Source organism: Acinetobacter sp. C15 (assembly GCF_013420645.1).
Lineage (GTDB): Bacteria > Pseudomonadota > Gammaproteobacteria > Pseudomonadales > Moraxellaceae > Acinetobacter > Acinetobacter indicus.
On the sequence record NZ_VOXR01000010.1, the window covers coordinates 1 to 88,238 of the forward strand.

Consider the following 88,238-nt stretch of genomic DNA (forward strand, 5'->3'; position numbering starts at 1 on the left):
CTAGACAAAATGACACCAAATGAGTTTTACTATGATCAGCTACCCCAACAAAACAAGGTGGCTTAACTAGAGCGGAATATCACTTATAAATACGCTTTTAGTTGTTCAAACAAGTGGGACCACCTCTCATTGGCATATTCGAAAAACAGACCCTCTACAATTGCTTTTTCACGCGATTCTGTCATGCCAATTTCATGATCATTCGGCACAAAATAGACTTCTTCAGGAATTAATTTAACGATATAACCCATTGTTCTGACTCTTATGGTGTTTTAGTAATTTACCCTGCGACATTTATAGGCTGAAAAATCGCTTCCGGCTATGGCGAATTCATCCGACAGTTATGCTTATTTTTGATATGCCATCTCAATGCCAGTCATATAAAGAAAAAATATTTTAAAATCATATAGATTATTTAAATTTAGGTGCTTCTATATCTCACTAAACTGATCTGGTATAGCGACGAGATTTTTTCTGATTAAACAGGTTTTTTATTCAGCCTTTCTGTCCTGTTTAAAGCTTAAAACGGATGTTTCCATTTTGTGGGTGATGAGGCTGTAAAAACCTAAAAGTGATATTTTTTAATCAGAACAAAGATAAAAATACAAAGAAAATGCAGTCCTATGACTACTTTTTAACCACAGATAGAAAGGCAAACCAATAAGCATTGCCCTTCGATGATGGTTCAGCATTCGTTATTCAAGCCAGATTATGGAAAGGATTTTGGTTCAAAACTGAAGTAAAGAATTTTAAATGATTGAATCTTGGTAATTTTTATAGTTTTTTATGGATCAGAATTTGGTGCGCCCGGCGGGAATCGAACCCACGACCCCAAGCTTCGGAAACTTGTACTCTATCCAACTGAGCTACGAGCGCGCGTCGCACATCATAACAAAAAAATGCACAAGGTAAAGCAACTATATATAAGTTCTTTATTTTTATGCTTATGCTTTAAGCAATCGTTCCAAATATACGATGCAGAATTCCCGGTAGATTACTTGGTTTATTGGGCAATATCGCTCACAATAGCCTCTCCCTACACCATGCGAGATTTTCATGACTGATGCATTGACGTTAAGAGACTTGTCTAAAACCTATCGCAATGGGTTTCAGGCCTTAAAAGGTATCAATTTGACTGTACCTGAAGGTGAATTTTATGCGCTGCTGGGTCCCAACGGTGCAGGCAAATCTACAACGATCAGTATCATTAGCTCCTTAACCAAGAAAACCTCGGGTACCGTGGAAATTTTTGGCCACAATCTGGATACCCATCCCTCTCAAGCCAAACAGTGTCTGGGCGTGGTACCACAAGAGTTTAACTTTGGTCATTTTGAAAAAACCTTTGATATTCTGGTGACCCAGGCCGGTTATTACGGTATTCCCAAAAAAGTGGCGCAGCAGCGCGCCGAACTGTATTTAGAAAAACTGGGGCTGTGGGATAAACGTGCCACGCAAGCGCGAATGCTATCTGGCGGGATGAAACGCCGCTTGATGATTGCCCGCGCCATGATGCATGAACCGAAATTGCTGATTCTGGATGAACCGACCGCCGGGGTCGATATCGAACTGCGCCGCTCGATGTGGGATTTCCTGATTGAAATGAACAATAGTGGCACTTCCATTATTCTGACCACCCACTACCTGGAAGAAGCAGAAATGCTGTGCCGCCGGATTGCCATTATTGACCGCGGTGTGATTAAAGAAGACACCACCATGAAAGGCTTCCTGAACCAGCTGAATGAAGAAACCTTTATTTTCGATCTAGTTCAGCCGATTCAGCCCATTCATCTGGATATTATCGGGGTACGTTTTAATCTGGTCGATCCGCTGACCCTGGAAGTGACTATGGACAAGGCCCACACCGTGAATGAGCTGTTCCAGTTACTGGAATCACAAGGGGTACAGGTGCGCAGTATGCGCAACAAGGCCAATCGTCTTGAAGAATTATTTGTGAAGATGGTAGAGAAAAATCTTGCAGGAGTCGCGCAATGAACTTTAATCAATTAAGAGTTGCGCTGTATACGCTGGTTCATAAGGAAATCCGCCGTTTTATGCGGATCTGGCCACAAACCCTGTTACCACCGGCCATCACCATGAGTCTATATTTCGTGATTTTCGGTAATCTGGTCGGTTCACGTATTGGGGAAATGGGCGGCTTTAGCTATATGCAGTTCATTGTGCCCGGCCTGATCATGATGGCGGTCATTACCAATAGTTATGCCAACGTCTCCTCTAGTTTCTTTAGTGCCAAATTCCAGAAAAGCATTGAAGAACTGATCATGAGTCCGGTGCCATTACATGCCATTTTGTGGGGCTATGTGCTGGGTGGAGTGTGTCGTGGCGTACTGGTCGGCATTATTGTGACCTTAATGAGTCTGTTTTTCACCGACCTGTACATTACCAACTGGTTTGTGACCATTTATACCGTCCTGATCACTTCATTATTACTGTCTTTAGGCGGTTTTATTAATGCCGTTTATGCCAAATCATTTGATGATATTTCCATTATTCCAACCTTTGTGCTAACACCGCTCACCTATTTAGGTGGTGTGTTCTATGCAATTAGTGCATTATCGCCGTTTTGGCAAAACCTTTCTTTAATTAACCCTGTAGTGTATATGGTCAACGCCTTCCGTTATGGCATTTTAGGACATAGCGATGTCAACGTGACCGTTTCCCTAGGCGTGATTACATTATGCTGTGCTGTGTTATATGGCATTGCCTATCATTTACTCTCCCGTGGTTCAGGAATGCGTGAATAATGAGCGTAGAAAATTCTTTATTGGGTAAAGACACTCAGTACCCTACAACTTATCAACCTGATGTGCTGTTTCCGATTGCGCGTGCTGAAGCGCGGGAAAAATATGCGCATGTGGCTGGTATTCAGCAAGGTAAAGACTGGTGGCATGTCTTTGAGATGTCCTGGTTAAATGCAGCCGGCGTTCCGCAAGTTGCTATTGGCCGGATTCACTTGCCTGCCACCTCACCAAATTTAATCGAGTCGAAATCTTTAAAGCTGTATTTCAACAGTTTGAACTTTAGCACCTTTGCTTCAACAGACGCGCTGATCAATACCGTCGAGCAGGATTTATCAGCCGCGGCACAGGCACAGGTCAATCTGGAACTGTTATCTGTCGATGATCTGGCAATTAGCCATCCTGAAGGCATATGTATTGATGACTTAAGCCCGACCCGACTGGAAAATCATCCGGATGCGTCCTTATTACAGCACGATGCCGAGCAAGACGAACAGGTCGAAGTGCAACTGTATTCACATTTACTGAGAAGTAACTGTCCGGTCACCGGTCAACCTGACTGGGGCACAGTTTTTATCCGCTATCAGGGTAAAAAACCTTGTTATCGCAGTATTTTGGCTTATATTATTTCTTACCGTCAGCATAACGGTTTTCATGAGCAATGTGTTGAACAGATGTTTGCCGACATCTGGCAAAACCTGAATCCTGAAAAACTGATGGTGTATGCCACCTATACACGTCGTGGCGGATTAGACATTAATCCATGTCGTGTATCGGATTTAACATGGATGCCTCGCCCTATTCGTTTAGCGCGACAATAAAAAAACATTGAGGTTAACAGATGCCATTTTTTGGTTTTATTCCTTCCGAGGAACTTTTAAATACCATTCAAACTGCGCAGCAGAAAAAAAATTCAAGCGAACCGCTGTATCCATTACGTGATAAAACAGCATTAATGATTAATGATGAAATCATTGATGCCATTTTAACCGAGCTTGTCCGCCGTTTCCCGCCAAGTGACAAACGCGATACTGCGGAAAAACTGGCCGGTTATGTCAAATCCACCGTAGCGGTGTTACTCAAACAATTGTTGAGTAAAGCCCCGAACGATGTGGTCAAGCAATCAATTGAATTTTCTGAACGCAGCCTGTTTAAAGATGCAGACGGCAACACGCGTGTCGGTGAAAGTTTAGATGCCAGCCTGGTGACCAATCTAAAAAACACCTATGCCGAAATTAAAGCCGGCAATGACATTAACAAGTCTGCTTTGGCCGAGTTGTATAAACAGTTTGCTGAAGCTACTGTGCATCATTTTATGAATGACTTTAATAAAACCCTCGATTTGGGCATGATCAAACGTAAAGCAGCTGATATTGGCTCAGCTGCGGTTATTAAAGCTGTACATATTGCGGTGGATAAAATTATTCCAAATCTGACCAAAGATGAACTGGTCGCGCTGGCGGAATATCACGACACCCTGTTTCATGCATAAGTAGAAACACCTTCAATAAACCTGACTCCGGTCAGGTTTTTTTATGCCACTTTTCCCGCAACATTTCTCTATAAAGAAGGGAGGATGAAGCCCCGGTTGAACTTTGTTACAAACAGCGCGCATTTTTTAGACAGGCTTTGTCACTTTTTGTATATGCGCTTGCCTGTAGCGCCAGAATGAATGTTATCTTAATTGCCTGTGTGAACTGTCTTTTTAAATCGACACTTTTGCTCAACCTGTTTTAATTTTTAAACACCATCTGCTTTTTGTCACTAAATTGATAATACATTGGGAAATTGAACCAATATGTTGAATCGTTATTTCTATAAAAAATTACAGCGTCTTTCTTTACTTGTTGGTGCTCTTTCCTTATCCAGTGTTGTTCAGGCTAATGACTTCCTCAGCCATCCGGACTATCCAAACTTTAAGCAAAAAACCATGCAGCAGTATGGGCTCAGTTCCGAGCAAATTGATCGCGCCATGAGCGGTGCCAAAAATCTGCCGAATATTATCAACATCATGAATCGTCCCGGTGAAAGCAAACCGTGGTATGCCTATAAAACCAATTTTCTGGCTGAAAGCACCATTCAACGCGGTGTGCGTTTCAAACAGCAATATGCCGATACCCTGAATCGTGCCGAACAGCAGTTTGGCGTGCCGCAAGCGATTATTCTGGGGATTTTAGGCGTGGAAACCGGTTTTGGTTCCAATAAAGGCTCTTTTATTACCCGGGATGCGCTGGCCACTTTAGGTTTTGGCTATCCACGCCGGGCCGAATATTTCCAGAGCGAACTGTCTGCACTAATTGCCTGGAGCTATAAAGATGGCGTTGCCACCCATTCTGTGGTCGGTTCCTATGCCGGTGCAATTGGCTATCCGCAGTTTATGCCAAGCAATATTCCTAAATTTGGCGTCGATTATGATGGCAACGGACATATTGATTTAAGAAATTCAGCAGTAGATGCGATTGGCTCGATTGCCAACTATTTGGCCCAGCATGGCTGGCAGCGTAATCAGCCGATTGCATTCCCTGCCCGTTATAGCGGCTCAACTCCAGATGCAGTGATTGCCAAAGATCTAACCTTGCCTACCCCGTATGGTGTGCTGAAAAATCAGGGCATCAGTCCGCTGAACCCGATTGTGAAAATTGATGACCTCGATCTGGTCAATGTCATTCAATTACAAGAAAATTATGGTCCAATTTATTACATCACCTATCCAAACTTTCAGGTGATTACCACCTATAACCGCAGCCGTATGTATGCCACTGCACTCTGGTTATTGGGTACTGAAATTGTCAGTCGATAAGAACTTATTTTTACTCAAAAGTTACAAAGTCAATATTTTTTTACGAGATTTTGCGCACAAAACCGACTTTTCACATACACTGTTACAATATTGGTTATTATTTAACCAAAAGAGGTAAAGGTTTGGTAGTTTTTGTCATTATTTCCGTGTAAAGACTAGACACCTTTAGTAAACGATGAATATTATCCATTTCGTCAAATATGGTTGCAAAAGTGAAATAACAGGCATGATGTCTGCTATATCAACCACTTAAGGTTGATTCACGGCATCAAGCTACGGGAGTTTTAAACATATGCATTCTTCAATTAAATATTTACTGGCGCTGTCGACGGTATTTACCTTAAGTCAGTCGCAAGCCGAAATGGTGCAGTCATCATCGTTCAATAACGACAATGAAAGCTCTAGCCTGGCTGCCCGTGTGCTAAACAAAGAAGCACAAAGCTTTAATACCCACTTCTCTAATTTAAATAGCCTTTCAATTACAGAACGTTCTGGCGATAAAATCCGCCGCGAAACCATCGCTGCAAAAATTGAAATCCCAGAAGAAGAGCCTTCTGTCATTGAAAAGTTAAACACCGTAGCATCGAATACTGTTCGTAAGTTCAGCCAGACCGGTATGGCTTCCTGGTATGGCCGTCAGTTCCACGGTCGTAAAACTGCCAGCGGCGAAACATTCGACATGAATGCCATGACTGCAGCACACCGCAGCCTGCCACTGAACTGCTATATCCGTGTAACCAACAAGAACAATGGCAAAAGCGTAATCGTTAAGGTTAATGACCGTGGCCCATTCCATGGTAACCGTGTAGTCGACTTATCTTACGGTGCTGCAAAACGTTTAGGCATTACCAATGCTGGCGTAGCCAAAGTCAGCATTGAACGTGTAGATGGTCCAAACTCCTAATACCCGTTTAAGCTCTTGCACCATATGACCCAAAAGCCACCTCAGGTGGCTTTTTTAATCCCCAAATTCAGGGAAAGACGCTTACTTCCCTATCCGTTTTTTGGATTTTAAATACGCTGATCTGGTCATAAAATCGAATAATCCATTTTGAAACTACAAATTTGCATTCATTTTCACCCTTAGCGTGCTTTTCTTCCTTTTTGAATCCATAGGTAGCTTTTTATTTTTTTCTGCGCTTAAAACGCATCCTATGCGCATTTAGCCCTATTCCTTTATACAGGAATTTCCCTATTTCCCTCATTTTACGATTTTCAGGTATTTTTGCCGCCCCATTTTGACCGTTTTCCGCTTCTCGTTTATAGTGAGAACATTCTTGGAAACTCAGAAAAATAATGCAAAAGGAGTACTGCATGAAAACAATTTCAGAATGGCTGGATGAATATAGCGAAAGTCATCAAAACAAGACCAATAAACTGATTCACTGGGTCTGTGTACCGACCATCTATTTTTCCATTATTGGCATCATTGCGCATTTCAGCGCCCTGCTTACTGCCCTGTTACTGGTGCTGGCCTTTATTTTTTATGCACGCCTGGATCTGGTACTGGCCGTGGCCATGGCAGCACTGACTCTGGTGATGGCCTGGTTAATCTGGATTTTACCGGTTGGTGTTGGTTTTTATATTGCGCTGTTTGTTTTTGCCTGGATTGGACAGTTCTATGGCCACAAGGTCGAAGGCAAAAAACCATCGTTCTTTAAAGATCTGCAATTCCTGCTGATTGGACCGCTCTGGTGTATGGATGCCTATTTAGGCAAGATTTTACCGTCCTGGAAATCTCGCCAGCACACCACGCATTTGGATGTCCAAACCTAAAGACGCTCACACATCAGGAAGCATTTTGCTCAGGCATAGAGGGCTTATTGATAGATGCTTCCCTGATGCTTTAACCAGCCATCGACATGGCGTTTTTGCGGATCATGATGGGTCCAGTGAATCACGCCACCTTTGTCGGTATATTCATATTCACCAAAGAACTCGACAGTATCGCCTTTTTGCAGACGGTCGATGCGTGGAGCCAAATCAATATTGTGGGCAACCAGCAAGGTTTGCCCATTGCCAAGTTCCAGAATAAAACGCTGATGACGCGAACCTTCATTGTCATCACTTAACAGTGCCACTACTGTACCAGTAGCTTGTACCTGTACATCATTTTTTCGTTGCTGAAAGGCTTGGGCAATTTTGGCGGTATCATCCTGAACGGGAGCTTGCAGTGTGGTTTCAGACTGCTGTTGAGTGAAGGTATTTGAACCGGAGTTTTGCGGTTGTAGGTCGATACCTAAATAAGCCGCAACCAGCAGCGCAATTACTGCGCCAATGCCCATATTGGTTTTCTTCGACATTGTTCTTCCTGTTGTTGTCTTGGTCATAAAAAAAGCCCCGAAACGGGGCTTTTTCGCAAAATAAATTATTTTGCAGCAGCTTGAGCAGCAGCAACTTCTTCTGCGAAGCTCATTTCTGCTTTCTTCTCAATACCTTCACCTACTTCGAAGCGAACGAATTGAGCAACAGTTGTGTTAGCAGCTTTCAATGCATCAGCAACTTTCTTCTCGTTGTCGATTACGTACATTTGACGCTCAAGAACAACTTCGTTCAGGTATTTTTCAACCGAACCAGTTACCATCTTCTCTACGATGTTTGCAGGCTTACCAGATTCAACTGCTTTCGCTTCTGCAATTTCTTTCTCTTTAGCGATAAGATCAGCAGGAACTTGTTCAGCAGTAACAGCAACTGGGTTGAATGCAGCAACGTGCATTGCAATACCTTTACCAGTCGCAGCATCACCTGTGTAAGAAACAACAACACCGATTTTTAAACCGTGCTTGTACACAGCAAGGTTTTCACCTTCAACGATTTGTGCACGACGAACTTGGATGTTTTCACCAATTTTTTGAACAAGGGCAACACGTGTTTCTTCAACAGTTGCGCCATCTTCAAGTTTAAGTTCAGCAATTTTAGCAGCGTCAGTTTCGCCAGCAGCAAGTGCAGCAGCAGCAACTTTCGCAGAGAAGCCAGCAAAGTTTTCGTCTTTAGCAACGAAGTCAGTTTGGCAGTTTACTTCTAAAAGAATTGCTTTGTTGCCTTCTTGAGCGATTGTGATCGCACCGTCAGCAGCAATGTTACCTGCTTTTTTAGCAGCTTTTGCTTGACCAGATTTACGAAGGTTGTCAATCGCTAATTCGATGTCACCACCCGCTTCTGTCAAAGCTTTTTTACATTCCATCATTGCTAAACCAGTACGGTCACGCAATTCTTTAACCATGCTTGCAGTAATAGCAGTCATGTGAATCTCCTAATTCGGTAGAAAATGAATTCTTTTTAGAACAGAAACGGCCCAGAGGATACTCATGGGCCGCCTGCATACATGACGCTTACTTTGCCACCATCACATGTCGCAAAAATGACAAGCTTGCGTCAAAAACGCATTAAGCCTCAGAAGCTGGAGCTTCTTCGCCTTTCGCTTGAGCATTTGCTTGGGTTTGAGCGTACTCTTTACCAGCAATGATCGCATCAGCCATAGCAGAAGCGTAAAGTGTTACTGCACGGATCGCATCGTCGTTACCCGGAATAACGTAGTCTACGTTGTCTGGGTTAGAGTTTGTATCAACGATACCGATTACAGGAATACCTAGGTTTTTCGCTTCTTTGATCGCGATTGCTTCGTGGTCAACGTCAATTACGAATAATGCGTCAGGTAAACCACCCATGTTTTTAACGCCGCCTAAAGCACGTTCAAGTTTTTCCATCTCGCGGCTACGCTCTAAAGCTTCACGTTTAGTCAGCTTAGCGAAAGTACCGTCAGTAGATTGAGTTTGAAGATCTTTTAAACGGTTGATAGATTGGCGAAGTGTTTTCCAGTTCGTCAACATACCACCTAACCAACGGTGATCTACGTATGGTTGACCAGCGCGTTGAGCTTGTTCACGGATGATGTTAGAAGCAGCACGTTTAGTACCAACGAACAAAACTTTGTTCTTTTTGCTTGCTAATTGGTTAGCGAAGTTCAAAGCATCATTTAACGCAGGAACAGTGTGCTCAAGGTTGATGATGTGAATTTTGTTGCGCGCGCCAAAGATGTATTGACGCATTTTTGGGTTCCAGAAACGAGTTTGGTGACCAAAGTGCGCGCCAGCTTGTAGAAGGTCGCGCATGCTTACGTTGTAATCTGCCATTTTCTTTACCTTAAAGTTTGGGTTAGGCCTCCATATATCCGCATTCTCCACCCTTGCGGGCACCCAGAGTAATGTGACGATATATGTGCGGATTTTGTTGCCCCATCGCACAATGCCCGCGAAATTTATTCACGAAAAAGCATTTGATAAAATGGGCGGCTATTTATACCATAGTCACATATAAATTTCCAAAAGTTTTTAGAGATCATGAACAGTACTTATCAAGCGCCTCGTCGATTAATTAAAACCGCAGATGAAATTGAGAAAATGCGGGTAGCGGGACGACTGGCAGCGGAAGTTTTGGATATGATCAAGCCACATATCAAACCGGGTGTAACCACACTTGAGCTTGATACGATTTGTCACGATTATATTGTCAATGTACAAAATGCCATTCCAGCCTGCCTGGGCTATGGTGCAGCCCCAGGTCGTCCAGCCTTCCAGCATACCATCTGTACTTCGGTAAACCACGTGGTGTGTCACGGTATTCCATCTGAAAACAAGACATTAAAAAAAGGCGATATTCTGAATATTGATGTCACGGTCATTAAAGATGGTTACCACGGCGATACCAACATGATGTACATCGTTGGTGGTGAAACTTCAATTCTGGCCAACCGTCTGTGCAAAGTAGCACAGGAAGCTATGTACCGCGGTATGGAAGTTGTAAAACCGGGCGCGACCATTGGTGATATTGGCCATGCCATTCAGAAATATGTCGAATCTGAGCGCTTTAGTGTGGTGCGCGAATATTGCGGTCACGGCATTGGAACAACCTTCCATGATGAACCGCAAGTGCTGCATTATGGCCAGCCAGATACCGGCATGATTTTAGAAGAAGGCATGACCTTTACCATTGAACCAATGGTAAACGCGGGTGTTTGGCAAACCAAATTACTGGGCGACAAATGGACTGTGGTGACCAAAGATCACAAACTTTCAGCGCAATATGAACACACTATTTTAGTGACTAAAGACGGTCTGGAAGTCCTGACTGCACGTCCTGAAGAAGACCTGTCACGTTTCCAGTCTTAAGCTGTCATTGGCGTAAAAACTAAAAAAATTGTCAGAAAGGTCACATTGATGTGGCCTTTTTTATCACTCAAAATTCCTACTTAAAATTTATTAATCAACAACTTATCTAAATATTTAGGTTTCATCTCTAAAAACTGTATCACTATTTCTAGCTACACAAGTCATAAATAAGTCACAGAGCAGCAAACTTATTTCAAGAATGTTACAAATGTAATAAAACAATCTTCTTCAAAAACAACAGTCTTGCTTTATCTAACTATTAAATAATGGCCCTTATAAAAACGAGCAACAAATTGGACATGGAGTCCCTTATATGAAGAAGACCTTATTATTTGCCAGCACGCTGTTGGCCTTACCTGCTGTTTCTTATGCCTCACCGTATTTTAGCCTGCAAGATGGTGATGGTTTTAAACGTTTTTCTGTTTCAGTCGGGGCATTGCATGTCATGCCACAAGGTAAAGCGCAGCCATTCAAAGTTAATACTGCTGCCTATGAAGGAATACAGTCTGACGTTGGAGAAATTTCATCGCAGGCAGTCATTGATAACCGCGTAGAAAATTCATCTGGTTTAGCGAATTGGTTAATTGATTTAATTAATGGCATCAATCCAGATAGTACCTTACCTGCGTTCATGAGCGGTACAGCACAAGTTTATGGCCTAGAGAACTGGACGAATCCAGGCACTGGATTAGAGGCTGATGATGTTACCACTTTAGGCATTATGACCAACTATTTTTTTACCGATAATATTTCGTTTGAAATGAAAGCTGGCATTCCACCTAAAGTAGACTTACAAGGTAAGGGAAAAATATATGCTCCATTCAGTGCTATAGCTTCCCCACTTGTGGGCTCCATTGAGTTAGACAATGATATTTTTATTACGGATTTAGAAGCACATGGCCCTGCCGCTTCAGCTCGGGCATGGACGCCTGCTTTTGAATTTCAGTATCACTTTGGCAAGACTGGCGTAAATAAATTCCGTCCTTATGTTGGCGTAGGCTTAATGTATGCTTATTTTAATGAACTGGAAATTAATCCACAGACTGAAAAAGACCTGATTGCTGCAGGACATATGATCGCTAATATTCTGGATAATAAAGCCGGAGCATCACTAGATGGGTCACCGAATGACAAAGCCAATCCTAAAGTCAAAGTTGAAGCAACAGATGCCTTTTCTCCAGTAATCACAGCAGGCTTTACTTATGACTTTAATGAAAAATGGTTTGCGGTTGGTTCGCTGTCCTATGCACATCTGCAAAATGACACCACCATTACCGTGACCGATGCCACACATGGCGAACTTATTCGTTCTAAGGCCGATATTGAAGTGAATCCGATTCTGGCCTATGCCGGTATTGGTATCCGTTTCTAGGCTTCAATTTTTTAGTCCATCATCAGGCAGCCTTTCGGGCTGTCTTTTTTGATGCAGCCATAAAAAAATTTTATCTTTTATTTAATTTTTATTCTATCGCCTCCCGCGCGGCAATCTACTAACATAAGCAGGTCTTTCCTGGCTGCCGGACTTTTTATGTCAGATACCCGTTTTTCCAAAACCCTGATTTATATGCTGATGGGAAGTGCCATTATTCTGGCGCTGTCATTGGGGGTACGACATGCCTTTGGCCTGTATCTGGTGCCAATGAGCCATGAATTTGGCTGGGGACACAATGTCTTTAGTCTGGCTATTGCCATGCAAAACCTGATCTGGGGTGCAGTCCAACCAATTACCGGCGCCTTTGCCGACAAATATGGCAGTAAAATTGTGGTCGCTGCCGGTGGTGCCTTATATGCACTGGGTTTATTGCTGATGGCGGTCAGCTCGACCGGCTGGCTGCTGAATTTAAGTGCCGGTTTAATTTTAGGTCTGGCACTCTCTGCCACCTCTTTTCCGATTTTACTGTCTGCAGTTGGCCGTGCCGCACATCCTTCAAAACGCAGCCTGGCGATGGGGATTGCCAGTGCAGCGGGTTCTTTCGGTCAGTTTATTATGCTGCCGACCACACTGCTGTTATTGCAGAATTTAGGCTGGAAAGGTGCACTGGTGGTTAGCGCCATTTTAATGACCCTGCTAATTCCTTTGGCATGGACCTTAAAAGCACCGATGTATACCGACCCGAATGCAGCGACCACCAAACCGCAGCCGGCGTTAACATTTAAGCAGATTCTGGTAATTGCCAAAAACCACAGGCCATTCTGGTTTTTATCGTTGGGCTTTTTTGTCTGCGGCTTTCAGGTGGTATTTATTGGTATTCATTTGCCGGGTTATTTAATTGATCATGGATTTAACGCCACCACCGGCACCATCTTCCTGGCCTTAGTCGGTTTATTCAATATTGTCGGGACTTATACGGCTGGCTGGCTGGGCGGCAAATATTCCAAGCCGCATTTACTGATGTGGCTATATGGCCTGCGTGGTCTTGCCATTATTGCCTTTTTACTGTTACCGCTCAGTACTTGGACAATTTATGGCTTTGGTGTCATTATGGGACTGTTATGGTTATCGACCGTGCCACTGACCAACGGCATTGTGGCCAATATGTTCGGGGTGAAATACCTGACCATGCTCAGTGGGATTGTATTCTTCACCCATCAGGTTGGTTCGTTCCTTGGCGGCTGGCTGGGCGGCCTGAACCATGACTTAACCGGCAACTATAATGCCATCTGGATGTTCTCGATTGCGCTGAGTGCTTTTGGCGTTTGGGTACATTTCTTTGTGAATGAACAGGCGGTGGTGCATGACTAATTCAATGTCGCTGTTAAAAATTCTGATTGGCCTGTGCATCATCAGCTTTTTTATTTTATCGCTGCTGTTATGGATGAAAACCCCGCAGCTGTTTGAATACTTTAATCAGGCGTTTTGTGCACATTAATGTTTAAAAACCCGCAGCATCAACAGCAAACCCCGAAACAGCAAATTCAGTTATTTGGTTTGCTGTTTTAATTAAAAGAATATAAATCATATATTTAATTATTTTTATAGCCTTTTCATAAGTTTAGCATTTCTTCTGATTTTATTTGGCCTGCGGTTTTTTCTAAATTTTCTTGAGGCAATAACACTGAGAGAAAAATTTAAACATGACCAGTCTGACCCCACTTTCCCAAGCCATTCATGATGCACCGCGCTGGCATCAGGCCAATCAATTCCAGGACGGCAGCGAAATCCGTATTGTTCCACACACTGACCAGGCTCTTGGTGCGGTGGTGTATGGATTAGATGCGCGCAAGGCTCAATCGGGTGAAACCATTTTCCGGCTGAAACAGGCCTTGGCAGAACATTTAGTTTTAATTTTCAAACAGCAACAGCTGGATGATTTACAGTATCTGGCCTTTGCCACCTATTTCGGTTCAATTTTCCGTCCCGCTGCCGACACGCCTGTACTGGCCGCGCAGGATGATAGCGGTGTACCACCCGATATCGTGCCTGTTTCCAATGCAGTAGGACAAGGCGATTATACTGGTCATGGTGAATTAAGCCCGCATGCCGATCATCAATGGACACCGCTGCCCTCCTTTGGCTCTTTGCTCTATGCTATTGAACTGCCACAAAATGGTGGCCAGACCAGCTGGATTAATACCATCAAAGCTTATAATGCCCTAGATGCCGACACTCAGGCACATATCAACCAGCTACAATTAATTACTTACAATCCTTTTGTTCGCCGGCAGAAAACCCAAGCCTCGTCGCAAGACGGCGTTTATGGCAACAGTCCGCTGTATCGCTTTAAAGATCAACCGGTTTTAAGCCATGCCTATCCACATCCTTTGGTGCGCACCCATCCAGAATCGGGGCGTAAAGCTTTGTGGCTCAATACCCATACCGAAGTGGAACTGGAAAACTATGACGATCAGGCTGGTAGCGAACTGATTACCCAGTTACGTGCCCATCTGCTTCAACCAGAATTTGCCTATGAGCATCAGTGGGAAGTCGGTGATATTGTGTTCTGGGATAATCAGGCTACCCTGCATTCCCGCCGTCCATTTCCAGCCGAGCAGCGCCGTTTGTTAAAACGTATCAGCCTTGCCGGAAGCCGACCTTTTTAAGCAGGAACTGAACTAGAGATACTGAATATGCACCGATGTTCAGGACTTTGACTGCAGGATATTTATCCTTTTTATCTAACCATAAAAAAAACCCGCAAACTGTGTTTACGGGTTTTTCAGTATGAGCAACCGCTTAGAACAGACGGTTCATACCATTTAAGGTCGCCACACGATAGGCTTCTGCCATCGTTGGATAGTTAAATGTGGTTTCCACAAAATACTTGATGGTATTGTTCGGGCTGTTCATCACCGCCTGACCAATGTGAATAATTTCTGCCGCGTTATTCCCGAAGCAATGTACACCCAATACTTCTAAAGTTTCACGGTGGAACAGAATTTTCAGTTCACCAACCGTATCACCGGTAATTTGCGCACGTGCCAGATGACGGAAAGAAGCCTGACCCACTTCGTACGGAATTTTTTCTTCAGTCAGTTCCTGCTCGGTCTTACCAATTGAAGAAATTTCCGGAATGGTATAAATACCGGTTGGAATATCAGTCACCGGTGCCACATTTTCTTCGCCACTCATGTTGGCCCCTGCACAGCGACCCTGGTCATAGGCAGCAGACGCCAGAGATGGCCAGCCAATCACGTCACCAGCAGCGAAAATATTTTCTACTTCAGTCTGATATTGCTCATTTACCGTCAGCTGACCGCGGCTGTTTGGTTTTAAGCCAACATTTTCCAGGCCTAAACCATCGGTATTGCCTGAACGGCCGTTACACCACAAGATGGCATCGGCTTTGATTTTCTTGCCGCTTTGCAAATGCAGCACCACGTGATCATCAAAGGTTTCTAAATGATCAATCTGTTCATTGTGACGAATTAACACACCCTGTTCACGCAAGTGATAGGACAAGGCATCGGAGATTTCATCATCCAGATAGCTGAGCAATTTATGCTGGGTGTTAATCAGGTCGACTTTATGGTCCAGACCAATGAAGATCGAGGCATATTCACAGCCAATGACACCGGCACCATAAATGATGATTTTCTGAATCGAGAAATCCAGATCCAGAATCTTGTCTGAATCGAATACACGTGGATGGTTAAAGTCTAAAATTTCCGGACGATACGGACGTGAACCGGTTGCAATCACCAGCTGCTTAAAAATCAGGGTTTCCTTAATGCCTTCCGGACTGAATACCAGCACGGTATTTTTGTCCTGCACATAAGCACGACCGTGATAGATATCAATTTTATTGCGGTCATAGAAGCGTGAGTGAGTATCGACCTGCTGCTGAATCACTTTATGTGCATTACGCAGCACCTGTTTCATGGTGAACTGTTTCCAGTCGCCCACTTTCTGGAACATCGGATCACGCTGGTAACGGATAATACTGGATACCGTCTGACGCAGCGCCTTACTTGGGATTGTGCCCACGTGAGTACAGTTACCGCCGAGTTGCTCACGCATATCCACCACAGCAACACGCATGCCTGATTTGGCAAGTTTCATTGCTGCGCCTTCACCTGCAGGACCAGAACCTAGGACCACCGCATCATATTTAACGAAAGTTCCGGCAACCACCTCTTTTTTACGTGGCATTCAACGCTCCTTAAACTAATCTATTCTGTTTATATCTCATATGCATATTATGACTGAAAACATCATGATTTTCTGTATTTACCTAGCATATATTGCGTGATAGCCACATTTTTTAAATGAATATCGTTTTTTTCCTATTTGCACCCAAGTCCGTTATAATGGAGGCGCTATTTTTCGAATATCTCCCCCGTCAAAACAGTGGAAAAGTTGAATATGTCTGAAAACCGTAAACCAGAACAGGGTGTTAAACTTCGTGGCGCAGAAAAGGTCGCTCGTATTCCTGTAAAAGTTGTGCCTACGGTTGAAACGCCGCGCAAACCGGACTGGATTCGGGTCAAGATGGCGGCGCCAGAAGAAGTTCAACGGATCAAATCGACACTGCGTCAGCAAAAACTGCATACCGTTTGCGAAGAAGCAGCCTGTCCGAACCTGCCAGAATGTTTTGGTGGCGGTACTGCAACCTTTATGATTATGGGTGATATTTGTACCCGTCGCTGTCCATTCTGTGACGTTGCCCATGGTCGTCCGAATGCACTTGATCCGGATGAACCGCGTCATATGGCTGAAACCATTGCCAACTTGGGTCTGAAATATGCGGTCATTACCTCGGTAGACCGTGACGACCTGCTTGATGGTGGTGCACAGCATTTTGTTGACTGTATTAAAGAAGCGCGTGCCTTAAGTCCGAACACCCTGCTAGAAATTCTGGTTCCGGATTTCCGTGGCCGTATGGATATTGCGCTGCGCATCATGACTGAATGTCCGCCAGATGTATTTAACCACAATATTGAAACCGTGCCACGTTTATATAAAGCCATGCGTCCGGGTTCAGACTATCAGCACTCTTTAAACCTGCTGAAAATGTTTAAAGAATATTGTCCGGAAATTCCAACCAAATGCGGTCTGATGGTGGGTATTGGTGAAACTGAAGAAGAAGTGATTTCATTATTGGATGATCTGAAAGCACATGATGTAGATTATGTGACCATAGGCCAATATTTACAGCCATCGAAACAGCACGCACCAATTGACCGCTTTGTCACGCCAGAAGAGTTCGAGCGTTATGCAGAACACGGCCGCAAACTGGGCTTTAAAAATATCTGGTCTGCACCAATGGTGCGTTCAAGTTATTTTGCAGACCGTCAATACTACGGCGAGCCAGTTCCAGCGGTACGTCGCAAGACTGATCCTGCCAAGAAAATTAGTGTACAAACCATCGAAGCATAAGCTGAGAAAACTAAGCTTAGAAAACAAGGCCCCGGATTCGGGGCTTTTTTACAAGGTCATCTTTTACTTAAATTTTTACATCGTCCTCGGATCAGAATTTTTAGCCAGAGAGATCATCTATTTCCTCTTAGACCTAAAGACGGCTCATCTTTAAAAAAATACCCCATTTAAACCAGAAGTAAAATTTCTATCATTCTTTGACCTAGCTGCTAAACCCTTACTTATCTTCACATTTCGTTGCGCGTTCTTACTTGAATAGCGATCATTTTTCAACCAATCTCATCTATAGAGTTTGTTTTTAGCAATCGTTTTGATGGTCTTGATATTTAAAAAAACGATACCGACGTTCCAAGAACAGCCTCCACCGGATGACTTCAGACAAAATGAAGCAGTATTTCTTTCATTTTTCCTTGCAGGCACGGTGATGCTGTAGCAGCCGGGAGAAATACAATAATGCTTTTTATACTCAGTATCGTCATTCTTGTTTTTACACTGTGGGCGATTTTCTATTTTCAGCTGTCTCGCAACAGCGGTGCCATGACCCTGATCGCGGTCAGTATTGTCTCTGCCTTTATTAATCCCTGGTCCTTAATTTTAAGCATTCCGTTAATTGTGCTGAGCATAATTGTGATGGTGGATGCCTTGCGCATGAAAATCATCACCCAACCCGCGTATAAGGCTTTGTCACAAGCCATGCCAAGCATGAGCAGCACCGAACGTGAAGCACTGGATGCCGGCACCAGCTGGTGGGAAAAAGAGCTGTTTATGGGTGCGCCCAACTGGGATACCTTTGAGCAATATCCCTATCCTACGCTCAGTGCGGAGGAACAATCCTTTTTAGACAATGAAGTGGAACAGCTGTGCAACATGCTGGATGAATGGGAAATCCATCATAAGCACAAAGATTTATCTCCTGAAACCTGGCAGTTTATTAAAACCCATGGATTTTTGGGCCTGATTATTCCCAAGGAATACGGCGGCAAGGCTTTCAGTTCTTTTGCGCAAAGCCGGATTATGAGCAAAATTGCCTCACGCTCCCTAACCGCCGCGGTCAGCTGTATGGTGCCCAATTCCTTAGGCCCGGGTGAGTTGCTGCTGCACTACGGTACCGATGAGCAGAAAAAACGTTACTTGCCCGGTCTGGTCAAAGGCGAAGAAATTCCCTGCTTTGGGCTGACCAGCCCGGAAGCCGGCTCCGATGCCGGTGCCATCCCCGATACTGGCGTGGTCTGCTATGGCCAGTTTGAAGGCCGGCACGTACTGGGTCTGAAAATGAATTTCTCCAAACGATGGATTACATTGGCACCCATTGCCACCGTGATTGGTCTGGCTTTTAAACTGTATGATCCGGAAGGCTTACTCGGCGATAAGACTAAAACCGACTACGGCATTACCTGTGCGCTGCTGCCGGCCAATCACGCCGGAGTGAAAGTCGGGCCGCGTCATCATCCCGGTTCACCATTTATGAATGGCACGGTCGAAGGTCAGGATGTGTTTATTCCACTCGACTGGATTATCGGTGGTGTGGAAAATGCCGGTAAAGGCTGGCGCATGTTAATGGAATGTCTGGCCGTCGGTCGCGGGATTTCCTTACCGGCACTGTCAACCGCTGCCGGGGAAATGACCTATTTAAATGTCGGTGCTTTTGCGCGAATCCGCCAGCAATTCAAGTTGTCGGTGGGGAAATTTGAAGGCGTACAGGAAGTCACCAGTGATATTGCCAGTGAAACCTATATGCTGGAAGCCTTTCGCTATCTGGTGACCTGTGGACTGAATCAGGGCGGCAAACCTGCCGTGATGACCGCGATGGCCAAGTACTATGCCACAGAGTCTATGCGCCGTGTGGTTAATCATGGTATGGATGTGGTCGGTGGCCGCGCCATCCAGTTGGGTCCACGGAACTTTCTGGCGCTGACCTATCAGGCCATTCCAGTTTCCATTACCGTTGAAGGGGCCAATATTTTAAGCCGCTCGCTGATGATTTTTGGCCAGGGTTCGATGCGTTGCCATCCGTATTTGTATGAAGAATTACAACTGCTACAAGCCCCTGATAAAGATGCCGCGCTGACACAATTTAATGAACTGTTCTACCATCATCTCGGTTATACCTTTAACCGGACTGCGCGCGCATTTGCCTTTGGCTGGTTTGGCGGTTCATCCGATGCTCCGCAACAAGCCGATGAATTTAGCCGGCCTTATTACAAAACCATCAACCGTTTTAGTGCGGCCTTTGCCCTGACTGCCGATATGTGTCTGGGTTTATTGGCCGGTGATATTAAACGCAAGGAAATGCTGTCCGGACGCCTGGCCGATATTCATGCGCAGCTGTTTATTGCCACCGCCATCTTAAAATACTATGCACATGGGCAAAAAACCGCAGATGAGCAACTGCATGCGCAACTGGCTTTAGACAAAGCACTGTTTAATGCACAAGAAGCCTTCTTTGGACTGTTCAATAATTTCCCTATGCAGCTGGCGGCTGGCGTCGTGAAATTGATCTGCTTCCCGTGGGGCCGTGCCTTGCAGCCACCAAGCGATCAGCTGAAACGTGATGTGGCCATGAGCATGATGCAGGACAATGCTTTTCGCCAGCAGCTGAAACAGCATGTTTTCTATAACACGGACCCGGACGATGTCTTTGGCCGGATGGAAAGTACCTTCCAGAGCTTAACCGAGATTGAACCGCTGTGGGATCGCTTTAAAAAAGCTGAAGCCAAAGGCAGTTTTGATGGCCTCAGTTTTGAAGAACACATTGCCGATGCCCTAAATACCGGCGCGATTCAACCCGAAGAAGCTAGCCAGCTACTCAGTTATAACGCGCAGCGCTTTGACAGTATTTTGACCGATATTTTCGATATGCAGCTGGAACAGACCCTGCCGCTGGATAATCCGCATTTAATTGAACCTTTAGGTGTCGATACGGAAGCTCATCCTCCGGCAACTTCAGCAGAACCGAAAACCGGTGGCACCGCACAACTGGCCACAGATCATCATAAAGAGGATCCGGAACCGTTTATCCGTTTTTAGTTATATGCTGAATATTGAATAAAGTGGCTTTCGGGCCACTTTTTTATGGACTGGAAATGACACTTCTGACAGCCATTCTACGACCATCTTCCAATGGTATAGACTGCATAAGCCGTTAAGCTACATCGAAAACAATATTGAGGGAAACAAGATGTCACAACAAGATTATGACAATGGTTTAAAAGTACGTACAGAAGTCATGGGTGAAAGTTTCGTGAAACGTGCGCAGGACAATACTGTGCCGTTTACCCAGCCTTTGCAGGACTGGATTAATGAACATGCCTGGGGTTCTACCTGGCAACGTGAAGATGTATTGCCGCGCAAATATCGTTCACTGGTGACAATTGCCTTTTTAACTGCGCTCAAAAGCCCGACTGAATTAAAAGGTCATGTACGCGGGGCTTTAAATAATGGCGCGACAGTGGAAGAAATTCAGGAAGTGCTGCTACATAGCCTGCCCTATTGCGGCGCACCGGCTACGCAAGAGGCCTTCCGTGCGGCGTTAGAAGTCATTCAGGACTATCAGGCCAACTCGTAAATTTCGGACGAGTTTAAATCCAGTACACATTAAAACTGTAAAAGAATTCACTGACCTCAAAACGCACCTGATAACCAAGCTGGGTCAGTTCGGCGGAGAGATTACGGATTTCTTCCAAAGGCAAATGTTTGGGCAATACCGTAAATACTGCAGTGTTGCCCTGCTTGGCATTCTCTTCAATTAAACTGGCTAAACGCGCTTTATACAGGTTGATGTCCAGATTGGCATGCGCCGAAAGCACTTTTGCATCTTCTGCGGTTAGAAAGTTCACCATTTTTTTCTTCTCTTTTTTTGTTCCGTTGTATGGGTCTAACTTAAAAAATGCTACGGCTCCGCTCAACTCTATTTTTGTAAGTAATTTAAATTAAAGATGAATTGGTTTATATCGACTGCTGTTATCCATCCTCTGATAAATCAAAAACTCCCTTATCCTGGTTTTCTCTCTAAGGCATAACAGACGCAAACAAGGAATATTTAATCTTCATTTTATAATTAACGCATGATCAGGTTCTGAGAGGTAAAAGAGATTAAATAACTTAGGCTATTTTGATATATGGGTTCCGTTAAACTTCCATCGTTATTACCTAACTCTCTCCTGCTCAATTTTATATTTCAAAGCGGATATTTGATTGTTCTATCTATGAGTCATAAAAAACGGAGCCGATCTGCTCCGTTTTTCTCTTGAGTTTCAGAGGTTCAAGACCATTATTTTTTTGCCTTCCATGCACTTTGTACCTGGCTGGCAACTTTTGGATAATCCAGAATAAAACGCATATGCGACTCTACCCCGGTTTTTAAGGTTTTATCATCGACAATAAAGTACGGGTTATGGTTCGGTGCAGCTTTACTCATATCCTGATCAGCCGGTGTCGCACCCAGGAATACAAATAAAGATGGCATCATCCATCCAATCTGCAAAAGCAAACTGAGAGATACTCATGGCTAACCCCAAGCTAAGACAGGTTTTAGTGAGCTGCATGGAAACTCCATTTTTATAACCGTTTAAAATCTTATCTTCGGAGAATTTAGGGTTAAAATACAAGGCTATTGTTGTAATTTTATATAGTCATTTGCACTATACTTGATATTTTAAAAGTTGAAAATTACCACAATTTAGCGAGCAATTTTGCGCTATGACTCAAAACATTTCATTTCAGATTGGCTTTTTTCCGGCAGACCTTTTAGGCTTATAGCAAATATTTTCTGGATATGACCATGTCGGACGCCATCACTGTTCCTCCCGCCCTGATTAACCGTGCGCTTGCAGGCCAAGCCGATGCCCAGTTTGAGCTGGCTGAGTTGTATATGCAAAGCGAGCATGAAGATGACAACCTGCTGGCTGAAGAATGGGCCTTAAAAGCCGCTGAAAATGGTCATCTGGAAGCCATGTACTGGTTGGGCGAAGGTTATACCGTCTATGCCAAAGACGTGCAGGAAGATGATCCTGAAGATTCCAAAACTCACTTTGAGTTAGCCTATTACTGGTTGAAACAAGCAAGCAAACAGAAACATGCAGGCGCAATTCTGGAGCTGGCTGGCTATTATCGTCGTGGGAATGTGGTAGAAAAAGATATTCCGACCTCGGTAAATTTGGTTCAGCAAGCGGCTGAACTAGGCGATGCACAGGCCATGCGTGATTTGGCCTGTATTTATGAACATGGCCTGGGAGTCGAAATTAATGAAGCACAGGCAGATTACTGGGCCGAAAAAGCCAAAGCTGCCGAGTAACCCACTCAACCCGATCAAAAGCTCATCAGATGATGGGCTTTTTTATATTGATGCATGGAGATAGGCGCTGGATTAGCCGGAATTTTTAATTGTTTTGGAGATCAAAGAACACTACAGCGAGAAACCGGAACAGTTTAGCCAGATATTCAACAATTTCAGATTGGAACTCTGGGCAATTTCCAAGTACAATACTGCGCTAGTCGAGGGATGCTGCGACGTTTTACAGGTACGAAATGTAAAAGCGCTAGGCTCGACCATCGGTCAAACATCCGCTTTGATCAACAACGGCATCCGCGAACTGAATGATCAATTGTTTTTATTAAGGAGATCGTGATGAACGCGGTTAATGCTTCATTTACTGATTACAAAGTAGCAGACATCACTTTAGCAGACTTCGGTCGTAAAGAAATCAAACTTGCAGAAGCTGAAATGCCAGCCCTGATGGGTCTGCGTAAACGCTACTCTGCGGCTAAACCACTTGCTGGCGCTAAAATTTTGGGTTGTATCCACATGACAATCCAAACAGCAGTTCTGATCGAAACTTTGGTTGAACTTGGCGCTGAAGTACGCTGGACCTCTTGTAACATCTTCTCAACTCAAGACCACGCTGCTGCTGCCATTGCTGCGTCTGGTGTTCCTGTGTTCGCTTGGAAAGGTGAAACTGAAGAAGAATACGTGTGGTGCTTAGAGCAACAAATTAACGTGAATGGCACGCCTTGGGATGCCAACATGATTCTGGACGATGGCGGTGACTTAACTGCACTTGTTCACGAAAAATACCCAGAAGTTTTGGCGAAAATCCACGGTATTACTGAAGAAACCACCACAGGTGTACAACGTCTGCTTGAAATGTGGAAAGACGGTTCTCTGAAAGTACCTGCAATCAATGTAAACGATTCAGTAACCAAGTCTAAAAACGACAACAAATACGGTTGCCGTCACTCACTCAACGATGCCATCAAACGTGCAACCGATATGCTTTTATCTGGTCGTCGTGCGCTGGTCATTGGTTACGGTGACGTAGGTAAAGGTTCTGCGCAATCACTTCGTCAAGAAGGCATGATCGTACGTGTTTCTGAAATCGATCCTATCTGTGCAATGCAAGCCTGCATGGACGGTTATGAAGTGGTTTCTCCATACAAAAATGGTGTTCAAACCGGCAAGAAAGAAGACGTTAACGCTGACCTTCTTTTAAACACTGACCTGATCGTAACAACAACGGGTAACTACCACGTTTGTGACGCTGCCATGCTGGATACATTAAAAGCAGGTGCTGTTGTATGTAACATCGGTCACTTTGACACTGAAATCGACACCAACTACCTACGTGGTTACAAGTGGGTTGAAGTGAAACCTCAAGTTCACCAGGTGTATCGTTCAGAAAATGAAAATGATTACCTGATCCTGCTGTCTGAAGGTCGTTTAGTGAACCTGGGTAACGCAACAGGTCACCCATCACGCGTGATGGACGGTTCATTTGCCAACCAGGTTTTAGGTCAAATGCACTTGTTCGCTGAGAAATTTGCTGATCTTCCTGAAGATCAAAAACAAGCCGCGATTCGCGTTGAACTGCTTCCGAAGAAATTGGACGAAGAAGTTGCAGCTGCAATGGTTGCAGGTTTTGGCGGCGTTCTGACGCAATTGACGCAAGAACAAGCGGACTACTTAGGTGTAGCGGTTGAAGGTCCGTTTAAATCGGATGCTTATAAATATTAATTAGCCCTCACCCCATCCCTCTCCCATAGGGAGAGGGTGAACTCTCAAATCATTTACATTACGAGTTTTACTTGTGAAATTTAAGTAATTTGAGCCAAGACTCTGCGTTATTCAGTAATGAATACTCCTCTCCCTTTGGGAGAGGTCAGGGAGAGGGTGAATAAAAAGTATTTATAAAAAGGATTTCAACATGTCAAAACAGATTCCGATTTCATTCGAGTTCTTCCCAACCAAAACTGATGCCGGTGCAGAAAAACTCAAGACCGTACACCAAGAGCTTCAGCTTTTAAATCCAGAATTTTTCTCGGTGACCTATGGCGCTGGTGGTTCAACTCGTGAACGTACCTTATCGACCATTAACGACTTCAATGGCAAAGGCACACCGGTTGCGCCTCACCTGTCTTGTATTGGTGATGATAAAGCCCGTATTGCCGAATTGCTGGACCTGTACAAATCACAAGGTATTGACCGTATTGTGGCACTGCGTGGTGACTTGCCATCCGGTCAGGTTGGCTTGGGTGAATTGCCATATGCACAGGATCTAGTCCGCTTTATTCGTGAACATTCCGGTGATCATTTCCATATTGAAGTGGCTGCCTATCCGGAAATGCACCCACAAGCGGAAAGCTTTGATAAAGATATTCAGCATTTTGTTGAAAAAGTAAATGCCGGCGCCAATGCAGCCTTAACGCAATTCTTTTTCAATCCGGATGCCTACTTCTACTTTGTTGAGCGTATTCAGCAAGCCGGTGTCAATATTCCGGTGGCGCCAGGTATTATGCCAATTACCAATGCCAGCAACCTGATTCGCTTTGCCGATAGTACTGGTGCTGAAATTCCACGCTGGATTCGCAAGCAACTGGCGACATATGGTGATGACACGGCATCGATTAAAGCCTTCGGTCATGAAGTGGTGCTGAAATTCTGTGAACGCCTGATTGCAGGTGGTGCGCCAAGTCTGCACTTCTACACCATGAACAATACCGAGCCTACCCGTCAGCTTGTGACTGATCTTGGTTTAGCCTAATTTTCTTTTTGCGAGTTGTACTTTATGCCACGTTTTTATATTGAAGCTGAATTAACGGTTGAGACGCAGCTCACGCTGACCGAAACCGTGTTTCACCATTGGTGTAAAGTACTGCGCGCACAAGTGGGCGACACAGCCACCCTGTTCAATGGACAAGGTGGCGAATATGAAGTGACCCTTACCGACGTCCAGAAAAAAACAGCAACGGTGATGGTCAACAGCTTTAATCCGGGCAACCGTACACCTAAATTCAAGGCCCTGCTCGGTCAGGTCATGAGTAAGGGCGACCGGATGGATTATGCCATTCAAAAAGCGGTGGAACTCGGCGTTTCCGAGATTCAGCTCCTCACCTCTGAACGCTGCGAAATGCGTCTGAAATACGACCGTGACCAGAAAAAACTGGATCACTGGCAAGGTATCGCCATTGCTGCTTGTGAGCAATGTGGTCTGAATATTGTGCCTAAAATTCTCCCGCCGATGTCGCTGGAAAAATGGCTCGATACCGATCTGCCAGCCACCAAACTGGTATTAGCACCCAACAAAGATGAAGTGAATGTCTTACACAATGCCACGCCAGAACTTGCCCTGTTAATTGGGCCTGAAGGCGGCCTGAGCGAGGCTGAAATCAGTAGCGCAAATACGAAAGGTTTTGTGAACTGGTGTATAGGCGAGCGCGTGTTAAGAACTGAAACTGCGCCTGTGGTCGCACTTTCTATTTTAAATTTTAACTTCAGCGTGTAATTCGTCTTATTTTTAGCTGAATGCTGAGTCAGATGATTGCTTTTTTAAAGTTTACTGACTAATCTCAAAATATTATTTTACAATTTCACCTAATATCAGGTTATTCATAAAATAAAATGGATTTTTACATACTCTGTAATTTATAGGGTTTTGGGGATATATGTCAGACCATCAGGATGAGCTCATGGAGCAGTATTTGTATGCTGCCCAAATCACCAATACAATCCGGCTGATGCGCTTCTTTTTGCTGAGCATCCTCATTCTCTGTTTTTATATTTATTTTATTTTTCACTACTCTTTTAATTTTTCAACTTTCGCGTTTAATGCCTGGTTCCTGCTGAGTGAACTGGGGCTGGCCGGCTGCCTGTTCTTTAATGAAATGCGCTTTAAGCCCGGTCAATACAGTATTCAAATGGCACATCGCTGGATCAAGCTGGTATGCCTGCTGGTTGGTATTAGCCTTGGTATTGGCATTGCCCTGCTGTACTATTTCCTGCCGAAGTACAGTCTGGAGATGAGCACCTATCAGGCCATTATTCTGGCGGCTTTGCTGGTGATTATTAGCCAGACCTTTGCCCTCACCTTTTTAACCCAGCGCCTGAGCTATTTTTCGCTGGTATTTATTCCGGCCATTGTGCCGTATTTAATTTCCCCACTGTTCTTTAACAGCAACACCGAACCGCTGTTTTATCTGGCCACCAACTTTGCCTTAATCTGTCTGCTGATTTGTGCCAATACCTCCATGCACATGCATCGCCGGCTATCTAGCGTCTATTTCAAGAATAATCAGCTGAAAAAACAGGCCGAACAGCAAGTGGCCTGGACCGACCAGCTATGCCAGCAACTGCAAACGGAAATGAACCGCTCCAAAGACATTGAGCAGCAGCTGCAGTTTAATAACCAGATGCTGGAACAGAAAGTGAAAGAGCGGACCTTTGATCTGGAGCAAATCCATAAAGCCTTACAAGATCAACAGGCCAATCTGGTACTGGCGCATGAAGTGGCCGGGCTAAAACCATGGGACTGGGACATCAAGCATCGCCTGATTACCCTGACCAATGAACACCAGCAGCTGAAAATGTCCGGCTCTAAAGCCCATCATCACAAACTGCAGCAACTGATTCACCCGGATGATCTGGCGCATTTTCGTAACACCATGAAGCAGCATCTGCGTGGCCAGACCGACCGCTATGAAGTGACCTACCGAGTACAGCAAAGCAATGGCAAATGGGTCTGGGTACATGATGTTGGCCGTGTGATTGAGCGTGACCCCGAAACCCGGCGTCCATTACGCATGGTCGGTATCCGCCGTGACATCCATCAGGAAAAAACTGATCAGGAACGCCTGAAACTGACCGCCAGCGTACTACAGCAGGCAGCAGAAGGGATTTTTATTCTGAATGAGGACCTGCGTTATATTGAGGTCAATCCGTGCTTTGAACAGCTGACCGGCTTTAGTCGCGAGCAGATTATTGGCAAACATCTGTTTGATATTGCCAGCAATTACAAATCACGGCAGCGCAGTATGCACAATGCCATTGTCAAGCAACTGCTCAAAGAAGGCGAATATGATGGCGAAATGGATGAAAAATACCTGTCGGGCAAAGAGCTGACCATCCGCCTGCACATGAATACCGTCAGCAATGAGCAGAACCGCTCTACCCATTATGTCGGGATTGTCTCGGATTTAACCGAGCGCCGCCGGCAGGAACAGCGCCTGTCCTATCTGGAAAATTATGACACGCTGACCGATCTGCCTAACCGGTTTTATTATAACTATCAGCTGCATCAGTATCTGGTGTCCCATCAGGATTCGATTAAACAACTGGCGGTGATTCGTCTGAACATCGACCGGTTCCGGGTGCTGAATGAATATTTAAGCCATAATGGCGGCGATGAACTGCTAAGACAGGTGGCACAGCGTTTACGCCTCATTAATGCCGAAGCGCTGTTGGTGGCGCATTTAAATGGCGATGACTTTGCCATTATTTATGAGCTGTCACATATTCGCCCATCGGTGCAGCAGCATTGCGAACGTATTACCAAAGCCTTCTCGGCGCCGTTTAATATCCAGGGTCAGGACCATATTATTACCCTGTCGATGGGCGTGTCTTTATATCCTGAACATGGCCGGCAGCTGGATTATTTAAACAACTGTGCCGAACAGGCGCTGTCGGAAGCCAAGCGTCTGGGTGGCAATACCACCAAATACTATTCGCTGGAAACCACCAAGCTGTTAGAGCAGGACGTGCACATTGAGCGCGATTTACGTCAGGCCATTAAAAATGATGAACTGATCGTCTATTACCAGCCAAAAATCAATTTCCATGATCAGCAGGTCTCCGGTTTTGAAGCCTTGGTACGCTGGAACCATCCGGAAAAAGGCCTGATTCCACCCGGCTTATTTATTCCAATTGCCGAGCAAACCAGCCTGATTTCAGAGATTGGCCATATCGTAATTCAGCAAACCGCCAAGCAGATTCGGGACTGGCAGGCACTGGGCTTTGATAACATCCGGGTTTCGGTCAATATTGTGGCGCAGCAGCTACAACGCGGACATTTGCTGGAAGATATTGATGAGGCGCTCAATACCTATCATATTTCCGGTGAAAGCCTGGAACTGGAAATTACTGAATCGTCGTTGCTGGAAAATACCGACGAGGTCAAATATATTCTGGAAGAAATCAAGAAGCGCCATATTCATATTTCGCTGGATGATTTTGGTACCGGTTATTCTTCCCTCTCTTACTTAACCGATTTTCCTATAGATGTTTTAAAGATCGACCGCAGCTTTGTGTCCAAGATTGGCCACAGCAAGCAGGAAGCCATTGTCAGTGCCATGATTGCCATGGGCAAAGCCATGGGCATGACCATTGTCGCTGAAGGTATTGAAACTGAACATCAACTTCAGTACCTCAGAAAGCTCGATTGCGACATCGCCCAGGGCTTTTTATTCTCCAAACCGCTGCCACAACAGGATGCGACCCGCTTCCTGAGTGAAAAAATGCAGACACCACTTATTGTTAGTGAATCTTAATCTATAGCTTAAACTTCTAAGTTTGTTCTAAAAATGCGCAGCTTTGACTGTGCTTAGTGCGTAAGTAATGGTATATTCGAGCAGATTTAGCACAAACCGCCAGCATCGCTGGACACAGTAACATACGAGATTCAGATGGACGATCAATCATTAAAACAGCAGGCTTTGTATTATCACGAATTTCCTACTCCAGGTAAAATCAGCGTTACCCCAAGTAAGCAGCTGGTCAACCAACGTGACTTAGCGCTTGCATACTCACCTGGTGTCGCGGCACCATGTTTAGAGATTGAACGAGATCCTTCTACTGCAGCACTGTATACAGCACGTGGCAACCTGGTTGCCGTGGTGAGTAACGGTACCGCTGTACTAGGTTTAGGGAACATCGGTCCTTTAGCATCTAAACCGGTTATGGAAGGTAAAGGCGTTCTGTTCAAGAAATTCGCCGGCGTCGATGTATTTGACATCGAAATCGCTGAAAATGATCCAGACAAAATCGTTGATATCGTTGCTGCACTCGAACCAACCTTTGGCGGGATTAACCTTGAAGACATCAAGGCACCAGAATGCTTCTACATTGAGCAAAAACTGCGTGAACGCATGAACATTCCGGTGTTCCATGATGACCAGCATGGTACGTCAATTATCGTCGGTTCTGCGCTGCTGAATGCGCTACAACTGAACGGCAAAAACATTGCCGAAATCAAGATTGTGGCTTCAGGTGCCGGTGCTGCTGCCCTGTCGTGCCTGGACCTGCTTTGTGCCCTGGGTGCGAAAAAAGAAAATATTATTGTGGCGGACTCACGCGGTCTATTGACCACCAAACGTGAAGGTCTGGACGAGTCGAAAAAACGCTACGTACAGGATATTGAAGCAACCCAACTGGCCGATGTAATTGCCGGTGCCGATATGTTCCTCGGTCTCTCTGCTGCCGGTATTCTGACCAAAGAAATGGTCAAGCAGATGGCGGCTAATCCAATCATCTTCGCTCTGGCTAACCCGGACCCGGAAATTCTGCCTGAACATGCCCACGAAGTACGTGATGATGTAATTATGGCAACCGGCCGTTCCGACTATCCGAACCAGGTGAATAACGCGCTGTGCTTCCCGTACATCTTCCGTGGTGCGCTAGATGTCGGTGCAACCACCATTAACGAAGAAATGAAAATTGCCTGCGTACACGCGATTGCACGTATGGCGCACATAGAAGCAGATGCGGCATCCTATGGTGAGAAATCTGCTTCATTTGGTCGTGACTATTTAATTCCACGTCCGCTTGATCAGCGTCTGATTCTTGAAATTGCTCCAGCGGTTGCCAAAGCAGCGATGGATTCAGGCGTGGCAACACGTCCAATTCAGGACTTCTCGGCTTATCATCAACGTCTGTCAGAGTTTGTATATAACTCTGCGTTTATGATGAAACCAATTTTTGCGCAGGCGAAAACCGATCCGAAACGCATTGCCTATGCAGAAGGCGAAGACTTACGCGTTTTACGTGCAGTACAAATTGCAGTGGACGAAGGTCTGGCACAACCGATTCTGGTGGGTCGTACCGCGGTTATTGAAGCGAATATCAAGAAACTGGGCTTACGTCTGGAACATGGTGTGAATATCACTATTGTTGATCAGGAGAAAAACCCGGATTACGAAAAATTCGCTGATGATTACTACAGCATCATGCAGCGTAAAGGTGTAACGCCTGAATATGCGCAGCGTGAAGCACGTCGCCGTTCGACTCTAATTGCCGCAATGCTGGTGAAACACGGTCTGGCTGACGGTATGTTATGTGGTACTTATTCAAGCTACGACATTCACTTAGACTTCGTCAGCAATATTATTGGTCTGAAAGAAGGTCACAATACTTTCTTCACTCTGAATGCGCTGATGCTGGAAGATCGTAACCTGTTTATTGCCGACACTTACATCAACCGTAATCCGACAGCTGAACAGCTGGCTGAAATGACCATTCTGGCCGCTGAAGAAGTACGCCGTTTTGGTGTAACACCACGTATTGCCCTGCTGTCGCATTCAAGCTTTGGTTCAGACCAGAACGATGCCAGCGCGCAAAAAATGCGTAAAGTGTTTGATATTCTGTCTGAGATTGCACCAGAACTTGAAGTGGAAGGTGAAATGCATGGTGATGCGGCACTGGACGAAAATATTCGCCATTTCGCATTCCCGAACTCACGCTTCAAAGGTTCAGCTAACCTGCTGATTATGCCGAACCTGGATGCAGCCAATATTTCGTTTAACCTGTTGAAATCGACTTCAGGCAGCAACGTGACCATTGGTCCAATTTTGCTGGGCGCAGCGAAACCGGTACATATTTTAACGCCAACAGCGACCACCCGTCGTGTGGTGAATATGACTGCGTTAACCGTGGCAGAAATTCAGCAAGCGGAACAAGACGCGCTATAAAAACTGAATGCCGAGTGAAAAGCTCGGCATTCTGACTTGAGAAAACCTCTATTCTGTTGCATGATGACCTCAAGAATAGAGGTTTTTTCATGCAAGTTTATTTAGTAGGCGGTGCGGTGCGAGATCATTTGCTGGGGCACCCCTATCACGAAAAAGATTATGTGGTTGTCGGGGCAACACCCGAACAGCTTCTGGCCCAAGGCTATCAGCCCGTGGGCAAAGACTTCCCTGTGTTTTTACATCCTGAATCAAAAGAAGAATATGCACTGGCCCGTACCGAACGTAAAGCCGGTCAGGGCTATCATGGTTTCGAGTTTTATACTGCACCCAATGTCACGCTGGAAGAAGATTTAATCCGTCGTGACCTGACCATTAATGCCATGGCCATGGATGAAAACGGCCAGGTCTATGATCCTTATGGTGGACAGCAGGATCTGGCGCAAAAAGTGCTGCGTCATGTTTCCGACGCCTTTGTTGAAGACCCATTACGTGTACTCAGAATTGCCCGTTTTGCTGCGCGTTATAAAGCGCTGGGCTTTCGTGTGGCCGATGACACCCTGACCCTGATGCGCACGCTGGCAGCATCTGGCGAGCTGGATACCTTAACCCCGGAACGGGTCTGGAAAGAAACTGCACGCGCCTTGCAGGAAGATCATGCCGATGAATACTTTGAAGTGCTGCGTCGCTGCGGTGCCTTAAAAGCCTTGTTCCCGGAAATTGATGCCCTGTTTGGGATTCCACAGCGCCCGGAATATCATCCGGAAATTGACTGCGGCGTGCATACCTTAATGTCCCTGCAACAGGCCTGCCGCCAGAATTACAGTCTGGATGTGCGTTTTGCCGTGCTGGTGCACGACTTGGGCAAGGCCCTGACCCCAGCCGATGAATTACCGCGTCATATCATGCATGAAGAACGTGGTATTCAGCCGGTTACTGACCTGTGTGACCGCCTGAAAGTGCCGACCTATACCAAACAGCTGGCACTGGCGGTGTGCAAGGAACATTTAAAATGCCATCAGGCCCTGACCTTGAAACCGGGCACCTTATGGCGTCTGCTACAGCGTCTGGATGTGTTGCGTCGCCCGGAACGGGTAGAAGCCTTTGTTCAGGCCTGTGAATGTGATTCGCGTGGCCGTTTAGGCATGGAAGATCGGGACTATCCGCAGGCCGATTATGTGCTCAAAGCCATGCAGGTGGTGCGCGGCATTAAAGCGCAGGATTTACCGCCTGAGATTAAAGGCCCGGATATTGGTGAAATGCTGATTCAGCGCCGTATTAAAGCCATTGAAGTGCTGAAAGCAGAATATACCGCTGCAAGCTAAAATTGAGTCATAAAATTAAAAATACCCGTGCTATACACGGGTATTTTTATTTCCTAGGGATGAACCATCCCCTGCGCTGATCTGGATCAACCTGCCTTAAGACTGCTCGGCCGGAAAAGTAATTACCTGTTCCAAACGCATCTGCTGGGTGGCAACCATCAATAAACGGTCAATACCCAGCGCAATACCTGAACATGGCGGCATCTGAGGCAAGGCACTGAGCAGATATTCATCAAGTGGCATCACATGCAAGCCCAGTTTTTCCCGCTCCTGATTGTCGGCTTCAAAACGGCCACGGAGCACCTCGGCATCAGCCAGTTCATCATAGGCATTGGCCAGTTCCAGCCCTTCAATGTACAGCTCAAAACGGGCGGCAACCAGTTCGCCATCTTCATCGACACGAGTTTTGGCCAGTGAGGCCAGTTCCGGCGGGAAATCAGTCAGGAATACCGGCGTATCAAAGCCCAGACTAGGCTCAACCATATGCGAGAACAACAGGTCGATATAGCCCAGACGATCATCACCTAAATCGAGGCTTAGCCCGACACGCTGACAGCAGGCTTTCAATTCAGATAATGTCGCTTGCAGCGGATTCAGATCCAGCCGATCCATAAAAGCATGTTTATAACTCAGTACCGTTGGACGTACTTCACCAAAACGCTGTGCCAAGGTCAGATTGAGTAAATCGGTGACTTCAAACATCAGCTCTTTCAGGCTAAAACCCGGGCGATACCATTCCAGCATGGTAAATTCGCTATTGTGTTTACGGCCGTGCTCATCATCACGAAACACCTTGCAGATCTGGTAAATCGGGCCACTGCCACTGGCCAGCAGGCGTTTCATGGCAAATTCAGGCGAAGTTTGCAGATAATGCGTCTGCTGCTGGCCCAATACATGACGCTTGGCCTGTACCGAGCTTAAATGTACATCGGTGACACCGGCCTGCGACAAAATAGGCGTTTCCACTTCCAGCACTTCGCGCTCAGCAAAAAACTGGCGAATCTGGGCGTACATCTTGGCGCGGGCGCGCATGGCCTCAAGGCTACAGGTCGGCTGATAGTTCAGGCTCATGCGGCTGGCCCTCCATGCGCAGCCCATTCACGGCGCAGCGGATAAGTCTTGCGTAAATGGTCAAAGGCCTGCTGATCGACCTTGCCGTCTTTTAAGCAGGCACGTAATTTGGCGTCATCGGCGGCAATATCATACATCTGTGGCAGATGCTGTTGCAGTGCGGCTTTTAACGGCTGACCACTAAAATAATCGCTGCACGGCGGCAACTGGTTTTCAAAGCGTTTATGTGCCACTTGCCCAAAGACTTCACAAAAAGCGGTATAAATCATTTGTGTGCCGCGGGCTTTGCCTTCCAGACTGTAACCGGCAATATGCGGCGTTACCAACGTGACCAGATGTAATAATTCGGCAGAAATTTCCGGTTCATGCTCAAATACATCCAGCACCACCGCACGCCCGGTCTGCTGGATATCGGTCATTAATGCCTGCTCTGCCACCACCGGACCACGCGCTGAGTTAATTAAAATTGCATCCGGCTTCATCTGGGCCAGGGTTTCGGCATTGAACAGATGATAGGTCGGATACGGACCGGTTTTGGTCAGCGGCACATGAATCGAAATGGCATCGGCCTGAGCCAATACGTCTGCCAATGCCAGTTGCTGCACACTTTCACGTTGCACCAAAGGATCATAAGCCACCACTTTCCAGCCCAGCAGTTCCGCCATTACCGCCAGACGCGAACCGACATTGCCCAGTCCGATAATGCCCAGACAGAACTGCTGGCCTGCTTCCAGTAAGGCTGGACGCACATGCAGTAAGGCGGTAATCACATATTCGGCAACCGCCTGTGCATTACAGCCGGCGGCATTGGACCAGCGAATCTGCTGCTGTTCCAGCGCGGCAATATCCAGATGATCGGTACCAATGGTGGCACTGCCCACAAAACGCAGCTTGCTGTGCTGGATCAGTTCGGCATTGACCTTGGTTACCGAGCGCACCAGTAAGGCTTCGGTATCGTGCAGGTCCTGCGCAGTTAAGGTCCGGCCCGGACGATGGGAGATTTCACCAAACTCGGCAAAAAAATAATCGGTAAAGGCCAGATTTTCATCGGCAATAATTTTCATAAGGCAATCCAATGCTTTGATCTGTCCATGATAACGCCTGAAGGCCCTGCGGATGAAGCGCTATTGCAGTAAATACACTGAATATTAACCGCAGCAAAGCCGGCCCATCAGGCTTCACCCAAATACAACTTGCCGAAGCCGAATAAAACAATATGTGTTTTTATAATATGTTATAGTCAAGGCCAGTCTTAATCTTCTCCCCCGTTTATTTTTAACCAATGAAGGGCCTGCATATGACACCTCGCTTTAGCAATCCATGGGATGAACGCTACCACAGCACCAATCATTTATATGGCGAAGCGGCCAACGTTTTTATTCAGCAGATGGCCCAGCAGTTAGCGATTTCTGGCGCTACGCTGGGCATTGCTGAAGGTGAAGGCCGTAACCTGATTTATCTGGCCGAGCGCGCCCGTGAACAGCAACTGCCGTTTGCCGGACTACTCTGGGATTATTCGACTGTTGCGCTTGAAAAAGCCCAAAAACATGCCCAGGCCAAACAGCTGACCTTGGACACCGCCGCGGTGGATTTAAGTCAGGTAGAATGGCCGGAAAACCAGTTTCAGCATGCGATTTGCGTGTTTGGTCATGTCAATCAGCCGACCCAGCAGAAATTACTGCACGGCGTGCGTCATAGCCTGAAATCCGGTGGCTGGTTCATTGGCGAGGTCTATTCCAAAGCACAACTGGCCTATGCCACCGGTGGCCCGGGCAATCCTGACATGCTGTATGATCCACGTGATTTTCTAGAGATCTTCCAGCAAGATCATCTGCTGCATTTCTTTGTCGGTGAAGTGGAACGTCATGAAGGACAGCTGCATCAGGGGAAGTCGCATGTGATTCAGTTTGCCATTCAAATCCGTAAATAAAGCATAAAAAAGGAGGATGAATCTGCATTGATTCATCCTCCTGCAATTCGATTCCTGCTGCTTACTGGCTTATCCGCCTTTTTCAATCTGGTCCAGAATGGCACATTCCGCGCTGTGATTGCCCTGACAATGCTGCGCAGATTGCTGCAACAAATTGACCATGTCCTGTAAACGCTGGATTTTCTGGTTCAGCTCATCAATATGTTTTAAGGTCAGCGCTTTCACTTCTGCACTCTGGCGGCCGCTATTTTTCCACAGCGAAATTAGTTCTTTCATTTGCTCGGTAGAAAAGCCCAGCTCGCGGGCATGACGAATAAAATTCAGGGTTTTTAAATCCTGCTCGGAATAGACCCGATAACCGGCAGCACTGCGCTGGGCAGCCGTGAGCAGGCCGATACTTTCATAATAACGGATCATTTTGGCAGAGATGCCCGACTGCTTTGCGGCTTGACCAATATTCACATGCTTCTCGCTCAATACGGCGGTTTAAGACCTGCCTCCGATCTTAAACCGAAAATATCCTGACGCCAACCGCTATTGCAGCGGCGCGGCAAAGCGCTTCAGGCGTAAAGCATTGCCCAGCACAAACACGGATGACAGTGCCATTGCGCCTGCAGCAAACATCGGCGACAGTAAAATGCCCCACAGCGGATACAGCACGCCGGCGGCAATCGGAATTAAGGCCACGTTATAAACAAAGGCCCAAAACAGGTTCTGGCGGATATTGCGGATAGTGGCCTGACTTAAAGCAATCGCATTGGGAATGCCTTTTAAACTGCCGGACATCAGCACCACATCGGCGGCTTCAATGGCTACATCGGTACCGGTGCCAATGGCCAGCCCGACATCGGCCTGTGCCAGCGCCGGGGCATCATTAATCCCATCGCCGACAAAGGCCAGACGGCCATATTGCTGCTGCAATTCACGTACGCTATCGACTTTGCCTTCCGGCAGAACTTCGGCAACCACAGTATCAATTTTTAGCTGCCGGGCAATCGCTTCGGCGGTATGCCGGTTATCGCCGGTGATCATTGCCACTTTTACGCCCAACTGATGCAAGGCTTCAATCGCGGCAAAGGTGCTGTCTTTGATTGGATCGGCCACGGCAATGATGGCCGCCAGTTGATCCTCTACCGCCACATACAGTGGTGTTTTTCCCTCCTGCCCCAAACGTACCGCAACCTGATCAAAGGCTGTGGTACTTAAACCCAGCTGATGCATATAACGGTCGGCCCCGATATGCAGCCATTGACCATTGACCTGCCCTTTCACGCCGGACCCGACAATCGAATCAAAATCGCTCACAGCTGGTAAAGATAAGCCTTGTTGCTGCGCGGCTTCGACAATAGCAAAGGCAATCGGATGCTCCGACTTGGCTTCTACCGCCGCCACCCAGCTTAATAATTGCGTCTGCTCAAAACCGGCCTGTACATGAAAATCGGTCAGTTGCGGCTTGCCTTCGGTTAAGGTGCCGGTTTTATCTACCGCCACCACCTGCGCTTCCTGTAACAGCTGCAAGGCTTCGCCTTTACGGAACAGAATGCCCATTTCTGCCCCACGTCCAGTGCCGACCATAATCGAGGTTGGAGTGGCCAGCCCCATAGCACATGGACAGGCAATAATCAGCACCGCTACAGCATTGACCAGACCAAAGGTCAGCGCCGGTTCAGGACCAAAAATCAGCCAGACCAGAAAGGTCAGCACAGCCATCAGCATTACGGCTGGCACAAACCACATGGTGACTTTATCGACCAGCGCCTGAATGGGCAGTTTGGAGCCTTGCGCCTGCTCGACCATGCGGATAATTTGCGCCAGCACCGAATCTGCCCCCACCGCAGTTGCGCGGATGCTCAGACTGCCATTCTGGTTGATGGTGCCGCCCACCACGGCGCTGCCTGCCATTTTCTCTACTGGCAGCGGCTCTCCGCTAATCATGGATTCATCGACATAACTACGGCCCTCCAGCACTTCCCCATCCACAGGAATCCGCTCTCCTGGGCGGATATCGACCTGCATACCCGAGCTGACTTCAGCCAGCGGCACTTCCACACTTTGGCCATTGCGTACAATGCGGGCAGTTTTTGGCTGCATGCCGATCAGGTGCTGAATTGCCTGCGAAGTACGACCTTTGGCTTTGGCTTCAAAGTAGCGACCCAGCAGAATCAGGCTGACAATCACCGCGGCAGCTTCAAAATAGACATTGACCGTGCCTTCCGGTAACAGCTGTGGCATAAAAGTCGCCACCACCGAAAAGCTGTACGCGGCCAGCGTTCCAACCGCCACAAGCGAGTTCATATCCGGCGCGAAACGCAGCAAGGCCGGAATGCCTTTTTGATAAAAACGCCGGCCCGGAAATAGCAATACCAGCGTGGTCAACACGAACTGCAACAGCCAGCTCGGCATCTGCCCGATCTGATGCATGACCCACATATGAAAAGCCGGAATTAAATGCGAGCCCATTTCCAGCACAAATACCGGAATGGCCAGCACCAGGGAAATCATCAGATCACGTTTTAGTTGCTGCTGCTCGCTGGCTTTCTGATCCGCCTGTTCAGTGGTGGTCGTGGTCTGTAGCTGGGCATCATAACCAGCCTTACGGATGGCCTGAATCAGTTTATCGGCACTGACCGTAGTATCGGCTTCGACCCAGGCCTGCTCAGTGGCCAGATTGACATTAGCCTGCTGCACCCCCGGCACTTTTTTCAGGGCTTTTTCTACCCGCGCCACGCAGGAGGCACAGGTCATGCCATCAATCGACAATTCGATGGGTGCCGCGACGACCACATCATAACCGGCGCGCTCGATGGCTTTGACCAAAGCAGCCCGATCAAGTGGTACAGAAGATTCGACCACGGCCTGTTCGGTGGCCAGATTAACATTGGCCTGCTCGACCCCATCTACTTTTTTTAAGGCTTTTTCCACCCGGCCTACACATGAAGCACAGGTCATGCCCTGAATAGACAATGTTTCACGAAAAACAGCAGATGAATTGGAGATGCTCATGCCCTACCTCGGCCAATACCCAGACTTTCTTACAGCATACAGATTGACATCATGGGAAGGTCAAGTCTCTGCGCATAAAAATTTGGCTTGACCTTCCCATCATGACAAACTTTAAACTGAAAGCATCTTCACATGACTCATGGAGCATCTTAATGAAACTGCATATTGCCAATATGACTTGCGGCGGCTGTGCCCGCGGTGTAACAGCCACCATTCAGGATGTGGACCCGAATGCCAAAGTTGACATTGATCTGGACAGTAAAATCGTTACCGTTGACAGCAGTGCCAGCGTAGATCAGCTGGTGGCGGCGCTGAATGAAGATGGTTTCCCGCCAGAAGTACAATAATTTCCAGGCACTTTCAAAACCGCTACTGTCCCATTAGCGTTTAATAAAATCGCCTCCGTGACGCGAGCATCAGGGAGGCGGCATAAGACGAATGACCTATAACGGACAAGGGGACATGTGAATACCAGTACTTCCACTGACACCAAGATATTAACATAATTTTTCTTTTAATCGTTCATAGGGTGAACCGTACCGGGTTTGTCGGAGACTTTTTATTTAAGTTAGGCCACCTGACCTAACGGGTTAATCTTATCATAGTACATTGCTTCAAAATCAAAAGGCGATACATAACCCAGTGCACTATGTACACGCTCTTTATTGAACCAATCTACCCAGTTTAGTGTCGCAAGTTGTACATCTGCTAAACCTTGCTAATCTGCTTTTAAAATTCAATCACTTCTGTTTTGTATAAGCCATTCACCGTTTCAGCCAGAGCATTATCATATGAATCACCAGTTGTACCGACTGATGCTCGTAAATTTGCAGCTTCTAAACGATTGGTATAGCGAATAGAAAGATATTGAACACCTCTATCGGAATGATGAATCACATTCTTTGGCATACCTCGATCGTGCAATGCTTGCTCCAATGCACCAAGCACCATATCTGTATTCATCCGTGTCGATACTTTCCATCCAACAATTGCTCGTGAGAACACATCAATAATAAAGGCGGTATAGATCCAGCCTGAATTTGTTTGAATATACGTGAAGTCATCGACCTGAGCACTGCTTCGCAAGGGTCAGGATGATCAGCATTAAAATTCCGTTTCACTAAATCATCTGCTCGTTTTTGGTCATCTCGGTTACGGGTGGTTTGTTTATTCTTACCACGCCAAACACCTTGTATACCTAGCTTCTGCATCAATCGAGCAACTCTACAACGTGCGATAACATAACCTTAACGTTTCAATTGTTGCCAGACCTTACGCACACCGTATCGACCTGAACTTTCTTTCCAAATACGTTTAATTTGTTCAGCATGATGCTCATCATGTAGATCTCGTTTCGCTCGATGTTCCCTTGCGAAGCAATGCTTCTCATCAGCGAGATCTAAAGTTCGGTAATAGGTTGAAGCTACGATCGGTAAAATCCTACAAATCGCATCAACACCATATAAGTCTTTATTGTTATGGATGAAATCCACCATTATTTGTGTGGGCGATCGAGCTCCGCCTGGGCGAAAAAAGCAGCTGCTTTACGTAGAATTTCGTTAGCACGTTGCAGTTCTTTATTTTCGCGTTCCAGTTGTTTAATACGTTCTTGATCTGAAAGCTGCTGTACTTTAACTGGATTTTGTTTATCTAAATATTTTTGATGCCAGGCACGAAGTGTTTTAACGGTTCACTCTATTTACCTATTATCCAAAGCCATCTGAATTATTTTTATTTTGATTATTCCAATCCAAAATTTTATGTGGGTTACAATGTGGGACAAAAGCACAAGCAAGGAAAAAGCCCTTGCAAATACAAGGGCTTTTTGAATTTGGCGGAAGCGGTGAGATTCGAACTCACGGAGGACTCACACCCTCGTCGGTTTTCAAGACCGGTGCATTAAACCGCTCTGCCACGCTTCCATGTGCGCCATAATACGAAGCTTTTTTCCATCTGACAAGTAAAAATTACATTCAAGTGACTCAAATGAATATTGTTTCATCAAATGTTTAAAGTTTGGCGGCCAATTCAGCACCTTCGCGAATGGCGCGCTTGGCATCCAGTTCTGCTGCCAGTTTTGCCCCGCCAATAATGTGATATTGCGCCAAGGTCTGCTGGCCAGTTGCCGGCATAATCTCTTTAACAGATTCCTGCCCGGCACAGACCACCACGGTATCGACCCGCAATAACTGGTCATGGCCATCCATTTCTACCCACAAGCCTTCATCACCAATGGCTTTATATTGCACCCCACGCAACATGCGTACGCCGTGCTTTTTCAGTTGTGCACGATGCACCCAGCCGGTGGTCTTGCCTAGCCCGGCACCCAATGGCGTGGTTTTACGCTGCAACAAATAAATTTCACGCACAGGGGGATGAATTTCCGGTGCCTGCATACCGCCTTCAGACACATAGTGTGGATTTAAATCGACACCCCACTCGCGTTTCCAGTCCTCCACAGGTTGCGGCTGTGGCTGCTGCTCCGGTTTTAGTAAAAACTCGGACACATCAAAGCCAATGCCGCCAGCGCCAATTACCGCCACTTTATGACCGACAGGCGCGCCATTCAGCACTTCGGCATAAGACAGAACTTGGGGTAAATCGCTGCCCGGAATATTGAGTGTACGTGGCACCACACCAGTGGCAACAATCACCTCCTCAAAACCTTCACGTTCCAGCTGCTCGCGGTTAACTTTGGTATTCAGACGTACATCTACGCCAGTTTTTTCCAGCTGCACTTTAAAATAGCGGATGGTTTCGTGGAATTCTTCTTTGCCCGGAATCACTTTGGCCAGATTAAACTGCCCGCCGACATCGGCATTGGCTTCAAATAATGTCACCTGATGACCACGGCCTGCAGCCACCGTTGCAGCAGACATACCAGCGACTCCACCGCCCACCACGGCAATCCGTTTTGGCTGTTTGGTTTTGACATAGACCAGTTCGGTTTCATAAGCAGCACGCGGATTGACCAGACAGGTGGCGCGCTGGTTTTTAAAGGTATGATCCAGACAGGCCTGATTACAGGCAATACAGGTATTGATTTCATCGACCCGGTTAGTGGCGGTTTTATTGACCCAGAAAGCATCGGCCAGTAAAGGACGCGCCATCTGAATCATGTCGGCTTTGCCCGCTGCCAGAATTTCTTCGGCCGTATCCGGCATATTAATCCGGTTAGAAGCAATCACCGGAATCGATACCTGCTGTTTCACCGCTGCCGTGTAATCCACAAACGCTGCGCGCGGCACCGAAGTCACAATGGTCGGAATACGCGCTTCATGCCAGCCAATACCGGTATTCAGTAAAGTCACACCGGCCTGTTCCAAGGCTTTGGCTACCGTGATGACTTCATCCATAGTGTTGCCATCATGTACCAGATCCAGCATCGACAGACGGAAGCAGATAATAAATTTATCGCCAATTTCTGCACGAATGGCTTTGACAATTTCCACAGCAAAGCGCATTCGGTTTTCAATCGGGCCACCCCAGCGGTCATTGCGCTGATTAACATGACGGCTTAAAAACTGGTTTAGCAAATAGCCTTCAGAGCCCATGATTTCCACGCCATCATAACCGGCTTTTTTGGCCAGACTGGCGGTTTTCACATAGTCCTGAATGGTGTTTAAAATCTGTTTATCGCTGAGCTGGCGCGGTTTAAACGGTGAAATTGGCGATTTAATCGGGCTGGCCGACACCACAAAAGGCTGATAGCCATAACGGCCGGCATGCAGAATCTGCAACAGAATTTTGGCGCCATGCTTATGTACCGCGTGGGTCACCAGTCGATGCGGTGCAATATCCCCCAAGGTATTCATGGTGCCGCCGGCCGGTAATAACCAGCCCTGACGGTTCGGTGAAATCCCGCCCGTAATAATCAGGCCAACGCCGCCTTTGGCACGCTCACCAAAATAGGCCGCCAGTTTCGGATAATTATAAAAGCGGTCTTCCAGACCGGTATGCATGGACCCCATCACCACCCGGTTTTTCAGGGTGGTAAAACCTAAATGTAAGGGACTGAGCAGATGTGCATAGCTTGTTGTCATCATGTATTCCTGTACGCTGGTTTTGCAACTTGTTGCATAATACTGTAGCGATTTTTTATTATTTGTTTATGGCATTTTCAAAAAATTATCATGACAAACTGCCAATGTCAGTTCTGCCACTGCTTGCTGCTGCTTTTCCATAGCGCAATTGCACCGAGCACCGTGCCAATTGGAAAGCTTAATAACATTAGCACTGCCAGAATACGCGACAGTGTGCGTCCTTCACCATTGCCCCGTTTCACTTTCAAACAGGCGCTGATATTCAGATAAATCAACAGCAGCATCAAGGCCATCACAATCACTAAATTGAGGGTAGCAATACTGCGCTGCTGATATTCCAGATACAGGAACACCACTGCACTAAAACTGAGTAAACCGGCATAAATACCATGAACCAGCGCCAGGGTTTCATTGCGGTTATTGTTGGAGATCAATGGGGGCGGTGTGACATTGGGCTGCATCGGCATTTCCTCTCTGTGGATATAAATTGTTCTATCATACTCAAGCCAGGAATGGGCTGCTGTGGCCGAAAATAAACTGAAACCGATGAAAAAAGTCTAACTTTTTTCAGAAAGCAAATTTTTCAGAAAACATCGTTTCGGAAAAGTGCTACAATAGCGCCATTTTCGAATTCTCCTTGGCCACCATTTTGGTTGCCTATATTCATAAGTTAGGACTCGCAATGACTGATAATGCAACGATCTTGCAAAGCGTACCAGTAGGCAAAAAAGTGGGTATCGCCTTCTCTGGTGGTCTAGATACTTCTGCTGCTTTATTGTGGATGAAACAAAAAGGCGCTGAACCTTATGCCTACACAGCAAACTTGGGTCAGCCAGATGAAGATGATTACGATGCTATTCCGAAGAAAGCGGAAGCCTATGGCGCAGTAAAAGCACGCTTAATCGACTGCCGTTTACAGCTGGCACTTGAAGGTATTGCTGCAATTCAGTGTGGCGCGTTCCACATTTCAACAGGTGGTGTGCCTTACTTCAACACCACACCACTGGGCCGTGCAGTTACTGGTACCATGCTGGTTACTGCCATGAAAGAAGATGACGTGAACATCTGGGGTGATGGTTCAACCTATAAAGGTAACGACATCGAGCGTTTCTACCGTTACGGCTTACTGACCAACCCGGCGCTCAAAATTTACAAGCCGTGGTTAGACCAGACCTTTATTGATGAGCTGGGCGGCCGTGCAGAAATGTCACAGTTCCTGATCGACAACGGCTTCGACTATAAAATGTCAAAAGAAAAAGCCTACTCGACTGACTCGAACATGCTGGGTGCAACACACGAAGCCAAAGATCTGGAATACCTGAATGCCGGTATCAAGATTGTTGAGCCAATCATGGGCGTTGCGTTCTGGAAAGATGACGTTGAAATTGCACCTGAAGAAGTTTCAATTACCTTTGAAGAAGGTTTCCCGGTTGCACTGAATGGCCGTCGTATCGAAGATCCGGTAGAGTTCATTCTGGAAGCCAACCGCATTGGTGGCCGTCACGGTCTGGGGATGTCGGATCAGATCGAAAACCGTATCATTGAAGCGAAATCTCGTGGTATCTACGAAGCTCCGGGTATGGCACTGCTGCACATTGCTTACGAGCGTTTAGTGACAGGTATTCATAACGAAGACACCATCGAACAATACCGCATTAACGGTTTACGTTTAGGCCGTTTACTGTATCAAGGTCGCTGGTTCGATTCTCAAGCACTGATGCTGCGTGAAACTGCACAGCGTTGGGTTGCGAAAGCCATTACTGGTACGGTGACTTTAGAACTGCGTCGTGGTAATGACTACACCATCATGAATACTGAATCTGAAAACCTCACCTATGAAGCTGAGCGTTTGACCATGGAAAAAGGTGATTCAATGTTCACGCCAATGGACCGTATTGGTCAGTTAACCATGCGTAACCTGGACATTACCGATACCCGTCAAAAACTTGGCATTTATACCGGTGCCGGTTTACTGGCCGTGGGTACAGGTTCTGCTGTTCCACAATTAAAAGACAAGAAATAAGTTGTCTCTATGAAAAAACCGCCTTCGGGGCGGTTTTTTTGTACTTGCTGTTTGGGATTTATTCTAAACCTTGCAGAATATCGCTGACCTGCGCGGTCTGATAATAAATCTGGTTCCGGCCGAGTTTTTTCGCCCGGTACAGCGCCTGGTCGGCACGGCTAATCAGATCATCCTTGGAAATCTCGAGCTCGCCTTTATACACGGTAAAACCCAGGCTGATAGTAATGATATCGGACACACTGGATTTTTCATGTGGAATGGCCAGCCGTTCAATCGCCCTAAAAATATTTGACGCCACCGCATAAGCACCATGCGCATCAGTTTCAGGCAGCAACACCACAAATTCTTCGCCGCCATAACGCGCCACAAAATCCATATGCCGAATTGCGTCTTTAATGGACTTGGCCACTGATGAAATGACTTCATCACCTTTTTGATGGCCATAAAAATCATTAAACAGCTTAAAGAAATCGACATCAATAAATAGCAAGGACAAGGGCCGTTCATCATGCCGCGCCTGCTCATAATAGCTGTTCAGCATTTCATCAAAGTTGCGCCGGTTCGACACTTTGGTCAGTGCATCATGCTGGCTTAAATGCAGCAATTCTTCACTGTTAATCCGGTTAATTTTCTCGCCGAGTTTCGCCTGCTGCATCACCAGAAAGATCATCCGCTCTCGGGTACACAGCATTTTACTCATTAAAAAACCCATCACTACGCTGCCGATGAGCACCCGCGCCATCACCATCACATCAATTGGAATGTAAAAGGTAAACAGCATGACCATGGTCATGACTGCCGCCATTAATCCGGTCAGCAGCATATGAAATGGTTTTACCCCGGTCAGCACATAGCCCATGATGTAAATGATACAGATGATCATCATGGCCTGATATTTCAGTGCTTCGGTATACACGGTCATGGTGAGCCAGGTCATCGACAGGATGGCCCAGAACACCAGCGCCATGGCGGCATAGGCAAAATAGCGCCGCAGGATTTTATAATGGGCAAAGAAAAACAGCGTCAGCAGACACAGGCCACCATTGAGTAGCCCGAGCAGACAGCGGATAAAATCATGCCAGAAATGTTGCGGCTGGATAATCCAGTAATCCCCGGGAATGACCAGCATGGTCAGAATAAAATAGACCAGCACCCCCGACCAGAAATACTGGTTAATATTATGCCGGGCACGCTCCAAATACTGCTGCCAAAATTCCTGTTCCAGCTGTTTCGGAAACACCTGACCCGCGCTGCGTCGTTGCCGGGCAATCAGTGCCTCTATTTTTTCCTTGTCGTATTGCAATTGGACAAGCTTATATTTGTATTCCATTGACATAAAATATAATTTTTATAGTCGCTTAAAAATAACACAAAATGATAAAAATTAATTCAATATAAGGCATCTTTTGTCTAGATTTGACGTTATCATTGTCAGGTTTATAGATTATCATTCCATTTATTTTTCGATCGGCATCACCTTGAATACGATTACTCTTTTACAGCCAGATGACTGGCATGCTCACTTACGTGACGGTTTAGCATTAAAACGTACAGTTCCAGATCTTGCCAAACAGTTTGCACGTGCGATCTGTATGCCGAATCTTGTCCCGCCTGTAAAAACCGTGGAAGAAGCGATCAGCTATCGTGAACGCATTATGGCGCATGTGCCAGAAGGCGTGGCGTTTGATCCGCGCATGGTACTGTATTTCACCGATCAGACTTCGCCAGCCGAAGTGAAAAAAATTAAAGACTCCGAGCATGTCAATGCCATCAAGCTGTATCCGGCCGGTGCAACCACCAACTCGGACAATGGGGTCAGCGACATCCGTAAAGTCTATGCGGTGATTGAACAGTTAGAAGAACATCAGGTGCCGCTGCTGTTACACGGCGAAGTAACCCATCAGCATGTCGATATTTTTGACCGTGAAAAACGCTTCCTCGATGAAGTGTTGGCACCTTTATTAAAACAGTTCCCGAAACTGAAACTGGTGCTAGAACACATCACCACCAGCGAAGCAGCGCACTTTGTTCTGGAGCAGGACCGCAACGTGGCCGCTACCATTACTCCGCAACATTTGCTGTTTAACCGCAATGACATGCTGGTTGGTGGGGTTAAACCACACTTCTACTGCCTGCCTATTTTAAAACGTCAAACCCATCAGCAGACTTTGCTGGAAGTGGCGACCAGTGGCAATCCGAAATTCTTCCTCGGAACCGACAGCGCGCCGCATTCTAAAAATGCCAAAGAAAATGCCTGCGGCTGTGCCGGCTGCTATAGCGCACCAACCGCCATTGAGCTGTATGCGCAAGCCTTTGACCAGGTCGGTAAACTGGACCGCCTAGAAGGTTTTGCCAGCCACTTTGGCGCAGACTTCTATGGTTTGCCGCGTAATACTGGTACGATTACCCTGGTTAAAGAAGACCAAGTGATTCCTGCAAGTTTAGACTATTTGGATGGTGAACAGATTGTTCCGCTATATGCCGGTCAAACCATCCAATGGAGAAAAGTGTGACAGACGAAACTCTACCTTTAATTGGTCAGCGTTTCCGTGGATTCTTACCTGTTGTGGTCGATGTCGAAACAGCAGGTTTTAATTCGCAAACCGATGCCTTACTTGAAATAGCCGCCATTCCGATTGTGTTTAATGCGGAAGGCCATTTTGTTCCGGGTCAGGCCTATCATGCGCATATTAATCCGTTTGAAGGGGCCAATCTGGACCGTCGTTCACTCGACTTTATCGGGATTGATCCGTTCAACCCGATGCGTATGGCCATGGCTGAAGATGAAAAAACGGCGCTGAAACGTATTTTTAAATCCGTGAATGAAGTGCGTCGCCAGCAAAACTGTACTCATGCAGTGCTGGTCGGCCACAATGCGCATTTTGATCTGGGCTTTTTACAGGCGGCCATTGCCCGTACCAGTACCAAAAACCAGAATCCGTTTCATAGCTTTTCCGTACTCGATACCGTAACCTTAAGCGCAGTGATGTTCGGTCAAACGGTACTGGCCAAATCCTGTATTCAGGCCGGCATTGAATTTGATGGCAAAGAAGCGCACTCTGCCCTGTACGACACACAAAAGACCGCGGAACTGTTCTGTTATATTTTAAACAAACTCACCCCACATCTACTTGACACCTTGGTGGCGGATCAATAAGATACCGCCATCTTCTAAACGTCCCTATCGTCTAGAGGCCTAGGACATCGCCCTTTCACGGCGGTAACCGGGGTTCGAATCCCCGTAGGGACGCCATCTCATTTCTCTCCCCTCCTGTTTGTTATTCATTCTTCTTTGCACAGCACTGTTGTCTATTTAAGCTGTTATTGCAAATAATTCTCATTTCTATTGATTAAGCCCATAAATTTAATGATAATCGCTTGCATTATCTTTTACAAAAAAACACATCTCATGCGTTTTGCCTATTCCAGCTTGTCTGTGGCCATTTTAAGCAGCTTCAGCTCCCTTAGTTTTGCTGAACAGATTCAAGAATCAGAACCTACCACCCTCTCTCCCTCGCTCAAACTGTCGACCATTGTGGTCGAGGCCAAAGAGGAAAATGCGCTGGGAAAAACAGTCTATAAACAGGAAGATTTAAAGAAAAGCCCGAATAGCAGCAAGAACATCACCGACTTTTTAAAGGTGAATCCGAACGTGCAGCTAGGTCACCGCTTTCGCAGCAGCTTGCAGCAAGGTGAACTGAACGCGGCCGATATCAGTATTAATGGCGGATTGGCTTACGATAACAAGATTCTGATCAATGGCCTCTCCATCAACAATACGATTAATCCGGTGGGGGCACAGCAATCCAATCATCCTAACCAGCTGATGGGCAATTCACAGGCCGCTGCCATTAATACCGACCTACTGTGTAAACTGACCGTGTTAGACAGTAATATCGGGGCGGAATATGGAGAATTTACCGGTGGCGTGATTTCTGCCGAAACCTGCGCTCCGCAAACCGAAATTGGTAAAATTCACGGTTCGCTCAGTTATGACTACACCTCGGATGCCTGGTCAAAAGTCAATTTCCCCTCTCAGGACAGCCGTGATGCTTTTGAAGATTCGAGCGATGAATCGGCACAGCCCTACTTCACCAAACAGGGCATCAGCCTGAACAGTTATGGCCGGCTCAGTGAACAATGGGGTTTTAATGCCTTTGCTTCATACCGGCATTCAGCCATTCCCTTAAAAACAGATTTTGCCGAATCAGGGCAATTTGAACAGCAGCGTCAGGCCCGCAATGCCGGTGTGGAATTATTTTATGATCCCTCTGAACGTACTTCGTTTAAGCTGGGTGCGAGCTTTTTGGAAAATGATGGACTGTATTTTAAATCCAATATCCGTGATTCTGAATCGACCCAGCACTCGAACAGCCAGAACCTGTATTTTAATCTGAACAACCAGCTCGACAGTGTCTTGCTGACCCAGCAGCTGAACTATCAACGCCAGCAAGCGGGACGTCAGGCTGCCCAGAATCACTATAGCTGGCTCAACTCGAGCAGCAAAAACTGGGGCAAGGACAAATATAGTTTCGAAGGTCATATGGGCGGCTTAAAGCAGCAAGAAAGCCGGCTGGAATACACCATTAAAGCCCTGTTTGAGCCGATTGAAACCGCATCTTTGCGGCATCAGTTTAAAATCGGGGCCGGCTATGGCCATTATGCTGCTTACTGGCAACGCCCTGAAACTGCCCACGTATATGCCACGCCTTTAAATTTAAGCGGCGCCGACTGCCAGTCTGATAATGGCACTCTATATGATGCCTGTGATACTGCGCCAAGTCTGGATGGAAAATATCAAGGCCAGTATTTAAGCAGCAAAACCAGCTATTATGCCGGTCAACTGGATATCCGTCAGGATCGCTGGCATGCCTTTATTGAAGACCAGATTCACTGGTATCAGTATCTGAGCGCAACCTTGGGCTTCCGGAGTGACTATGATTCCATCCATAAACAGAACAATGTTGCCCCCAGAACTGCACTAGAAATCCGTCCCTTGGGCAATGAACGCCTGATCCTTTTGGGTGGCTGGAACCGCTATTACGGGCTAAATGCGTTTGTGAATGAACTGAATGACCGGATTGACCAGTTTGAGCAGAAATATACACGCGCGCAGCTGGAACAGGGCTGGACACCCAAAACCGCAGGAAAGACCAGTTTCACCTATCGTTCCGAGCTGAAAACCCCGTATAGCGATGAAACCGTACTTGGCCTGAGTTCCAAACTGAATAATACCGCATTCAGCCTGAAATGGGTCAACCGTGACAATCAGGACCAGTTACGTAAAACCAAAATGAATCTGGAAGATCTGAGTTATAGCTATGACAATCGCGGGCGCTCTGCATCCGATATTTATTCGCTTTCCATCCGTAATCTGGCGCCACTGGCATTTTTAGGCGCACAACATCGTCTGGCCCTGAATGCCGACTATACTGAAACCACGCGCAATTTTGATCATTACGACAGCACCGATATTCTGACCGCCACCCCGCAAGTCTATTATAAGGGGCAACTGATTGATGCCGAGGATCGCCCTGCCCATGAATTTCATGTGCCGTGGACCGTGCGCCTGAACTGGGAGATGCAGTTTGACCGCCTGCCGCTAACGCTCAGTCATTTCCTGAGTTATCAGGGTAAAGTCGATGCCCTAAAGCGTGAGGCCAAAGGCTATACCGATGCACAAGGTGTGCAGCATGATGCCTATACGCCTTACACCACCCAGAACAAGTTTTATTGGGACTTGAAAGCCAGCTACCGGATTCCATCTTTTAAAAATACTCAAACCATTTTCGGCCTGACCATTAACAATGTCACCAACCGTGCCAACAGCTTTATTGACAGCAGCAGCAGCGCCCAGCCCGACATTGGCCGGCAGTTTATTGCCGATGTGACCTTTAAGTTCTAACGTGGAAACATGCACAGGCTTGCGCTTTTGGCCTGTGCATCCGCTATAATTGCAGTAATTTCCCATGCTGTTTTTATAAGACAATGTTAAAAAAGATTTTTCTGGTCCTGATTATTTTGCTGCCTTCGGCACTTTATCTGTACATTGTGTCGCGTGATAGCAAAGCACCGCAAGCGCCCGCACCGGCTGAACAGGCCGCGCCGCAACCACAAGCACCTGAGTACCAAACCCCAGACCACTAAACGTGGTCTTTTTTATCTCCAGTACGATGAGTCGTGCAGATGCTCATTGGTTAAAATCCAGTGCAGATTGAAGTGCTTATTAAAAACCGGGTGGCCATCATCAAACGATAAATTTTCCAACAGCCTAAACAGATACTTTTTAGACAAATAAATCCAAATCGTGGAATTATTCCCGTCATCAAATTGACATCTTTGGGACAAATCCCTAATATAGCCCTCACCTCGCAACGTCCCTATCGTCTAGAGGCCTAGGACATCGCCCTTTCACGGCGGTAACCGGGGTTCGAATCCCCGTAGGGACGCCATCTAAATCGCGCCAGACGATTACTTCTAACCCAATTGTTTTGATTATTGATTGCAGATTTGTAGTTTTTCTCTACAATAGCCTGCTTCTCTATTCTTTTATTCTCCTACTCTTATGCAGACATCTCATTCTCCGAATGATGCTACGCATCAGGGCAATTCTGCGCCTTTAAAACGCGCTATGAGTACTCGACATCTGGTTATGATTTCACTTGGTGGTGCAATCGGAACTGGTTTATTTTTAGGTTCGGGTGAAGTCATTGCACAAACGGGGCCTGTAGGTGCCATTCTTGCTTATTTTCTGGGCGGCGTGATCGCTTACATGGTTATGCTGTGTTTGGGCGAACTGGCTGTCCATATGCCTGAATCCGGTTCTTTTGGTGCTTATGCCAAACGTTATATTGGACCCGGAACAGGCTATACCGTCACCTGGCTGTACTGGCTGACCTGGTCAGTCACCCTGGGGACTGAATTTACCGCAGCCGCCCTGCTGATGCAGGAGTGGTTCCCGCACATCTCGATGTGGTTATGGACCATTATTTTTGGGGTATTTGTCTTTACCTTAAATATGGTGTCTAGCCGCTGGTTTGCTGAATCCGAATTCTGGCTGGCACTGGTCAAAGTCGTGACCGTGGTGGCCTTTATTCTGCTCGGTCTGCTGGCCATTTTCGGCGTGATCGGCTATCAGGGCTATGAATCTGCGCCGCTGTTTAGCAATTTAACCGCACAGGGCTGGTTCCCGGAAGGTTTATTCCCGATTTTCACCACCATGCTGATTGTGAACTTTGCCTTCTCCGGCACCGAACTGATTGGTGTGGCCGCTGGTGAAACCAAAGACCCGGCCAAAAACGTCCCGAAAGCCATCAACACCGCAATTTTCCGCCTGCTGATTTTCTTTGTCGGAACCATTCTGGTGGTGACTGCGTTATTGCCGCATCAGGAAGCCGGTCTGGCCGCTGAGGGCGTGAGTAGCAGTCCATTTGTGACCGTGTTCCAGCACATCGGGATTCCATACGCAGAAGATATTATCCGCTTCGTGATCATTACCGCCTTACTGTCTGCCGCCAACTCAGGGTTGTTTGCAGCATCGCGGATGATGTGGTCATTGTCGTATCAGAAGCAGTTGCCGCAGGTTTTCTCCAAGGTCAACTCGCGTGGTATTCCTTATGTTGCAGTGATGGTCACCATGCTGGGCGCAATGCCAGGCTTGCTGTCTGAGCAGTTTGCACCTGAGCTGATTTTTACCAACCTGCTCGGTATTGCAGCCTTTACCATGGTGGTGGTCTGGATGAGTATCTGCTTAAGTCATTTCAACTTCCGCCGTGAATGGTATAAACAGGGTCGTAGCGTGAAAGAGCTGGGCTTTGCCGCACCATTGTTCCCGATTGTGCCAATTCTGGGCTTTGTATTCTGTCTGATTACCTGTTTGAGTATGGTATTTGATCCATCCATGCGCATCAGTTTCTTTGGCTGTTTAATCTTTATTGCAGCCTGCTATATCAGCTATTACCGTTTTTATCATAAAAAAATCTGATCAGGATTTGCAGTAAAGAGCGGCCCCGGCCGCTCTTTTTTTATTTATACTGTTAAATAAAGCCATTCTCATTCACATGCTGACCCGACAATGAATATTATTTGCATTCATGGGATGAATCAGCAACACCAGACTGCCGATTCACTGCGTCGACTGTGGTTATCAATACTGGAGCAGGGTTTAAAACGCAGCCAGCAGTCCCATTTTTTGCCGATTTAAAACAGGTCATCTGTATGCCGTTTTATGGCGATTTGCTCTCCAAACATCATCTGCAAAACACTTTAAATGCCAGCACCCTGATGCCGCAGCACTGGCCGCATTTTCCACTGCTGCATCCAGTCAAAATTCAAAAACCGACCACAGTGGTGGAAGAACATCGCCCCGGCGATTGCAATATTCCGCATCTGCAAGTCTATGATGCACTTAACTTTAACCAGAAACTGAAATGGCTTAGTGCTTTAAGCCGGGATATTGCACTGCGTGATTTTGCCCGGCTGATCAATTATTTTCCCAAACTGCATGCCAGCTTGTTGCATAAATTTCTGGTCGAAGCCTATTTATACCTGGCCGATCCGCATTTTATTCAAGAGGTACACAGCCGGATTTATGCCCAGCTCTGTCAGGATGACACCCATATTATTCTGGCGCATTCCTTAGGCACGGTAATTGCCTATAATCTGTTAATTCAGCATCCGGAACTGAATATTGCACGCTTTATTACCCTCGGTTCGCCGCTGGCCTTTCGGGTGATTCAGGAGCATTTACAACAGCCGATTCAGCGCCCCACTGCCCTGCATGGCGACTGGATTAATTTTTATTCTCCGGATGATTTTCTGACCGCCTTCCCACTGTCGGAACCACCGTTTCATTTTAAACCGGCCATTCTGAACCGGCAGGTACAAACTCCGGTAGATCGTCCTCATGAAGTCTATGGCTATTTACAGCACCTCCAAGTCTTAGAGGCCTTGGTCGAGTTACTGCCAGAAAGTGCTTAAATTGAGGGAATTTTCACCTGATTTATGCAAATTGTTCTAAATTTATTCGCTTAAAAGCCTTGCAGCCAGAAAATTGTAGAAAAGCGTTTGACACCCTCCTTTTTTCACCCTAATATACGCCCACCTCTGAAACGTCCCTATCGTCTAGAGGCCTAGGACATCGCCCTTTCACGGCGGTAACCGGGGTTCGAATCCCCGTAGGGACGCCAATTTCAGAAGTAATATTTTATTAAGTCCCTATCGTCTAGAGGCCTAGGACATCGCCCTTTCACGGCGGTAACCGGGGTTCGAATCCCCGTAGGGACGCCACTTCTTCCAATCAAAAGAAGCGGTTTAAAATATTCTTCTGCACTGTCCCTATCGTCTAGAGGCCTAGGACATCGCCCTTTCACGGCGGTAACCGGGGTTCGAATCCCCGTAGGGACGCCATATTCGGGTCACATACGTGATTCATAAAAAAGCCCAAGCATTGCGACTTGGGCTTTTTTATTGCTGCAACTTTTTATTTGTACAGAACGGGAAGTATGAAAAATACTATCACCCGTTTAAAACGGTCATCTCACCTGCGCCCAGATCATTGTTTTTGACAGCCATAACAGGCCTGCTATCATTCACTTCATACAATCTCCTACGAATGTGGATGGAAATGCTCAAAAAAAGTTGAATAAAGCGTAGATGGGGAATCGGGATGGATCATCCCTCCCCCATTTCTGTTTAGGCCGATTTACGCGAGTTAATCTGTCCTTTAATGACTGCAGTCAAATTGCCTTTTAAATATTTAAAAAATACTTTTAAAGGCGAGAGTTTTGGATTCGGCTGTTTGCCTTGGGCAATGTCCTTGAACTGCGCGGCATACCAGATAATTTCCATAATTGCCATTTTATCGACCAGTGGAATGCCGGTCTTAATTTTATCGACACCATAACGCACGTCTTGCCCTGCCAGCAAACGATGTGCCAGATCTGGCTCTACCGCAAATGGGCGAGCAATCCCGATAAAATCACAGGCGCCGCTGGCCAGTGCCGTATTCATGCCTTGTACGGTCCGGAAACCGCCGGTCACCATTAAATGACAACGAACTTCCTGGCGGATCCGCTCCGCAAACTCCAAGAAGTAGGCTTCACGCGCTAAAGTCGAGGCTTTGCGTTTTTCCGCTTTTACTCCGGCCATGGCCGGTGCTTCATAAGTCCCCCCCGATACTTCAATCAGGTCAATTCCGGCAGCATCAATCGCTTTAAAGACCTGAATCACATCTTCCTCACTAATACCACCGCGCTGGAAATCCGCCGAGTTCAGCTTGACTGAGATGATAAAATCTTCAGAGGTCGCAGCGCGCACCGCCTGATAAATTTCCAGCAAAAAGCGCATCCGGTTGTCAATCGAGCCACCCCAACGATCTTGGCGTTTATTGGTTAGCGGTGATAAAAACTGGCTGATTAAGTAGCCATGTGCGCCATGCAGCTGCACCCCTTCAAAACCGGCCTGCTCACAGATCTGCGTTGCGCGGGCAAAGCGCTGGATAATATCAAGAATCTCATCTTCACGCAGTTCACGCGGTGTGCCAAAGGTGGTGGCCAAGGCCGGGCTAAACGGTACGGCGGAAGGCGCGACGGTTTCTTTGTTCAGGCCTTTCGGACATTGCCGTCCCGGATGCGACAGCTGCACCAGTTGCACCATGCCATACTGCTTGCCAATCTGTGCCCACTGTTGCAACTTGGCCAGATCACGTTCTGACTCAATGGCCACCACGCCCGGTTCATTTTTGGCGCGAATATCCACCATGACATTGCCGGTAATGGCACAGCCCAGCCCACCCTTGGCCCAGGCCTCATATAAGCCCAAATGTAACTGGTTCGGCTGACCAGCCGTATTGGCCAGCGCCTCACTCATAGCGCCTTTAATGATGCGGTTTTTAAATGTGGTCTTTCTAATTTGAAGCTGATCTGCAATCTGGCTCATTGGTCAATCCTGACATTGTGGTCTAGAGCAAATACTCCATTGAATTACCCCAATGGTCAAGCAGATTTTGACAACTCGTATTGTCAAAAATCGTTACCGCTTAGTATTGACTGGCCTGAATCAGCTGCCGGGTATAGTCAGTTTGTGGCTGTGCAAACAGATCTTCAGTACGCTGGAATTCCATCACCTTGGCATGTTTCAGTACCAGTACCTTCTGACACAAGGCCTTGACCACCTGCAAATCATGGCTGATAAACAGATAGCTCATCTGCTCCTGCTGCTGCAAACGCCGCAACAGTTTAACGATGGCGCGTTGTGTGGTGCGGTCCAGCGCCGAGGTCGGCTCATCCAGAATCAGCAGTTTCGGTTTCAGCACCAGCGCACGTGCCAGTGCAATCCGTTGCCGCTGTCCACCGGATAGTTCATGCGGATAACGGGTTTTAAAACTGACCGGCAATTCAACTTTTTCCAGCGCCAGATCAATGCGCTGCTGAATTTCGGATGCTGACAGCTTTTGTAAGGCCAACCCTTCGCCAATGGTCTGCTCGACATTTAAACGCGGATTCAGACTGCTAAACGGGTCCTGAAATACAATCTGAAATTCACTGCGTAATGGCCGCAGCTGCTTTTCCGAAAGCCGGTTCAGGTCCTGCCCCAGCAAATCAATTTTGCCCTCACTGGCAGTTAAACGTGAAATCGCCAGTGCCAGCGAGCTTTTACCGGAACCACTTTCCCCGACAATACCGATGGATTCGCCTTGCGCCAGATTTAAATCCAGCGGCTCCACCGCGACAAAATAATTTTTGACCCGATTGAGTAAACCCTGCTTAATGGGAAACTTCACACCCAGTTGTTGCAGTTGCAATAAAGGCTGAGTCGCCTCTACCTGTAAAGCCTGACCAAAATCATGATGCAGCAGTTCCCGGGTATAGGCCTGCTGCGGCGCATGAAAGACCTGTTCAACCGGCCCCTGCTCCTCGACCTGGCCTTTGTTCATGACAATGACCTGATCGGCATAATGCCGCACCAGATTCAAATCATGGCTGATTAAAATCATGGCCATCTGCCGGCTGCGCTGTAAGCTTTGCAGCAGATCCAGAATTTGCGCCTGCAGGGTCACATCTAACGCAGTGGTCGGCTCATCGGCAATCAGGATGTCCGGATCAAGCGCCAAGGCCATGGCAATCATCACCCGCTGGCGCTGCCCACCTGACAGTTCATGCGGATAACGCTTCAGTTTATCTTCCGGCTGGGGAATGCCGACATCTTGCAGCAATTGCAGTACGCGTTGCCGGGTTTCCGCCTTGGAATAGCCTTGTAACAGCAGGCTTTCGCCAATAATTTTTTCCACCCGATGCAGCGGATTTAATGCCGTCATCGGCTCCTGAAAAATCATGGCAATGCGCTGGCCGCGAATCTGGCGTAGTTGTACCGGATTCAGCTGTAGCAGATCCTGCCCCTGAAACAGTGCCTGCCCCTGAATCTGTAGCTGACTCGGCAACAAGCCCAGCAAGGCCAGACTACTCACCGATTTACCCGAACCACTTTCACCGACCAGCGCCAGTGTTTCGCCAGCGTGCAATTCAAAATTTAAATTGTGCACCAATAGCTGCTGTTGATGCTGAATCTGGAGCTGCTGTACCGTCAGCACTGGCGTGCGCTTACTGGCGTCTTGGGTCGAATGCATCACGGGTCGCCTCTCCAATATAAATCAGTAAAGATAAAACAATTGACAGGGTAAAAAAGCCCGACAATGCCAGCCACGGCGCATTTAAATTATTCTTGCCCTGTAGCAGCAGTTCGCCTAAAGATGCAGCATCGGGCGGCAAACCATAACCGAGGAAATCCAGTGCAGTCAGCGCGGTAATATTCGCAGTCAGCATAAAGGGTAGTTGTGACAGACTTGAACTCATGGCATTCGGCAAGATGTGCCGGAACATGATGGTACGGTCGCTCACACCCAGGCTGCGGGCAGCACGGACATAATCAAAATTACGTGCCCTTAAAAATTCGGCCCGGACCAGTCCGACCAAGGTTGGCCAGCCAAACAGCAGCATAATCAGAAACAGCCAGTACACACTCGGACTAAACATACTGACCAGAATCATTACCATGAATAGCATTGGTAAACCGCCCCAGACTTCCAGAATCCGCTGTCCCAGCAAATCGACCCAGCCGCCATAATAGCCCTGTATCGCCCCGACGATAATGCCAAGTGCAGCAGAGGCCAGCGTTAAGGCAAATCCGAATAGCAGTGATACCCGCAGGCCATAGAGAATCCGCGCCAGTACATCTCGGCCCTGATCATCGGTCCCGAGCCAGTTATCGCTGGTCGGTGGTGACGGCACCGGCACAGCCAGCTCTAAATTCGGTGACTGATAAGAATATTCAATCAGTGGCCAGATGGCCCAGCCCTGGTCCTGAATCAGTTGCTGCACGGCCGGGTCCTTATATTCTGCTTCGGTTTCAAAGACCCCGCCAAAAGTGGTTTCAGGATAAGCCTTGAACACCGGCATATATAAGCTGTTTTCATATTTGACCAGCAGCGGCTTGTCATTGGCGATCAGCTCGGCTGCTAAGGACAAGATAAAAATCAGGGCAAAGGCGATAAAACAGCCAAATCCCAACCGGTTCTGTTTAAAACGCTGGAGCCGCACCTGCATTAAGGGAGACATTATTTGGCCCCCCGTGATTCAAAATTAATCCGTGGATCAATGACCTGATACAGCACATCACTGATCAGTCTAAGGACCAGTCCCAGCAAGGTAAAAATAAACAGGGTGCCAAAAATTACTGGATAATCACGCTGTACAATCGCTTCAAAGCCGAGCAATCCTAGACCATCGAGGTTAAAAATAATTTCAATAAACAGGTTGCCGACAAAGAAAATCCCAATTAATGCTTCCGGCAGGCCAGCAATCACAATTAGCATGGCGTTACGAAAAACATGGCCATACAGCACCCGCGATTCGGTCAGGCCTTTGGAGCGTGCCGCCAGCACATACTGTTTATTCAGTTCTTCCATAAACGAGTATTTGGTTAAGTAGGTCAACCCGGCAAATCCACCAATCACCATCGCCAGCAGCGGCAAGGTCATATGCCAGAAATAGTCTTTGATTTTACCCAGCAGACTCAGCTGATCGAAGTTTTCCGAGACCAATCCCTGTAGCGGGAACCACTGAAAATAGGAACCACCGGCAAAAAATACAATCAATAAAATCGCAAAAGCAAAGGCCGGAATGGCATAGCCAATGGCCAGCAAAATAGACGTGGCTTTATCAAAGATCAGACCATGCTGACGGGCTTTTTTTATCCCCAGTGGAATAGACACCAGATAAATCAGCAAGGTGCTCCACAATCCTAAAGACAGCGATACCGGCAGTTTTTCCCACAGCAGCTGGGTCACCGGCTTGTCTTTAAAAAAGCTGGTGCCAAAATCAAATTGCAGATAGCTGCTCAGCATTAGCCAGAAACGCTCATGAATTGGTTTATCAAACCCATATTGCGCTTCAATTTTAGCCACCATTTCATCACTTAGACCTTTGGCGCCCTGATAGGGCGTTGAACCGGCCGCAGCAGTTTCGGCACTGCCACTCCCGCCCATGCCCTGAAAGGCTTCTGCCTGCTGAATTGCCTGCTCGACCGGACCGCCCGGGGCAATCTGGATCACAATAAAGTTAATCAGCAAAATCAGAAACAGTGTGGGAATAATCAGCAACACACGTTTCAGGATATAGGTTCCCATGCGCTCAGCATCCTTGTGGCAAAGCCAGCTTATTGTTTACGCAGATACTGGGCTACTTTTTGCGCCCCGGCTGCATCACTCCACCAGTAATCAAGTCCAATGGAAAGTTTTGGTTTTATTTTCGGTTGTTGGTACATATTCCAGTAGGCCAGCCAGTGCTCGCCTTTGCCATAGGTCGGAATCTGGTAATAACCAGCGCGTAATAAGCGGTCCAGCACTTTGGTCCGGACAATCAGCTGCTGGCGGTCAGGCGCGTAAATAATTTTCTGAATGATGTCATCAATGACCGGATTCTTGATGCCGGCATAATTATAATTGCCCGGCTGATCTGCCGCGGCACTGCTCCAGAATTGCGCCTGTTCATTGCCCGGACTTAAGGACTGTGGCAAGACCATGGTGCTTAAGTCAAATTCTGCCCGGCGCATCCGTTCAATATATTGCGGCACATCGACCTGACGGATATTCACCACAATCCCCAGACGTTTTAAATTGCGCACAAAAGGCATTAAAGTACGCTGCAAGCCATCCTGATGAATTAAAAATTCCAGCTGGATGGTGTTGCCTTTCGGATCAAGCAAACGGCCATCCTTGAAGCGATAGCCGGCATTCAGCAGGATCTGCCGGGCTTTGAGCAGACCGCTGCGGTTAAAACCGCTGGCATCACTGACCGGGAATTTCCAGTTGGCCAGCACCCCCTGACGCTGCACCGGATGCAACTGTTTTAAATACGGCTTTAACAGTGCCAGCTCCGCCGCGCTTGGACGACCTTTGGCTTCCAGTTCGCTATTGCTAAAATAACTTTGCAAACGCTGATACTGTCCGTAAAACAGGGCTTTATTCTGCCATTCAAAATCATAGGCATGGCTGAGCGCCTGACGGAAATGAATATCCTGCATCGGTGCACGCCGGGTATTAAACACAAAACTTTGTGTTGGCACCGGGTTTTCATGCCGGAACTTATATTTCACCACCATCCCCGCTTTCACTGCCGGGAACTGATATTCCGTCACCCATTTGCGCGCGGTATATTCTTCATGCAGCGTGTATTGGCCCGACTTAAAGCCTTCAAAGGCCACATCCATATTGCGGTAATAGACAAATTTAAGCCGGTCAAAGTTATAACGGCCCTTATTTACCGGCAGATCTTTGCCCCAATAGTTCGGATTGCGCTTATAAGTAATACTGCGTCCGGCATCAATCCGTTCAATCAGATACGGGCCTGACCCCAGCATCGGCTGCAAGGTAATCCGGCTAAAGTCCTTGCCCTGCCAGTCTTTCTGGGAATAAATCGGTAAGGCCGATAAAATCAGCGGCATTTCACTGTTGTTATCGGATTTAAAGGTCATTTTGACCTGATGTCTGGATAAGACCTCGGTTTTATCCAAATCGGCAATATACATCTGCAAACCCGGATTAGATTTGCTCTGGAAGGTATCAAAACTGAATTTGACATCAGCCGCGGTGACCGGTGTGCCATCACTAAAACGTGCTTTTGGATTCAGATGAAAAATGACAAACTTGGTCTGCTTCGGATCATAAGTCACTTTTTCTGCCAGCAGTGGGTACATCACCCCCGGCTCATCTAGCGAGCTGGTCATGAGCGAATCAAACAGATAATTCACCCCATCGGTCGCACTGCCCTTACCGTTCATGCTGTTCAGGTTGTCAAAAGTGCCATTGCTGGACTGACTCAGTATGCCACCTTTCGGTGCTTGCGGATTGGCATAGGGCATGGCCGCAAGCTGGCTGTATTTCGGGCTGCTGTGCAGCGCGATATACGGCGTGGTCTGCAGCGCAGCCCAACTCCAGCTTGAGGTCAAGGCCAGTGCTGTTGCCACAGCACTCAAGCGATATAAAGATCTGTTCATGCGGTCACGACTCCTTGTGCCCGGCAATTACAGGTTCGGAACCTTGATGATCTCTCCAATACGCAGCTGCGTATTCGGTTTAATCTCGTTCATATCGGCCAGTTCACTGGTTTCCAGACCATAACGGCTGGCCAGCCCAATCAGGGTATCACCGCGCTTGACCTTATATTCTGTCATGGTTTTTGGCAATTGCAGGGTTTGTCCCACTCTTAAACCGGCACGCGGACTCAGGCCATTCAAGGCCGCCAGTTCAGCGACCGAAATACCGGTACGGCTGGCAATGGCATTTAAGGACTCACCGGCTTTAACGGTATAGGCTTCGGTTGCTTTACCCGTGCTGGCGGTGCTCACCGCTGCACTTTCCGCGGCACGGTTGCTACTGCTGTCCAGATCACCTTCAATTTTTAAACGCTGGCCAATCCGCAGTGCAGCAGTACGTGGCAGGTCATTCAGCGCAGCCAGATAATTCAGCTGCAAATGATATTTACGCGCAATACTGTTTAGGGTTTCACCCGATTTTACGATATGAATGTCTGAGGCTGCAGCAGTTGTGCTGGCCTTGCTTTCTTCCACTGGCACTGGCTCACCGCTGAGTTTCAGGCGCTGGCCGGTACGTAAACCGGCAGTCCGGCTGATGCCATTTAAACTGGCAATCTGCTCCAGACTCAGGTTATAGCGGTTGGCAATGGCAGTTAAGGTATCTCCCGACTGTACTGTATAACTATCCGGGATGGTCGAACCGGCGGGAATTTTTAAAGTTTGCCCAATTCGCAGGCCGGTATTGGTCGAAATCTGGTTTAAGGCGGCCAGATCAGCCAGACTCATTTTGCTTTGTGCGGCCACACTCGATAAGGTGTCGCCGCGCTGGACAGTATAGTTTTCCGTTTTAATCTCAGCTGTTGATGTACTTGGCACTGCACGACGACTCTCTGCGGCCGTTTCAGTTTTTGCTTCGGCTTTCGAGTCACTTACAGGCACATTAATCCGCTGTCCAACCAGCAAACTGCTGCCAGCAGTCAGACCCGGAGTTAAGGCTGCCAGTTCTGCATTGGACAAGCCATGACGGTCCGCAATCAGTTTCAGATATTCACCGCGCTTCACCGTATAGCTTTGCGTGGCCACTTTGGTTTCAGCCGCTTTCTGCTCAGCTGCCTTGGCACGCATCTCTGCTGTTTCTTTCAGATTCAGTTTCTGGCCGACAAACAGGCCACTGCTTGTGTTCAGATTATTATAATCCGCCAGTTGCTTGACCGATAAACCAAACTGATTGGCTACCCCGGTTAAGGTATCGTTAGCTTTAACCACATAGGATTCCGGCTGCTCTTTGGCTTTGGCTGGCGCGGCAGCTTGTGGCTTGGCATCATATAAATAGATGGTGGTACCAGCATACAGGGTCGAGTTTGGATCAATCTGGTTCCATTTCGCCACATCACGCCAATTCACCCCATTTTTCATGGCAATCAGCACTAGGGTGTCGCCGGCCTGTACCGTATAGGTACTGCGCTTGCCTTTTGGTGGCACCACCACCACTTCGGTGTCGGTCTTAATCACGTTCTTGCCCTGGTTCCGCTGGGCTTCGTCTGAATCTGGACGGGTGCTATCCGCAACACTTTTCGGGTAAGCAAAGCCTTTGGTCAGCTCTTTACCTTGCTGCTCGGCCACCGACAGACTGGTCTGAATTGCAGTCAGCTTAATTTTGCCATCATAAGGATCGACAATTTCAGTGCCTTGTGGTGCAATTTCTTTTAACTCGGCCACCACCTGCGCCTGTTCAGCCTGAGAGGCCACCGGCTGCAACACCTCTTCTACCGTTTTGTTCTGGTCTTCAGTTTTCACTGCCGCCAAAATCTGTTCACGTTCTGCTGCTGAAATTGGCGGTTCGACCTTCACCGGCTGAATATTCTGTGCCGGGGTAATGGCCACCGGAATACGTGGAGCACTTGGAATATCTGAATTGGCTGCAAAAGAGGCCAAAGCCGATGAACCGCGTGGCGTACTGATCCGTTTGGTGCTAGTTGTAGTCGTGCTGCTAGCAGTTTTGGCTGTGCTCGCTGGTGTAGTCGTAGCAGTACGCTGAGTCACACTGGCCGTCAAAGCGGGTGTGGTGGTTTTTGTAGCTGGGGCACTGGTCGTGGTCTGCGTCGTCACACTAGGACGAGTGTTGCTGGCCAGCAATCCACCACCTTGCAGGTTTTTCAGACGTTCATCGACTGTTGGGCTTAAATCGGCTGGAATCAGAATCCGCATCGGGCTGGCACTGTCAATTCGGTCAGTACGATGGCCCGGGTTCAGTGCATATAACTCGGCACGGCTAAGACCAGTAATATTGGCCACATCATTTAAATTCACCGCTCCGACCGTCACTTCACGGAAATGGGGACGGTTGGCAATTGGCGGCAAACGCACCCCGTAGGCACCTGGATTTTTAATAATTTGCGCCACTGCCAGGAAACGCGGCACATAGTTCATGGTTTCCTGTGGCAATTTCAGTGACCAGTAATCGGTCGGTAAACCGGCAGCCTTGTTACGGTTAATCGCCTGCTGAATACGGCCCGGTCCGGCATTATAAGCGGCCAGAGCCAGCTCCCAGGAACCAAACTGGTTATACAGGCTACCGAGGAATTCATAGGCAGCACGGGTCGATTCGACCACATCACGGCGGCCATCATACAGCGGGGTCTGTTTCAGACCATAAATACGTCCGGTACTTGGAATAAACTGCCATAAACCGGCTGCAGCAGCGCTACTGGTTGCTGCCGGGTCGTACGAACTTTCAATGACTGGTAATAATGCCAGTTCGGTCGGCATGCCACGGCGCTCGGCTTCTTTAACTGTGTGATACAGATAACGTGAAGCACGCGCACTTAAACGGTCAATATACGGCTGACGTGAAATAAACCAGCCGCGCTGCGCTTCAATACGCGGATTCCAGTGTTCCAGATCCATTTTGAAACCTACGGTCATACGCTTCCAGACATCACCGTGTTTTAAAATCAGTAAACGGTCGCCTTCTACCGCGCGCATGTCGGTGGCCGACAATAAATCTTCCAGTGAATCTAAACTGCTGGCGTCCAGATAACCTGAACCAACCTGACTCGACGTTGACGCTTTGCTGGCACTTTGTGTAGAGGTACAGCCGGTGCTGATGCCGAGCGCGGCCAGCGCTGAACCCAAAACTGTAATTTTAAATAGTGCCGGGACCATAGGCTGCCACATGCGTGTGGTTGGTTTATACATAGGAAATCCAAACAACTCGTCTATAAATTATTTTTTAGATTTGACATTGTAGTGAAGCATCACTACGACACAAGGTTTTACTCTAGCGCGATTCTAATATAAATGTTACAAGAAATTAAAAAATTGACGTCTTCGGCGTTTCTGATCTGCAATTGCGTTATACAATAGCGGCTCGGTTTTTATTTGGCTCTCTTTGGATCTGGCTTATGTCTCAAACAATCACACTATATGTGGATGGTGCTTGTCGTGGAAACCCTGGCTTGGGCGGTTGGGGTGCATATGTCATTACAGAAACCCAGCAGCACAAACTCTATGGCGGGGAACTGGAAACCACTAACAACCGTATGGAGCTGACGGCAGCCATTGAAGGCATTCAGTTCTGCCCGGCAGAGGCCAAACTGATTCTCTGGACCGATTCCAACTATGTCAAACGCGGCATGACCGAATGGATTGCCGGCTGGAAAAAGAAAAACTGGAAAGATGTGAAAAATCCGGACCTATGGCAAAAACTGGATGCCATCTGTCAGGGTCGTGAAATTGAATGGCACTGGATTAAAGGTCACGCTGGCCATGCTGGCAATGAAATGGCCGATCAGCTGGCCAACAAAGGGGCCGATCTGGTATTTGCACAGCAGGTCAAAGTGACGCCGGTACAAATCATTACTGAAGATAAAAGTGCTGAGTCTGAAGTCATCCCGCCGGGCACGGCTAAAAAAAAAGCAGAATCTGACTGGTTGCTCGACGACCCTTTTGGCTTCGATCTAGACGACAGCCAACTAGACGTTGAAGTCGAAGAAGAACTGCTAATGGTGCAGGAGGATCATCTCAGTCTGTCCCAGCACAGCATTACCGTGACGCAAACCCTCAGTCAAAATGACAGCCCGAATCAGAACGAAGTCCTGATCCAAGATGAAACCCAGAACCAGAGTGCAACAGCGCCAGCAAACACGTCATCGCATCCCCATATTGTGATTACCCCGGCCACGGTTCAGGCTTATGGTCCACGCCAGCTGATTCTGGATACGGAAACCACCGGTTTTTATTATCAGGATGGTGACCGGATTATTGAAGTCGGCGCAATTGAAATGGTCAACCGCAAACTGACCGGCAGCTCGATTCATATTTATATCAACCCGGAAAAACCGGTCGGTGAATCGGAACTGGTGCACGGTATTTCGGATGAGTTTTTAAAAGACAAGCCGAAGTATGCCGAAATTGCTGCAGTGCTGTATGACTATTTAAAAGGCGCGGAAATTATTGCGCATAACGCCACCTTCGATATGAACTTCCTGGATATGGAGTTTAACCGCTGTGGTCTAGGCGATTTATCGGCGGTGTGTGAAGTCACCGATACCCTGGTAATGGCCAAAAACAAGCATCCGGGACAAAAGAACTCGCTCGATGCCTTAGTGAAGCGTTATGAAATTCCGGCGCGTGACCGTACCTTCCACGGCGCCTTGCTCGATGCTGAAATTTTGGCCGATGTCTATCTAGCCATGACCGGTGGTCAGGTGTCCTTTGATATGGATGCCCTGTCGGCCCATCATGAAGAACAAAGCAGTGAATCGGGCCGTCGCAGCATTGAAATGGAATTGCCGGTGATTCTGCCTTCTGCCGAAGAGCTGGAGGCACATGAGAATTGGGTCAAACAATTTGAAGAAAAGCATGGACAGCCCTGCTTTTTTGCCAAATAAAAAAACCGATGATTGTAATTTTTTGTATTTAATCTGTTCCTAGTTCAGTTATAGTTAAGATAAACAGGTCTGCTGTTTTTGCAGCAGGCCCATAAACAGATAAAACACTAGGAAAGGTGCAGATACATGTCTTACCAAACCTCTATTCATTTTGATCCGACTGCGTTACTGATAATAAAAAATGAGGTTGATAATTCAATCAAATTGGTGGAATCCGCAGTCAGCACCTTGGCAGAAGATCAGACTTTACCTTTCGGGATTGATGATGCCCTCAACCAGTTTGAACAATGTGCCCAGGTACTGGCCCTAATTGATATGTCGAGCCTGGCAAAAATTGCCCAATATTCAGCAGAATTAATGCGCAAGATTATGGGGAATCCGGCGCAAATTAAAACTGAAGACGTGATTGCCTTAAGTGAAGGCACCACCATGCTCAAGCGCTACATCGAATTTATTTGTCTGCGCGAAGTTAAAATTCCACAGTTTCTGCTCGATACCTTAAACCGTCTGGAACGTGCCTTGGGTAAACCACTCACCCAGGAAGGCCAGCATATTGAATCTCTGCTGGACTGTATTCACCCGGAATTCAAATTGCCGCAAGCACCCGGTCTGGAAAAATCAGGCTATGTACATCAGCTGTATAAACTGTCACTGTACAAGTTACTGAAGCAGGAAGAATCCGAGCTGGATCTGCAAGCCATGAAACTGGTCGGCACCTATTTAGCCGGTCTGTCCGCCCAGCATCCAAGCCAACAATACTGGAATCTGGTCTATGTGGCGTTAAACCAGATTGATAACCTGCTGCTGAATGAACCGCGTTTACGTACCTTAATCAGTATTGAACTGAATATGCGTCAATACTTTGCCGCGCCAGACAGCTTCCAGGCCCAGTTAAGTGATCTGGCCAACATCCTGAGCCTGTGCATTAGCCAGGAAGATCAGGTGGCCCAGCACATCCGCGAACAGCTGAATATTGGCGAAGACCTGCTGACCGATACCCAGCTGCAGGTGTTCAGCCGTCATCTGTATGGTCCGGATTTTGAAACCATGCAGACCATCAGTGCTCTGGCGACCAGTGAAATGGCGCAGATTCGCAATGATATCGAATACAACTACCAGAACATGACCCCTGAAAAAACCCAGGAGTTGCAGGCCAAGCTGAAAGATCTGGCCAACATCTTTAAAGTACTGAACCTGAATGAAGCCCACCGTGATCTGCTGGTTCAGGCCGACGCCTTGAGTCAGGCCGAAGTGCTCAAAGAAGAAAGCTTTGCCCAGCAGCTGATGAACACCATTTTATCAGCGATGAACTCGATTGGGGTGCTGGAGCGTCATCATACCTCTAGCCGTTTACAGCTGCGCGTTAACAACATGCACATTTCGCTGGACCGTTTAGATGAAGCGCATGAAGTATTGCTGAGCGAAACCAAAATCTTAATTGATCTGGCTCAGCAGATTCTGGTGCAGCACGTTCAGGATCAGGATGTGCGCTTACTGGAAAACACCTGTACCCAGCTGCGTGAAGTGGCCGGTGCCCTGCTGTTCCTGAATGAAGAAAAAGGCCAGCAGGCGCTGCTGACTGCCGCTGACTTCATCTATCGTAAATGCGAAGCCGGTGAAACGCTCAGTAGTGACGAGCTGAATGCCGTGTTAGACACCCTGGCTGGTGCCGACATGCTGATTGACAATTTAAAAAACAAACAGCCTGTTTTACAGTCGATGTTTGATGTAGCATTGGCAAGTAGCGAAAAACTGAAAGCTGTAGCCTAATGTCTGAACTCTCACTTGCCTATATTTTTCACCAACAGCAACTGCTGGTCGATGAACAGTTTCAACTGCCCCGAGTTGAAAAATTAGCAAGTGACCTGTCTACGGGCAATCAGGTGATTGCCCGCGACTTACTCCCCGATGAGCCCATTCCTGAAGGCTATCAATTATTGCCAATTCGCCAGCTGTTACAGTTTTGGAACAGTGCCGAATTTGAACAGGCCAGCCGTGCAATCCAGTTGCTAGAATGGCGTCGTAATCACCGTTTTTGCAGCCACTGCGGCCATCCAACCGAAGCGCATGCCACCGAATATGCCATGGTTTGCCCGGTCTGCCAGTATCGCCAATATCCACGTGTACAACCCTGTGTCATTACCGTCATTACCCGCGGTGAAGATGAAATTCTGCTGGCCAAAAATGCGCGAAACACCACCAATATGTATGGCCTGATTGCCGGTTTTGTTGAGGTGGGAGAAACCTTGGAAGAAGCGGTACGCCGTGAAACCGCGGAAGAAGTCGGTATCCAGCTAAAGAATATTCAGTATCTGGCCAGTCAGCCCTGGCCTTTTCCAAGCAACCTGATGATTGCCTTTAAAGCCGAATATGCCGGTGGTGAACTGCAGTTACAGGAAGAAGAAATCAGCGACGCGCAATTCTTTAAATTTGATCAACTGCCGAATATTCCGTTCAAAGGCAGTATTGCCCATGCCATGATCAAACACGTGACCGAAGGCTCTGCCGTCGCAGACGACAGCAAAGCCTGGCTCTAAAGAGACACTACTCAGGAACTTAGTGTTTCTTCCAGCGCCTGCATAATCGTGTGCTTGGTCTTAAAATAACGGCTAAACAGACTCGATACCGAGCCCATAATACTGACATGCCCGGTGCGTGGAATGGTGATCAGCTGACTATGATTGCCATGCTTGTTTAGCACATGATCAAAATCAACCGCATTACTCAAATGCACAATCTGGTCATTCTCAGCCACCAGCAAATAGTGACGAATGTGATTACTTTCCACAAAGTAATACGGCATCACATCATGATAAGGAATGGTCTGATCAAATGCATCGGCACAAAGCGGATCATCTTTATAGTCAAAATGATAGGGACCAGCCAAGCCAATCGCAGCCCGAATATTGTCTCGGCAGTTCAGCGCATAAGGCTGCGGATGATACAGCACCGACATGATATTAAATGCACCGGCCGAGTGCCCCATCAGGATAATCTGATCAGTGTTAATCCTTAACTCTGCCTGCTGATCATGCATATAGTTTAGTGCCAAAGTCAGGTCATCAATATAGACCGGAAAAATATTCTGCGGCGCCAGTTGATAATTAATGACGGCAACATCAAAACCCTGCTGGGCAAAAGCTTCGCCAACAAAGCGGTAGTCTTTTTTATCGCCCCGTGACCAGGCACCACCATGGACAAAAACAATTAACGGCTGCTGGGGACGTGGCTGGGCAGTCCGGTACAAATCCAGCTGATGGCGTTCATTCGCTCCATAAGCCAGATCGTTCTCTACCGTATAGCCCTGTCGTGGAGTCAAACGGTTCAGGGCATAACTGCCAAAATCATACAGGCGGAATTCCTGATATACACTTTTGGCCTGAACCAGACGATATTGCAGCTGCGTTTTAAACTGGAACAACTTAGAGCGCATTCGTTGGCTCGATCTGGTCCGGATCAATGGCGACCGGGGTTTGTACATCCGGCTGTACATTCATCATCGGGCTGGCAAAACCAGAAGATGTGGCCTGTGAGGCTTCAATATTGTCAATTAAGGTCACAATTTTGGTGACATTACCAACCTGCTGTAACACCTGATTTAAATCGGCGATTTCCGCATTATTCAAACGGCCCATCACATACAGCACGCCATCTTCGGTGTGAATTCGCACTTTACTGTCAGAAACCACCGGCGCTTTCATAATCAGGCCACGGGTATTGGCGGTCACGGTGGTGTCCTGCATGATGGTGCTATAACCAATCTGGTTGCCCACGGCAATATAGTTGTGTACGGTTTTAACATCGCTCATGGCGCGTACATTGTCTTCCGCCAACTGCTTCAGATGTGCATCTGGCACCTGACCGGTCAGTAATACATTGCCGTGGAAACTTTCAATATTAACGCGTGACTGTTTAAAACGGGCATCCAGCTTATATAAATTAATTTTTGCTGTACGTTCAATGGAGTTATCAATAAAGACCTGGCCAAGTGAGCGTGCGCCACTTTCCGTTCCTACAGGTGCAGAACCCGTACCACTGGAAATAAAGCTTGCACAGCCGGATAAACTTGCCACACACAGCACTGTGATTGCGATACGATTTAACACTCAGCAAGACTCCTCATTACTTATTCATTTCTGTTTTCAAGCATCTTTGCTTCAATTCTCTTCAAAGATTAATGAACTCTGAATCAAAAGTAAAAGCATTTTCAATCCATTGCAGATCATACGTGAAATTGGAAAAATCTTGCTGTACTGTTTTTGCAATTTGTTCAGTAAAATCAAAACAAATCACATCAAATCGACAATAAAAATCCTGTAATTGTGCAGAATTGCTCAAATAGGTCAGCGCAGTTTTAATCAGCTTTTGCTGCTTGGAGATAGAAACCACCTCCACCGCCCGGCCATAATCGCTAAAAGATCGCGCCTTTACCTCCACAAACACCAGCTGCTGATCCTGCCGGACAATCAGGTCAATTTCACCATAACGGCAATGGTAATTGGCCGCCAGAATCTGATAACCTTGCTGCTCTAATAACACTGCGGCCTGCTGTTCGGCCCACTGCCCCAAACGCGCGCGCTGACTGGCCATTTACAGGATCTGTACCAGCTGTTTCTGCTGCACATAGCATTTCGGAATACGCTGAATCTGGTTGTCCTGAATCCGGATTAAACCAGTTCGCCCTTCAAACTCGATGCGGTTTAATTGCGGCTGCTTCAGATAATAATTGGCGATCTGCCAGGCATCTCCACCAAAGGCCACCAGCCGCTGAAAAGAAAAGTGTTCCGCCTTGGCCGCCTGAATTCCGGCCTGTACATCTGCCCAGTGGGACTGATACAAGGCCGGCGCATCACAAAATTGCAGGCCTTGCGGTAACTGCTGCTGTGACTCGACGGCATTGGCCAGGCTGTATAAGCGCTTTTTGGGCAACCTGTTCTGGCGATTGATCCAGCCATTTGAACCCAGCAATAACACCCCCTGCTGACGTTTCAGCCATCTCGGCGGACTGTCCACCACCTCCACCGGATAGTCCAGCTGCGACACCAGAGACATTAATAACAGTTCGTGTTCAGCTTCGGTGCCGGGTTCACGCAGAATATACAGATGATTAATCTGATCTTTCTGGAACAGCTGTTTTAAGGTCTGTGCATCATCTTTTTTTGACAGGCTAAACTGTAGCACCCGTGGATGCTGCTGGATCACCTCGTTTAAGGCCAGTGTACGCACTTTGGGCCGCAGCGCAATTAACTGCTCAACATCGGCACGTGCCAAAGGTCCAATCACCACCCGGGTCTTGGCATTGACATGCTGACGCAGCAAGGGACCAATTTTGCGCTGCTCGGAATTAATCAATTTAACCGGCATCTTCTCACCCGATGCATGATAAGCGTGCATAAAACCCTGCTGAATACTGAAACCGGCTCGCGCCATAGGACCCGATTCAGGTAGAATGACCAGAATCTCGGCCTGGGCGACTGAAAGTCCTGCGCCCAACAGCGCCGTGGTAATGATTGCTTTTTGAAGCTGTCTTTTATTGTTATTAATAATTTGCCTAAACATGGAGAAACCTTATGAGTGCTCAGTTATTTGTTGTAGCCACCCCAATTGGGCACTTAGACGACATGACCTACCGGGCGATTGATGTTCTAAAGTCTGTAAATATTATTGCGGCAGAGGATACTCGGACCTCCGCTCAATTATTAAAGCACTATAATATATCAACTCCGTTAACGGCGTGCCATGAACATAATGAAAGTAACAAAATTGATATATTGGTTCAGCGCCTGCTGAACGGCGAAAATATGGCCCTGATTAGTGATGCCGGTACTCCGCTAATTAGCGACCCCGGTTTTAAACTGGTCCGCGCCGCACAAGAACACAATATCCGGGTGATTCCGGTTCCGGGAGCCTGTGCCGCAATTGCAGCGCTGAGTGCGGTTGGTTTACCGAGTGACCGCTTTAGCTTTGAAGGCTTTTTACCGTCAAAACACTCACAGCGTATCTTGAGTCTGGAGAAACTTAAAGATCAGACCGCGACCCTGATTTTTTATGAAGCGCCACATCGGATTCTGGACAGCGTTAAAGATATGGCCAGTATTTTTGGCGCCGAGCGTCCGGTCGGTTTTGCCCGTGAAATTACCAAAACCTTTGAAACCATCAAGAAGATGACACTGGGTGAGCTGGTCAGTTTTATTGAAGCCGATCATCATCAGCAAAAAGGTGAAATTGTACTGGTGGTGGGTGGTGCAACCGCGGAAAAAGATCTGGAGCAGGAAAAACTGGATCAGTTGCTGACCCGACTATTGCAGGATTTATCGGTGAAAGCCGCGTCACAGCTGGCCGCCGATTTAACCGGAATCAAGAAAAAAGTGGCCTATCAGCGTACGCTGGAACTGAACCAGAACAATGATGACTGATTCTGGCTGTTGATTCGCAATAAAAAAAGCATCACCGGAGTGATGCTTTTTTCTTATTCGCGTGCAGCCTCATCTGGTGGGACTTCAGTAATTTTTCCCCCACGTGCCAAGAAGGCCGCAATTTCATCTTCTAAAGCTTGGCGTTGCTTCTGTTTAGCGGTTACGGTTAAGGTTTCTGCTTCCGCCACATCACCATCGTTTACGGCATCTTCGCTGTCCAGTGCACCTTTTTCAGCCGCTTTTGCCTCATCGTCATCGACGGTGGTATCTTCTACATCATCATAATCGTTCATATCCGTCATTTTAATCTCCCCGCAAATGACCTCAATTGAGTCCTGGTGAACGTTGTCATGCAATTAGGAAGAAATTTATCAATCTCTGCGCCTTTCGCCTAGAGGTAAAGACAAAAAAATCGTGTCTTTTTTAACCAAATTCGTAATCATGTATTAATGAATGTTTAAAAAATAACTATTTCTAGCTAGACCGCATACCGCGTGTCTTTCAGCAGATGCAAACCATTGGCCTGCGCCATAAAAGCATCCTTTAACACCGGCAGCTGTTCAACCTGCTTCAAGCCAAAATTACGTCCCCAGACCAGCGGGAATAACTGGGTGGTTTCCAGCCAGCCTATTGCAGACATGCTGTGCATCATTGCATCATTTTGACCTTTACGACGATGCTCATAACGCTTCAAGGTCTGCTCATGCGCCCAGACCCCACGTGCCCGGTCATGCAGCAGAACATCACACAAGACTGCGGCATCCAGACAGCCAATATTGACGCCCTGCCCGGCCAGTGGATGAATCACATGCGCCGCATCGCCAATGAGTGCCAGTCCCGGCTCGACATAGTGCTGCGCAGCACGGGCTTTTAAAGGGAAACGGGCACGTGGTGTAGCTTCCAGTACTTGACCCAACATATGATGGCTTTCACGAGTCAACAGCTGGGTAAATTCCTGATCGGATAACGCGGCATATTCTTCTGCATAATCCTCTGGTAGCGTCCAGACAATAGATTGCCAATGGCCATCCTGTTCAGGCTTGAGGCTGCTCATTGGCAGGTATGCCAGTGGACCGGTTTCCAGAAAAATCTGACGCGCCACATGCTGATGCGGCTGGACAGTTCGAATAGCACAACTGATGCCTGCCTGCTGATAATCCAGCACATCCAGATCAATAAAGGCCTGTTCGCGGACAAAGGAATTGGCCCCATCTGCGCCAATTAACAGTTTGGTGCTGAGCTTCGTACCATCGGCCAGGAAAATATGCCAGACACCAATCCCCTGCTCAATCCGGGTGACTTTGACCTGCGTGCGATAATCCTGAATCTGCGTCAGCATGGTTTGCTGAATGGCCAGATTTAAAATACTCGGCTCCACCATCGAACCCAGCGCCTGGTCCACTCCGGGTGTTTTTTCTGCCGGCTGACCAAAATTGATTTCGCCATAGCCATTTTTATTCCAGACCTGCATGCCAGTATAAGGCTGCTGACGCGCCAGTTTATCCCAAACACCCACATTTTTTAGCAGATGGATGGTGGCCTGACTTAAAGCCAGTACGCGCGGATTGGCCATACTTAAGGTTTTTTCTGTATCCAGAATTGGTGCGGCATCCAGCACAGTGGCCTGTACCCCACCTTGGGCCAGTAATAATGCAGTTAAGCCACCGACCAAACCACCACCCACAATAACGGCATCTAATACGTGTGCTGTCTGGTTCATGCTTTTAGTCCCATGGCATAGTTGGCAACAAGTGGTTTAATTCCCGGAATGGTATCAAAGGCAATCAGACCGGTATTTCTGAGCAGTTTCAGCACCGGATTCTGGTTACTAAAGCCACGCACCACGCTATCACAGAATTTGATCACGCGCTGCTGATCGGTCAGACGGGATTTTTCATAATCTTGCAGCATGGCGGCATCGCCCAAATCGGCCTGTTGAGCCAGCTGTTCTTTTAAATAACGCACCAACACATAAGCATCGCGCATACACAGGTTAAAGCCCTGTCCGGCCACCGGGTGAATGGTATGTGCCGCATTACCCATCAGTACTACTCGGCCCACTGCCTGTTTTTCTGCCAGCACCTGCGAAAGCGGGAAGCTAAAACGGCGTCCGGTTTTCTGGAATTTTCCAGCCCGATCGCCATAAGTCTGCTGCAAGGCATTAAGGAAATGCTGGTCATTGTCTTCCCCCACCCATTCATGTTCCGTGCCTTTTTTCACCGGCCAGACCACCGAACGACGATATTCACCCGGCAAAGGCAATAACGCCAGCGGACCTAAAGGACTGAAACGCTCAAAACCGACATGATTGTGTGGTTTAGAGGTTTGTACGGTGGTTACAATGGCGACCTGATCATAATCATGTTCATCCACCCCAATGCCTAGGGCTTTACGGCAGAATGAATCGCGGCCATCGGCAGCAATCACCAGTTTGGATTGCAGTTTTAAGACTTCACTTCCACGCTGCGCTTCCAGATAAGCCAGATCTGCATCTTGGGTCAGGGAAGTGACTTTTACCCCATCAATCAGTTCAATTAAAGGCTCTGCGCGCACCTGAGTCAATAACACCCGGCCTAACCAGGCATTTTCAATCACCTGTCCAAAACTTTCGACTTTTTCCTGTTCAGCTTGCAGACGCGCCTTCCCAAAACTGCCCTGCTCGGTAATGTGCACTTCCAGAATCGGGACAGCATGTTCCTGTAAGGCTTCCCATAGGCCCAGTTCCTGATAAATCTGTACGCTACGACGCGACAGCGCACTGTTTCGGGCATCAAAACTGGAGTGATACGGGGCAAGATTGGCATCATCATAATTCGGGTATTGAATTGCTTCGAGCAGTTTGACCGCAATATTGGCTTTGGCCAACATGAGCGCCAAACTCAGCCCCACCATACCGCCGCCCACGATGATGACTTCTTGTTGCATGCTTGAATCCTTATTTGTGGTATCTCAAAAGTTTAGATACATCTTAATCATGATTGATTTTATATTACATCAAGGGATTGGATTTTTATAATGATTCGTGTGGATGGCTGGAATTTCCGAGCTTCAACGCTTGCGTGTTCTGACGATATATCCCGTTTAAAAGATGTTATTCCATAAGATGACACTGGAATGGTGTACAATATAACATCTATACAAAGCCCGGAGCGCCAGACTTAAGCTGACCAAGCGAAAACCCTGACGTAGATAAAATAAATTAAAGAATTCGTATCAGCTGTATGCTATTCATTGTAGAAAATTTAAAACATGAAGAAATTAGAACTTATCTTTTTAGTCGTTTTAATCTTGGTTCTGTTGTGGGGCATACAATGGATGTTTCATGGCTTTCCGGCCGCAAGTTAAGTCTTCTATTATTCAATCTAAAAGCTATACTATAATTTCTTAAAATAATTAGAATGTTAGGATAATAAATGGATCATACTGAACGTTTTATTACAGCATTTTACTACGCTGTCGCCGGGATTTTTTTGGGGCTAGGGTTAGCAATTTTTTCATCCCTCTATCTCAGCCTTACAATAAGCTCAGCCCATATTGTAATTTTTACAGTCATTTGCTGTTTTGTTTTAGGCTATGTATTTCCTCATAGCGTTGGCAATATTTTTAAATGGGTTTGGCATATTTTCGTTCATTAGTCTGGATGTCTATCTCTATTTAACCCATTAACGCTGATTCAAAATCAAAAAAGCCGATCTTCTGACCGGCTTTTGACCTGTACGGCTTTTATTGGGCCGCAGCCATCAACGCTTCAATCTCGTCTACAGTTTTCACCACTTTCGCAGTTAAGTTCAGTGGACCATTTTTGGTCGCGACAATATCATCTTCAATCCGGATGCCAATGCCACGCCATTTTGGATCTACCGTTTCATCATCCGGGGCAATGTATAGACCCGGCTCAACCGTAACCACCATACCGGCTTCATAAGCACGCCATTCGCCATCAACCTTATAAGTTCCGACATCATGCACATCCATGCCCAGCCAGTGGCCTGTACCATGCATATAGAACTGACGATAGCTTTCTGACGCAATAATCTCGTCCAGATCACCCTGCATAATGCCTAAATCAAGCAGGCCCTGCACCAGAATACGTACCGCAACATAATGCGGTTCTTTATAGGAGTTGCCAATCTGTACGGCATTAATTGCTGCAAGCTGAGCATCTAGTACAAGGTTATACAGCGCTTTTTGCTCGGGGCTGAATTTGCCATTCACCGGAAAGGTCCGGGTAATATCTGAAGCATAGAACTGATATTCACAGGCGGCATCAATTAACACCAAATCGCCATCTTTCAGTTCTTTGTCGTTCTCTACATAGTGCAGAATGCAGGCATTTTCACCACCACCGACAATACTGTTATAGGATGGAACACAGCCATTTCGGCCAAATACATAGTTCAGTTCGGCTTCCAGCGCATATTCCATCATACCTGGCTTAACCGTTTGCATGGCCCGGGTATGTGCTTCGGCAGAAATATCTGCGGCAATTTGCATCAGTTCCAGCTCGTTGGCGTCTTTGTGCAAACGCATTTCATCGACCAGCCGGTCGAGCTGCACCACCTGCGCTGGTGCCGAGGTACCACGGCGGCTTTCGCCATTGGCAGCTGCAATCCATTTGGCCACCCGCGCATCAAATTCGGCATTCTGTCCAATACGGTAAAAGAGCTGGTTTTTATCCAGCAGTTTTTCCAGAATTTCTTCATCGAGCAGGTCAATGGCATAGGCTTCATCGGCCTCATACTGTTCAATGGCACCATCAATACCAGCACGATAGCCATTCCAGATTTCCATCTCCCGGTTACGTTCGCGGCAAAACAGGCTATAGGTATAGCCTTCATCTATAGATTCATAGGTTTCAATGACCGCGACCGCTTCAGGTTCTGCAAAGCCGGTCAAGTAGAAGAAACTGCTGTCCGTTCGATATTTATAGTCAGCATCCCGGTTACGCATGGCCACCGGACTGGTGGCAATAATGGCAATACTGTGTGGTCCCATCAGTTCAGCCAGACGGTCACGACGTTCTTTAAATTCTACCTGGGTCAGTTTCTTCATTAATTTTTCTTCGCAGCCTAAATAAAGGGAGGATGGTATCGCCCGAATCAGCTCGGACGATGTGGGGTAAACATTTCAACAATACTGCCGCTTTCTGGCGCAGCCACCTGACGTGACTTGGCATGTACGTTTTGTAACAAAGAACTTTCATCAACCGCTATTTTCTTGCGGCCAACCGACAGGCTCACCGGAATCAGGCGGACAAATTCATATAATTCCTGATAGCTTTCTTCGCCTTCTTCGTCATTGTCCGAGTCTTCAAACTCGACTGCTGCCACATCTTGCAGATGTTCAATCAGCTCCAGCTCATCGCTGCGGATATGTCCAGACGCCAGGCCAAAGCCCAGTACCACGCCAGCACACCAGTCAGCCAGCGCCTGTACCCGCTCTTGTAATACGTGTTCATCATCCGGTAACAGGGGCAGATAATCCAGTTCATCTTCAGATAAAGCATGCGCTACATCTTCCGCTTCACCGGTTAAAATATCCAGCGCTTCCGGGCTGAGTTCGGGCACATTCAGGGTTGCCAGAATCTGTTGCCACTCGGCTTCAGTTGGTGCATTTGTCACACAAACTATACCGGTCAGTAAACCATGTAACTCACTTGGACTTGAAATTTCTTCAATCATAGAAAAATTGCGGTACCATTCGGACCAACCTGAAATATCGTCTTGCATTCGCTTATCCAATCTCTATACTTCGTATATATTACCTTTGTTTGCAAGACTGTGCGACCACGATATGTTAGAAGAATTACAGCGTCTACAGGCGCATATTGGTGTTTTAAAAACACGACTTGCGCATTATGAGAGTGAAACTCAATCTTTAGCTGAAGCCAAGCAACAGGCTGAAGAGCAGCATCATGCACAAATTGTGCAAAGAAATGGGGTGATTACCCAAAAACAAGAAGAAATTGAGTCTTTAAGTGAACAGCTCAGCACCAGTCAGGCCCAATTTCAGCAGTTAAATCAGGATGCGACCGCATTGGCGGACCGTTATAGCCGTCTGGAAAAAAGCTGCACCGATCTCAAAAACCGCTTTCAGGAATTGCTGGCCGAACGTAACGAGCTACGCGTCATTAAAGAAAAACTGCAGAATGAACAGCGTCAGACTTTGCAGAATGTGCAATCTTTGCAGCAAGAACGTGAGCGTTTATTGCAGAAGAATGAGCATGCCAAAGCCAAAGTCGAGGCAATTATTCAGCGTCTGGCCATTTTAGGAACTGCACAAGACCAGAATGCCCAGGAAATTCAGCAATTGGCCCATCCAACTGATGTCAGCGAGGAAGCTTAAGCATGAGTGAACAAATTCCTGTAGATTTACGTGTTTTAGGACACAGTTTCAAGCTGGCCACGACTCTTGAAAAACGGGCGGATCTGGAACGTGCAGCAGAATTACTGAATGAAAAATATGATGAATTCCGTCGTAAAGCACCACGTATGGAACCAAGCAAGCTGATTATTATGGTGGCCTTAGAGCTGATGCAGGAAGTGCTGTCGATGAACAAGTCCCTGCAGGAATATGCCCATTGTGAACGCTTGCTGGCCACAATTCTGGAAGAAGTCGAAACACTGACCGAATAAGGCTTTGACTTGCATAAAGCCTGTGCAAATGACACTTAAATTTACAGTTCTGTAGGCCGATAGGTTTGCGTCTAAAGCTGAATCCTTTATACTGAGTCTAACTCTGAGGTGTTCGCCAGCAGGTCTATTCCCCTGCCGATACTTAAACTTATGGATTGCGTTCTGTATATTTAGAGTGCATGCCCACCCTGAGTGGGAAGCCCAGCAAGTATACGTCGCGTCCACCTTGAACTCATCGGGTTCAGGGTAACGACACATGCAGCGGCACCGTCGGAGGGTTTAGCTGATTTATCCTCTATTCAGTCCTCAGAATTTCTATATTTCCTCTTTTTTATAAGTAATGATTCTCTCGCTCTAATCTTTTAAAGCTTCCAACTAACCGTTAAGCCCTCTTGTAGATACAACCGGCTTTGTTGCATAAAGATTTTAAAGATAGAGCTTTCCTAAGTTGTTTAAATTTAAGTGACAACTTGGGTATGAGCTCGGCCTAATTCCATAAATTTATTTAATACTGCCACACGTGCATGAATCTCATTCACCTGGCTTTGAAAACTCCGTGCACTGAGTTTATCTCCCAATAATTTGATGCAATGCATCTTGGTTTCTACCAAGCTTCGGCGATGATACCCAGACCACTTTTTCCAAATTGCTCTTCCTAGGCATTTAACCGTTTTCAACAATTCATTTCTTTCTAAAGATCTCAGCTTTTTGTCTTTCCAGGGCTTCGCATTTTTTCTTGGCGGAATCACCGCATGTGCCTGTCGATCTGAAATGACTTTTCTGCAGTGTTTCGTGTCATAAGCACCATCTGTATAGACAGAATCAATCTGCTCATCAAGTGGAATTTGATCAAGTAAATCTTCGAGTACTTGTGAATCACTGACATTGTTTGTCGTGAGCTGAACGGCCCGTATTTGCAGCGTTTCAGCATCTATACCAATGTGAAGTTTACGCCATTGGCGACGATATTTAGGCTGATGTTTCTTACGTTTCCATTCACCTTCACCTAAAAACTTCAAGCCAGTAGAGTCGACGAGTAGGTGGAGACCATCACGACTTTTCTGATAGCTTATCGCAATATCAATATGCTTTTGTCTTCTACAAATAGTCGAATACGAATATCACTGATATTCGGGGCTGCTCAGCCGCAAAGTGTAATGAGGCTCTGAACAAAGCCAGTGACCATGCGTAAAGTGAGTCTAAATAGAGATTTGATCATCAAACAGCATTGAATCGCTATGTCGGAGTAGGTTTGACTTCGACCTTGTTTGCCTTGAGGTTCTGCATACCATTGTGTTTTTGGATCGAACCAAATGGCAATATTCCCACGATTAATGAGAGCTCGGTTATATGCGGGCCAATTGGTTGTGCGGTAGATTTTGTGTGTAGGCTTCTTCATTTGGAAATTATATTGCTGAAGAAGCCGTCTATGCTAGGTTTGTGCAACAAAGCCATGGAAAAATGAAAATGTATAGCTGCAATCAAAATCGTGGGCAGAAATTTAGTTTTATTGCCTTATAAAAAAGAATCACTAATTCCCTCAGCCTAGCCTGCTCTTTTGAAGATGAGGGAATTAGCGAATGATAATTTAAAAAATTATAAAAATTTTACTTTAAATACGATTAATTAAGGATGCTGACTAAACAAATCAAAAATCACTTTTCTTAACCACTGATGACTGGTTTGGTGATGACAAGACGTATGCCAATATTGTCGTACAGGATAGGTTGGAAAATTCAAAGGCGCACTCACTACTTGTAAATTCCCGCGTGCCAATAACACCTCACTTAAATAATAAGGCACTGTCGCAATCATATCGGTTTCTTGCACAATTAAACCGACCCCTAAATAACTTGGGATACTCATTAGAATATTACGTCTTAAACCACGATTGCTTAATTCATTTTCAATATGGTAGTGACCTATACTGGTATCTACATCGACATGCGATTCACGAATATAAGCTTCAACATCTAAACTTTTTTCACTAATACGTGGATGATCTTTACGACTAATCACCACATAATATTGTAAAAATAATTGCTGCTGATAAAAACCCTGTTCTAATTCAGGTAAAAATCCAATCGCAAAATCAATTTCACCATTTGCCATTTGATAACTGGTTTCACGGGTAATAGGACGAATTTTAATCCGTACCGAAGGCGCATATTCTTTTAAAAACTTTGTCAGCTTTGGCAATAGAACCAAATGCGAAACATCGGTCATTGCCAAGGTAAATAACTGATCGGAATGGGTCGGATCAAAATCGACTTTAAAGTTATTGACCGTTTCAATTTTATTAATAATTTCACTAATCGGTGAAAAAATCTGTTTCGCCAACTCAGTTGGCAACATTTCATTGCCCACCCTTAAAAATAATGGGTCATTAAAATGCTGACGAATCTTATTTAAACAGTTACTGACCGCAGGCTGACTCATGCCTAACGCATCCGCGGCAGCAGACACATTTTTTAATTTATACACATAATAAAAAATCTGTAGCAGTCTGCTGTCTAACTTAAACATATCCATCTTTCCTTAGCATCAGTTTCACTGCTCAGTTTTCATCCTTATTTAACGCCAAGCTTTTAATTTAGAGCTATGCCCAATGCCCACATTAAAACAATTGGTCGGATCCAATTTTTGATAATGCTGCTTTAAGGCAGGCTTCGCCACATATAAATGCCCAACATTATGCTCTGCAGGATACTCTGCCCCACGTGCATCAAGCAATGACCACATTTGATGTTCCATCGCCAACGGGTCTACGCCTTTTTTAATAATATAGTCCTGATGAAAGACATGACATAAAAAATGACCATAATACAACTTATGTATAATCGCCTGCTCCAACTCTTCGGGCAAGGTTTCAACCCATTGCTGATCATTACGTCTTAACGCAATATCTAAAGCAACAATGTCTTCCACTTCATTTCGATGTGTATCACGATAACGAATTGCAGCACCTGCCACTGCAAAGCGATGCAGAAAAGCCTTGCGGCCTTCATCTTCATTACATAGAAAAAAACTGCCGGAATTGCGCGTGATAAAATAATCCATTAAAAACTGCTGTACTGCCGCAACATCTTGCTGCTCAATGCGCAAAATTAAATGATGTTCATACAAATCACGAAATTGATTCATGCGTTCTGGTAAATGATTTGGCAGTAGTTTCGTGAACATTTGCAAAACTTTATCCGACAATCCACGCATGCCCCAACGGGTTAGAAAACCATCAACTTTGTCTTTCATGGCAAAAGCTGCAGGTACTTTACTGGTGCCAAACTTCTCGATAAACAAGAAGCTGTCTTTGCCATATTCTGCACCAATGTCATAGGCATCTCGATGAATATACTCGCCAGCAATCGGTACACGCGGCAAATCACGTAATAAAAAACGGCGAATCGCGGTTAAATCATCCTGCTGATTGCTGCCGATATAAAACACCTGACTCGGAATTTTCTCAAACGTATCCAAACGCACTGCAAACACACAGACTTTACCTGCCGAACCCGAAGCTTCAAACAAACGGCTCGGGTCGGCATTAAACCGTGCAGGCGTATCGGCATCGACTTGGGCAACATCATGCACGTAACGCTGATCTGAAGCACAACAATGTTCCGAATATTCAATATCTTCAGGGCGATATTGTTGTTGCTCAAGTTTGGTTAAAATTTCTTCTGGCGAGTTCCCTAAATTCACCCCCAAATGATTGATGAGTTGCAACTCGCCCAGTGCATCGACTTGTGCATATAAGGCCAACTCAGTATAGGCAGGACCACGTCTGACCAATGCACCACCTGAATTATTACATACCCCGCCCAACACTGAAGCGCCAATACAAGATGAACCAATGACTGAGTGTGGCTCACGCTGATGCGGCGCCAATTGCTGTTCCAAAGCATCCAATGTTGCACCAGGCAAGCAAATCACTTGCTTGGCATCGTTGATGAGCTGAATACCTTTTAAACGTTGGGTGTTGATCAAAATTACAGGACGATCATAGTCATCACCAAAAGGGGTAGAACCACCCGTGAGTCCAGTATTGGCGGCTTGCATAATAATAATGCAATCTGCTGCCACAGCCACTTGTAACACTTGCCACTGCTGCAATAAAGAACCTGGCGTGACCACCGCAAAAACCTGTCCTTCGCCAAAACGTCGCCCTTGACGATATAAACGAGTATCTGATTCATGGGTCAATACATGCGCTTTTCCCACAATATCGACCAAGTTTTTGAGGGTTGCTGCAGCATCAAATTGTGTTGCAGAAGAAATTGTCTGTGGCATAGTGTACAAGTCCTGAAACAAGGTGAAAAATACAATTAAGCGATTCAGCCAAATGCATCGGTTGATGGATTGATCGCTCTTGCTAGCCATTTAGCCTTTCAGTTCACGCTCAAGTTGTACCAAGCAATCTGAGTTAATCGCTTGAATGTTTTTAGCACCCGTTAAGGTCATTGCGACTCGCATTTCTTTATCAATCAATTCGAGTAAATTACTCACACCCGCCCCACCTGCTGCACCTAGTGCATAAATAAAGGCACGTCCGAGCATACAAGTATCCGCACCCATCGCCAACATGCGCACCACATCTAGGCCATTACGAATACCTGAATCCACTAGAATTTTTAGATCTCCTTTTACTGCATCGGCAATGGGTGGCAAGGCACGTGCAGTAGATAACACACCATCTAACTGACGACCACCGTGATTGGACACCACAATTCCATCAGCCCCAAAACGAACAGCATCCTTAGCATCTTCTGGGTCTAAAATGCCTTTAATGACCATTGGGCCATCCCAGAATTCACGAATCCACTCCAAGTCTTTCCATGAAATAGATGGGTCAAAGTTATTGCCTAACCAGCCAATATAATCTTCAAGTCCTGTTGGTTTGCCTAAGTATTTAGAGATATTGCCCAAGTCATGCGGACGACCTAGTAAGCCAACATCCCATGCCCAGTTTGGATGCATCACTGCCTGCATATAGCGGCGCATAGCAGCATTTGGACCACTCATGCCCGAATGTGCATCACGATAACGTGCACCAGGCACAGGCATATCTACTGTAAAAACCAATGTTGAACAGCCAGCTGCTTTGGCACGTTCCAAAGCATTGCGCATAAAGCCACGGTCACGTAACACATAGAGCTGAAACCACATTGGGCGAGAAATGGCAGGTACCACTTCTTCAATTGGACACACCGACACGGTAGATAATGTAAACGGAATACCCTTTTTGTCTGCTGCTACCGCAGCCTGTACTTCACCACGGCGCGCATACATGCCTGTTAAACCGACTGGCGCCAAAGCCACAGGCATCGACAAAGTTTCATTAAATAACGTGGTTTCTAAACTTAAAGCCGACATGTCATTTAATACACGTTGGCGCAAGGCAATTTGTGAAAGGTCTTCTACATTTCTTTTTAGCGTTTGTTCCGCATACGCACCTCCATCTATATAGTGAAATAAAAATGGCGGTAAACGGCGTTTAGCTGCTTCGCGGTAATCATTCGCAGAAGAAATAATCATGGCGCTATCCTGTTTAATCGACTCGCACGCTGACGACGCGCATCTTCCTCGTCTATCATGCGTACTTGTTGAACTACAAATTCAATATGTCCACACACTGCCGCACGGGCAGCTTCTGGATCCTGACGTTCAATTGCATCCATCACTTGAAAATGCTGATCATGCAACTGATCGAAACGGTGGGCTTCGGTATAAACTTTACGTCGACCCAAAACCACGTTGTATTGCAACAAATCAAATAAGCCGCGCATCATTTGAATAAGCACCAAATTGTGCGATGCCTCGGCAATTGCCAAATGAAACTTGGCATCGGCAATTGCCGCCTGATCGTCATCACCCAAAATTTGAAAATGGGCGATTTGCTCATAACAGGCACGGATTTTTTTCAAATCCTCAGCAGTTGCCCGTTGTGCGGCATACCATGCCGTACCACCTTCAAGCACCATTCGAGCTTCCTGCACATCAAAACGATAAGCAGGATCTTCATCAATCAGGTTACTTAAAGGCTGCACAATTTGATATTGCGACCAATTGGTTGGCAGCTGTTGCAAAAAAGTACCCGCTCCAACTTTGCTGACCAGCATGCCCTGACTGGTCAATTGCTGAATAGCCTCACGCAAAGAGGAACGGGAAACCCCGAGTTGTTCACACAACTTTCTTTCGGCAGGCAATCGGTCTCCGACTTGCATTTGATTTTTTTCAACCAGTGTGCGCAGGTCTTGAACAACTTTGTCGGAAACTTTCATGCGGCTATCCTCTTGTGCATGTGGTTATGGAATCATCCATGGGAACACATAAGCTTGTAGAGTGATAATAATACCGATCATTACGGTGAACGTGATACTGTGTTTCACGGTAAAGCGGAATAAATCCGATTCTTTACCGACTAAACCGACTGCGGCACAGGCAATTGCAATCGATTGCGGCGAAATCATTTTTCCTGTAACACCACCACTGGTATTGGCGGCAACAAGTAATACTTCTGGCACACCAATTTGCTGTGCAGTTGTGGCTTGTAAGGCTGCGAATAACGCATTGGCTGATGTGTCTGAACCAGTCAGGAATACCCCAATCCAGCCTAAAAATGGCGAGAAGAAAGTAAAGGCATTACCTGTATGAGCCAAAGCCAATGCCAAGGTGGCAGACATACCTGAATAATTGGCAATAAAAGCAAAAGCCAGCACCATACCAATGGAATAAATCGGTGTTTTTAATTCATTGATGGTTTCTGCAAAGGTTTTCACCGCTTCACGTGGTTTCATTTTTAAATAAATGATGGTGATGAAAGCCGCAATCATAATTGCAGTACCCGTGGCACTCAGCCAGTCAAACTTGAAGATGGCATCGTAGTCTTTGACGTCTGCCACCACAGGCGGCATTTTTTGTACCAGTTGATGTAAAAATGGCACCTTGATGGAAATGACCCAATCATGCATTGCACCATCTTTAGCAAATAAATCTTTGAACGGTTTGATGCTCCAAATCGTAACTATCACCGTTAAAATTGCAAAGGGTGACCATGCTTTCACAATCTGACCGATGCTGTATTTCTGCTGCTGTTCTGCAACCAAGTTGGCATCTACTTTTGTGTCTGCATCGCTAAAACGGAAAATGTGTTTTGGCTGCCAGAATTTAAACAGTACTGTTAAGCTCACCAACGATGCAATTGCAGCGGTAATATCTGGCAACTCTGGTCCAACAAAGTTAGAGGTCAAGTATTGTGCAATTGCAAAAGCACCACCACCCACCAATACCGCAGGCCAAGTTTCTTTCACACCGCGCCAGCCATCCATAATTGCCATGATCCAGAACAGCACAATTGGCACCATAAATGGCAACTGACGCCCAACCATCTGGCTAATTTCCATGGTTTCTACGCCTGAAACCTGACCCGCCACAATAATTGGAATCCCCATTGCGCCAAACGCAACCGGTGCGGTGTTCACAATCAGACATAAACCCGCAGCGTATAAAGGTTTAAAACCCAAACCTACCAACAAAGCTGCAGTAATTGCCACTGGCGCCCCAAAGCCCGCTGCACCTTCTAAAAATGTCCCAAACGCGAAGCCGACTAATAGCATCTGAAGACGCTGATCTTCTGTAATCGAAAGAATAGATGAGCGAATAATGTTAAATTGCCCTGTTTTTACAGAGATTTTATATAAAAATAATGCGCCAATAATAATCCATGCGATTGGCCACAAACCGTAGAAAAATCCATAGATCAATGAAGCAAAAGCCATTGGTGCAGGCATGCCATAGGCAAATAAAGACACTAATAACGCCAAAATCACCGTAATTGTTCCCGCAACACTGCCCTTTAAGCGAAATACAGCTAGTGCCAAAAAGAAAAAAATAATCGGGATTGATGCAATAAGACTCGAAATCCAAATATTTGCCATTGGATCATAGATCTGTTGCCAATGTTGAAGCATTGTCATCTCCTTGAAATGCTCACTCAAACGTAAACATAGCTCTAAGCGTAGAGGTAAAATTCTAATTTTGGTCTGACCAATATTGAAATAAAAATCAAAACACCCTCAATATTTGCAACAAATAATAGTTTTATACAAATAAATGTCAATATTGGTCTGATTATTTATTTAAATGGTCACACCAATTTAAATTAAGATGATCTATGTTTGCAGCATAAAAAATGCGGTGAAGAAAAATTTAAACTTTGTTTTTTCTGTAGTTTTTAAAAGGAGGGAAAAACCAAATTTATTTCGCACAGCTTTATACAACTTTAGTCCAATACAATGGAATCAGTGTGCTTTCTTCTAAGATGAATTGAACGCTTGATAGAGACTGTAAATAAAACTGTGTAAACGCTTAAACTATCCCTCAACGCTGTTGGGGTTAATAACTGCTAATTGAAATCTACTTATTTCTATATTATTATATACAAATGAGTAGATATGTTAGTATTGGCGTTGCAGCTAAAACACTGGGTGTTTCCATCCAAACCCTAAGAAGATGGGATGAGGAAGGCACTTTAGTCGCAGATA

General features: G+C 46.6%; 71 protein-coding genes, 7 tRNA genes, 1 other RNA gene, 4 pseudogenes and 1 other annotated feature. Of the genes and pseudogenes, 45 read left to right on the plus strand and 38 right to left on the minus strand.

Annotated elements, in window-relative coordinates; all coding sequences use genetic code 11:
• Window positions 1–83: 83 nt before the first annotated feature.
• Window positions 84–251: a hypothetical protein gene (locus tag FTT63_RS05770; RefSeq protein WP_180192069.1), complete on the minus strand. Its 168-nt coding sequence runs from the start codon at window positions 249–251 to the stop codon at window positions 84–86.
• Between the two features lie 548 nt (window positions 252–799).
• A tRNA-Arg gene (locus FTT63_RS05775) sits at window positions 800–876 on the minus strand.
• 180 nt (window positions 877–1,056) lie between these two features.
• Between FTT63_RS05775 and FTT63_RS05780 the strand changes: the two genes are divergently transcribed.
• The 7 genes from FTT63_RS05780 (at window position 1,057) to FTT63_RS05810 (ending at window position 7,332) form a co-directional block, all read left to right on the plus strand.
• Entirely contained in the window at window positions 1,057–1,992 is a 936-nt protein-coding gene (locus FTT63_RS05780; RefSeq protein WP_005179107.1) for an ABC transporter ATP-binding protein, read from the plus strand.
• On the plus strand, window positions 1,989–2,762 hold the full coding sequence (locus FTT63_RS05785; RefSeq protein WP_005179108.1) for an ABC transporter permease: 774 nt from the start codon (window positions 1,989–1,991) through the stop codon (window positions 2,760–2,762). The genes FTT63_RS05780 and FTT63_RS05785 overlap by 4 nt, the downstream gene beginning before the upstream one ends.
• Entirely contained in the window at window positions 2,762–3,577 is an 816-nt protein-coding gene (gene queF, locus FTT63_RS05790; protein ID WP_005179110.1) for an NADPH-dependent 7-cyano-7-deazaguanine reductase QueF, read from the plus strand. The genes FTT63_RS05785 and queF overlap by 1 nt, the downstream gene beginning before the upstream one ends.
• A gap of 20 nt (window positions 3,578–3,597) precedes the next feature.
• Complete coding sequence (locus tag FTT63_RS05795; RefSeq protein ID WP_180192070.1) at window positions 3,598–4,248, plus strand: hypothetical protein; 651 nt, start codon at window positions 3,598–3,600, stop codon at window positions 4,246–4,248.
• Between the two features lie 306 nt (window positions 4,249–4,554).
• Window positions 4,555–5,556 carry a lytic murein transglycosylase B gene (gene mltB / locus FTT63_RS05800; protein WP_005179112.1) on the plus strand — a complete coding sequence of 334 codons (1,002 nt, stop codon included), beginning with the start codon at window positions 4,555–4,557 and terminating at the stop codon, window positions 5,554–5,556.
• A 292-nt stretch (window positions 5,557–5,848) separates the two neighbouring features.
• A complete protein-coding gene (locus FTT63_RS05805) occupies window positions 5,849–6,460 on the plus strand; it encodes a septal ring lytic transglycosylase RlpA family protein (protein WP_005179113.1) in 612 nt (203 codons plus the stop codon).
• Between the two features lie 410 nt (window positions 6,461–6,870).
• Window positions 6,871–7,332, plus strand: coding sequence for a DUF962 domain-containing protein (locus FTT63_RS05810; RefSeq protein ID WP_016659199.1), 462 nt, complete (start codon window positions 6,871–6,873; stop codon window positions 7,330–7,332).
• A 44-nt stretch (window positions 7,333–7,376) separates the two neighbouring features.
• Here the strand turns inward: FTT63_RS05810 and FTT63_RS05815 are convergent, their stop codons facing one another.
• The 3 genes from FTT63_RS05815 to rpsB all read right to left on the minus strand — a co-directional run bounded on the left by FTT63_RS05815 (window position 7,377) and on the right by rpsB (window position 9,689).
• On the minus strand, window positions 7,377–7,859 hold the full coding sequence (locus FTT63_RS05815) for a DUF3465 domain-containing protein (protein WP_075175261.1): 483 nt from the start codon (window positions 7,857–7,859) through the stop codon (window positions 7,377–7,379).
• Between the two features lie 65 nt (window positions 7,860–7,924).
• Entirely contained in the window at window positions 7,925–8,800 is an 876-nt protein-coding gene (gene tsf / locus FTT63_RS05820; RefSeq protein WP_180192071.1) for a translation elongation factor Ts, read from the minus strand.
• 142 nt (window positions 8,801–8,942) lie between these two features.
• Complete coding sequence (gene rpsB, locus FTT63_RS05825; RefSeq protein WP_005179120.1) at window positions 8,943–9,689, minus strand: 30S ribosomal protein S2; 747 nt, start codon at window positions 9,687–9,689, stop codon at window positions 8,943–8,945.
• A 207-nt stretch (window positions 9,690–9,896) separates the two neighbouring features.
• Between rpsB and map the strand changes: the two genes are divergently transcribed.
• From map to FTT63_RS05845, 5 genes are all read left to right on the plus strand, one after another.
• Window positions 9,897–10,724: a type I methionyl aminopeptidase gene (gene map / locus FTT63_RS05830; protein WP_075166964.1), complete on the plus strand. Its 828-nt coding sequence runs from the start codon at window positions 9,897–9,899 to the stop codon at window positions 10,722–10,724.
• A gap of 313 nt (window positions 10,725–11,037) precedes the next feature.
• Window positions 11,038–12,096 (plus strand): OmpW family protein, encoded by a 1,059-nt coding sequence (locus FTT63_RS05835; RefSeq protein WP_180192072.1) that lies wholly within the window; start codon window positions 11,038–11,040, stop codon window positions 12,094–12,096.
• A gap of 156 nt (window positions 12,097–12,252) precedes the next feature.
• Window positions 12,253–13,467 carry an MFS transporter gene (locus FTT63_RS05840; protein ID WP_180192073.1) on the plus strand — a complete coding sequence of 405 codons (1,215 nt, stop codon included), beginning with the start codon at window positions 12,253–12,255 and terminating at the stop codon, window positions 13,465–13,467.
• Window positions 13,460–13,594, plus strand: a complete 135-nt coding sequence (locus FTT63_RS15740; RefSeq protein WP_005179131.1) for a hypothetical protein — start codon at window positions 13,460–13,462, stop codon at window positions 13,592–13,594. The genes FTT63_RS05840 and FTT63_RS15740 overlap by 8 nt, the downstream gene beginning before the upstream one ends.
• Before the next feature lie 205 nt (window positions 13,595–13,799).
• Complete coding sequence (locus FTT63_RS05845) at window positions 13,800–14,765, plus strand: TauD/TfdA family dioxygenase (protein WP_180192074.1); 966 nt, start codon at window positions 13,800–13,802, stop codon at window positions 14,763–14,765.
• A gap of 133 nt (window positions 14,766–14,898) precedes the next feature.
• Here FTT63_RS05845 and sthA read toward each other — a convergent pair whose 3' ends face one another.
• Entirely contained in the window at window positions 14,899–16,314 is a 1,416-nt protein-coding gene (gene sthA / locus FTT63_RS05850) for a Si-specific NAD(P)(+) transhydrogenase (RefSeq protein WP_005179136.1), read from the minus strand.
• Window positions 16,315–16,527: 213 nt separating this feature from the next.
• Between sthA and lipA the strand changes: the two genes are divergently transcribed.
• The 3 genes from lipA (at window position 16,528) to FTT63_RS05865 (ending at window position 21,106) form a co-directional block, all read left to right on the plus strand.
• Window positions 16,528–17,541 carry a lipoyl synthase gene (gene lipA / locus FTT63_RS05855; RefSeq protein WP_180056529.1) on the plus strand — a complete coding sequence of 338 codons (1,014 nt, stop codon included), beginning with the start codon at window positions 16,528–16,530 and terminating at the stop codon, window positions 17,539–17,541.
• Window positions 17,542–17,994: 453 nt separating this feature from the next.
• Entirely contained in the window at window positions 17,995–20,568 is a 2,574-nt protein-coding gene (locus tag FTT63_RS05860) for an acyl-CoA dehydrogenase (protein WP_180056527.1), read from the plus strand.
• 151 nt (window positions 20,569–20,719) lie between these two features.
• Window positions 20,720–21,106 (plus strand): carboxymuconolactone decarboxylase family protein, encoded by a 387-nt coding sequence (locus tag FTT63_RS05865; protein ID WP_104484600.1) that lies wholly within the window; start codon window positions 20,720–20,722, stop codon window positions 21,104–21,106.
• A gap of 13 nt (window positions 21,107–21,119) precedes the next feature.
• Here the strand turns inward: FTT63_RS05865 and FTT63_RS05870 are convergent, their stop codons facing one another.
• Window positions 21,120–21,380 (minus strand): hypothetical protein, encoded by a 261-nt coding sequence (locus FTT63_RS05870; protein ID WP_005179143.1) that lies wholly within the window; start codon window positions 21,378–21,380, stop codon window positions 21,120–21,122.
• 431 nt (window positions 21,381–21,811) lie between these two features.
• A pseudogene (locus tag FTT63_RS05875) lies at window positions 21,812–22,015 on the minus strand (amidohydrolase); the annotation flags it as partial.
• A 306-nt stretch (window positions 22,016–22,321) separates the two neighbouring features.
• Here FTT63_RS05875 and FTT63_RS05880 point away from each other — a divergent pair.
• The 7 genes from FTT63_RS05880 (at window position 22,322) to FTT63_RS05910 (ending at window position 33,092) form a co-directional block, all read left to right on the plus strand.
• Window positions 22,322–22,834, plus strand: a complete 513-nt coding sequence (locus FTT63_RS05880) for a tetratricopeptide repeat protein (protein WP_180056523.1) — start codon at window positions 22,322–22,324, stop codon at window positions 22,832–22,834.
• 333 nt (window positions 22,835–23,167) lie between these two features.
• The gene (gene ahcY, locus FTT63_RS05885; RefSeq protein ID WP_005179150.1) at window positions 23,168–24,550 is read left to right on the plus strand and encodes an adenosylhomocysteinase; all 1,383 of its coding nucleotides are present in this window, start codon (window positions 23,168–23,170) and stop codon (window positions 24,548–24,550) included.
• A gap of 190 nt (window positions 24,551–24,740) precedes the next feature.
• A complete protein-coding gene (gene metF, locus FTT63_RS05890) occupies window positions 24,741–25,577 on the plus strand; it encodes a methylenetetrahydrofolate reductase [NAD(P)H] (protein WP_016659212.1) in 837 nt (278 codons plus the stop codon).
• Between the two features lie 24 nt (window positions 25,578–25,601).
• Entirely contained in the window at window positions 25,602–26,318 is a 717-nt protein-coding gene (locus FTT63_RS05895) for a 16S rRNA (uracil(1498)-N(3))-methyltransferase (protein WP_180056521.1), read from the plus strand.
• 160 nt (window positions 26,319–26,478) lie between these two features.
• Entirely contained in the window at window positions 26,479–29,355 is a 2,877-nt protein-coding gene (locus tag FTT63_RS05900) for an EAL domain-containing protein (RefSeq protein WP_035363240.1), read from the plus strand.
• A 135-nt stretch (window positions 29,356–29,490) separates the two neighbouring features.
• Window positions 29,491–31,770: an NADP-dependent malic enzyme gene (locus tag FTT63_RS05905; RefSeq protein WP_104488292.1), complete on the plus strand. Its 2,280-nt coding sequence runs from the start codon at window positions 29,491–29,493 to the stop codon at window positions 31,768–31,770.
• Between the two features lie 89 nt (window positions 31,771–31,859).
• Window positions 31,860–33,092: a multifunctional CCA addition/repair protein gene (locus FTT63_RS05910; protein WP_104488290.1), complete on the plus strand. Its 1,233-nt coding sequence runs from the start codon at window positions 31,860–31,862 to the stop codon at window positions 33,090–33,092.
• A gap of 96 nt (window positions 33,093–33,188) precedes the next feature.
• Here the strand turns inward: FTT63_RS05910 and epmA are convergent, their stop codons facing one another.
• A complete protein-coding gene (epmA, locus tag FTT63_RS05915) occupies window positions 33,189–34,163 on the minus strand; it encodes an EF-P lysine aminoacylase EpmA (protein ID WP_104484596.1) in 975 nt (324 codons plus the stop codon).
• Window positions 34,160–35,227: a 4-phosphoerythronate dehydrogenase gene (locus FTT63_RS05920; protein WP_163170270.1), complete on the minus strand. Its 1,068-nt coding sequence runs from the start codon at window positions 35,225–35,227 to the stop codon at window positions 34,160–34,162. Before FTT63_RS05920 ends, epmA begins: the two co-directional genes overlap by 4 nt.
• Before the next feature lie 233 nt (window positions 35,228–35,460).
• On the opposite strand from FTT63_RS05920, the gene FTT63_RS05925 reads away from it, so the two are divergent.
• Complete coding sequence (locus FTT63_RS05925; RefSeq protein ID WP_180192075.1) at window positions 35,461–36,093, plus strand: class I SAM-dependent methyltransferase; 633 nt, start codon at window positions 35,461–35,463, stop codon at window positions 36,091–36,093.
• A gap of 69 nt (window positions 36,094–36,162) precedes the next feature.
• Here FTT63_RS05925 and cueR read toward each other — a convergent pair whose 3' ends face one another.
• Together cueR and FTT63_RS05935 are read right to left on the minus strand one after the other, a co-directional pair.
• Window positions 36,163–36,555, minus strand: coding sequence for a Cu(I)-responsive transcriptional regulator (gene cueR / locus FTT63_RS05930; protein WP_005179173.1), 393 nt, complete (start codon window positions 36,553–36,555; stop codon window positions 36,163–36,165).
• A gap of 72 nt (window positions 36,556–36,627) precedes the next feature.
• The gene (locus FTT63_RS05935) at window positions 36,628–39,096 is read right to left on the minus strand and encodes a heavy metal translocating P-type ATPase (protein WP_180192076.1); all 2,469 of its coding nucleotides are present in this window, start codon (window positions 39,094–39,096) and stop codon (window positions 36,628–36,630) included.
• A 152-nt stretch (window positions 39,097–39,248) separates the two neighbouring features.
• On the opposite strand from FTT63_RS05935, the gene FTT63_RS05940 reads away from it, so the two are divergent.
• Window positions 39,249–39,443: a heavy-metal-associated domain-containing protein gene (locus tag FTT63_RS05940; RefSeq protein WP_005179178.1), complete on the plus strand. Its 195-nt coding sequence runs from the start codon at window positions 39,249–39,251 to the stop codon at window positions 39,441–39,443.
• Between the two features lie 221 nt (window positions 39,444–39,664).
• On the opposite strand, the pseudogene FTT63_RS05945 reads toward FTT63_RS05940, so the two are convergent.
• From FTT63_RS05945 to FTT63_RS05960, 4 genes and pseudogenes are all read right to left on the minus strand, one after another.
• Window positions 39,665–40,786, minus strand: a pseudogene (locus FTT63_RS05945) (IS3 family transposase); the annotation flags it as partial.
• Window positions 40,518–40,634 (minus strand) — a sequence feature (AL1L pseudoknot). Its footprint overlaps the pseudogene before it by 117 nt.
• A gap of 142 nt (window positions 40,787–40,928) precedes the next feature.
• Window positions 40,929–41,018, minus strand: a tRNA-Ser gene (locus tag FTT63_RS05950).
• A gap of 87 nt (window positions 41,019–41,105) precedes the next feature.
• A complete protein-coding gene (locus tag FTT63_RS05955; RefSeq protein ID WP_180182176.1) occupies window positions 41,106–43,142 on the minus strand; it encodes an NADPH-dependent 2,4-dienoyl-CoA reductase in 2,037 nt (678 codons plus the stop codon).
• A gap of 104 nt (window positions 43,143–43,246) precedes the next feature.
• Complete coding sequence (locus tag FTT63_RS05960; RefSeq protein ID WP_180192077.1) at window positions 43,247–43,600, minus strand: hypothetical protein; 354 nt, start codon at window positions 43,598–43,600, stop codon at window positions 43,247–43,249.
• 221 nt (window positions 43,601–43,821) lie between these two features.
• Between FTT63_RS05960 and argG the strand changes: the two genes are divergently transcribed.
• Window positions 43,822–45,162, plus strand: a complete 1,341-nt coding sequence (argG, locus tag FTT63_RS05965; protein WP_005179184.1) for an argininosuccinate synthase — start codon at window positions 43,822–43,824, stop codon at window positions 45,160–45,162.
• Between the two features lie 58 nt (window positions 45,163–45,220).
• Here argG and FTT63_RS05970 read toward each other — a convergent pair whose 3' ends face one another.
• The gene (locus FTT63_RS05970) at window positions 45,221–46,492 is read right to left on the minus strand and encodes a GGDEF domain-containing protein (protein WP_005179187.1); all 1,272 of its coding nucleotides are present in this window, start codon (window positions 46,490–46,492) and stop codon (window positions 45,221–45,223) included.
• A 148-nt stretch (window positions 46,493–46,640) separates the two neighbouring features.
• On the opposite strand from FTT63_RS05970, the gene pyrC reads away from it, so the two are divergent.
• The 11 genes and pseudogenes from pyrC (at window position 46,641) to FTT63_RS06025 (ending at window position 54,570) form a co-directional block, all read left to right on the plus strand.
• Window positions 46,641–47,675 (plus strand): dihydroorotase, encoded by a 1,035-nt coding sequence (gene pyrC / locus FTT63_RS05975; RefSeq protein WP_034597856.1) that lies wholly within the window; start codon window positions 46,641–46,643, stop codon window positions 47,673–47,675.
• Window positions 47,660–48,319: a ribonuclease T gene (gene rnt, locus FTT63_RS05980; protein ID WP_075167718.1), complete on the plus strand. Its 660-nt coding sequence runs from the start codon at window positions 47,660–47,662 to the stop codon at window positions 48,317–48,319. Before pyrC ends, rnt begins: the two co-directional genes overlap by 16 nt.
• A gap of 20 nt (window positions 48,320–48,339) precedes the next feature.
• Window positions 48,340–48,415, plus strand: a tRNA-Glu gene (locus FTT63_RS05985).
• Window positions 48,416–48,571: 156 nt separating this feature from the next.
• Window positions 48,572–51,067: a TonB-dependent siderophore receptor gene (locus tag FTT63_RS05990; RefSeq protein WP_180192078.1), complete on the plus strand. Its 2,496-nt coding sequence runs from the start codon at window positions 48,572–48,574 to the stop codon at window positions 51,065–51,067.
• A gap of 83 nt (window positions 51,068–51,150) precedes the next feature.
• Entirely contained in the window at window positions 51,151–51,309 is a 159-nt protein-coding gene (locus FTT63_RS05995) for a hypothetical protein (protein ID WP_016659224.1), read from the plus strand.
• Between the two features lie 229 nt (window positions 51,310–51,538).
• Window positions 51,539–51,614 (plus strand) — tRNA-Glu (locus FTT63_RS06000).
• Window positions 51,615–51,727: 113 nt separating this feature from the next.
• Window positions 51,728–53,146, plus strand: coding sequence for an amino acid permease (locus FTT63_RS06005; protein ID WP_005179201.1), 1,419 nt, complete (start codon window positions 51,728–51,730; stop codon window positions 53,144–53,146).
• 90 nt (window positions 53,147–53,236) lie between these two features.
• Window positions 53,237–54,141: pseudogene (locus FTT63_RS06010) on the plus strand (alpha/beta hydrolase).
• Window positions 54,142–54,274: 133 nt separating this feature from the next.
• Window positions 54,275–54,350, plus strand: a tRNA-Glu gene (locus FTT63_RS06015).
• A gap of 24 nt (window positions 54,351–54,374) precedes the next feature.
• A tRNA-Glu gene (locus FTT63_RS06020) sits at window positions 54,375–54,450 on the plus strand.
• Window positions 54,451–54,494: 44 nt separating this feature from the next.
• Window positions 54,495–54,570, plus strand: a tRNA-Glu gene (locus FTT63_RS06025).
• Between the two features lie 285 nt (window positions 54,571–54,855).
• Here FTT63_RS06025 and FTT63_RS06030 read toward each other — a convergent pair.
• The 6 genes from FTT63_RS06030 to FTT63_RS06055 form a co-directional block, all read right to left on the minus strand.
• On the minus strand, window positions 54,856–56,100 hold the full coding sequence (locus FTT63_RS06030; RefSeq protein ID WP_180192079.1) for an NADH:flavin oxidoreductase/NADH oxidase family protein: 1,245 nt from the start codon (window positions 56,098–56,100) through the stop codon (window positions 54,856–54,858).
• A gap of 100 nt (window positions 56,101–56,200) precedes the next feature.
• Complete coding sequence (locus tag FTT63_RS06035) at window positions 56,201–57,787, minus strand: ABC transporter ATP-binding protein (RefSeq protein ID WP_180192080.1); 1,587 nt, start codon at window positions 57,785–57,787, stop codon at window positions 56,201–56,203.
• Window positions 57,762–58,775, minus strand: a complete 1,014-nt coding sequence (locus FTT63_RS06040) for an ABC transporter permease (RefSeq protein WP_180192081.1) — start codon at window positions 58,773–58,775, stop codon at window positions 57,762–57,764. The genes FTT63_RS06035 and FTT63_RS06040 overlap by 26 nt, the downstream gene beginning before the upstream one ends.
• Complete coding sequence (locus FTT63_RS06045) at window positions 58,775–59,845, minus strand: microcin C ABC transporter permease YejB (protein WP_005179212.1); 1,071 nt, start codon at window positions 59,843–59,845, stop codon at window positions 58,775–58,777. The genes FTT63_RS06040 and FTT63_RS06045 overlap by 1 nt, the downstream gene beginning before the upstream one ends.
• Window positions 59,846–59,874: 29 nt before the next feature.
• Window positions 59,875–61,713: an extracellular solute-binding protein gene (locus FTT63_RS06050; RefSeq protein WP_180192082.1), complete on the minus strand. Its 1,839-nt coding sequence runs from the start codon at window positions 61,711–61,713 to the stop codon at window positions 59,875–59,877.
• A gap of 27 nt (window positions 61,714–61,740) precedes the next feature.
• Window positions 61,741–64,950 (minus strand): LysM peptidoglycan-binding domain-containing protein, encoded by a 3,210-nt coding sequence (locus FTT63_RS06055; protein ID WP_180192083.1) that lies wholly within the window; start codon window positions 64,948–64,950, stop codon window positions 61,741–61,743.
• 206 nt (window positions 64,951–65,156) lie between these two features.
• Between FTT63_RS06055 and dnaQ the strand changes: the two genes are divergently transcribed.
• From dnaQ to nudC, 3 genes are all read left to right on the plus strand, one after another.
• Entirely contained in the window at window positions 65,157–66,644 is a 1,488-nt protein-coding gene (gene dnaQ, locus FTT63_RS06060; protein WP_180192084.1) for a DNA polymerase III subunit epsilon, read from the plus strand.
• Between the two features lie 126 nt (window positions 66,645–66,770).
• Window positions 66,771–68,414, plus strand: coding sequence for a chemotaxis protein (locus FTT63_RS06065; protein ID WP_180192085.1), 1,644 nt, complete (start codon window positions 66,771–66,773; stop codon window positions 68,412–68,414).
• Window positions 68,414–69,181 (plus strand): NAD(+) diphosphatase, encoded by a 768-nt coding sequence (gene nudC / locus FTT63_RS06070; RefSeq protein ID WP_075167710.1) that lies wholly within the window; start codon window positions 68,414–68,416, stop codon window positions 69,179–69,181. Before FTT63_RS06065 ends, nudC begins: the two co-directional genes overlap by 1 nt.
• Window positions 69,182–69,192: 11 nt before the next feature.
• Here nudC and FTT63_RS06075 read toward each other — a convergent pair whose 3' ends face one another.
• The 4 genes from FTT63_RS06075 to FTT63_RS06090 form a co-directional block, all read right to left on the minus strand.
• The gene (locus tag FTT63_RS06075; RefSeq protein ID WP_016659234.1) at window positions 69,193–70,077 is read right to left on the minus strand and encodes an alpha/beta hydrolase; all 885 of its coding nucleotides are present in this window, start codon (window positions 70,075–70,077) and stop codon (window positions 69,193–69,195) included.
• Window positions 70,067–70,750: a BON domain-containing protein gene (locus FTT63_RS06080; protein ID WP_163141546.1), complete on the minus strand. Its 684-nt coding sequence runs from the start codon at window positions 70,748–70,750 to the stop codon at window positions 70,067–70,069. Before FTT63_RS06080 ends, FTT63_RS06075 begins: the two co-directional genes overlap by 11 nt.
• Before the next feature lie 61 nt (window positions 70,751–70,811).
• The gene (locus FTT63_RS06085; protein WP_016659236.1) at window positions 70,812–71,234 is read right to left on the minus strand and encodes a YraN family protein; all 423 of its coding nucleotides are present in this window, start codon (window positions 71,232–71,234) and stop codon (window positions 70,812–70,814) included.
• Window positions 71,235–72,203, minus strand: a complete 969-nt coding sequence (locus FTT63_RS06090) for a penicillin-binding protein activator (protein ID WP_180192086.1) — start codon at window positions 72,201–72,203, stop codon at window positions 71,235–71,237. It lies immediately after the preceding gene.
• Between the two features lie 11 nt (window positions 72,204–72,214).
• Between FTT63_RS06090 and rsmI the strand changes: the two genes are divergently transcribed.
• Window positions 72,215–73,060 carry a 16S rRNA (cytidine(1402)-2'-O)-methyltransferase gene (gene rsmI / locus FTT63_RS06095; protein WP_180192087.1) on the plus strand — a complete coding sequence of 282 codons (846 nt, stop codon included), beginning with the start codon at window positions 72,215–72,217 and terminating at the stop codon, window positions 73,058–73,060.
• A 53-nt stretch (window positions 73,061–73,113) separates the two neighbouring features.
• Here the strand turns inward: rsmI and FTT63_RS06100 are convergent, their stop codons facing one another.
• The 3 genes from FTT63_RS06100 to ubiH all read right to left on the minus strand — a co-directional run bounded on the left by FTT63_RS06100 (window position 73,114) and on the right by ubiH (window position 75,985).
• Window positions 73,114–73,362 (minus strand): hypothetical protein, encoded by a 249-nt coding sequence (locus FTT63_RS06100; protein WP_016659239.1) that lies wholly within the window; start codon window positions 73,360–73,362, stop codon window positions 73,114–73,116.
• 176 nt (window positions 73,363–73,538) lie between these two features.
• The gene (locus FTT63_RS06105; protein WP_127798886.1) at window positions 73,539–74,780 is read right to left on the minus strand and encodes an FAD-dependent monooxygenase; all 1,242 of its coding nucleotides are present in this window, start codon (window positions 74,778–74,780) and stop codon (window positions 73,539–73,541) included.
• Window positions 74,777–75,985 carry a 2-octaprenyl-6-methoxyphenyl hydroxylase gene (ubiH, locus tag FTT63_RS06110; RefSeq protein ID WP_104487372.1) on the minus strand — a complete coding sequence of 403 codons (1,209 nt, stop codon included), beginning with the start codon at window positions 75,983–75,985 and terminating at the stop codon, window positions 74,777–74,779. Before ubiH ends, FTT63_RS06105 begins: the two co-directional genes overlap by 4 nt.
• A 488-nt stretch (window positions 75,986–76,473) precedes the next feature.
• On the opposite strand from ubiH, the gene FTT63_RS06115 reads away from it, so the two are divergent.
• Window positions 76,474–76,695 carry a hypothetical protein gene (locus tag FTT63_RS06115; protein ID WP_016659241.1) on the plus strand — a complete coding sequence of 74 codons (222 nt, stop codon included), beginning with the start codon at window positions 76,474–76,476 and terminating at the stop codon, window positions 76,693–76,695.
• 88 nt (window positions 76,696–76,783) lie between these two features.
• Here FTT63_RS06115 and pepP read toward each other — a convergent pair whose 3' ends face one another.
• Window positions 76,784–78,112, minus strand: coding sequence for a Xaa-Pro aminopeptidase (gene pepP / locus FTT63_RS06120; protein WP_127798884.1), 1,329 nt, complete (start codon window positions 78,110–78,112; stop codon window positions 76,784–76,786).
• 47 nt (window positions 78,113–78,159) lie between these two features.
• Entirely contained in the window at window positions 78,160–78,789 is a 630-nt protein-coding gene (locus FTT63_RS06125; protein ID WP_127798882.1) for a UPF0149 family protein, read from the minus strand.
• Between the two features lie 64 nt (window positions 78,790–78,853).
• Between FTT63_RS06125 and FTT63_RS06130 the strand changes: the two genes are divergently transcribed.
• The 3 genes from FTT63_RS06130 (at window position 78,854) to ssrS (ending at window position 79,976) form a co-directional block, all read left to right on the plus strand.
• Entirely contained in the window at window positions 78,854–79,405 is a 552-nt protein-coding gene (locus FTT63_RS06130; protein ID WP_005179239.1) for a hypothetical protein, read from the plus strand.
• A 2-nt stretch (window positions 79,406–79,407) separates the two neighbouring features.
• The gene (locus tag FTT63_RS06135) at window positions 79,408–79,695 is read left to right on the plus strand and encodes a cell division protein ZapA (RefSeq protein WP_005179243.1); all 288 of its coding nucleotides are present in this window, start codon (window positions 79,408–79,410) and stop codon (window positions 79,693–79,695) included.
• Window positions 79,696–79,792: 97 nt separating this feature from the next.
• Window positions 79,793–79,976, plus strand: a non-coding RNA gene (gene ssrS / locus FTT63_RS06140) — 6S RNA.
• Window positions 79,977–80,153: 177 nt separating this feature from the next.
• On the opposite strand, the pseudogene FTT63_RS06145 reads toward ssrS, so the two are convergent.
• From FTT63_RS06145 to lldP, 6 genes and pseudogenes are all read right to left on the minus strand, one after another.
• Window positions 80,154–81,094 (minus strand): annotated as a pseudogene (locus FTT63_RS06145) (IS5 family transposase).
• Window positions 81,095–81,321: 227 nt separating this feature from the next.
• Window positions 81,322–82,221, minus strand: a complete 900-nt coding sequence (locus tag FTT63_RS06150) for a LysR family transcriptional regulator (RefSeq protein ID WP_163141537.1) — start codon at window positions 82,219–82,221, stop codon at window positions 81,322–81,324.
• Window positions 82,222–82,269: 48 nt separating this feature from the next.
• Window positions 82,270–83,985 (minus strand): D-lactate dehydrogenase, encoded by a 1,716-nt coding sequence (gene dld, locus FTT63_RS06155; protein ID WP_035311162.1) that lies wholly within the window; start codon window positions 83,983–83,985, stop codon window positions 82,270–82,272.
• 90 nt (window positions 83,986–84,075) lie between these two features.
• Window positions 84,076–85,230, minus strand: coding sequence for an FMN-dependent L-lactate dehydrogenase LldD (lldD, locus tag FTT63_RS06160; protein ID WP_016659249.1), 1,155 nt, complete (start codon window positions 85,228–85,230; stop codon window positions 84,076–84,078).
• Window positions 85,227–85,976: a transcriptional regulator LldR gene (gene lldR / locus FTT63_RS06165; protein WP_005179260.1), complete on the minus strand. Its 750-nt coding sequence runs from the start codon at window positions 85,974–85,976 to the stop codon at window positions 85,227–85,229. Before lldR ends, lldD begins: the two co-directional genes overlap by 4 nt.
• Before the next feature lie 24 nt (window positions 85,977–86,000).
• Window positions 86,001–87,671, minus strand: coding sequence for an L-lactate permease (gene lldP / locus FTT63_RS06170; RefSeq protein ID WP_171432161.1), 1,671 nt, complete (start codon window positions 87,669–87,671; stop codon window positions 86,001–86,003).
• Between the two features lie 467 nt (window positions 87,672–88,138).
• On the opposite strand from lldP, the gene FTT63_RS06175 reads away from it, so the two are divergent.
• On the plus strand, window positions 88,139–88,238 hold a 100-nt coding region (locus FTT63_RS06175; protein WP_180192088.1), incomplete at its 3' end, for a MerR family DNA-binding transcriptional regulator.

Excerpts from the sequence above, each read along its gene's own strand:
- FTT63_RS15740 (WP_005179131.1), top strand. The coding sequence starts at position 13,460 with ATGACTAATTCAATGTCGCTGTTAAAAATTCTGATTGGCCTGTGCATC.
- FTT63_RS05835 (WP_180192072.1), top strand. The coding sequence starts at position 11,038 with ATGAAGAAGACCTTATTATTTGCCAGCACGCTGTTGGCCTTACCTGCT.
- FTT63_RS05860 (WP_180056527.1), top strand. The coding sequence starts at position 17,995 with ATGCTTTTTATACTCAGTATCGTCATTCTTGTTTTTACACTGTGGGCG.
- FTT63_RS05990 (WP_180192078.1), top strand. The coding sequence starts at position 48,572 with ATGCGTTTTGCCTATTCCAGCTTGTCTGTGGCCATTTTAAGCAGCTTC.
- nudC (WP_075167710.1), top strand. The coding sequence starts at position 68,414 with ATGTCTGAACTCTCACTTGCCTATATTTTTCACCAACAGCAACTGCTG.
- FTT63_RS06055 (WP_180192083.1), bottom strand. The coding sequence starts at position 64,950 with ATGTATAAACCAACCACACGCATGTGGCAGCCTATGGTCCCGGCACTA.
- FTT63_RS05970 (WP_005179187.1), bottom strand. The coding sequence starts at position 46,492 with ATGGAATACAAATATAAGCTTGTCCAATTGCAATACGACAAGGAAAAA.
- lipA (WP_180056529.1), top strand. The coding sequence starts at position 16,528 with ATGTCTGAAAACCGTAAACCAGAACAGGGTGTTAAACTTCGTGGCGCA.
- FTT63_RS05900 (WP_035363240.1), top strand. The coding sequence starts at position 26,479 with ATGTCAGACCATCAGGATGAGCTCATGGAGCAGTATTTGTATGCTGCC.
- FTT63_RS05785 (WP_005179108.1), top strand. The coding sequence starts at position 1,989 with ATGAACTTTAATCAATTAAGAGTTGCGCTGTATACGCTGGTTCATAAG.
- mltB (WP_005179112.1), top strand. The coding sequence starts at position 4,555 with ATGTTGAATCGTTATTTCTATAAAAAATTACAGCGTCTTTCTTTACTT.
- FTT63_RS06130 (WP_005179239.1), top strand. The coding sequence starts at position 78,854 with ATGTTAGAAGAATTACAGCGTCTACAGGCGCATATTGGTGTTTTAAAA.
- FTT63_RS06135 (WP_005179243.1), top strand. The coding sequence starts at position 79,408 with ATGAGTGAACAAATTCCTGTAGATTTACGTGTTTTAGGACACAGTTTC.
- FTT63_RS05865 (WP_104484600.1), top strand. The coding sequence starts at position 20,720 with ATGTCACAACAAGATTATGACAATGGTTTAAAAGTACGTACAGAAGTC.
- FTT63_RS06150 (WP_163141537.1), bottom strand. The coding sequence starts at position 82,221 with ATGTTTAAGTTAGACAGCAGACTGCTACAGATTTTTTATTATGTGTAT.
- FTT63_RS05955 (WP_180182176.1), bottom strand. The coding sequence starts at position 43,142 with ATGATGACAACAAGCTATGCACATCTGCTCAGTCCCTTACATTTAGGT.
- FTT63_RS05840 (WP_180192073.1), top strand. The coding sequence starts at position 12,253 with ATGTCAGATACCCGTTTTTCCAAAACCCTGATTTATATGCTGATGGGA.
- FTT63_RS05995 (WP_016659224.1), top strand. The coding sequence starts at position 51,151 with ATGTTAAAAAAGATTTTTCTGGTCCTGATTATTTTGCTGCCTTCGGCA.
- FTT63_RS06035 (WP_180192080.1), bottom strand. The coding sequence starts at position 57,787 with ATGCATTCGACCCAAGACGCCAGTAAGCGCACGCCAGTGCTGACGGTA.
- lldP (WP_171432161.1), bottom strand. The coding sequence starts at position 87,671 with ATGACAATGCTTCAACATTGGCAACAGATCTATGATCCAATGGCAAAT.
- FTT63_RS05795 (WP_180192070.1), top strand. The coding sequence starts at position 3,598 with ATGCCATTTTTTGGTTTTATTCCTTCCGAGGAACTTTTAAATACCATT.
- lldR (WP_005179260.1), bottom strand. The coding sequence starts at position 85,976 with ATGAAAGTTTCCGACAAAGTTGTTCAAGACCTGCGCACACTGGTTGAA.
- FTT63_RS05920 (WP_163170270.1), bottom strand. The coding sequence starts at position 35,227 with ATGAAAATTATTGCCGATGAAAATCTGGCCTTTACCGATTATTTTTTT.
- FTT63_RS06115 (WP_016659241.1), top strand. The coding sequence starts at position 76,474 with ATGGATCATACTGAACGTTTTATTACAGCATTTTACTACGCTGTCGCC.
- FTT63_RS05895 (WP_180056521.1), top strand. The coding sequence starts at position 25,602 with ATGCCACGTTTTTATATTGAAGCTGAATTAACGGTTGAGACGCAGCTC.
- FTT63_RS05880 (WP_180056523.1), top strand. The coding sequence starts at position 22,322 with ATGTCGGACGCCATCACTGTTCCTCCCGCCCTGATTAACCGTGCGCTT.
- queF (WP_005179110.1), top strand. The coding sequence starts at position 2,762 with ATGAGCGTAGAAAATTCTTTATTGGGTAAAGACACTCAGTACCCTACA.
- lldD (WP_016659249.1), bottom strand. The coding sequence starts at position 85,230 with ATGATTATTTCTTCTGCGAATGATTACCGCGAAGCAGCTAAACGCCGT.
- rnt (WP_075167718.1), top strand. The coding sequence starts at position 47,660 with ATGGAGAAAAGTGTGACAGACGAAACTCTACCTTTAATTGGTCAGCGT.
- FTT63_RS05805 (WP_005179113.1), top strand. The coding sequence starts at position 5,849 with ATGCATTCTTCAATTAAATATTTACTGGCGCTGTCGACGGTATTTACC.
- FTT63_RS06065 (WP_180192085.1), top strand. The coding sequence starts at position 66,771 with ATGTCTTACCAAACCTCTATTCATTTTGATCCGACTGCGTTACTGATA.
- rsmI (WP_180192087.1), top strand. The coding sequence starts at position 72,215 with ATGAGTGCTCAGTTATTTGTTGTAGCCACCCCAATTGGGCACTTAGAC.
- FTT63_RS06085 (WP_016659236.1), bottom strand. The coding sequence starts at position 71,234 with ATGGCCAGTCAGCGCGCGCGTTTGGGGCAGTGGGCCGAACAGCAGGCC.
- ubiH (WP_104487372.1), bottom strand. The coding sequence starts at position 75,985 with ATGCAACAAGAAGTCATCATCGTGGGCGGCGGTATGGTGGGGCTGAGT.
- FTT63_RS06075 (WP_016659234.1), bottom strand. The coding sequence starts at position 70,077 with ATGCGCTCTAAGTTGTTCCAGTTTAAAACGCAGCTGCAATATCGTCTG.
- dld (WP_035311162.1), bottom strand. The coding sequence starts at position 83,985 with ATGCCACAGACAATTTCTTCTGCAACACAATTTGATGCTGCAGCAACC.
- FTT63_RS05960 (WP_180192077.1), bottom strand. The coding sequence starts at position 43,600 with ATGCAGCCCAATGTCACACCGCCCCCATTGATCTCCAACAATAACCGC.
- FTT63_RS06105 (WP_127798886.1), bottom strand. The coding sequence starts at position 74,780 with ATGAACCAGACAGCACACGTATTAGATGCCGTTATTGTGGGTGGTGGT.
- rpsB (WP_005179120.1), bottom strand. The coding sequence starts at position 9,689 with ATGGCAGATTACAACGTAAGCATGCGCGACCTTCTACAAGCTGGCGCG.
- FTT63_RS05925 (WP_180192075.1), top strand. The coding sequence starts at position 35,461 with ATGACACCTCGCTTTAGCAATCCATGGGATGAACGCTACCACAGCACC.
- FTT63_RS05780 (WP_005179107.1), top strand. The coding sequence starts at position 1,057 with ATGACTGATGCATTGACGTTAAGAGACTTGTCTAAAACCTATCGCAAT.
- sthA (WP_005179136.1), bottom strand. The coding sequence starts at position 16,314 with ATGCCACGTAAAAAAGAGGTGGTTGCCGGAACTTTCGTTAAATATGAT.
- FTT63_RS05910 (WP_104488290.1), top strand. The coding sequence starts at position 31,860 with ATGCAAGTTTATTTAGTAGGCGGTGCGGTGCGAGATCATTTGCTGGGG.
- dnaQ (WP_180192084.1), top strand. The coding sequence starts at position 65,157 with ATGTCTCAAACAATCACACTATATGTGGATGGTGCTTGTCGTGGAAAC.
- epmA (WP_104484596.1), bottom strand. The coding sequence starts at position 34,163 with ATGAGCCTGAACTATCAGCCGACCTGTAGCCTTGAGGCCATGCGCGCC.
- FTT63_RS05770 (WP_180192069.1), bottom strand. The coding sequence starts at position 251 with ATGGGTTATATCGTTAAATTAATTCCTGAAGAAGTCTATTTTGTGCCG.
- FTT63_RS06045 (WP_005179212.1), bottom strand. The coding sequence starts at position 59,845 with ATGGGAACCTATATCCTGAAACGTGTGTTGCTGATTATTCCCACACTG.
- FTT63_RS06050 (WP_180192082.1), bottom strand. The coding sequence starts at position 61,713 with ATGAACAGATCTTTATATCGCTTGAGTGCTGTGGCAACAGCACTGGCC.
- FTT63_RS06125 (WP_127798882.1), bottom strand. The coding sequence starts at position 78,789 with ATGCAAGACGATATTTCAGGTTGGTCCGAATGGTACCGCAATTTTTCT.
- ahcY (WP_005179150.1), top strand. The coding sequence starts at position 23,168 with ATGAACGCGGTTAATGCTTCATTTACTGATTACAAAGTAGCAGACATC.
- FTT63_RS06030 (WP_180192079.1), bottom strand. The coding sequence starts at position 56,100 with ATGAGCCAGATTGCAGATCAGCTTCAAATTAGAAAGACCACATTTAAA.
- pepP (WP_127798884.1), bottom strand. The coding sequence starts at position 78,112 with ATGAAGAAACTGACCCAGGTAGAATTTAAAGAACGTCGTGACCGTCTG.
- FTT63_RS06040 (WP_180192081.1), bottom strand. The coding sequence starts at position 58,775 with ATGTCTCCCTTAATGCAGGTGCGGCTCCAGCGTTTTAAACAGAACCGG.
- FTT63_RS05845 (WP_180192074.1), top strand. The coding sequence starts at position 13,800 with ATGACCAGTCTGACCCCACTTTCCCAAGCCATTCATGATGCACCGCGC.
- map (WP_075166964.1), top strand. The coding sequence starts at position 9,897 with ATGAACAGTACTTATCAAGCGCCTCGTCGATTAATTAAAACCGCAGAT.
- FTT63_RS05815 (WP_075175261.1), bottom strand. The coding sequence starts at position 7,859 with ATGTCGAAGAAAACCAATATGGGCATTGGCGCAGTAATTGCGCTGCTG.
- FTT63_RS05905 (WP_104488292.1), top strand. The coding sequence starts at position 29,491 with ATGGACGATCAATCATTAAAACAGCAGGCTTTGTATTATCACGAATTT.
- FTT63_RS06005 (WP_005179201.1), top strand. The coding sequence starts at position 51,728 with ATGCAGACATCTCATTCTCCGAATGATGCTACGCATCAGGGCAATTCT.
- FTT63_RS05870 (WP_005179143.1), bottom strand. The coding sequence starts at position 21,380 with ATGGTGAACTTTCTAACCGCAGAAGATGCAAAAGTGCTTTCGGCGCAT.
- FTT63_RS05810 (WP_016659199.1), top strand. The coding sequence starts at position 6,871 with ATGAAAACAATTTCAGAATGGCTGGATGAATATAGCGAAAGTCATCAA.
- metF (WP_016659212.1), top strand. The coding sequence starts at position 24,741 with ATGTCAAAACAGATTCCGATTTCATTCGAGTTCTTCCCAACCAAAACT.
- FTT63_RS05940 (WP_005179178.1), top strand. The coding sequence starts at position 39,249 with ATGAAACTGCATATTGCCAATATGACTTGCGGCGGCTGTGCCCGCGGT.
- FTT63_RS06100 (WP_016659239.1), bottom strand. The coding sequence starts at position 73,362 with ATGACGGATATGAACGATTATGATGATGTAGAAGATACCACCGTCGAT.
- FTT63_RS05935 (WP_180192076.1), bottom strand. The coding sequence starts at position 39,096 with ATGAGCATCTCCAATTCATCTGCTGTTTTTCGTGAAACATTGTCTATT.
- FTT63_RS06090 (WP_180192086.1), bottom strand. The coding sequence starts at position 72,203 with ATGTTTAGGCAAATTATTAATAACAATAAAAGACAGCTTCAAAAAGCA.
- argG (WP_005179184.1), top strand. The coding sequence starts at position 43,822 with ATGACTGATAATGCAACGATCTTGCAAAGCGTACCAGTAGGCAAAAAA.
- tsf (WP_180192071.1), bottom strand. The coding sequence starts at position 8,800 with ATGACTGCTATTACTGCAAGCATGGTTAAAGAATTGCGTGACCGTACT.